104 protein-coding genes (2 of these 104 only partly in view) are annotated in these 115,343 nt (G+C 59.5%); 48 read left to right on the plus strand and 56 right to left on the minus strand.

From position 1 onward, the window contains the following. The 6 genes from QOL84_RS13930 to xerD all read right to left on the minus strand — a co-directional run. Window positions 1-41, minus strand: the 5' portion of a protein-coding gene (locus tag QOL84_RS13930) for a response regulator (RefSeq protein WP_283437568.1). It extends 367 nt beyond the left edge of the window; only the first 41 of its 408 coding nucleotides appear in the window; it begins with the start codon at window positions 39-41; its stop codon lies beyond the left edge, outside the window. 128 nt (window positions 42-169) lie between these two features. Then, the gene (locus QOL84_RS13935) at window positions 170-1,528 is read right to left on the minus strand and encodes a transporter substrate-binding domain-containing protein (protein WP_283437569.1); all 1,359 of its coding nucleotides are present in this window, start codon (window positions 1,526-1,528) and stop codon (window positions 170-172) included. 122 nt (window positions 1,529-1,650) lie between these two features. After that, window positions 1,651-3,060, minus strand: coding sequence for a threonine synthase (gene thrC, locus QOL84_RS13940; RefSeq protein ID WP_283437570.1), 1,410 nt, complete (start codon window positions 3,058-3,060; stop codon window positions 1,651-1,653). 105 nt (window positions 3,061-3,165) lie between these two features. After that, window positions 3,166-4,470, minus strand: coding sequence for a homoserine dehydrogenase (locus QOL84_RS13945; protein WP_129389614.1), 1,305 nt, complete (start codon window positions 4,468-4,470; stop codon window positions 3,166-3,168). A 131-nt stretch (window positions 4,471-4,601) separates the two neighbouring features. After that, window positions 4,602-5,333, minus strand: coding sequence for a bifunctional protein-disulfide isomerase/oxidoreductase DsbC (gene dsbC / locus QOL84_RS13950; RefSeq protein WP_129389611.1), 732 nt, complete (start codon window positions 5,331-5,333; stop codon window positions 4,602-4,604). A 248-nt stretch (window positions 5,334-5,581) separates the two neighbouring features. Next, on the minus strand, window positions 5,582-6,478 hold the full coding sequence (xerD, locus tag QOL84_RS13955) for a site-specific tyrosine recombinase XerD (protein WP_129389608.1): 897 nt from the start codon (window positions 6,476-6,478) through the stop codon (window positions 5,582-5,584). A 108-nt stretch (window positions 6,479-6,586) separates the two neighbouring features. Between xerD and QOL84_RS13960 the strand changes: the two genes are divergently transcribed. Further along, window positions 6,587-8,398, plus strand: a complete 1,812-nt coding sequence (locus tag QOL84_RS13960; RefSeq protein WP_283437571.1) for a cation:proton antiporter — start codon at window positions 6,587-6,589, stop codon at window positions 8,396-8,398. A gap of 90 nt (window positions 8,399-8,488) precedes the next feature. Here QOL84_RS13960 and QOL84_RS13965 read toward each other — a convergent pair whose 3' ends face one another. From QOL84_RS13965 to ffh, 6 genes are all read right to left on the minus strand, one after another. Further along, complete coding sequence (locus QOL84_RS13965; protein ID WP_042557826.1) at window positions 8,489-8,902, minus strand: acyl-CoA thioesterase; 414 nt, start codon at window positions 8,900-8,902, stop codon at window positions 8,489-8,491. A 148-nt stretch (window positions 8,903-9,050) separates the two neighbouring features. Further along, the gene (rplS, locus tag QOL84_RS13970; protein ID WP_003175895.1) at window positions 9,051-9,401 is read right to left on the minus strand and encodes a 50S ribosomal protein L19; all 351 of its coding nucleotides are present in this window, start codon (window positions 9,399-9,401) and stop codon (window positions 9,051-9,053) included. A 45-nt stretch (window positions 9,402-9,446) separates the two neighbouring features. Then, complete coding sequence (trmD, locus tag QOL84_RS13975; protein ID WP_038860625.1) at window positions 9,447-10,199, minus strand: tRNA (guanosine(37)-N1)-methyltransferase TrmD; 753 nt, start codon at window positions 10,197-10,199, stop codon at window positions 9,447-9,449. A 2-nt stretch (window positions 10,200-10,201) separates the two neighbouring features. Continuing rightward, entirely contained in the window at window positions 10,202-10,738 is a 537-nt protein-coding gene (rimM, locus tag QOL84_RS13980; RefSeq protein ID WP_129389600.1) for a ribosome maturation factor RimM, read from the minus strand. 5 nt (window positions 10,739-10,743) lie between these two features. Continuing rightward, window positions 10,744-10,995, minus strand: coding sequence for a 30S ribosomal protein S16 (gene rpsP / locus QOL84_RS13985; RefSeq protein ID WP_003198088.1), 252 nt, complete (start codon window positions 10,993-10,995; stop codon window positions 10,744-10,746). 251 nt (window positions 10,996-11,246) lie between these two features. Continuing rightward, window positions 11,247-12,623, minus strand: a complete 1,377-nt coding sequence (gene ffh, locus QOL84_RS13990; RefSeq protein WP_053117442.1) for a signal recognition particle protein — start codon at window positions 12,621-12,623, stop codon at window positions 11,247-11,249. Window positions 12,624-12,833: 210 nt separating this feature from the next. Here ffh and QOL84_RS13995 point away from each other — a divergent pair, with 210 nt between their 5' ends. The 3 genes from QOL84_RS13995 (at window position 12,834) to QOL84_RS14005 (ending at window position 16,536) form a co-directional block, all read left to right on the plus strand. Further along, window positions 12,834-13,646 (plus strand): cytochrome C assembly family protein, encoded by an 813-nt coding sequence (locus QOL84_RS13995; protein ID WP_034154823.1) that lies wholly within the window; start codon window positions 12,834-12,836, stop codon window positions 13,644-13,646. 12 nt (window positions 13,647-13,658) lie between these two features. Beyond that, window positions 13,659-14,900, plus strand: coding sequence for a transporter associated domain-containing protein (locus QOL84_RS14000; protein WP_283437572.1), 1,242 nt, complete (start codon window positions 13,659-13,661; stop codon window positions 14,898-14,900). A 319-nt stretch (window positions 14,901-15,219) separates the two neighbouring features. Continuing rightward, a complete protein-coding gene (locus tag QOL84_RS14005) occupies window positions 15,220-16,536 on the plus strand; it encodes an MFS transporter (RefSeq protein ID WP_283437573.1) in 1,317 nt (438 codons plus the stop codon). An 87-nt stretch (window positions 16,537-16,623) separates the two neighbouring features. Here QOL84_RS14005 and purT read toward each other — a convergent pair whose 3' ends face one another. The 5 genes from purT to QOL84_RS14030 all read right to left on the minus strand — a co-directional run bounded on the left by purT (window position 16,624) and on the right by QOL84_RS14030 (window position 19,980). Then, window positions 16,624-17,805: a formate-dependent phosphoribosylglycinamide formyltransferase gene (gene purT / locus QOL84_RS14010; protein ID WP_016986367.1), complete on the minus strand. Its 1,182-nt coding sequence runs from the start codon at window positions 17,803-17,805 to the stop codon at window positions 16,624-16,626. A gap of 100 nt (window positions 17,806-17,905) precedes the next feature. Beyond that, window positions 17,906-18,373, minus strand: a complete 468-nt coding sequence (locus QOL84_RS14015; protein ID WP_105705643.1) for a VUT family protein — start codon at window positions 18,371-18,373, stop codon at window positions 17,906-17,908. 229 nt (window positions 18,374-18,602) lie between these two features. Next, window positions 18,603-18,812 carry a DUF1289 domain-containing protein gene (locus QOL84_RS14020; RefSeq protein ID WP_283437574.1) on the minus strand — a complete coding sequence of 70 codons (210 nt, stop codon included), beginning with the start codon at window positions 18,810-18,812 and terminating at the stop codon, window positions 18,603-18,605. Then, window positions 18,809-19,333 (minus strand): gamma carbonic anhydrase family protein, encoded by a 525-nt coding sequence (locus QOL84_RS14025; RefSeq protein ID WP_007954617.1) that lies wholly within the window; start codon window positions 19,331-19,333, stop codon window positions 18,809-18,811. The genes QOL84_RS14020 and QOL84_RS14025 overlap by 4 nt, the downstream gene beginning before the upstream one ends. Before the next feature lie 47 nt (window positions 19,334-19,380). Continuing rightward, a complete protein-coding gene (locus tag QOL84_RS14030) occupies window positions 19,381-19,980 on the minus strand; it encodes a CoA pyrophosphatase (RefSeq protein ID WP_129389588.1) in 600 nt (199 codons plus the stop codon). A 147-nt stretch (window positions 19,981-20,127) separates the two neighbouring features. On the opposite strand from QOL84_RS14030, the gene QOL84_RS14035 reads away from it, so the two are divergent. From QOL84_RS14035 to nagE, 7 genes are all read left to right on the plus strand, one after another. Then, a complete protein-coding gene (locus QOL84_RS14035) occupies window positions 20,128-20,682 on the plus strand; it encodes an NUDIX hydrolase (RefSeq protein ID WP_283437575.1) in 555 nt (184 codons plus the stop codon). A 73-nt stretch (window positions 20,683-20,755) separates the two neighbouring features. Beyond that, entirely contained in the window at window positions 20,756-21,271 is a 516-nt protein-coding gene (locus QOL84_RS14040; protein WP_129389582.1) for a L,D-transpeptidase family protein, read from the plus strand. 303 nt (window positions 21,272-21,574) lie between these two features. Continuing rightward, entirely contained in the window at window positions 21,575-22,306 is a 732-nt protein-coding gene (locus QOL84_RS14045; protein WP_008081651.1) for a GntR family transcriptional regulator, read from the plus strand. 31 nt (window positions 22,307-22,337) lie between these two features. After that, a complete protein-coding gene (nagA, locus tag QOL84_RS14050; protein ID WP_283437576.1) occupies window positions 22,338-23,444 on the plus strand; it encodes an N-acetylglucosamine-6-phosphate deacetylase in 1,107 nt (368 codons plus the stop codon). Further along, a complete protein-coding gene (locus QOL84_RS14055; protein WP_430458730.1) occupies window positions 23,437-24,447 on the plus strand; it encodes an SIS domain-containing protein in 1,011 nt (336 codons plus the stop codon). The genes nagA and QOL84_RS14055 overlap by 8 nt, the downstream gene beginning before the upstream one ends. 258 nt (window positions 24,448-24,705) lie before the next feature. Continuing rightward, window positions 24,706-27,219: a phosphoenolpyruvate--protein phosphotransferase gene (ptsP, locus tag QOL84_RS14060; RefSeq protein WP_283437578.1), complete on the plus strand. Its 2,514-nt coding sequence runs from the start codon at window positions 24,706-24,708 to the stop codon at window positions 27,217-27,219. A 23-nt stretch (window positions 27,220-27,242) separates the two neighbouring features. Further along, a complete protein-coding gene (gene nagE / locus QOL84_RS14065) occupies window positions 27,243-28,958 on the plus strand; it encodes an N-acetylglucosamine-specific PTS transporter subunit IIBC (RefSeq protein WP_283437579.1) in 1,716 nt (571 codons plus the stop codon). A gap of 50 nt (window positions 28,959-29,008) precedes the next feature. Here the strand turns inward: nagE and QOL84_RS14070 are convergent, their stop codons facing one another. The 4 genes from QOL84_RS14070 to purL all read right to left on the minus strand — a co-directional run bounded on the left by QOL84_RS14070 (window position 29,009) and on the right by purL (window position 35,577). Further along, complete coding sequence (locus tag QOL84_RS14070) at window positions 29,009-29,455, minus strand: hypothetical protein (protein ID WP_283437580.1); 447 nt, start codon at window positions 29,453-29,455, stop codon at window positions 29,009-29,011. Window positions 29,456-29,667: 212 nt separating this feature from the next. Next, complete coding sequence (locus tag QOL84_RS14075; protein WP_283437581.1) at window positions 29,668-30,030, minus strand: DUF6124 family protein; 363 nt, start codon at window positions 30,028-30,030, stop codon at window positions 29,668-29,670. Window positions 30,031-31,363: 1,333 nt separating this feature from the next. After that, the gene (locus tag QOL84_RS14080; protein WP_283437582.1) at window positions 31,364-31,675 is read right to left on the minus strand and encodes a YqfO family protein; all 312 of its coding nucleotides are present in this window, start codon (window positions 31,673-31,675) and stop codon (window positions 31,364-31,366) included. Between the two features lie 5 nt (window positions 31,676-31,680). Next, a complete protein-coding gene (gene purL, locus QOL84_RS14085; protein ID WP_129389557.1) occupies window positions 31,681-35,577 on the minus strand; it encodes a phosphoribosylformylglycinamidine synthase in 3,897 nt (1,298 codons plus the stop codon). A 285-nt stretch (window positions 35,578-35,862) separates the two neighbouring features. Here purL and mltF point away from each other — a divergent pair, with 285 nt between their 5' ends. Continuing rightward, window positions 35,863-37,323: a membrane-bound lytic murein transglycosylase MltF gene (gene mltF / locus QOL84_RS14090; protein WP_283437583.1), complete on the plus strand. Its 1,461-nt coding sequence runs from the start codon at window positions 35,863-35,865 to the stop codon at window positions 37,321-37,323. An 84-nt stretch (window positions 37,324-37,407) separates the two neighbouring features. Here mltF and pdxJ read toward each other — a convergent pair whose 3' ends face one another. The 8 genes from pdxJ to lptF all read right to left on the minus strand — a co-directional run bounded on the left by pdxJ (window position 37,408) and on the right by lptF (window position 45,777). Continuing rightward, entirely contained in the window at window positions 37,408-38,154 is a 747-nt protein-coding gene (gene pdxJ / locus QOL84_RS14095; RefSeq protein ID WP_047292711.1) for a pyridoxine 5'-phosphate synthase, read from the minus strand. Between the two features lie 47 nt (window positions 38,155-38,201). After that, window positions 38,202-38,891: a DNA repair protein RecO gene (gene recO / locus QOL84_RS14100; RefSeq protein WP_129389549.1), complete on the minus strand. Its 690-nt coding sequence runs from the start codon at window positions 38,889-38,891 to the stop codon at window positions 38,202-38,204. Window positions 38,892-39,005: 114 nt separating this feature from the next. Continuing rightward, the gene (era, locus tag QOL84_RS14105; RefSeq protein ID WP_016771562.1) at window positions 39,006-39,908 is read right to left on the minus strand and encodes a GTPase Era; all 903 of its coding nucleotides are present in this window, start codon (window positions 39,906-39,908) and stop codon (window positions 39,006-39,008) included. Beyond that, complete coding sequence (gene rnc / locus QOL84_RS14110) at window positions 39,901-40,590, minus strand: ribonuclease III (protein ID WP_129389545.1); 690 nt, start codon at window positions 40,588-40,590, stop codon at window positions 39,901-39,903. The genes era and rnc overlap by 8 nt, the downstream gene beginning before the upstream one ends. A gap of 182 nt (window positions 40,591-40,772) precedes the next feature. Further along, window positions 40,773-41,627: a signal peptidase I gene (gene lepB / locus QOL84_RS14115; RefSeq protein WP_129389542.1), complete on the minus strand. Its 855-nt coding sequence runs from the start codon at window positions 41,625-41,627 to the stop codon at window positions 40,773-40,775. Between the two features lie 5 nt (window positions 41,628-41,632). Then, window positions 41,633-43,432: a translation elongation factor 4 gene (gene lepA / locus QOL84_RS14120; RefSeq protein WP_129389540.1), complete on the minus strand. Its 1,800-nt coding sequence runs from the start codon at window positions 43,430-43,432 to the stop codon at window positions 41,633-41,635. Window positions 43,433-43,604: 172 nt separating this feature from the next. Beyond that, a complete protein-coding gene (gene lptG / locus QOL84_RS14125; RefSeq protein ID WP_129389537.1) occupies window positions 43,605-44,666 on the minus strand; it encodes an LPS export ABC transporter permease LptG in 1,062 nt (353 codons plus the stop codon). After that, the gene (lptF, locus tag QOL84_RS14130) at window positions 44,659-45,777 is read right to left on the minus strand and encodes an LPS export ABC transporter permease LptF (RefSeq protein WP_129389535.1); all 1,119 of its coding nucleotides are present in this window, start codon (window positions 45,775-45,777) and stop codon (window positions 44,659-44,661) included. The genes lptG and lptF overlap by 8 nt, the downstream gene beginning before the upstream one ends. A 308-nt stretch (window positions 45,778-46,085) precedes the next feature. Here lptF and QOL84_RS14135 point away from each other — a divergent pair, with 308 nt between their 5' ends. From QOL84_RS14135 to rlmF, 5 genes are all read left to right on the plus strand, one after another. Continuing rightward, the gene (locus QOL84_RS14135; RefSeq protein ID WP_283437584.1) at window positions 46,086-47,576 is read left to right on the plus strand and encodes a leucyl aminopeptidase; all 1,491 of its coding nucleotides are present in this window, start codon (window positions 46,086-46,088) and stop codon (window positions 47,574-47,576) included. 60 nt (window positions 47,577-47,636) lie between these two features. Beyond that, window positions 47,637-48,065 (plus strand): DNA polymerase III subunit chi, encoded by a 429-nt coding sequence (locus tag QOL84_RS14140; RefSeq protein WP_064393280.1) that lies wholly within the window; start codon window positions 47,637-47,639, stop codon window positions 48,063-48,065. An 8-nt stretch (window positions 48,066-48,073) separates the two neighbouring features. Continuing rightward, complete coding sequence (locus QOL84_RS14145) at window positions 48,074-48,469, plus strand: DNA polymerase III subunit chi (protein ID WP_283437585.1); 396 nt, start codon at window positions 48,074-48,076, stop codon at window positions 48,467-48,469. A gap of 192 nt (window positions 48,470-48,661) precedes the next feature. Further along, window positions 48,662-51,508, plus strand: coding sequence for a valine--tRNA ligase (locus QOL84_RS14150; protein WP_283437586.1), 2,847 nt, complete (start codon window positions 48,662-48,664; stop codon window positions 51,506-51,508). Window positions 51,509-51,747: 239 nt separating this feature from the next. After that, window positions 51,748-52,767 (plus strand): 23S rRNA (adenine(1618)-N(6))-methyltransferase RlmF, encoded by a 1,020-nt coding sequence (gene rlmF / locus QOL84_RS14155; RefSeq protein WP_283437587.1) that lies wholly within the window; start codon window positions 51,748-51,750, stop codon window positions 52,765-52,767. A 189-nt stretch (window positions 52,768-52,956) separates the two neighbouring features. Here the strand turns inward: rlmF and QOL84_RS14160 are convergent, their stop codons facing one another. After that, entirely contained in the window at window positions 52,957-53,238 is a 282-nt protein-coding gene (locus QOL84_RS14160; RefSeq protein ID WP_003221909.1) for an HU family DNA-binding protein, read from the minus strand. Between the two features lie 532 nt (window positions 53,239-53,770). On the opposite strand from QOL84_RS14160, the gene yejK reads away from it, so the two are divergent. Both yejK and QOL84_RS14170 read left to right on the plus strand, forming a co-directional pair. Continuing rightward, on the plus strand, window positions 53,771-54,775 hold the full coding sequence (gene yejK, locus QOL84_RS14165; protein WP_283437588.1) for a nucleoid-associated protein YejK: 1,005 nt from the start codon (window positions 53,771-53,773) through the stop codon (window positions 54,773-54,775). Then, window positions 54,775-55,125 (plus strand): glutaredoxin family protein, encoded by a 351-nt coding sequence (locus QOL84_RS14170; protein WP_129389513.1) that lies wholly within the window; start codon window positions 54,775-54,777, stop codon window positions 55,123-55,125. The genes yejK and QOL84_RS14170 overlap by 1 nt, the downstream gene beginning before the upstream one ends. A gap of 83 nt (window positions 55,126-55,208) precedes the next feature. Here the strand turns inward: QOL84_RS14170 and QOL84_RS14175 are convergent, their stop codons facing one another. The 5 genes from QOL84_RS14175 to QOL84_RS14195 form a co-directional block, all read right to left on the minus strand. Beyond that, complete coding sequence (locus QOL84_RS14175) at window positions 55,209-56,144, minus strand: glutathione S-transferase family protein (protein WP_283437589.1); 936 nt, start codon at window positions 56,142-56,144, stop codon at window positions 55,209-55,211. Window positions 56,145-56,228: 84 nt separating this feature from the next. Next, window positions 56,229-56,531: a GIY-YIG nuclease family protein gene (locus QOL84_RS14180; protein WP_283437590.1), complete on the minus strand. Its 303-nt coding sequence runs from the start codon at window positions 56,529-56,531 to the stop codon at window positions 56,229-56,231. 39 nt (window positions 56,532-56,570) lie between these two features. Next, window positions 56,571-57,041: a nuclear transport factor 2 family protein gene (locus QOL84_RS14185; RefSeq protein ID WP_283437591.1), complete on the minus strand. Its 471-nt coding sequence runs from the start codon at window positions 57,039-57,041 to the stop codon at window positions 56,571-56,573. 190 nt (window positions 57,042-57,231) lie between these two features. Beyond that, complete coding sequence (locus tag QOL84_RS14190) at window positions 57,232-58,536, minus strand: CynX/NimT family MFS transporter (protein ID WP_283437592.1); 1,305 nt, start codon at window positions 58,534-58,536, stop codon at window positions 57,232-57,234. Beyond that, on the minus strand, window positions 58,526-59,185 hold the full coding sequence (locus QOL84_RS14195) for a FadR/GntR family transcriptional regulator (protein ID WP_283437593.1): 660 nt from the start codon (window positions 59,183-59,185) through the stop codon (window positions 58,526-58,528). Before QOL84_RS14195 ends, QOL84_RS14190 begins: the two co-directional genes overlap by 11 nt. A 166-nt stretch (window positions 59,186-59,351) precedes the next feature. Here QOL84_RS14195 and QOL84_RS14200 point away from each other — a divergent pair, with 166 nt between their 5' ends. Next, window positions 59,352-59,663, plus strand: a complete 312-nt coding sequence (locus QOL84_RS14200) for a type II toxin-antitoxin system MqsR family toxin (RefSeq protein ID WP_283437594.1) — start codon at window positions 59,352-59,354, stop codon at window positions 59,661-59,663. Further along, on the plus strand, window positions 59,660-60,151 hold the full coding sequence (locus QOL84_RS14205) for a type II TA system antitoxin MqsA family protein (RefSeq protein WP_283437595.1): 492 nt from the start codon (window positions 59,660-59,662) through the stop codon (window positions 60,149-60,151). The genes QOL84_RS14200 and QOL84_RS14205 overlap by 4 nt, the downstream gene beginning before the upstream one ends. A 53-nt stretch (window positions 60,152-60,204) precedes the next feature. Here QOL84_RS14205 and QOL84_RS14210 read toward each other — a convergent pair whose 3' ends face one another. From QOL84_RS14210 to QOL84_RS14225, 4 genes are all read right to left on the minus strand, one after another. Continuing rightward, window positions 60,205-60,969, minus strand: coding sequence for an amino acid ABC transporter ATP-binding protein (locus QOL84_RS14210; protein ID WP_008080191.1), 765 nt, complete (start codon window positions 60,967-60,969; stop codon window positions 60,205-60,207). Between the two features lie 11 nt (window positions 60,970-60,980). Next, a complete protein-coding gene (locus QOL84_RS14215) occupies window positions 60,981-62,075 on the minus strand; it encodes an amino acid ABC transporter permease (RefSeq protein WP_129389487.1) in 1,095 nt (364 codons plus the stop codon). A 10-nt stretch (window positions 62,076-62,085) separates the two neighbouring features. Next, entirely contained in the window at window positions 62,086-63,267 is a 1,182-nt protein-coding gene (locus QOL84_RS14220) for an amino acid ABC transporter permease (protein ID WP_129389484.1), read from the minus strand. Window positions 63,268-63,332: 65 nt separating this feature from the next. Beyond that, window positions 63,333-64,364, minus strand: a complete 1,032-nt coding sequence (locus QOL84_RS14225; RefSeq protein WP_129389481.1) for an amino acid ABC transporter substrate-binding protein — start codon at window positions 64,362-64,364, stop codon at window positions 63,333-63,335. A gap of 467 nt (window positions 64,365-64,831) precedes the next feature. Between QOL84_RS14225 and QOL84_RS14230 the strand changes: the two genes are divergently transcribed. The 5 genes from QOL84_RS14230 to QOL84_RS14250 all read left to right on the plus strand — a co-directional run bounded on the left by QOL84_RS14230 (window position 64,832) and on the right by QOL84_RS14250 (window position 70,171). Next, the gene (locus tag QOL84_RS14230; protein WP_122595050.1) at window positions 64,832-65,488 is read left to right on the plus strand and encodes an alpha/beta hydrolase; all 657 of its coding nucleotides are present in this window, start codon (window positions 64,832-64,834) and stop codon (window positions 65,486-65,488) included. Between the two features lie 96 nt (window positions 65,489-65,584). Further along, window positions 65,585-67,072, plus strand: a complete 1,488-nt coding sequence (rhlB, locus tag QOL84_RS14235; RefSeq protein ID WP_283437596.1) for an ATP-dependent RNA helicase RhlB — start codon at window positions 65,585-65,587, stop codon at window positions 67,070-67,072. A gap of 136 nt (window positions 67,073-67,208) precedes the next feature. Beyond that, entirely contained in the window at window positions 67,209-68,153 is a 945-nt protein-coding gene (locus QOL84_RS14240; protein WP_283437597.1) for an ornithine cyclodeaminase family protein, read from the plus strand. Between the two features lie 170 nt (window positions 68,154-68,323). After that, window positions 68,324-69,451 (plus strand): NAD(P)/FAD-dependent oxidoreductase, encoded by a 1,128-nt coding sequence (locus QOL84_RS14245; RefSeq protein ID WP_283437598.1) that lies wholly within the window; start codon window positions 68,324-68,326, stop codon window positions 69,449-69,451. A gap of 93 nt (window positions 69,452-69,544) precedes the next feature. Next, window positions 69,545-70,171, plus strand: coding sequence for a helix-turn-helix transcriptional regulator (locus tag QOL84_RS14250; protein ID WP_283437599.1), 627 nt, complete (start codon window positions 69,545-69,547; stop codon window positions 70,169-70,171). An 84-nt stretch (window positions 70,172-70,255) separates the two neighbouring features. Here QOL84_RS14250 and QOL84_RS14255 read toward each other — a convergent pair whose 3' ends face one another. From QOL84_RS14255 to QOL84_RS14280, 6 genes are all read right to left on the minus strand, one after another. Next, a complete protein-coding gene (locus QOL84_RS14255; RefSeq protein ID WP_283437600.1) occupies window positions 70,256-71,032 on the minus strand; it encodes an ABC transporter substrate-binding protein in 777 nt (258 codons plus the stop codon). 208 nt (window positions 71,033-71,240) lie between these two features. Next, window positions 71,241-71,693: a molybdopterin synthase catalytic subunit MoaE gene (gene moaE, locus QOL84_RS14260; RefSeq protein ID WP_038357637.1), complete on the minus strand. Its 453-nt coding sequence runs from the start codon at window positions 71,691-71,693 to the stop codon at window positions 71,241-71,243. 3 nt (window positions 71,694-71,696) lie between these two features. Continuing rightward, entirely contained in the window at window positions 71,697-71,939 is a 243-nt protein-coding gene (locus tag QOL84_RS14265) for a MoaD/ThiS family protein (RefSeq protein WP_016985014.1), read from the minus strand. Next, the gene (gene moaC / locus QOL84_RS14270; RefSeq protein WP_093437022.1) at window positions 71,936-72,409 is read right to left on the minus strand and encodes a cyclic pyranopterin monophosphate synthase MoaC; all 474 of its coding nucleotides are present in this window, start codon (window positions 72,407-72,409) and stop codon (window positions 71,936-71,938) included. Before moaC ends, QOL84_RS14265 begins: the two co-directional genes overlap by 4 nt. A gap of 229 nt (window positions 72,410-72,638) precedes the next feature. Further along, window positions 72,639-74,033, minus strand: a complete 1,395-nt coding sequence (locus QOL84_RS14275) for a PhoH family protein (RefSeq protein ID WP_283437601.1) — start codon at window positions 74,031-74,033, stop codon at window positions 72,639-72,641. A gap of 337 nt (window positions 74,034-74,370) precedes the next feature. Continuing rightward, window positions 74,371-75,495: a polysaccharide deacetylase family protein gene (locus tag QOL84_RS14280; RefSeq protein ID WP_283437602.1), complete on the minus strand. Its 1,125-nt coding sequence runs from the start codon at window positions 75,493-75,495 to the stop codon at window positions 74,371-74,373. Window positions 75,496-75,892: 397 nt separating this feature from the next. Between QOL84_RS14280 and yaaA the strand changes: the two genes are divergently transcribed. The 15 genes from yaaA to QOL84_RS14355 all read left to right on the plus strand — a co-directional run bounded on the left by yaaA (window position 75,893) and on the right by QOL84_RS14355 (window position 96,000). Next, a complete protein-coding gene (gene yaaA, locus QOL84_RS14285; protein WP_283437603.1) occupies window positions 75,893-76,672 on the plus strand; it encodes a peroxide stress protein YaaA in 780 nt (259 codons plus the stop codon). Between the two features lie 809 nt (window positions 76,673-77,481). Continuing rightward, window positions 77,482-78,798 (plus strand): nucleotide sugar dehydrogenase, encoded by a 1,317-nt coding sequence (locus QOL84_RS14290; RefSeq protein WP_283437604.1) that lies wholly within the window; start codon window positions 77,482-77,484, stop codon window positions 78,796-78,798. Window positions 78,799-79,039: 241 nt separating this feature from the next. Then, the gene (gene alg8 / locus QOL84_RS14295) at window positions 79,040-80,521 is read left to right on the plus strand and encodes a mannuronan synthase (RefSeq protein ID WP_372238463.1); all 1,482 of its coding nucleotides are present in this window, start codon (window positions 79,040-79,042) and stop codon (window positions 80,519-80,521) included. A gap of 35 nt (window positions 80,522-80,556) precedes the next feature. Further along, entirely contained in the window at window positions 80,557-81,726 is a 1,170-nt protein-coding gene (locus QOL84_RS14300; protein ID WP_129389431.1) for an alginate biosynthesis protein Alg44, read from the plus strand. Between the two features lie 9 nt (window positions 81,727-81,735). After that, complete coding sequence (gene algK / locus QOL84_RS14305; protein WP_430458717.1) at window positions 81,736-83,244, plus strand: alginate biosynthesis TPR repeat lipoprotein AlgK; 1,509 nt, start codon at window positions 81,736-81,738, stop codon at window positions 83,242-83,244. Beyond that, complete coding sequence (locus QOL84_RS14310; RefSeq protein WP_283437606.1) at window positions 83,241-84,722, plus strand: alginate export family protein; 1,482 nt, start codon at window positions 83,241-83,243, stop codon at window positions 84,720-84,722. The genes algK and QOL84_RS14310 overlap by 4 nt, the downstream gene beginning before the upstream one ends. A gap of 26 nt (window positions 84,723-84,748) precedes the next feature. Continuing rightward, entirely contained in the window at window positions 84,749-86,335 is a 1,587-nt protein-coding gene (algG, locus tag QOL84_RS14315; RefSeq protein ID WP_283437607.1) for a mannuronan 5-epimerase AlgG, read from the plus strand. A gap of 10 nt (window positions 86,336-86,345) precedes the next feature. Next, window positions 86,346-87,806, plus strand: a complete 1,461-nt coding sequence (locus tag QOL84_RS14320; protein WP_008077266.1) for an alginate O-acetyltransferase — start codon at window positions 86,346-86,348, stop codon at window positions 87,804-87,806. An 8-nt stretch (window positions 87,807-87,814) separates the two neighbouring features. Beyond that, window positions 87,815-88,939, plus strand: a complete 1,125-nt coding sequence (locus QOL84_RS14325; protein ID WP_283437608.1) for a mannuronate-specific alginate lyase — start codon at window positions 87,815-87,817, stop codon at window positions 88,937-88,939. 391 nt (window positions 88,940-89,330) lie between these two features. Then, window positions 89,331-90,896, plus strand: a complete 1,566-nt coding sequence (locus QOL84_RS14330) for an MBOAT family O-acyltransferase (RefSeq protein WP_283437609.1) — start codon at window positions 89,331-89,333, stop codon at window positions 90,894-90,896. Between the two features lie 10 nt (window positions 90,897-90,906). Continuing rightward, a complete protein-coding gene (locus QOL84_RS14335; protein WP_283437610.1) occupies window positions 90,907-92,082 on the plus strand; it encodes an alginate O-acetyltransferase in 1,176 nt (391 codons plus the stop codon). A gap of 14 nt (window positions 92,083-92,096) precedes the next feature. Continuing rightward, window positions 92,097-92,753 carry an alginate O-acetyltransferase AlgF gene (locus QOL84_RS14340; RefSeq protein WP_007914291.1) on the plus strand — a complete coding sequence of 219 codons (657 nt, stop codon included), beginning with the start codon at window positions 92,097-92,099 and terminating at the stop codon, window positions 92,751-92,753. A gap of 205 nt (window positions 92,754-92,958) precedes the next feature. Next, entirely contained in the window at window positions 92,959-94,410 is a 1,452-nt protein-coding gene (locus QOL84_RS14345; protein ID WP_283437611.1) for a mannose-1-phosphate guanylyltransferase/mannose-6-phosphate isomerase, read from the plus strand. Window positions 94,411-94,675: 265 nt separating this feature from the next. Beyond that, window positions 94,676-95,140, plus strand: a complete 465-nt coding sequence (locus tag QOL84_RS14350; RefSeq protein ID WP_283437612.1) for a multidrug transporter — start codon at window positions 94,676-94,678, stop codon at window positions 95,138-95,140. 35 nt (window positions 95,141-95,175) lie between these two features. After that, window positions 95,176-96,000: an SDR family oxidoreductase gene (locus tag QOL84_RS14355; protein WP_283437613.1), complete on the plus strand. Its 825-nt coding sequence runs from the start codon at window positions 95,176-95,178 to the stop codon at window positions 95,998-96,000. Between the two features lie 96 nt (window positions 96,001-96,096). Here QOL84_RS14355 and QOL84_RS14360 read toward each other — a convergent pair whose 3' ends face one another. After that, window positions 96,097-96,978, minus strand: a complete 882-nt coding sequence (locus QOL84_RS14360; protein ID WP_283437614.1) for a LysR family transcriptional regulator — start codon at window positions 96,976-96,978, stop codon at window positions 96,097-96,099. Window positions 96,979-97,087: 109 nt separating this feature from the next. Here QOL84_RS14360 and QOL84_RS14365 point away from each other — a divergent pair, with 109 nt between their 5' ends. Then, window positions 97,088-98,458 (plus strand): MFS transporter, encoded by a 1,371-nt coding sequence (locus QOL84_RS14365; protein WP_283437615.1) that lies wholly within the window; start codon window positions 97,088-97,090, stop codon window positions 98,456-98,458. After that, window positions 98,455-98,853, plus strand: coding sequence for a DUF4440 domain-containing protein (locus QOL84_RS14370; protein WP_283437616.1), 399 nt, complete (start codon window positions 98,455-98,457; stop codon window positions 98,851-98,853). Before QOL84_RS14365 ends, QOL84_RS14370 begins: the two co-directional genes overlap by 4 nt. Window positions 98,854-98,971: 118 nt before the next feature. Here the strand turns inward: QOL84_RS14370 and QOL84_RS14375 are convergent, their stop codons facing one another. The 4 genes from QOL84_RS14375 to QOL84_RS14390 all read right to left on the minus strand — a co-directional run bounded on the left by QOL84_RS14375 (window position 98,972) and on the right by QOL84_RS14390 (window position 103,969). After that, window positions 98,972-99,838, minus strand: coding sequence for an efflux RND transporter periplasmic adaptor subunit (locus tag QOL84_RS14375; protein WP_283437617.1), 867 nt, complete (start codon window positions 99,836-99,838; stop codon window positions 98,972-98,974). 10 nt (window positions 99,839-99,848) lie between these two features. Beyond that, a complete protein-coding gene (locus QOL84_RS14380; RefSeq protein ID WP_007914106.1) occupies window positions 99,849-100,049 on the minus strand; it encodes a DUF1656 domain-containing protein in 201 nt (66 codons plus the stop codon). After that, window positions 100,039-102,231: an FUSC family protein gene (locus tag QOL84_RS14385; protein ID WP_283437618.1), complete on the minus strand. Its 2,193-nt coding sequence runs from the start codon at window positions 102,229-102,231 to the stop codon at window positions 100,039-100,041. Before QOL84_RS14385 ends, QOL84_RS14380 begins: the two co-directional genes overlap by 11 nt. A gap of 238 nt (window positions 102,232-102,469) precedes the next feature. Continuing rightward, window positions 102,470-103,969, minus strand: coding sequence for an efflux transporter outer membrane subunit (locus tag QOL84_RS14390; RefSeq protein ID WP_283437619.1), 1,500 nt, complete (start codon window positions 103,967-103,969; stop codon window positions 102,470-102,472). Between the two features lie 274 nt (window positions 103,970-104,243). On the opposite strand from QOL84_RS14390, the gene QOL84_RS14395 reads away from it, so the two are divergent. Together QOL84_RS14395 and QOL84_RS14400 are read left to right on the plus strand one after the other, a co-directional pair. Beyond that, entirely contained in the window at window positions 104,244-105,212 is a 969-nt protein-coding gene (locus QOL84_RS14395; RefSeq protein WP_283437620.1) for a LysR family transcriptional regulator, read from the plus strand. A 407-nt stretch (window positions 105,213-105,619) separates the two neighbouring features. Then, entirely contained in the window at window positions 105,620-105,994 is a 375-nt protein-coding gene (locus QOL84_RS14400; protein WP_283437621.1) for a DUF6124 family protein, read from the plus strand. A gap of 456 nt (window positions 105,995-106,450) precedes the next feature. Here the strand turns inward: QOL84_RS14400 and QOL84_RS14405 are convergent, their stop codons facing one another. Next, window positions 106,451-106,912: a hypothetical protein gene (locus QOL84_RS14405; protein WP_283437622.1), complete on the minus strand. Its 462-nt coding sequence runs from the start codon at window positions 106,910-106,912 to the stop codon at window positions 106,451-106,453. Between the two features lie 344 nt (window positions 106,913-107,256). Between QOL84_RS14405 and QOL84_RS14410 the strand changes: the two genes are divergently transcribed. Together QOL84_RS14410 and QOL84_RS14415 are read left to right on the plus strand one after the other, a co-directional pair. Next, a complete protein-coding gene (locus QOL84_RS14410; RefSeq protein WP_283437623.1) occupies window positions 107,257-108,231 on the plus strand; it encodes a 2-hydroxyacid dehydrogenase in 975 nt (324 codons plus the stop codon). 158 nt (window positions 108,232-108,389) lie between these two features. Further along, entirely contained in the window at window positions 108,390-108,899 is a 510-nt protein-coding gene (locus tag QOL84_RS14415; protein ID WP_283437624.1) for a DUF2165 family protein, read from the plus strand. Window positions 108,900-108,926: 27 nt separating this feature from the next. Here QOL84_RS14415 and QOL84_RS14420 read toward each other — a convergent pair whose 3' ends face one another. After that, window positions 108,927-109,829 carry a DMT family transporter gene (locus tag QOL84_RS14420; protein WP_283437625.1) on the minus strand — a complete coding sequence of 301 codons (903 nt, stop codon included), beginning with the start codon at window positions 109,827-109,829 and terminating at the stop codon, window positions 108,927-108,929. Between the two features lie 282 nt (window positions 109,830-110,111). Between QOL84_RS14420 and QOL84_RS14425 the strand changes: the two genes are divergently transcribed. After that, complete coding sequence (locus QOL84_RS14425; protein ID WP_283437626.1) at window positions 110,112-110,987, plus strand: AraC family transcriptional regulator; 876 nt, start codon at window positions 110,112-110,114, stop codon at window positions 110,985-110,987. A gap of 84 nt (window positions 110,988-111,071) precedes the next feature. Here the strand turns inward: QOL84_RS14425 and QOL84_RS14430 are convergent, their stop codons facing one another. The 4 genes from QOL84_RS14430 to QOL84_RS14445 all read right to left on the minus strand — a co-directional run. Beyond that, window positions 111,072-113,501: a TonB-dependent siderophore receptor gene (locus QOL84_RS14430; RefSeq protein WP_283437627.1), complete on the minus strand. Its 2,430-nt coding sequence runs from the start codon at window positions 113,499-113,501 to the stop codon at window positions 111,072-111,074. A 198-nt stretch (window positions 113,502-113,699) separates the two neighbouring features. Further along, the gene (locus tag QOL84_RS14435) at window positions 113,700-114,689 is read right to left on the minus strand and encodes a FecR family protein (RefSeq protein ID WP_283437628.1); all 990 of its coding nucleotides are present in this window, start codon (window positions 114,687-114,689) and stop codon (window positions 113,700-113,702) included. Then, window positions 114,686-115,252: an RNA polymerase sigma factor gene (locus tag QOL84_RS14440; RefSeq protein ID WP_129389356.1), complete on the minus strand. Its 567-nt coding sequence runs from the start codon at window positions 115,250-115,252 to the stop codon at window positions 114,686-114,688. The genes QOL84_RS14435 and QOL84_RS14440 overlap by 4 nt, the downstream gene beginning before the upstream one ends. Before the next feature lies 1 nt (window position 115,253). Next, on the minus strand, window positions 115,254-115,343 hold the 3' end of the coding sequence (locus QOL84_RS14445; protein WP_283437629.1) for a DUF3325 domain-containing protein. Its footprint extends 237 nt past the window's final position; the window shows 90 of its 327 coding nt (coding positions 238-327); the start codon falls outside the window, past its right edge — the gene reads right to left on this strand; the stop codon is at window positions 115,254-115,256.

A 115,343-nucleotide genomic window follows, 5' to 3' on the forward strand; every position in this document is an offset into this window, starting at 1 on the left:
TAAGGGTCGGGTTCGAGAATCAGGACTTTGAGCGAGCGCATGGCGACCTCTGTGACGGCAATCGCGGACTCTCCCGCAGTAGTTGTTCTACTCTAGGGCAGCCTCTTGCGGCCTCCCATCGGAAAAGGCGGCGCGTGACATAGGAATTTTCCCAATTTCACTCAGGACATCAGCCTCTCGATGCATCGTCGCCCGGCGTGATATCGGTCCAGCCGCCCAACAAACCGCGCAATTGGCCATCGGCACTGTAAAAAGGCACCGTCCATTGGTAAATCTCCCGGTGACCGCTGCGAAGTTGCAGGTGGCGTTTGCTGAAGCGCGTTCTGCGCGTTTGCAGTTGCTCCATGAATTCTTCATGGAGCACACCGGCAGTGTTTTCCGGCACCGCATCCACATCAATCAAACGTTGCCCCTGAACCTGATCGAAGCGGATCGACAACGCCTCTTCATAGCTTTTGTTGCACAGGGTCAGGCGCCCTTCCAGATCACGGACGAACACCGGATCGGGCATCGCATCGAGCAGTGCCCGCTGGAACACCAATTGATCGTCCAGACGCTTTTCGACGTCGCGGCGCCGCTTGATTTCAACCGTCAACCGGCGATTCCAAAGCAGCGATAACGTACCAAAAACGCAGCCGGCAAACAGTCCCCAGAAAATCAGTTGAGTCCGACTCTGCTGTCGCTTCGACGTCCGCTCCGCGCCAATGCCACCCAGCCATTTCTGGCGAATACTGCGTAACTCGGCGGCCGGAAAAGCTTCCAGTGCCTTGTTGAGGATACCGAGCAATTCGGGCTGGCCTTTGCGCACGGCCAAGTGGTCGGCCTCCCACTTGCCCTCCAGCAACTCACCGACATGCAGCAGTCCCGAGGGAAACAGTTGCGCGCCGATTTCGTTTTCGATGGTGACGTAGGCTTCGCCACTTTCAACCAGTGCCCGGGCTTCGGCGTAGGTTTTTACCGAGCGTATTTCGATTGAGGGGTAATCGCGGCGAATAGTGCTTTCCAACGCGTGTCGTGCTGGCAACACCAAGACTCGCTTGGCCAGTTGCTCAAGCGATTGCACCGCCGGCTCGCCCGCGCGCCCGACAAATACCCAACCGGCGCCGCCAAACGCATGGCTGAAATCCAGCGTCAGCCTGCGCTCATCGTTGACGGCCAAGGTTGTGCTAATGTCCGCGCTACCGTTTTCAAGGTGTTCAAGCATCCGGTCGGTGGAAAACGACTCTCGAAAAACAAAGCGCAGACCGGTCATGGCGCTGATGCGCTTGAGCACATCGCTATTCAAGCCGTTCCAGTGGCCGTGCTCATCCTGGAACAGGTACAACGGGTATTGCACCGATGCGACGATGACGGCGGGGTTGTCACGAATCCATTGACGCTCGTGTTCATCAAGCTGCACCGGCCGGACGCTGGGCGCCGGATCTTCGTTCAGCACCAGGTGTGCCGCTACGCCAATGCGCCAGCAACTCAACAGACTCACCAGAAGAACCCCGTTCAGGGTGTGTATCCATCCTCTCTCAAACAGCATTTGCCACTTCCTTCGTGATCGACTCACCCGTCCTTACATGGGCGAAAACCCGAGCAGTGTGGCAGCAGAAACAAAAAAGCCCGTCAGGAGACGGGCTTCAAAATGTGACAGCTTTTACAGGCTTAAAGCGGCTTGCCGCGGTTGCCATGCTGGCTGACAAAGGCTTGCACGGCCGTCAGCTCGTTTGGCAGAACGGTGCAACGCTCGTTTCGCTCAAACAAATCAGAAAGATGTGCAGGTAGTTCGAGCTCTTTTCCTACACCGGCTTTTTCCACTGCATCGGGGAATTTAACCGGATGAGCAGTGCCGAGGATCACCATCGGGATATCCAGGCTGCGGCGGCACTCGCGCGCAGCCTTGACGCCAATGGCGGTGTGCGGGTCCAGCACCTCGCCAGTCTGCTCGTAGACTTCAGCGATGGTTTCGCAGGTCTGCGCATCATCCACAGCCAGCGAGTCGAACAATTTGCGAGCTTCGGTCCAGCGCTCTTGCTCGACGCTGAAACCGCCACCCTGTTTGAACGAGTCCATCAGCCCGGCGATTGCCGCACCGTTACGACCGTGCAGGTCGAACAGCAGGCGTTCGAAGTTCGACGAGACCATGATGTCCATCGACGGCGACAGTGTTGCGTGCAGGGTGTCCTTGACGTACTGATTGCCGCTCATGAAGCGGTGCAGGATGTCGTTGCGGTTGGTGGCGACGATCAACTGGTTGATCGGCAGGCCCATGTTGCGCGCCAGGTAACCGGCGAAGATGTCGCCGAAGTTGCCGGTCGGCACCGAGAACGACACCGAACGCGCCGGGCCGCCCAACTGCAGGGACGCATGGAAGTAGTAAACGATCTGGGCCATGATCCGCGCCCAGTTGATCGAGTTCACCGCCACCAGACGCGTACCTTTGAGGAAGCTCTGGTCGGCGAAGCTGTTCTTGACCATTTCCTGGCAGTCATCGAAGTTGCCTTCGATGGCGATGTTGTGGATGTTCTCGCCGAAAATCGTGGTCATCTGCCGGCGCTGCACTTCAGACACACGGTTGTGCGGGTGCAGGATGAAGATGTCGACGTTTTCGCAGTGCTTGCAGCCTTCGATGGCGGCCGAACCGGTATCACCGGAAGTAGCGCCAACGATTACGACGCGCTCGCCGCGCTTTTCCAGCACGTAGTCGAGCAGACGACCGAGCAGTTGCAGGGCGAAGTCCTTGAACGCCAGGGTCGGGCCGTGGAACAGCTCCAGCACCCATTCGTTGCCGTTCAACTGACGCAGCGGCGCTACGGCGCTATGCGAGAACACGCCGTAGGTTTCTTCGAGAATCTTTTTGAAATCGGCATCCGGAATGCTGCCGGTGACGAACGGGCGCATCACGCGGAAGGCCAGCTCGTGATACGGCAGGCCGGCCCAGGAAGCGATTTCTTCCTGGGTGAAACGTGGCAGGTTTTCCGGAACGTACAGACCGCCGTCGGTCGCCAGACCAGCCAGCAGGACGTCTTCGAAATTCAGGGCCGGTGCCTGGCCGCGGGTACTGATATAACGCATAAGGGCAAACCTTCGGTTTGAGCTACAAGCTGTGAGCTGCAAGCTACAAGTGAAAAGCGGCTCTGCTTTTACTTGCAGCTTGAAGCTGAAAACTTGCCGCTGCTGTTAATTCAAGTGTTCGACGCGGATCCGTACGACCGGACCGTTGACGCCGGCCAGCGCTTCGAGGGCGGCGATGGCATCGTTGATGCGCTGCTCGACCACGCGGTGGGTCAGCAGGATCATCGGCACCAGACCGTCGTGTTCCTCGACTTCCTTCTGCATGATCGACTCGATGTTGATGCCGCGCTCCGAGAGGATGCTTGCCACCTGAGCGAGTACGCCCGGATGGTCCTTGGCCTGAATGCGCAGGTAGTAAGCGCTTTCGCAGGCTTCGATCGGCAGGATCGGGTGAGCCGACAGCGAGTCAGGCTGGAAGGCCAGATGCGGCACACGGTTTTCCGGATCGGAGGTCATCGCACGAACCACGTCGACCAGATCAGCAATCACCGACGAAGCGGTTGGCTCCATGCCGGCGCCCGCACCGTAGAACAGCGTCGAACCGGCGGCGTCACCGTTGACCATCACCGCGTTCATCACGCCGTTGACGTTGGCGATCAGGCGATCGGCCGGGATCAGCGTCGGGTGTACGCGCAACTCGATGCCGGCGGCAGTGCTGCGCGCCACGCCGAGGTGCTTGATGCGGTAGCCCAGCGCTTCGGCGTAGTTGACGTCGGCGGTGGTCAGCTTGGTGATGCCTTCGGTGTAAGCCTTGTCGAATTGCAGCGGAATGCCGAACGCGATGGAAGCCAGAATCGTCAGCTTGTGCGCTGCGTCGATGCCTTCGACGTCGAAGGTCGGATCGGCTTCGGCGTAACCCAGGGCTTGCGCTTCGACCAGCACGTCTTCGAACGTACGGCCCTTCTCGCGCATTTCGGTGAGGATGAAGTTACCGGTGCCGTTGATGATCCCGGCCACCCAGTTGATGCGGTTGGCGGACAGACCTTCACGGATCGCCTTGATCACCGGAATGCCACCGGCCACCGCCGCTTCGAACGCCACGATCACGCCTTTCTCGCGTGCCTTGGCGAAAATCTCATTACCGTGAACGGCGATCAACGCCTTGTTCGCGGTGACCACATGCTTGCCATTCTCGATGGCCTTGAGTACCAGCTCGCGGGCAACGGTGTAGCCGCCCATCAGCTCTATGACGATGTCGATCTCAGGGTTCGTGGCCACTTCGAAGACATCGTTGGTAATCGCAATACCGGTCGTCTGGAACTGAGGCTTTGGCGTGCGCATGGCAATTTGTGCCACTTCAATCCCACGCCCGGCACGACGAGCAATTTCCTCGGCGTTGCGCTGAAGTACGTTGAAGGTACCGCCACCGACGGTCCCTAACCCACAGATGCCTACTTTGACCGGATTCACTGTGAACTCCCCATAAAACGGCCGACTCAGGGTCGGCCGGAAAACAACCGCGTGCTCGCGGCTCTCTATTGATGGCCCGGCGATGTCGCTGCCGGACCATGATCGTCAAAGGCTGACCGTGACGATGCGAATTACTTGGCGCCCAGCGCCAGTTTGGCGACTTGTGGCGCAGGCTGGTAGCCCGGAATGACCTGTCCGTCGGCCAAAACGATGGCCGGTGTACCGTTCACGCCGATCGACTGACCGAGGGCGAACTGTTTGGAAACCGGGTTATCGCACTTGGCGGCCTTGATTTCCTTGCCGTCGACCATTTTGTCCATGGCAGCTTTCTTGTCTTTCGAGCACCACACGGCCTGCAGTTGCTCGTCACCCGGCGAGCCGAGGCCCTGACGCGGGAACGCGACATAGCGTACTTCGATGCCGCGCTTGTTCAGCTCGGGCACTTCGGCGTGCAGTTTGTGGCAGTAAGGGCAGGTGGTGTCGGTGAACACGGTGATGTGCGACTTGGTCTCGCCCACAGCCGGGTAAACCACGGTCTCGGCAACCGGAATGTCGTTGATCAGTTTGGAGATGCCCAGGCGCTCGGTCTTCTCGGTCAGGTTGACCGGTTTACCGTCCTTGAGCTGGAACAGGTAGCCCTGAACCACGTACTGGCCATCGGCACTGGCGTACAGCACACGGCTGCCCTTGAGCTTGACTTCGTACATGCCCGGCAACGGGCTGGCGGAAATGCTCTCTACCGGTACATCGAGCTGGAGGTTTTCCAGGCTTTTACGAATGGCTTTGTCGGCCGCGTCATCGGCGACGGCAAAGGTGCTGACCAACGCAATGGCTGCGGCGGCGAAAATCTGGGTCAGACGCATGAGAACTCCTGAAGGCGGACAAATGAAACGATCAGAACGCCCGTGCCGGAACACCGGGTCATAACCGTCCATCGTGCAAACCGGCAAAGCCTAACACATAAGGCCACGGTGACCGAATGCGCCTGTTGCCACTCATTACTCCCACCTTATGTAGGAGCTGCCGCAGGCTGCGATCTTTTGATCTTGATCTTAAAAACAGAATCAAAAGATCGCAGCCTTCGGCAGCTCCTACAGGGGGAGATGTGTGGTTAGCCTCTTGGGTGGTGTTTGGCGTGCAGGTCTTGCAGGCGGGCGCGGGCGACGTGGGTGTAGATTTGCGTCGTCGAGAGGTCGCTGTGGCCGAGCAGCATCTGCACCACGCGCAGGTCGGCGCCATGGTTGAGCAGGTGCGTGGCAAACGCATGACGCAAGGTGTGTGGCGACAGCGACTTGCCGATCCCGGCAACCTTGGCCTGATGCTTGATGCGGTGCCAGAACGTCTGCCGGGTCATCTGCTCACCGCGCTGGCTGGGGAACAGCACATCACTGGGACGACCACCGAGCAACTCGCCGCGACCATCGCGCATGTAGCGTTCGATCCAGACAATCGCTTCCTCGCCCATCGGCACCAGCCGCTCCTTGCTGCCTTTACCCATGACCCGTAATACGCCTTGGCGCAGATTGACCTGCTCCAGTGTCAGGCTGATCAGTTCGGTCACGCGCAGGCCGCAGGCATACAGCACTTCAAGCATGGCGCGATCGCGCTGGCCGATCGCTTCGCTCAGATCCGGCGCCTGCAGCAGCGCCTCGACGTCGGCTTCCGACAGGGATTTGGGCAGCGGTCGGCCCAGTTGCGGCATGTCGATGCGTAACGTCGGATCGACACTGATGAGCTTTTCCCGCAGCAGATAACGAAAAAAGCCACGCACACCGGAGAGAAATCTCGCCGTGGAGCGCGGTTTGTAGTTCTGCTCCAGACGCCAGGCCAGATGATCGAGGATCAATTCGCGACCGGCGTTGATCAGCTCCAGGTTTTTTTCCTGCAGCCAGCCGTTGAACAGCGCGAGATCGCTGCGATAGGCGTCGCGGGTGTTATCGGACAGGCCCTTTTCCAGCCACAAGGCGTCGAGGAATTGATCAATCAGTGGATGGTCGATGGCAGGCATGGGCGCTCAAGACACACAGCCTCAAGGACTGTGCGCAAATGTAGAGTGAACTGTAGGAATGGGCGCTAGTCTTTCATAGCCCGCTATTTCAAGGAACAGGGAGCATCAATGAACGAGCAGCAAATTCTATTGGCATTTGGCGGGATTGGCGCCGCGGCGCTGGGTTGCCAATGGCTGGCATGGCGCCTGAAGCTGCCAGCGATTCTGTTTCTGTTGTTGACCGGCATTCTGGTCGGCCCGGTGCTGGGCTGGCTCGACCCGCAGGAAATGTTTGGCCCGCTGCTGATGCCGCTGGTGTCGCTGGCGGTGGCGCTGATTCTGTTCGAAGGCAGCCTGACCCTGCATCTGTCTGAATGGCGGGAGATCGGTAGCGTCGTCCATCGACTGGTGACCATCGGTGCGATTTCGACCTGGGTGGTCATCGCGGTGGCGACTCACTTTCTACTGGGTTTCGACTGGATGCTGGCGATTCTCTTCGGCAGCCTGACGCTGGTCACCGGGCCAACAGTGATCGTGCCGATGCTGCGCGTGGTACGACCGAAAGCCTCGATTGCCAACATTCTGCGCTGGGAAGGCATCGTCATCGATCCGATCGGCGCCCTCCTCGCCGTGGTGGTCTACAGCTTCATCATTGCCAGCGCTGAAGGTCATGGCCTCAAGCAAAGTCTGTTGACGTTTGGCGGGGTGATTGCCTGTGGCGCGGTGTTCGGCGTTGTCGGTGGCTGGCTGCTGGGTACGGTGATCCGCCGACAATGGCTGCCGGAATATCTGCATAACCTGGCGTCGCTGGCGGCGGTGCTGGGGATTTTCATTGCCTCCAACGAGGTCATGCACGAGTCCGGTCTGCTGGCCGTGACGCTGATGGGCATGTGGCTGGCGAACATGAAGGGCGTGGATGTGCGGCATATCCTGCACTTCAAGGAAAACCTCAGCGTGCTGCTGATTTCCGGGTTGTTCATATTGTTGGCGGCGCGTCTGGATTTGTATGCGCTGATCGGGCTAGGGCCGTTGGTGCTGATTCTGCTGCTGGTGATCCAGTTGATCGCCCGGCCGCTGAACGTGTTGCTCAGCACGGCCGGTTCCAGCCTGAGCTGGCGCGAGCGTGCGCTGCTGTGCTGGATCGCCCCACGCGGGATTGTTGCGGCCGCGGTGTCGGCGATTTTTGCGATTCGTTTGCATGAGGCCGGGCATGAAGGTGCACTGCTGCTGGTGCCGCTGACGTTTGCGGTGATCATCGGCACCGTGGTCCTGCAAAGCGCGACTGCACGACCGCTGGCGCGATTGCTGAAAGTCGCCGAGCCAGCGCCGAGTGGCTTCCTGATGGTCGGTGCCAACGCCCCGGCGCGCGAGTTGGCCAAGTCGCTGCAACAACTGGGCAGTCGGGTGCTGCTGACCGATTCGAGTTGGGAAAACATTCGTGCGGCGCGCATGGAGGGTTTGCCGACCTACTTCGGCAATCCGGCTTCGCAGCATGCCGATGCGCATCTGGATCTGGTCGGACTCGGGCATTTGCTGGCGCTGTCGCCTTCAGGCGAACTGAATACCTTGGCGGCAATGCGTTTTCGCCATGACTTCGGCCATCAACGCTTGTTTGGCCTGGCCAGTGGTCATGAGAGCCGCCGCAGCGACAAACATCGCGCGAGCCTGGAGCATCGGGGCAATCAGCTGGGCAGCGAGGCGTTTACCTACGCGAAACTGGCCAGCCAGATGGGTCAGGGCGCCGAGTTGTACAGCACGACATTGACCGATGGATTCGGCTGGGAGGATTACCGCGCACTGCATGGGAATCGTGCGACGTTGCTGTTCATGCGCGATGACAGCGGCTGGGTGCATGTGGTGACGCCGGAGACGGCGGTTAAACCTGGGTCGGGGTGGACGTTGCTGGCGTTGATTCAGCCTGAGGTCAGCGGCGCCTCTTAAATCGAATCGCGAGCAGGCTCACTCCTACAAGGGAACGCATTCCAAATGTAGGAGTGAGCCTGCTCGCGATGGCCGCAACGCGGTATCAGGTCACGCAGCAAACCCCGGCAGCACCGGCACCGGCCGTTTGTCATCATCAATGGCGACAAAGCTGAACTGCCCATGGATCGCCTTCTCGCGACCATCACAGCTCATGCTTTCGACAAACACCTCCACCTCGACCTTGAGGCTGGTGTTGCCGACCTTGATCACCTTCCCCACCAACTCAACGATCGATCCCGCCGGGATCGCGTGGTTGAAGTCGATGCGGTCGGTGGACACGGTCACCAGCGGCAAGCGGCAGAAGCGTGTGGCGGTGATGAAGGAGACTTCGTCCATCCATGCCAGCGCAGTGCCGCCGAACAGGGTGTTGTGGTGGTTGGTGGTCGGCGGGAAGACGGCTTTGGTGACGCGGGTTACCGAGAGTTCGGTGCGGCGTTCGATTTCCTGGTCGCGGGGGGTCATGGCAATTGCTGCTCGTGTATACGGGTGCCAAGCAAAGCAAGATCAAAAGATCGCAGCCTTCGGCAGCTCCTACAGGGGGGAATGGGAGGAATTTTGGGCAACAAAAAAGCAGCCCGTAGGCTGCTTTTTTCTGCATCGGAAGCTGGACTTAAGCCAGTTTTTCCTTGATGCGAGCTGCTTTACCCGACAGGTCGCGCAGGTAGTACAGCTTGGCTTTACGTACGTCACCGCGACGTTTAACAGCCATGCTGTCGATCTGCGGGGAGTAGGTCTGGAAAGTACGTTCTACGCCAACACCGTTGGAGATTTTACGAACGGTGAACGCACTGTTCACGCCGCGGTTACGCTTGGCGATTACAACGCCTTCGAACGCTTGCAGACGGGAACGATCGCCTTCCTTCACTTTCACCTGAACGACAATAGTGTCGCCTGGGGCGAAGGTAGGGATTTCTTTGGTCATCTGCTCTGCTTCGAGTGCAAGGATGATTTTGTTGGTCATGCTGTGCTCCTAAGGTAAATCGTTCGATCTACCATCGATACGTTGTTAACTATCGTCCCGCTCGCGGATGTATTCCTCGAGCAGCTTCTTCTCTTCTCCAGAAAGCGAGCGGCTTTCCAGAAGATCGGCGCGTCGTTCATAGGTCCTACCAAGGGACTGCTGTAAACGCCAACGCCGGATATGCGCGTGGTTGCCACTCAGCAACACGTCGGGTACACGCTGATCCGCATACACCTCAGGTCGGGTGTAGTGCGGGCAATCCAGCAGACCATCCGTAAAGGAATCTTCCTCGGCGGAGTCCGCATGCCCTAAAGCTCCAGGCAGCAGTCGTGTAACCGCATCGATCAGGACCATGGCCGGCAGCTCGCCGCCAGACAGTACATAGTCGCCAATCGACCACTCTTCATCGACATGAGCTTCAATAAAACGCTCGTCAATGCCTTCATAGCGGCCGGCAATCAGGATTAATGCATCCGATTGTGCCAACTCGCGTACCGCCGACTGAGTCAGTTGACGGCCTTGGGGGGACAGGTAAATCACCTTCGCCGCCTCCCCGGCTGCTGCCTTGGCCTGAGCCAGTGCATCTTCCAGGGGCTTGATCTTCATCACCATGCCCGGACCACCGCCAAACGGGCGATCATCCACAGTGTGATGCCGATCCGTCGTGTAATCCCGCGGGTTCCAACAGGTCAGCTGCAAGAGCCCCTGTTTGACCGCTCGACTGGTGATGCCGTAGTCGCCGATGGCGGAAAACATCTCGGGAAACAAACTGATCACTTCTACGCGCAAGTTAGCCACGCTTAGAAGTCCGCGTCCCAATCCACCTTCATCTCGCCCGCGGCCAGATCGACTGCCAACACACATTGGCCCGTATAGGGCAACAAGCGTTCGCGATCATCCAGGCTGCCAGCGCAAGGCTTGACTACCATTACATCATTGGCGCCGGTTTCCAGAAGATGATCGACTTTCCCGAGCAATTGCCCCAGTTGATCGATGACCTTCAGACCTTCCAGCTGGTACCAGTAGTACTCGCCGTCGGTCAATTCAGGGAACAGGTTGCGCGGCACGCAGATCTCATAACCGGCCAGAAGACGAGCTTCTTCACGATCATCGAGACCCTTGAGCTTTGCGACCAGGAACTTGTCGCTCCCGCGTCCACTGACCAGCTCGACCTGTTTGACATTGCCTTCGCGCTTGAGCGTCCAGGTTTTGTACTGCAACAGGTTTTCAGTCGGATCAGTAAAGGAATAAACCTTCACTTCGCCGCGAACGCCATGAACAGAATAAATTTTGCCAATAACGATCAAATCATCGGCAACAGCAGGCGTCGCGTTCATATTGCTCAGGCCGCAGCCTTTGCAGATTCCTTCAGCAACTGAGCAACACGCTCAGAAGGCTGTGCACCAACGCTCAGCCAGTAGGCTACGCGCTCTTGGTTCACGGACAGACGAACTTCCTGACCACGTGCAACAGGGTTGAAGAAACCAACCTGTTCTTTGTGGGAGCCGTCACGCGGGTTACGCGAGTCGGTTACGGTCAGGTGGTAAAACGGGCGCTTTTTGGAGCCGCCAAGGGCAAGACGGATTGTTAGCATGTGAACATCGTTCCTGTAGTCGGTGCTGCAAATCTAAATGCACAGCGGGCATAGGTGCCCGAAAGGCCGCATATTCTAAGGAATATCCGGACTTTTGCAAATGACTTTTTCCGGCGCCTATGGCATGCCGTGCAGATCTGCATATAGAGCCGTCGATGAAAACGGCCGGTCAGCTCCCGCCAAGTGCGGGTTTGCTGTTGATCCTGCGTCCTTGCAGGGTCTGCGCCGGTGCGACGACCGGCGCGGATTCTTTACATTTTCGGCATGCCGCCGCCGGGCAGCATTCCGCCCATGCCGCGCATCATTTTCGCCATTCCGCCTTTGGCGGTGAATTTCTTCATCATCTTCTGCATCTGCTTGTGCTGCTTGATCAAGCGACCGATGTCCTGCACCTGAGTGCCGGAACCCATGGCGATCCGGCGTTTGCGCGAACCGCTGATCAGCTCAGGGTCGCGGCGCTCGGCCGGGGTCATGGAATTGATGATGGCTTCCATCTGCTTGAATTGTTTCTCTGCGGCGTTCTGGGCATTGCCCATTTGCGACAGGTTGACACCGCCGATGCTCGGCAGTTTGTCCATGAGGCCGCCGAGGCCGCCCATGTTCTTCATCTGTTGCAGCTGATCGCGGAAGTCTTCAAGGTCGAAGCCCTTGCCCTTCTTCAGCTTCTTGGCCAGTTTGTCGGCCTTGTCTTTATCGAGGGTCGCTTCGGCCTGTTCGATCAGGCTGAGCACGTCGCCCATGCCGAGAATCCGCGAGGCGATACGCTCAGGGTGGAACGGATCGAGCGCTTCGCTCTTCTCGCCCATACCGATGAACTTGATCGGCTTGCCAGTGATTGCGCGTACCGACAGTGCGGCACCGCCACGGGCGTCGCCGTCGACCTTGGTCAGGATCACACCGGTCAGCGGCAGGGCATCACCGAAGGCCTTGGCCGTGTTGGCGGCGTCCTGACCGGTCATGGCGTCGACCACGAACAAGGTTTCGACCGGGTTGATCGCGGCGTGCAGCGCCTTGATCTCGCCCATCATCTCTTCGTCGATGTGCAGACGACCGGCGGTATCGACGATGACCACGTCGATGAATTTCAGTTTTGCTTCTTTAATAGCGGCTTGCGCGATGTCGACCGGCTTCTGGCTCAGGTCGGATGGGAAGAAGGTCACGCCCACTTCACCGGCGAGCATTTCCAGCTGCTTGATCGCCGCAGGACGGTAAACGTCCGCCGATACGACCATGACCGACTTCTTCTTGCGCTCTTTAAGGAAGCGCGCCAGTTTGCCGGCGGTGGTGGTTTTACCCGCGCCCTGCAGACCGGCCATCAGAATGACGGCTGGCGGGACGGCGCTCAGGTTCAGATCTTCGTTGGCCGCGCCCATCAGGCTTTCGAGTTCGGCCTGGACGATCTTCACGAATGCCTGGCCCGGCGTCAGACTGCGCGACACCTCGGTGCCGACAGCGCGCTCCTTGACCGAATTGACGAAGTCCTTGACCACCGGCAGGGCGACGTCGGCTTCGAGCAACGCCATGCGCACTTCACGCAGGGTGTCTTTGATGTTGTCCTCGGTCAGCTTCGCCTTGCCGGTGACATGGCGCAGCGTCTGCGAGAGACGGTCGGTTAAGTTTTCAAACATTGCGCGATCCTTTCAGGCCCTGTGTAGACCGGGATAATGGCGGCCCAGACCGGAATCAACATGTGCTCGGCGAGCCTGCGGCGTGGGCAGGTCGCGGATTATAGCGAAGACTGCGGCTGGCGGACACCTCGCTGTCAGCTTCCTGAGTCTTTCGTGTCATGGCGGTTCTATGCCAAACTCAGCCCCTTTCGGGCTTGCCTAACAGGATTTATGCTCCCCTTGTCACCCAGTTTGCTGACCACCCTCGCCGCCGCCCTTCTATATGCCGCTGCGACCCTTTATCAGAGCACCCGCCTGGCCACCGGCGCCAAGGCGAACAAGCGCCTGCTGGTTAGCCTCGGCGCGCTCGCCGTCGTGGCCCACGCCGCCAGCCTGCTCACTCACCTGCTGACGCCAATCGGTCTGGGCCTGGACTTCTTCAGCGCCTCGAGCCTGATCGCCGCAGCGGTGATCGCGCTGACGTTGATCGCCTGTTCGCGCATTCCGGTGGAAAACCTGCTGGTGCTGCTGTTCCCGCTGGGCGCGATCACCGTGCTGCTGGCGCAGTTCGCGCCAACCGGTACGGTGCAGATCATCGATGAAGAGCCGGGCATCCTTGCGCACATTCTATTGTCGATCCTCGCCTACGGCATGTTCACCATTGCGGTGTTTCAGGCCTTGTTGCTGCTTGTGCAAGACCACCAGCTCAAGCACAAGCATCCGTCCGGGCTGATCAAGAATTTCCCGCCGCTGCAAACCATGGAAAGCCTGTTGTTCGGTTTCCTCTGGGCCGGCTGGACCCTGCTGTCGCTGTCGCTGATCTCCGGCTGGCTGTTCGTCGAGAACCTGTTCGCACAGCACCTGGTGCACAAGACTTTGCTGGCCTGCCTGGCGTGGATCGTGTTCAGCGTGCTGCTGTGGGGCCGCAACCGTCTCGGCTGGCGCGGCCACAAGGCGATTCGCTGGACCCTCGCCGGTTTCTGCCTGCTGATGTTGGCGTATTTCGGCAGCAAACTGGTTCGTGAATACATCCTGCACATCTGACGGGCGGCATAAATGGACGGTTTGCCCCTAGGGCCGATGCTCGCGGTATTTGTCCTGCTGATTTTATGGTCAGGGCTGTTTACCGCCGTCGAAATCGCGCAGCAGCACCTGCTCGCACAACGCACCGCCTCGCGCGCCAGCGACAAACCGCTGGCGAAGCTGAGCTTCCCGCTTGACAGCCTGATCCTCTGCAACACCTTGTGCCGCGCCCTCGCCGTGGTCATTGCGACCCTGCTGGCGATCTTCCTCTGCGAAGAAAACGGCCCTTGGGCGGCATGTCTGGGTGTCGGCGCGATCCTGCTGGTGTTCGCCGATTACTTCCCGCGCACCGTCGCCCGGCGTTATCCCGATGCCGTGCTGGCCTTCGGCAATTCCCTGCTGGCCGTGCCACTGAAGATCATTTACCCGCTGGCCTGGCTGTTCAGCCGTATCAGCGGCCTGCTGATGCGTCCGTTCGTACGCAAGGCGCAAGTGGTGCAGCAAAGCGAAGACGACGCGCCCTCCGATCGCCACGATGATCCCGAACACCCGGTTCACGCCCACCCGGTTTCCGGCATCCACGCGCTGGACAACATCACGGTCAACGACATTCTGGTACCACGCAGCGATGTCGATGGCATCAACCTCGACGACTCGATCGAAGAGATCATCGAACAACTGCGCCACAACAAACGCACGCGCCTGCCGGTGTTCCACAGCGACATCAACCAGGTCGAAGCCGTGCTCAACACCCGGCAGATCCGTCATCTGCTCAACCACGGTGATTTGACTCGCGAAGCGCTGCTGGCAGCCAGTTACGAACCGTACTTCGTGCCGGAGAGCACGCCACTGCAACTGCAGTTGCTGAACTTCCACAAGCAACAGCGGCGGCTGGGCATGGTTGTCGACGAGTACGGCGAAGTGCTTGGCATCGTCACGCTGGAAGATATTCTTGAAGAAATCGTCGGTGAGTTCGAAAGCGAGCACAGCCTCGACAACCCGCATATTCATCCGCAGGCGGATGGGCGGATGGTGATTGATGGCACTGCTTCGATTCGTGAATTGAACAAGTGCCTGGGTTGGCATCTGCCAAGCGATGGGCCGAAAACCCTGAACGGGTTGGTGACCGAGGCGCTGGAGACGATTCCCGCGAGCGCGGTTTGTTTGAAGATCGGGCGTTATCGGCTGGAGATTCTCGAGACTGAGGAGAACCGGGTGAGCAAGGTGTTGATCTGGCATACCTCCTCTGTGCCTGCTTTGGTGCCTGCCAGGTAAAAGATCAAAGATCAAAAAATCAAAAGATCGCAGCCTTCGGCAGCTCCTACATTTGAAATGCGTTCCCATGTAGGAGCTGCCGAAGGCTGCGATCTTTTTGCTCTTGTTTGATCGTTAGCCCCCTTCCTATAATCGGATCAGCTTACCCAAGCGCCGCCGCGCCTCGTGCTTACCCCGCACACAACAGGTTTCGGCCATTTCCGCTGCACTCCGGCGACTGTTCCTACCTGAAACAGCGACCGCGCCTCATCCCACATCCCTGGGTGTTCGACCATAATAATTCGCTCCAACGGAGCTCATGACTGTCAGGGATCACCGCATGACGACCAGTACCGCTTACAGCGACACCGCGCCTGCCCAACCGACCAACTCCGCCACACGGGTGGCGACGGCGAGTTTTATCGGCACCGCCATCGAGTTCTACGACTTCTATGTCTACGCCACTGCTGCGGCACTGGTGATCGGGCCAGTGTTCTTTCCGCAGACGTCTGGCACTGCGCAGATGCTCTCGGCGTTTCTTACTTTTGGTATCGCTTTTCTGGCCCGGCCCTTGGGCTCGGCACTGTTCGGCCACTTTGGTGACCGCATCGGGCGCAAGTCGACGCTGGTCGCCTCGCTACTGTTGATGGGCGTGTGCACAACGCTGATTGGCGTGCTGCCGGGTTACGCCAGCATTGGCGCCTGGGCGCCGATTCTGTTGTGCGTGCTGCGCTTCGGTCAGGGTTTGGGACTGGGCGGCGAATGGGGCGGTGCTGCCCTGCTGGCCACGGAAAACGCACCGAAAGGCAAACGCGCGTGGTTCGGCATGTTTCCGCAGCTCGGCCCTTCGATTGGTTTTCTCGCGGCCAACGGTTTGTTTCTGACCCTGGCCATGACCCTCGATGACGAGCAATTCCGCAGCTGGGGCTGGCGCATTCCGTTCCTGCTGAGCGCCGTGCTGGTGATGGTTGGCCTGTATGTGCGACTGAAACTGCATGAAACCCCGGTCTTCGCTAACGCCATCGCCCGTCAGGAGCGGGTAAAAATGCCGTTGATCGAGCTGTTCAGCCAGTACTGGGCGCCGACCTTGCTGGGCGCGGCGGCGATGGTGGTGTGTTACGCGCTGTTCTATATCTCGACGGTGTTCTCCCTCAGCTACGGGGTTTCCACGCTCGGTTATAGCCGCGAAACGTTCCTCGGCCTGCTGTGCTTTGCCGTGTTGTTCATGGCGGCCGCCACGCCGTTGTCCGCATGGGCAAGCGACCGTTACGGGCGCAAACCGGTGCTGATCATCGGTGGCGTGCTGGCGATTCTTTCCGGATTTCTGATGGAGCCGTTGCTGACGCAAGGTTCGACGTGGGGCGTGGCGCTGTTTCTGTGCATCGAGCTGTTTTTGATGGGAGTGACGTTCGCGCCGATGGGGGCGCTGTTGCCAGAGCTGTTTCCGACCCACGTGCGTTATACCGGCGCTTCGGCGGCGTATAACCTGGGCGGGATTGTCGGGGCCTCGGCGGCGCCGTTCTTTGCGCAGAAACTGGTGGCGATGGGTGGTTTGAGTTATGTCGGCGGGTATGTGTCGGGGGCGGCGGTGCTGAGTTTGATTGCGGTGTTGTGCTTGAAGGAAACGCGCGATAACGATCTGAATCGGGTGGCCTGACAGACCCCATCGCGGGCAGGCTCACTCCTACAGGGGAACGCATTCCAACTGTAGGAGTGAGCCTGCTCGCGATGGACGCGACTCGGTTTAGAGTTCTACGACAACAGCCTGAGCAGCACGGGTCGCCTTGGCACGCGCAGCCTCGATCGACTCATCCCGCGCCAGCGCCACGCCCATGCGGCGCTGGCCATTCACTTCTGGCTTGCCGAACAAACGCAACGCCGTGTCCGGCTCGCTCAACGCAGCACCCAGATTGGCAAATGCGGTCTGGGTCGACTGCCCTTCCACCAGAATCACTGCCGAAGCCGATGGCCCGAATTGACGGATCAGCGGCACTGGCAGACCCAGAATCGCGCGAGCGTGCAAGGCGAACTGCGACAGATCCTGCGAAATCAGCGTCACCAGGCCGGTGTCATGCGGACGCGGCGAGACTTCGCTGAACCACACCTGATCACCTTTGATGAACAATTCGACGCCAAACAGACCACGACCACCCAGCGCCTCGGTCACGGCTTTGGCAACGCGCTCGGATTCAGCCAGGGCAATCGGGCTCATGGCTTGTGGCTGCCACGATTCCTGATAGTCGCCCTTCTCCTGACGGTGACCAACCGGCGCGCAGAACGTGGTGCCACCGATGTGGCGTACGGTCAGCAGAGTGATTTCGTAGTCGAAATCGATGAAGCCTTCGATGATCACCCGACCTTTGCCGGCGCGACCGCCCTCTTGCGCATAATCCCAGGCTTTCTGCACGTCATCGACGCTGCGCAGCAAGCTCTGGCCTTTGCCCGACGAGCTCATCACCGGTTTGACCACGCATGGGAAACCCAGGTCTTCAACGGCTTTGCTGTAGTCCTCGAAGGTGTCGGCAAAGTGGTACGGCGAGGTCGGCAGGTCCAGCTCTTCAGCGGCCAGACGACGGATGCCTTCGCGGTTCATGGTCAGTTGCGCAGCGCGCGCGGTCGGGATCACGGTGAAGCCTTCGGCTTCCAGTTCGACCAGGGTAGCGGTGGCGATGGCTTCGATTTCCGGCACGATGAAGTGCGGCTTCTCGGCTTCGATCACCGCACGCAGGGCGGCGCCGTCGAGCATGTTGATCACGTGGCTGCGATGTGCGACTTGCATGGCCGGCGCGTTGGCGTAGCGGTCAACGGCGATCACTTCAACGCCCAGGCGTTGCAACTCGATCACCACTTCCTTGCCCAACTCACCACAGCCACACAGCAATACGCGGGTCGCGGTTGGCGACAACGGAGTTCCGATACGGGTCATCTCAGGTCCTCAAAGCAGCGGATCATCGAGGAAAGCAACGCCAGACGCGCTTTCCATGGGGAGAAAGCGCGGCATTTTACATGAACCCGAGGCTTTGGCTTCAGCCGGCGACGGCCTGTTTGCGATCACGCCAGGCCATGATCAGCCAGACAGCGGTGACGCCGGCGAATTTCGACAGCAGCGCGGTGATGATCACCGGTGGTGTCAACAGGTCGATCATGCCGAAGAAGATGAAGGTATCGAGGGGAATGCTCAGTGCCGAACTGATCCACAAGCGGTCCCGCAATGGGCGTTTGGTGATACTGAACACCAGCCAATCGATGATTTCCGACACCGCGAACGCCGTGGCACTGGCCAAAGCAATGGAGGGATCGGAGGTGACGTAAGACAGCACCAGCGCCGCCAGCATCGCCACCAGCGCACCGTGACCGAAACGGGTCTGCACCATGTCGCGCAGTATGAAGACCAGACCGCCCCAGGCCGACCAGATGATGTCCAGGTGCGGCGCGGTGGAGAAGGCGAAGTTGATCAGCACGACGCTGCTGATATAGGCGATGAGGAAAATCATGGGGGCGACCTGGCTGATTGGCGCACAGATTACTGGACCCGCAGATCAAGAGCCACCCCCTCACCCCAGCCCTCTCCCCCATGGGGGCGAGGGGGAAGGGAGCAGATCTCCATGATGTTCATGACCTGAGTTCGACGCGGTATTTTCAGGTCGGCGTGACTCGTCCAAACAACCCGGTCAGTCCCTCTCCCCCTGGGAGAGGGTTAGGGTGAGGGCAATCACATGCCGATCACGACTTCGAAGGGATCATCCACACCAACCCACTCGCCTTCGCCCGCTCATGACACAACCCCAGCACTACCCGGCGCTCGTCATTGTTCATGCGGCTCCAGCGCGTGATCTCTTCCACCGTACGCTGGCAGCCGGTGCAGATATCATCCTCATCCAGCGCACAAATATTCACGCACGGCGAGGCGACCGGTCTTTCGGTGGTAGTCATTCTTCCTGCTCAACCAGATCGCGCGCATAACGCTGGGAGTTATGCACATAGTGGGCGGCGCTGGCTTCGAGCATCTTCTTTTGCGGCTCGGTCAACTCACGCACAACCTTGCCCGGCGAACCCATCACCAGCGAACCATCGGGAATTTCCTTACCTTCACCGATCAGCGAATTGGCGCCGATGATGCAGTTCTTGCCGATCTTCGCACCGTTGAGAATTACCGCGTTGATACCGATCAGGCTGTAATCACCGACCGTGCAGCCATGCAGCATGGCGTTGTGACCGATGGTCACGCCGGTGCCGATGGTTAGCGGGTAGCCCATGTCGGTGTGCATCACGGTGCCGTCCTGCACGTTGCTGTTTTTGCCGATCAGGATCAGTTCGTTATCGCCGCGCAGCACGGCGTTGAACCAGACGTTGGCGCCCTCTTCCAGTTTGACCTTGCCCACCAGCACGGCATTGGGGGCGACCCAGCTCTGTGGATGGGTCTCGACACGGGCGTCGCCCAAGCGGTATTTCATCTTGTTTTCCTCGGGGCTCACGGGGATGGGCCGTTCGAACGACGGCTTCAGGTGTTGATAAAGCTTTTCGGCGGCTGGTGCAGACTGATTTTCGCGTCATAGAGCAGGTTGATCAACTCGACGATCATGATCGCCGTCAGCCCCCAGATCTTGAAATCGCCGTAACGATAGCTCGGCACGTACCAGCTGCGACCTTGATAGTCGATGCGATGGGTGTGTTCGCGGGGGTCCTCGCGGAAGAACTCCAGCGGCACAGTGAAGACCGCAGCAATTTCGGCATCGTTGGCGCGGTATTCGACAAAGTCAGGAATAACGCCGACATAAGGCGTGACCTTGATGCCGTGCAGGGAGATCAGCGGGCTGAGCGGGCCGATGATTTCGACGAGGCCGGGCGGCAGGCCGATTTCCTCTTCCGCCTCACGCAGAGCGGTGAAGATCAGGTCCGGGTCTTCGGGGTCGCGACGGCCACCGGGGAAAGCCACTTCGCCACCGTGGGTCGAGAGTCCGCTGGCGCGCAGGGTCAGCACCAGCTCAGGCTCGTCACTGCGGGTGATCGGCACCAGAACGGCGGCCTCGGGGAAACGTTTGTCGGTCTCCAGCGTGCGCGGTGTGTGGTTGCTTACCCTATGCAGTAGCTCGTCCAGCATGAGTGTTCTCGATCTGTGCCTTACCCTGCATCATGCACCAATCATTGCAGCCGCCCAAGCCCCCGAATCTCGCCATGTCGCGAAACGACAACTTGCCGACCGACACCGCTGCACGCCAAGATAGGCGCAGCATTCAGGAAGCCCAGCATGAAATTTTGCAGCCACTGCGGTAACCCGGTCACCCAGCGCATTCCCGAAGGCGATTCGCGGCAGCGATTTGTCTGTGACAGCTGCCAGACCATTCACTATCAGAACCCCAATATCGTCGCCGGTTGTGTGCCGACCTGGGGCACGAAAGTCTTGCTCTGCCGTCGCGCCATCGAGCCGCGCCTCGGTTACTGGACGTTGCCCGCCGGGTTCATGGAGAACGGTGAGACCATCGAGCAGGCCGCCGTCCGTGAAACCGCCGAAGAGGCCTGCGCCCGCGTGCGTAACCTGAGCATCTATACGCTGATTGATGTGCCGCACATCAGTCAGGTGCATGTGTTTTTCCGCGCGGAGCTGGTTGATCTGGACTTTGCCGCCGGCCCCGAGAGCCTCGAAGTGCAACTATTCGACGAAGCCGACATTCCCTGGGACGAACTGGCTTTCCGCACGGTGGGGCGTACCTTAGAATGCTTCTTCGCTGATCGGCGGATTGAGGTGTATCCGGTGCGTTCGGAATCGATTCCGCCGTTGGTGCAGCCGGTCATTGTTGGTTAGAAGATCAAAAGATCGCAGCCTGCGGCAGCTCCTACACAAAACTTGTCTGCTTCATTCCTGGGGAATCGTTTCAATGCGCTGGTTGCTTGCCCTGTTCTGCCTGTCGTTCGTTTCCGTCTCGCAAGCGTCATTCGTGACCACCGTGACGCCAGCGAATACCCCGCTTATCGAAAAAGTCCTGGTGCTCAAATCGGCTCATCAACTGCAGTTGATCGCCGATGGCAAGCCGCTGAAGAGCTATCGCATTTCCTTGGGCAAGGGCGCGAAAAAAGGTCCGAAGCTGATTGAAGGCGACAAGCGTACGCCGGAAGGTTTCTATTGGATCGACTGGCGCAAGACCAGCGACAAATTCAACCTGTCGATGCACATTTCCTATCCGAACATCGCGGATTCAGCGCGCGCCCGGCGTGAAGGCGTCGAGCCCGGCGGAATGATCATGATCCACGGCACGCCGGATTCCGAAGAAACCCCGGAAGACCTGTTCCACACCCTGGACTGGACGGACGGCTGCGTCGCCATGCGCAACGTCGATATGCGCGAAGTGTGGAGCCTGGTGCCGGACGGCACGATGGTTGAAATCCGCCCTTAACCTGTGGCGACGGCTCATTCAGCCGTTACCGTCGGTCGGCGATAAAAAATAAATCAAAAGATCGCAGCCTGCGGCAGCTCCTACAGAGGTGATACCACTTCCCACTGTAGGAGCTGCCGCAGGCTGCGATCTTTTGCTTTCTACAGCCCGCCTTTAATACCACTTCAAACCATACCCGCTACAACCCGCCATTTCATTGGGCTAACGGCCGATTACCCGCGTTGACATGGTATTCAAGTGGTATTAATTTCCGTCTCACAAGCGAGCCACAACAATCCCATACTCGCGCCGGAAATGACCTACATGAACGACCTCCACGCCCTACGTCCAGACGACTCCCAGCCGACGCCGCTGTACCTGCAACTGGCGCGCAATCTGGAAGCGGCGATCCATGCCGGGCAGTGGAAGTCCGAACAGGCGATGCCGTCCGAACGCAATCTCAGTGAAATGCTCGGTATCTCCCGGGTCACCGCACGCAAGGCGCTGGAGGTCCTCCTCGATCAAGGCCTGATCCGTCGCCTGCAAGGTTCCGGCACCTTCATCACGCCGCGTCTGGAACAACCGCTGTCGCGTCTCTCCGGTTTCAGCGAAATGCTGCGTTTGAAGGGTTTCGTGCCCAGTTCAAAGTGGCTGGAGCGCGAAATCACCCTGCCGACCCACGAAGAACTGATCCGTCTCAGCCTGTCGCCGAACGACAAGGTCGCGCGCATGAAGCGTCTGCGCAAAGCCGATGACACCGTCATGGCGATCGAGATGAGCACCCTGCCCGCATCGATCATGCCCAAGCCGCAACTGGTCGGCGATTCGCTCTATGAATACCTCGACGGCATCGGCAAACCGATCGTGCGCGCCTTGCAGCACATTCAGGCGATCAACGCCTCGGACGAGTTCGCCGCGCTGGTCGGCATCGCCCCCGGCACCGCCATGTTGCTGATGACCCGGGTTGGCTACCTGGAAGACAACACACCGATCGAAGTCACCGACACCTATTGCCGCAACGACTACTACGACTTTGTTGCAGAGCTTCGCCGCTGATCAGCAGCCAAGCCCAAACGAGAGAAGCGAAATGTCCGAAGACAACATCCTCACCGCCAGCGGCTGGGTTCGCGGCCGGCTGATCCACGAACACGGCAAAGTCGTGTCGATCGAAGGCGTGCCTTGCGATCCGGCGAGCAATGAGCTGCCGTATCTGCTGCCGGGCTTCATCGATCTGCACGTCCACGGCGGTGGCGGCAAAGACATCATGGAAGGCGCCAGCGCTTTCGAAACCATTACCAGAACCCACGTGCGTTTTGGTACCACCTCGTTGCTCGCCACCACGATGACCGCGCCGAGTGCCGAGATCTCCAGCGTCCTGAAGGAAGTCGGCGAGTTCTGCGAACAGCGTCCGCAAGGTGCCGCGCGCGTCCTCGGCGTCCACCTCGAAGGCCCGTACATCAATCCCGGCAAACTCGGTGCGCAACCGAACTTCGCGCACACCGCGTTGATGGCCGAAGTCGAAGAGTATCTGGCGCTGGCACCGATCCGCGTGATCACCATCGCCCCGGAAATCGCCGGTCACGACGCGTTGATTCGTGAATTGAGCAGCCGTGGCGTGCGCATGCAGATCGGCCACACCCTCGGCAGTTACGAGGAAGGCGTTGCCGCAATGGCGGCCGGCGCGACCAGTTTCACTCACCTCTACAACGCCATGAGCCCGCTGCATCACCGCGAGCCGGGCATCGTTGGCGCGGCATTGGCCCACGCCAAATTCGCCGAGCTGATCCCCGATTTGCTGCATGTGCATCCCGGCGCGATTCGCGTCGCCCTGCGCTCGATCCCGTGCCTGTATTGCGTGACCGATTCGACCGCTGCCGCCGGCATGCCTGACGGTGAATACAAATTGGGCAGCCACACCGTGACCAAATGCCTGGGCGGCGTACGCCTGCCCGACGGCACCTTGGCCGGCAGCACCCTGACCATGGATCAGGCCCTGCGCAATCTGGTGAAGATCGGTTTGCCGATCGCCGAGGCTTCACAGCGTCTGTCGCAATTTCCCGCCGATTACCTCGGCATCAACGAACGCGGGCGCCTTGCACCAGGCGCCTGGGCCGACTGCGTGCGGTTGGATCGCTCACTCACACTGACCGCTGTCATGGTCGAAGGAGAAGACATTGACTTCAAAAATGCTTGAGGAGGCGCTGTCCTCGTTCGAGGCCGTGCAAGCCCAACTGCAACAGCTCGACCCGCAAATGATCGAGATCGCCGGACGCCTGCGCCGCCAGCCACCGCAAGTGGCAATGACCGTTGCGCGCGGCAGCTCCGACCACGCGGCGAGCTATTTCGCCTATCTGACCATGCAGCAATTGGGTGTGCCGGTGGCGTCGTTGCCGATGTCGGTGGTGACCATGCAGCAGGCGCCGTTGAAGGTCAGCGGTCAGGTCGCATTCGCCTTTTCGCAATCGGGGCAGAGCCCGGATCTGGTCAACAGCCTGCGTCTGTTGCGCAAACGTGGCGCCCTCAGTGTGTCGATGGTCAACGCTGCCGATTCGCCATTGGAAGCCGCCTGCGAATTCAGCGTGCCATTGCTCGCCGGGACGGAAAGCAGCGTCGCCGCGACCAAGAGCTTTATTGCCACCCTTAGCGCCAGCGCCCGTTTGATCGCGCACTGGAAAGAGGACAGCGAATTGCTCGAGGCCGGCAACGCCCTGCCTGCAGGTTTGCGCGAAGCGGCGAAACAGGACTGGAGCGTGGCCATCGAAGTGTTGCGTGATTGCGAGCGTTTGATGGTCATCGGCCGTGGCGCCGGTTTCGCCATCGCCCAAGAGGCCGCGCTGAAATTCAAGGAAACCTCGGCGATTCAGGCCGAGGCGTTCAGCAGCGCCGAAGTGCGTCACGGCCCGATGGCGCTGATCGATGAACACTATCCGTTGCTGGTCTTCGCCCCTCGCGGCGCCGAACAGGCTGGCCTGCTGAGCCTGGCGGCGGAAATGCGTCAACGCGGCGCCCGCGTGTTGCTGGCCGCGCCGGATGACATCGCCGAGCGCGACCTGACGCTGACCCGCGCCGAACATCCGGCCCTCGATCCGATTCTGGCGATCCAGAGTTTCTACGTGATGGCCGCAGGGCTGGCCGTGGCCCGTGGCATGGACCCGGATCAGCCGCGCCATCTGAGCAAAGTGACCCGAACGCACTAACACCAGTTGATCGATGCCCGACCCGATCGGCGAACACAAAACCGCTGATTGATGCACAACCCTATCGGCGGACGCAAAAACCGCCGATGGATGCACAACCCCTGTCGGCGCACGCAAAACCGTCGATTGATGCACGACTCTGTAGGAGCTGCCGCAGGCTGCGATCTTTTGATTTTGATTCACAAAAAACAGGATCAAAAGATCGCAGCCTGCGGCAGCTCCTACAGGGATCAGCGAAATTACTGATGAGACCGAGCCATGCACAACAACAATAAAGAGCTGACCCTCAGCGCCCCGCTCAGCGGCCCGGTGCTCACGCTCGCCAAAGTCCCGGACGCGGTGTTCGCCAGCGGCGCCATGGGCGACGGCATTGCCATCGACCCGATCAACGACACCCTGTACTCGCCGTGCGCCGGGGTGATCATTCACGTCGCGCGCACCGGCCACGCACTCACTGTGCGCGCCGATAACGGTGCGGAGATTCTTCTGCACTTGGGCCTGGATACCGTTGAACTGAACGGCGAAGGCTTCTCGATGCTGGTCAAGGAAGGTGGCCGCGTGACCAAGGGCCAGCCGTTGTTGCGCTACGACCTGGACAAGGTTGGCCAGCAGTGCAAAAGCCTCGTCAGCCTGTTGATCCTGACCAACAGCGAGGATTTTCAGGTACGCCCGATCACGCTGAAAGCGGTGAAGGTTGGCGAGCCGTTGTTGCACATTGTTGCGCGCAACAGCGTGGCGGCGAATGTCGCGGAAGTCGGCGGACCAGAGGTTCATGGTCATGTGTTGGTGGCGCATCGCGGCGGTTTGCACGCACGCCCGGCAGCGCTGATTCGGCAGACCGCGCAAGGTTTCAAGAGCCAGTCGCAACTGCACTTCGCCGGTAAATCGGCGCCGTGCAACAGCCTGATCGGTTTGATGGGCTTGGCGGTTGGCGAGCAGGATGAAGTGCAGGTCAGCTGTCAGGGCCCGGACGCTGAAGCGGCGCTGCAAGCGTTGCTCACGGCACTGGCCACGGCGTTGCCGGAGGATCATCACGCGGCGGCGCCGACCCACATTGCCCCTCTTAAGCGCCCGGCCGAAGCCGGTGTGCTGCACGGGGTATGCGCTGCGCCAGGTTTCGTCGGTGGGCCGCTGTTTCGCTTGAACGCGATCAGTTTGCCGGTGGATGCGGGCAATCACGATCCGCGGCAACAACAGCAGGTGCTTGAGGTTGCACTGCAACAGGTCAGCAGCGAAATCGACGGTACCCTCGCTCAAGCGAAAAAGCACAAAAATGCCGATGAAGAAGCAATCTTTGCCGCGCATCTGGCGTTGCTTGAGGACCCGGCGCTGCTCGACGCCGCGCAGCAATCCATCGAGCAAGGCAGTGCGGCGACTCACGCCTGGAGCCAGTCGATTGATGTGCAGTGCGAAGTGCTGCAGCACACCGGCAGCGCGCTGCTGGCTGAGCGCGCCAATGATCTGCGCGACCTCAAACAACGCGTGCTGCGTGCGTTGCTCGGCGAAGCATGGAATTACGACGTGCCGGCTGGCGCCATTGTTGCCGCACATGAACTGACGCCTTCGGATCTGCTGCAACTCAGCGCGCAAGGTGTCGCCGGGTTGTGCATGGCCGAGGGTGGCGCGACTTCGCATGTGGCGATTCTCGCGCGCGGTAAAGGTCTGCCGTGCATGGTGGCGTTGGGTTCGGCATTGCTTGACCAGCCGCAAGGCCAATCGGTGGTGCTCGATGCCGATGGCGGTCGTCTGGAACTGACGCCAAACGCTGGGCGCTTGGCTGAAGTCAAGCAGGCGCAAATTGAACGCCAGCAACGTCGCGACGCGCAGCAGGCCAAAGCTCACTTACCGGCCGAAACGCGAAATGGCGTGCACATCGAAGTCGTCGCCAACGTCGCCTCCAGCAAAGAAGCGGCAGATGCCTTTACCAATGGTGCCGATGGCGTCGGCCTGCTGCGAACCGAGTTTTTGTTCGTAGATCGCCAGACCGCTCCGGACATCGAAGAACAGCGCAGCGCTTACCAGGCAGTGATCGATGCGATGGGCGACAAGTCGGTGATCATCCGCACCATCGACGTCGGCGGCGACAAGCAACTCGACTATCTGCCGCTGCCGGCGGAAGCCAACCCGGTGCTCGGCCTGCGCGGTATTCGTCTGGCTCAGGCCCGCCCGGAAATCCTCGATCAGCAACTGCGTGCGCTGCTGCAAGTCAGCCCGCTGCGCCGCTGCCGGATCCTGCTGCCGATGGTCACCGAAGTCGACGAACTGCTGCATATCCGCCAGCGCGTCGACGCCCTGTGTCTGGAACTCGGCATCAGCCAGCGCCCGGAAATCGGCGTGATGATCGAAGTCCCCGCCGCTGCGCTGCAAGCCGAACAACTGGCCGAACACGCCGACTTTCTCTCGATCGGCACCAACGATTTGTCGCAATACACCTTGGCCATGGATCGCGATCACGCAGGTCTGGCCGCCCGCGTCGACGCCCTGCACCCGGCGCTGCTGCGCCTGATCGCCATGACCTGCGAGGGTGCGGCGGTGCACAAGCGTTGGGTCGGCGTCTGCGGCGCCCTCGCCTCTGATCCGCTGGCAACACCCGTATTGATCGGTCTGGGCGTTACCGAACTGTCGGTCAGCCCGGTGCAGATCGGTGAAATCAAAGATCGCGTGCGCCAGGTGCACGAAGCCGAATGCCAGCGCCTCAGCCGCGACCTGCTCAAGCTGAGCAGCGCCGCTGCCGTGCGTCACGCCTGTCATCAACATTGGCCTCTGCGCTAACAAAAACAACAAGGACAAACGCCATGTACCAACTCTTCATCGAAGGCCTGCAACGCCTCGGCCGCGCGCTGATGCTGCCGATCGCGATCCTGCCGATTGCCGGCCTGCTGCTGCGTCTGGGTGACACCGACCTGCTGAACATCGCGATCATTCACGATGCCGGCCAGGTGATCTTCGCCAACCTGGCGATGATCTTCGCCATCGGCATCGCCGTCGGTTTCGCCAAAGACAACAACGGCACCGCCGGCCTCGCCGGGGTAATCGGTTATCTGGTGATGATCTCCACACTGAAGGTGCTCGACGCGAGCATCAACATGGGCATGCTCGCCGGGATCGTCAGCGGCCTGATGGCCGGCGCGCTGTACAACCGCTTCAAGGACATCAAGCTGCCGGAGTATCTGGCGTTCTTTGGTGGCCGGCGCTTTGTGCCGATTGTCACCGGGTTCGCAGCGGTCGGTCTGGGCGTGGTGTTCGGCTACATCTGGCCGCCAATCCAGCACGGCATCAACAGCTTCGGCGCGCTGATGATGGAAAGCGGCAGCATCGGCGCGTTCGTGTTTGGCGTGTTCAACCGCCTGCTGATCGTCACCGGCCTGCACCACATCCTCAACAACATGGCTTGGTTTGTGTTCGGCAACTTCACCGATCCAACCACAGGCGCTCTGGTGACCGGCGACCTGTCGCGCTACTTCGCCGGCGATCCGAAGGGCGGCCAGTTCATGACCGGCATGTTCCCCATGATGATCTTCGGCCTGCCGGCAGCATGCCTGGCGATGTACCGCAACGCCCTGCCGGAACGCCGCAAGGTCATGGGCGGGATTTTCCTGTCGATGGCGCTGACTTCGTTCTTGACCGGGGTGACTGAGCCGATTGAATTCGCCTTCATGTTTTTGGCACCGTTGTTGTACCTGCTGCATGCGCTACTGACTGGATTGTCGATGGCGATTACCAATGCCTTGAACATCCATTTGGGCTTCACCTTCTCGGGCGGTTTTATCGACATGATTCTCGGCTGGGGCAAGTCCACCAATGGTTGGCTGGTGTTCCCGGTCGGTCTGGCTTATGCGGTGATCTACTACTTCGTTTTTGATTTCTGCATTCGTCGCTTCAATCTGAAGACGCCGGGGCGTGAGGATGTGGCTGTCAGTGAAAAAGCCGTACTGACTGACAACGAACGGGCCAGTGCTTACATCAAGGCATTGGGCGGTGCGGATAATTTGGTCACCGTTGGCGCCTGCACTACGCGGTTGCGACTGGAGATGGTTGATCGCAACAAAGCGTCTGATGCTGATTTGAAAGCGCTGGGTGCGATGGCGGTGGTGCGTCCGGGAAAAGGTGGCAGTTTGCAGGTGGTTGTCGGGCCGATGGCGGACAGCATTGCCGATGAGATTCGTCTGGCGATGCCTGCATTGGGGCGTGCTGTTTTGGTTGAAACCGCTGCTGTCGCTGATGAGCCGAAAGTCGTGGCCGTTGCCGGTTCCGAGGCGCAGCAATGGCTGAATGCGCTGGGCGGTGGCGACAATGTGCTGCAACTGGATTGCATTGCGATGACGCGGATTCGCCTGCAATTGGCGGATGGCAAGGCGTTGTCCGAGGCGCAGTTGAAGGATCTGGGGTGTCACGGTGTCAGCCAGTTGGATGGCGGGGTCTGGCATTTGCTGGTGGGTGATAAAGCAGCGAGTTTGAGCGGGGCACTGGAAAGCCTGGTGAATCGTAGCGAAGTTAGCGTGAAGGTTTAATCGAAACAAAAAACCGGCTTAGGCCGGTTTTTGTTGCCGATGGATTCGGCTCAGGATGAATGCTGTTCCGCTTGGTAATGGCGGGTCTGAAATGGCATCAGCGTTTGAACCTTCAATCCAAGACTTTCTGCTAACCCCCAAGAGACCGCCAATTCATCTTTGCGATTGCGTAATGAAGCCTTTGTTTGAGGCGCGACATCCTGCTTCGGTGTCGAGTGTGCGAAAAGCTCCAGCGCATGAAGAGTTTCCAATACGCGGGTATCCGAGACACACGAGAAACGCGTAAATCGCTCCAACAGGTAGGCGGCGCGGCGACGTTCAATGTCATCGCTATGATGTTTCAGAAAGGCCTTCACCTCGCTTTCAACATTTGAATCCGAGTACCAGACTTCTTTCGCAGCATTCACCAGTGCAACGTCATCGGCCTGATTCAGAGGGCTTCTAACGAGGGTGTCCAACGCGGATGAGAGGACGTGAGCGTCATTCACCTTCGGCATCTGCTTTCTCCAGATAGTCTTGCAGCTTAGTCAGAAGAGCTTCGCGAGCAAGCTCGCTCCCACAGTTTTAGTTGTGTTGAGGCTTCGAGAACCGGTTGACTTTCAGGCCGTCATCGCTGGCAAGTCAGGCTCCCACAGGTTCTTCACTGTTCTCAAAATCGTGCACGACCTTGTGGGAGCCGGCCTGCTGGCGATGAACGATGACGCGGTCGTCAGGTTTGTGGATCGACTCGATCCAGTGCCCGGTTTACTGCGAGTTCGGCGAGCATGATGATTTGCTGGATGGCCAGTGCGGTGCTGCGTTGCAAGCCGCCTAGTTCGGTTGCGAAGTTGCTGGCCATGGCGTTTGCTGAGGCCAACGATTCACAGGCGTGGGCGAGCAGGCTTTCGGTGTCGACGCTGGGGTGGACGAGGAACATCGTGCTCGGTTGTCGGGGTTTGGCGGGTTCGGGGCTGAGGTAGAAATCGAGAGCGCGTTTGATGGCTTCGCGGTTTTTTGCCAAGTCTTCGGCGCGGATGGCGGCTTCGAGTGGGGTGGTGGTTTCGGGGGGTGGATCGGGGATCAGTTTTTCCATCGAACAAGTCCTTTGAGTGTTGCAGCCACTTGCTCTCGATCTCACTCGAAGAAGGGTGGCAGCCATGTACGGAGTGAGATTACCGGTAAGGACCCCAAATCCGGCCGGACCGAAGTCCGCCCGCACATAGCCGCCATAAGGACCTGCTGACAGCGTGAGCTGGCCGCAATTATGGGGGCACTTGTCTGGGGATCCAAATCGGGTATCTCACCTCCCGGTCGCTGAATTGGCAGCGACAGGCAAAGACTAGAGAGCGCACGTCCGACGGACAACCTGAAAACCTTGTGGGAAGGTTCTGCTATTTCTACACATATCCAAACAGACCAAAGCAAACCCTCACCCTAGCCCTCTCCCAGAGGGAGAGGGGACTGACCGAGGTGTTTGGTGGATGTACGCCGACGTGAAATACCGAGTCGAATTCAGGTCCTGAAACAGATCAAAAGCCCCTCACTCGCCCCTCCCCCAGAGGGAGAGGGAACTGACCGAGGTGTTTGGTGGATGTACGCCGACGTGAAATACCGAGTCGAATTCAGGTCCTGAAACAGATCAAAAGCCTTTCACTCGCCCCTCCCCCAGAGGGAGAGGGGACTGACCGAGGTGTTTGGTGGGTGTACGCCGACGTGAAATACCGAGTCGAATTCAGGTCCTGAAACAGATCAAAAGCCCCTCACTCTCCCCTCCCCCAGAGGGAGAGGACTGACCGAGGTGTTTGGTGGATGTACGCCGACGTGAAATACCGAGTCGAATTCAGATCCTGAAAAGCCCACAAATCGGCTCCCTCTCCCCTGGGAGAGGGCTGGGCGGGCGGCGTTCCGATGAGGGGCAGCTCCAACACAAATCAAAAGTCGAACCCCGGGCTCCTCACCACTCTAGGCCGAGTGTCAGCTCGCCTGCTCTTGATCTTGATCCACCGGCCCCGTCGGCAGGCTGAGTGGAGGGATTTATCCGGGGGTGGGAGCGCAGCGACCGTTTGGCGCAGCCAAATGCATCGAGAGGAGGTGCAGCGAAGCAAACCGTAGGCGATGCGCCCGGATGAATTCCGGAGCGAAGGAACCCCGAGCTTTAGCGAGTGGGCCGAACGTTGGGGCAAGCCTTTTTGGTTACTTTTGAGGCGTTTGTCAAAAGTGACCCGCCGTAAGGGCGGAACCCTGAGAAGCCGTTACCGCAGCAATGGATATGTACTCGATCAGTCAGAACATTATTGCCTGAGCCGGCACCTTCGCGAGCAGGCTCGCTCCCACATTAAAAACACCATCGCGCAAAAAATCGGGGGCAACAAAAAACCCGCAGACAGTCACTCATCTGCGGGTTTCCTGTTTCAGCAGCAAAAAGATCAGAAATCTTCCAGCCGCCACACCTCATAAGCCGGTGTCTCGTAGGGATGACTAAGCTTCAAAGCCGCCACAACAACAACGATCAACTCATCCGCCACCACAAGCTCAACCTTCCATTCCTCAACCCGCTCAACCTGCCCCGCCTCACCAATAAACGGCTGACTGCCGTCCAAAGGTCGAAACTGACCCAGACCAAGCACCTGCCAAGCACAGTGGTCATAGTCACCGATCCGCCCACCACCCGCAGCGAATACAGCCCCTTTGACCACCTCGACATGACTGTCAGGAACAAAAAACGCCAGCTTGTACACAGGCCTTAGTTCACCCAGACGCGTGCATTACGGAACATACGCATCCAAGGTGCATCTTCGTTCCAGTCTTCCGAACGCCACGAGTTCTGCACGGCACGGAACACACGCTCCGGGTGCGGCATCATGATCGTCACGCGGCCGTCACGGCTGGTGAGACCGGTAATCCCGCGCGGCGAACCGTTCGGGTTGGCCGGATAACGCTCGGTGACCTTGCCGCTGTTGTCGACGAAACGCATCGCCACGCAACCGGACAGATCGGCTTCCAGCAGTGCCTCTTCGCTGGAGAACTCGGCGTGACCTTCACCGTGAGCAATGGCGATCGGCATACGCGAACCGGCCATGCCCTGCAGGAAGATCGAGTTCGATTCCTGGATCTGCACCATCGCCACACGCGCTTCGAACTGTTCGGAGCGGTTGCGCACAAAGTGCGGCCAGAACTCGCTGCCCGGGATCAGCTCGTGCAGGTTGGACATCATCTGGCAACCGTTGCACACGCCGAGGGTGAAGCTGTCGTTACGCTCGAAGAAACCCTGGAACGCATCGCGGGCACGGCTGTTGAACAGTGCCGACTTGGCCCAGCCTTCACCGGCGCCGAGCACGTCGCCGTAGGAGAACCCACCGCACGCCACCAGACCTTTGAACTCGTTCAGGTCGACACGGCCGGCGAGAATGTCGCTCATGTGCACGTCGATCGCGTTGAAACCGGCGCGGTCGAACGCCGCCGCCATTTCCACCTGACCGTTGACGCCCTGCTCACGCAGCACGGCAACCTGTGGACGAATGCCCTTCTTGATGTAAGGCGCGGCGATGTCCTGGTTGACGTCGTAGCTGAGCTTGACGCTCAGGCCCGGGTTGTCTTCTTCCAGCAGCACGTCGAACTCTTGCTCGGCGCAGTCGGCGTTGTCGCGCAGACGCTGGATCTGGTAGCTGGTTTCAGCCCAGGTACGTTGCAGCAGACGACGCTGGCCTTCGAACACGGTGTCACCGTTGAAGGTGATGTTGATCTGGCCATTGTTGATCGGCTGACCGATCACAGAAACGCAGTCGCCCAGACCGGCCGCGCTGAATTGCGCGAGGATGTCTGGCGTGGCGTCCTGGCGAACCTGGATCACTGCACCCAGTTCTTCGTTGAACAGGATGGCGGCGATGTCGGCGGTGGTTTCAGCCAGACCATCAAGGTTCAGGCTCAGACCGCAATGACCGGCGAAGGCCATTTCCACCACGGAGGTCAGCAGACCACCGTCGGAACGGTCGTGGTAAGCCAGCAGGTGACCGTCGGCGTTCAAGCCCTGGATCACCGCGAAGAAGGCTTTCAGGTCTTCGGCGTCGTCGACGTCCGGCGCGTGTTTGCCGAGCTTGCCGTGTGTCTGAGCAAGGATCGAAGCACCCATACGGTTCTGACCACGACCGAGGTCGATCAGGATCAGGTCGGTGGTGCCCTTGTCCATGCGCAGTTCCGGGGTCAGGGTCTGACGGATGTCAGCCACTGGCGCGAAACCGGTCACGATCAGCGACATCGGCGAGGTCACGGTTTTTTCTTCGCCGTTATCGTTCCAGCGAGTGGCCATGGACATCGAGTCCTTGCCCACCGGAATGGTGATGCCCAGCTCAGGGCACAATTCCATACCGACCGCTTTCACGGTGTCGTACAGACGCGCGTCTTCGCCCGGGTGGCCGGCAGCGGACATCCAGTTCGCCGACAGTTTGATGTCGGAGATCTTGTTGATGCGCGACGCGGCGATGTTGGTCAGGGTTTCGCCGATGGCCATGCGGCCCGACGCCGGAGCGTCCAGCAGAGCCAGCGGAGTACGCTCGCCCATCGCCATCGCTTCACCGGTGTAAACGTCGAAGCTGGTGGCGGTGACGGCAACGTCGGCCACCGGAACCTGCCACGGGCCGACCATTTGGTCACGGGCCACGAGGCCGGTGATCGTGCGGTCGCCGATGGTGATCAGAAAGCTTTTGCTCGCCACGGCCGGGTGATGCAGCACGCGTTCGATGGACTCGCTGATGTCGAGGTTCGACGGATCGAAGTCATCGCCCATTTCAGCTTCGCGAACCACCGAGCGGTGCATGCGCGGGGCTTTGCCCAGCAACACTTCCAGTGGCATGTCCACCGGGTTGTTGCCGAAGTGGCTGTCGGTCACGGTAAGTTGCGGTTCAGCGGTGGCTTCACCGACAACGGCAAACGGGCAGCGCTCGCGTTCACAGATCGCCTGGAAGCGCGCGAAGTCTTCAGGGCCAACGGCCAGAACGTAACGTTCCTGGGATTCGTTGGACCAGATTTCGTGCGGGGCCATGCCCGGCTCGTCGTTAGGAATGTTGCGCAGTTCGAAACGGCCACCGCGGTCGCCGTCGTTGACCAGTTCCGGGAAGGCGTTGGACAGACCGCCCGCGCCAACGTCGTGGATGAAGCTGATCGGGTTCTTGTCACCCAGTTGCCAGCAACGGTCGATGACTTCCTGGCAACGACGCTCCATTTCAGGGTTTTCACGCTGTACGGAAGCGAAGTCGAGATCCGCCGAGCTGGTGCCGGTGGCCATCGAGGAAGCGGCACCGCCGCCCAGACCGATGAGCATCGCCGGGCCGCCGAGGACGATCAGCTTGGAGCCGACCAGGATCTCGCCTTTCTTGACGTGTTCTTCGCGGATGTTGCCCATGCCGCCAGCGAGCATGATCGGCTTGTGGTAACCACGAACTTCGTCACCGTGCGGGGTGGTGATCGATTGTTCGAAGGTACGGAAGTAGCCAGTCAGGGCCGGACGACCGAATTCGTTGTTGAACGCGGCGCCGCCGAGCGGGCCTTCGATCATGATGTCCAGCGCGGTGACGATGCGCTCAGGCTTGCCGTACGGCACTTCCCACGGCTGTTCGAAGCCGGGGATCTGCAGGTTCGACACGGTGAAACCGGTGAGGCCAGCCTTTGGCTTGGCACCACGACCGGTTGCACCTTCGTCACGGATCTCGCCGCCGGAACCGGTCGATGCGCCCGGGAACGGGGCGATCGCGGTCGGGTGGTTGTGGGTTTCAACCTTCATCAGGATGTGCACCGGCTCCTGCACCGCACCGTACTGGCGGGTTTCAGGGTTCGGGAAGAAACGGCCGGCAACGTTGCCGACGATCACCGAGGCGTTGTCCTTATAAGCCGACAGAACGCCTTCGCTGTGCATCACGTAGGTGTTCTTGATCATGCCGAACAGGCTTTTTTCCTGGTTCTCACCATCAATATCCCAACTGGCGTTGAAGATCTTGTGGCGGCAGTGTTCGGAGTTGGCCTGGGCAAACATCATCAGTTCGATGTCGTGCGGGTTGCGCTTCAAACCGTTGAAGGCGTCGACCAGATAATCGATTTCGTCTTCGGCCAGGGCCAGGCCCAGCTCGGTGTTGGCTTTTTCCAGCGCAGCGCGACCGCCACCGAGGATGTCGATGGCCGTCAGCGGCTTCGGCTCGGCGTGGCTGAACAGACCGGCGGCCTGTTCGAGGTTGGCCAGCACGATCTGCGTCATGCGGTCATGCAGCACGTCGGCGATCTGCTGGGCTTCGGCTTCACTGAACTGACCGGCCACGTAGAAGGCGATACCGCGCTCCAGACGCTGGATCTTGCTCAGGCCGCAGTTGCGGGCGATGTCGCTGGCCTTGCTCGACCATGGCGAGATGGTGCCGAAACGCGGCAACACCAGAAACAGACGACCGGTCGGCTCTTGTACCGGAACGCTTGGGCCGTACTTCAGAAGGCGCGCTAGCACCTGCTGTTCGTCGCCGGTCAGGACGCCGGTGACTTCGGCGAAGTGAGCGAATTCAGCATACAGGCCACTGACAGCTGGAACCTTCTGGCTCAGTTGCTCAAGGAGTTTGCTGTGGCGAAAGGCAGAAAGGGCAGGAGCGCCGCGCAGGATCAACATCTTCGGGACAGCCTCGGGAAGGGGTGTGCTTTGAGGCCGTGCATTCTAGCCTAAACCGCCCCCAACATCACCCGAAACGCTACGCACGGTTGCACTCGGGTATCAATCTGTGTTTCCGACTCCAAAGTCAGGTAAATCGGCGGTTTGAGACCTGCTTATTTTTACTGTAACAAAAACCCGCGAAGCCCCGTTCCTGCTGGGTTTCGTGCGGTTTTGTGACGACCAGCAGAGTCATCCTGCACTGTCGAGATATGGCGCCAGTGGCCGTTTGCGTATACTGCGCACATGTTTTTCCCAACGGCTTTGCGTCCGCGGTACGCCAAATGGCTGATCGCAACCGGACTCTTCCTGATGCTCAGTGGCTGTGTTGATAAACCCAACACGCTGGAGCGCATAAAGGAGGATGGTGTGCTGCGCGTGATTACACGCAACAGCCCCGCCACCTACTTTCAGGATCGCAGCGGTGAAACCGGCTTCGAATACGAGCTGGTGAAGCGCTTCGCCGACGATTTGGGGGTCGAGCTGAAGATCGAGACCGCCGACAACCTCGACGACCTTTTCAATCAGATCGGCAAACCCAACGGCCCGGTACTCGCCGCCGCCGGTCTGGTCAGCAGCGAGCATCGCAAGCAACAGGTGCGCTTCTCCCACTCCTATCTAGAAGTCACCCCGCAGATCATCTATCGCAACGGCCAGTCGCGCCCCACCGACGCGGGCGATCTGGTCGGCAAGAAGATCATGGTGCTCAAGGGCAGTACCCACGCCGAGCAATTGGCGGAGCTGAAAAAGAAATATCCAGGAATTGAATACGAAGAATCCGACGCGGTTGAAGTGGTCGACCTGCTGCGCATGGTCGATGAAGGCCAGATCGATCTGACCCTCGTCGACTCCAACGAAGTGGCGATGAACCAGGTGTACTTCACCAACATCCGCGTCGCCTTCGACCTTGGCGATGCCAGCAACCAGAGTTGGGCCGTGGCGCCGGGCGAAGACAACAGCCTGCTTAACGAGATCAACGCTTATCTGGACAAGGTGCAAAAGAATGGCACCCTGCAACGTCTGAAAGATCGCTATTACGGCCACGTTGACGTACTCGGTTACATGGGCGCGACCACCTTCGCCCAGCACTTGCAGCAGCGCCTGCCGAAGTACGAACAACACTTCAAGAATTACGCGAAGAAAGAGAAAGTCGACTGGCGCCTGCTGGCGGCGATCGGTTATCAGGAATCGCTGTGGCAGCCGACCGTCACCTCGAAAACCGGTGTGCGCGGGCTGATGATGCTCACGCAGAACACCGCACAGGCGATGGGCGTGTCCAACCGCCTCGACCCGAAGCAGAGCATCATGGGCGGCGCCAAGTACCTGGCGTACATGAAGGATCAGCTCGACGATTCAATCAAGGAACCAGACCGTACATGGTTTGCCCTGGCGGCCTACAACGTTGGCAGCGGTCATCTGGATGACGCGCGCAAACTGACAGCCAAGGAAGGCTTGAACCCGGACAAGTGGCTGGATGTGAAGAAGATCCTGCCGCGTCTGTCGCAGAAGCAGTGGTACAGCAAAACGCGCTATGGCTATGCCCGGGGCGGCGAGCCGGTGCATTTTGTGGCGAACATTCGACGTTATTACGACATTTTGACTTGGGTGACCCAGCCGCAGCTTGAGGGTGATCAGGTAGCTGAGGGCAATCTGCATGTGCCGGGCATCGACAAGTCAAAACCGGCGCAAGAACCTGCCCCCCTTTAAAAGTAAAAGATCGCAGCCTTCGGCAGCTCCTACAGGGTTATGCGTACACCTGTAGGAGCTGCCGAAGGCTGCGATCTTTTGATCTTAGCCCTTGAGAGCAGCAGCCAGAATCAGCGCTTTCATCTCGGACACGGCAGACTTGAAGCCGACGAACAAGGCATGCGCCACCAGCGCATGGCCGATGTTCAGTTCATTGATGCCTTTGATCGCCGCCACCGCTTCAACGTTGTGGTAATGCAAACCGTGACCCGCGTTAACGATCAAGCCTTGGGCCAGACCAAACGCCACGCCATCCGCCACACGCTTCAATTCTTCAGCCACTTCAGTCGGGGTTTCGGCATCGGCGTAACGACCGGTGTGCAACTCGATGGCCGGCGCACCGACGCGCTTCGACGCGGCGATCTGGCGCTCGTCGGCATCGATGAACAGCGACACTTCGCTGCCGATCTTCGACAGACGTTCAACCGCAGCCTTGATCCGTTCTTCCTGCCCCGCTACATCAAGGCCGCCTTCAGTGGTCAGCTCCTGACGGGTTTCCGGGACCAGACAGATATGCGCCGGGCGAATCCGCTCGGCGAACGCCATCATTTCTTCGGTGACGCCCATTTCGAAATTCATGCGGGTTTGCAGCACATCCTTGAGCAGCAGTACATCGCGCTCCTGAATGTGTCGGCGGTCTTCGCGCAGGTGCACGGTGATGCCATCGGCGCCCGCCTCTTCCGCGTCCAGTGCAGCCTTGACCGGATCCGGGTAGCGCGTGCCACGGGCCTGACGCAGGGTGGCGACGTGGTCGATGTTCACGCCAAGAAGAATGCGATTGCTGGTGGTCACGGATGCGCTCCTGAATTGAGAGATTCGGCGCACAGCATACGGGGTGATCAGGGCTTGCGAAACAATTCGCGACTGACGAGAGGACGACCGCCCAGATGAACGGCCAATGCCTGACGCATCAAGCGCTTGGCGGCGGACAGCGCGCCGGGGGCGGTCCAGTCGGCTTCGGCCATGGCCAGCAACTCAACACCGTTGAACAGGCCGGGCTGCAGCAGGAAAACCCGTTCCAGGCCCGCATCCACTTGCAAACGGTAGAGTCCATCCGGAGCGATGGGCTCGCCGTGAACATCGGTATTCAGTGAAAAGCCGTAACCGAGATCGTCCAATAGTCGCCACTCGAAAGAGCGCAGCAATGGCTCCAGCGGACGGCCTTCAGCCAATGCCAGCAAGGTCGCGGCGTAGTGATCGAATACGCCCGGGTGCGGATCTTCTGCAGGCAGCAAGCGGATCAGCAGTTCATTGAGATAGAGACCGCTGAACAGCGCCTCACCGTTGAGCCACGCCGAAGTGCCGGCACTTTCCATGCGCCCGACATTCTTCAATTCGCCCTTGCCGCGAAACTCGACTTCCAGCGACACGAATGGCCGCGCCAACGTCCCGGCCTTGCCTCGCGCACTGCGCAACACCGCCCGCAGCCGACCTTGCGGCGTGAGGAAATCCACCAGCGCACTGGTTTCACGGTAGGCGCGACTGTGCAGGACGTAGGCGGGTTGGGCGGGAGGCGGGTTTTGCGACATGAACGTTGTTTCCCGATCAGGGATTGCAAAAAAGATCGCAGCCTTCGGCAGCTCCTACAGGCTTACGTCATGTAGGAGCTGCCGAAGGCTGCGATCTTTTGATCTTCGAATCGCTTACAGGTCGCCGTAACCCAGCGAACGCAGTGCGCGCTCGTCGTCGGACCAGCCGCCCTTCACCTTTACCCACAGGTTGAGCATGATCTTGGAGTCGAACAGCAGCTCCATGTCCTTGCGCGCTTCGGTGCCGATGCGCTTGATACGCTCGCCCTTGTCGCCAATGATGATCTTCTTCTGGCCGTCACGCTCAACGAGGATCAAGGCGTGGATATGCAGGGTCTTGCCCTGCTGCTTGAACTCTTCGATTTCGACGGTGATCTGGTACGGCAGCTCGGCGCCCATCTGGCGCATGATTTTCTCGCGTACCAGTTCGGCGGCGAGGAAGCGGCTGCTGCGGTCGGTGATCTGGTCTTCCGGGAAGAAGTGATCGTTCTCCGGCAGGTGATCGGCAATGACCTTTTCCAGCGCTTCGAGGTTATGCCCGTGCTGTGCGGAAATCGGAATGATCTGCGCGTTCGGCAGTTGTTCCTGCAGCCAGCTCAGGTGCGGCATCAGCTCGGCTTTGTCTTCGATGCGATCGGTCTTGTTCAGCGCGACGATCAGCGGGCCGGTCACGTACTGCACGCGTTCCAGCACCATCTGGTCTTCATCGGTCCACTTGGTGCGGTCAACGACGAAGATCACCACGTCGACGTCTTTCAACGCGGCCGAAGCGGTTTTGTTCATGTAACGGTTCAGGGCCTTTTCGCCACCCTTGTGCATGCCCGGGGTGTCGACGTAGATCGCTTGCACGTCACCCTCGGTTTTGATCCCGAGCATATTGTGGCGAGTGGTCTGCGGCTTGCGCGAAGTGATCGCGAGCTTCTGGCCGAGGATGTGGTTCAACAACGTCGACTTGCCGACGTTGGGACGGCCGACGATGGCAACATAGCCACAGCGAGTTGCGTTTGTATCAGTCATTGCCATTCTCCACGCCCAGGGCAATCAGTGCTGCGGCGGCCGCTACCTGTTCGGCAATACGACGGCTCACACCCTGACCTCGGCTTTTTTCATTCAGTAAGACAACTTCGCACTCGACGAAGAAAATTCGGCAGTGCGGCTCGCCCTGGATATCCACCACTTCGTAGCGTGGCAGATCGCAACCGCGCGATTGCAGGTGTTCCTGCAGACGGGTTTTCGGATCCTTGTTGGTATCGACCAGCGTCAGGCCTTCGAACTCGCCAGCCAGCCAGGCCAGGACGCGTTCGCGTGCCATGTCCATACCAGCATCGAGATAGATGGCGCCGATCAACGCTTCGAGGGCATCGGCCAGAATCGATTCGCGACGGAAACCGCCGCTCTTCAGTTCACCGGAGCCCAATCGCAGGTAATCGCCCAGGTCGAAACCGCGTGCCAGGACGGCCAGCGTCTCACCTTTCACCAGACGTGCGCGCAAACGCGACAACTGGCCTTCGCGGGCCAGCGGGAAGCGGTCGAAGAGCGCCTCGCCAGCGACGAAGTTGAGGATGGCATCACCGAGGAATTCCAGGCGTTCGTTGTTGCGCCCGGCAAAACTGCGGTGCGTAAGGGCCAGCAGCATCAGCTCCTGATCCTTGAAGGTGTATCCGAGCTGACGCTCGAGACGGCTTAGAGAAACGCTCACGGTTTACCCACGCTGAGTTCGTGGCTGGATTCCACCGCCATCGCCGGGATACGGCGCAGGCCTGGGACAATTAACGCTGTGTTCAAAAATTACATCCTGAATATCGTGGCTTCATGCCCCGGAGCCGATTGTGCTGGCTCCAGAAATGCATTCGGCGCTGTGGTCAACAGCGCCGTGTGTGATTACTTGATCAGGCCAACCCGCGAGAAATTCGGCAGGTGACTGAGTTTCGGTTCCGGCCAGCTCATCCAGACCGCGAAGGCCTTGCCGACGATATTCTGGTCGGGAACCATGCCCAGCAGATCCTTGGGAATGTTCGGATCATCCCAGTAGCGACTGTCGTTCGAATTGTCGCGGTTGTCGCCCATCATGAAGTAGTGCCCGGCAGGCACTGTCCACGAACGGTCCGGTGTGGCGCGGTAGCGGCTCATTTCCTTGCGGATCAGGTGCTCTGCGGCGCCGAGTTTTTCTTTGTACAGTTCAGCGCTGCCCAGCGTGCCCGGCTCGGAGCCGACCAGCTGCTCGGCGATCGACTCGCCATTCACAAACAGGTGCTTGTCGGCGGTGTAGCGAATCGTGTCGCCCGGCAGGCCGACTACACGCTTGATGTAGTTGACGTTCGGGTCGCTCGGGTAGCGGAACACCATGACATCGCCGCGCTGCGGATCACCGACTTCGATGATTTTCTTGTCGATAACCGGCAAGCGGATACCGTAGGAAAACTTGTTCACCAGAATGAAGTCGCCAACATCCAGCGTAGGCTTCATCGAGCCGGACGGGATCTGGAACGGTTCCACCAGGAACGAACGCAGCACCAGCACGATGAACAACACCGGAAAGAACGACTTGCCGTATTCAACCAGCAGCGGCTCTTTGTTGAGTTTCTCGACAACCACGACATCAGGCTGACCGACACTGCCCTGATAAGAGGCAATGGCGGCACGCCGACGCGGTGCCAGGATCAACAGATCAAGCAACGCCAACAGGCCGCAGACGAACACGGCGATGACCAGCAACAGCGGGAAATTTAGTGACATAGGACCTAACTATCCAACCTGAGCACTGCAAGGAAGGCTTCTTGTGGAATTTCCACGTTACCGACTTGCTTCATGCGTTTTTTACCGGCCTTTTGCTTCTCGAGCAGTTTCTTCTTACGGCTGACGTCACCACCGTAGCATTTGGCCAATACGTTCTTTCTGAGTGCCTTGACGGTTGTCCGTGCAACGATCTGACCACCAATGGCAGCCTGGATAGCCACGTCGAACATCTGACGAGGAATCAGTTCTTTCATCTTCTCGGTCAACTGGCGACCTTTGTAGTGCGAGTTGTCACGGTGCACGATCAATGCGAGCGCATCGACCTTGTCGCCGTTGATCAGCACGTCCAGTTTCACCAGATTAGCCGATTGGTAGCGATCGAAGTGGTAGTCCAGCGAAGCATAGCCACGGCTGGTGGATTTGAGACGGTCGAAGAAGTCGAGGACCACTTCGTTCATCGGCAAGTCGTAAGTGACCTGTACCTGATTGCCGAGGAACAGCATGTCGACCTGGACGCCACGCTTCTCGATGCACAGGGTGATGACGTTGCCCAGATGCTCTTGCGGCACGAGGATGTTGGCCCGCACGATCGGCTCGCGCATGTCTTCGACAGACGAGATATCCGGAAGCTTCGACGGGTTATCGACGTAAATCGTCTCACCGGTTTTCAGCACCAGCTCGAAGATTACCGTCGGCGCCGTGGTGATCAGGTCCAGGTCGTACTCGCGTTCGAGGCGCTCCTGGATGATTTCCATGTGCAGCATGCCGAGGAACCCGCAACGGAAGCCGAAGCCCAGTGCGTCGGAGCTTTCCGGGGTGTATTGCAGCGACGAGTCGTTGAGGGTCAGCTTCTGCAGCGCTTCGCGGAAATCCTCGAAGTCGTCGGAGCTGACCGGGAACAGACCGGCGTATACCTGTGGCTGGATGCGTTTGAAGCCGGGCAGCACTTCAACGTCCGGGGTCGAGCTCAGGGTCAGGGTGTCACCGACCGGTGCACCGTGAATGTCCTTGATGCTGGCGATGATGAAGCCCACTTCGCCGGCCTTGAGGTCAACGGTGGCGGTGTGTTTCGGGTTGAATACGCCAACGCTGTCGACCAGGTGGATCTTGCCGGTCGATTTGACGAGGATCTTGTCGCCCTTCTTCACGCGGCCATGACGCACGCGCACCAGGGAGACAACGCCCAGGTAGTTGTCGAACCAGGAGTCGATGATCAACGCTTGCAGCGGATCTTCGATGTTGCCGGTCGGCGCAGGAATGGTCTGCACCAGACGCTCGAGCACTTCGTCGACACCGAGGCCGGTCTTGGCGCTGCAGGTGACGGCGTCGGTGGCGTCGATGCCGATGATCTTCTCGATCTCGTCCTTGACGCGATCGGGATCGGCCTGCGGCAGGTCGATCTTGTTCAGCACCGGCATGACCTCGAGGCCCTGCTCGATGGCGGTGTAGCAGTTGGCCACGGACTGGGCTTCAACACCCTGACCGGCATCGACCACCAGCAACGCACCTTCACACGCTGCCAGGGAACGGCTGACTTCATAGGTGAAGTCGACGTGGCCCGGGGTGTCAATGAAGTTCAGTTGGTACTTGATGCCATCTTTGGCCGTGTAATAAAGGGTGACGCTATGGGCCTTGATGGTGATCCCGCGTTCACGCTCCAGATCCATGGAATCCAGTACCTGGGCTTCCATTTCACGTTCGGCCAGGCCGCCGCACATCTGGATGAAGCGATCGGCCAGCGTCGACTTGCCATGGTCAATGTGGGCGATGATGGAGAAATTGCGGATATGACTCAAATCACTCACGGATCAACACTCAAAAAGGCTGCAGGCATAGCCCGCCGAAAAATAGCCGGGAATTGTACCTGATACACGGCGCAAGCGTCACGTTCACCTGTCACCCGGATTGCATGCAAAAACGCCCCGATCTGTCGACCGAGGCGTTTTCGAGATTACAGCGCAGGTAAAAATGCGCGCATCAACCGGCTCTTCGCAGCAGCCAGACACCTGCCAGCGCACAGACACCGGCCGGGACCAGCACCGCAAACAGCGGCGAGAAACCGAACACCAGGCTGGAAGGGCCGAGCAAGTCCTGGACAATACGGAAGGTGAAGCCCACCAGTACGCCAGTGAATACGCGCTGCCCCAGCGTTACCGAGCGCAGCGGGCCGAAGATGAAAGAGATCGCCATCAACACCAGCGCGGCCGTCACCAGCGGTTGCAACACCTTGACCCAAAATGCCAGCCAGTAGCGGCCGTTGCTCAGGCCTTGCTCAGCCAGATAGTGGATATATCCCCAAAGGCCGCTGATCGACAACGATTCCGGCGCCATGACCACAGTGCTGAGCAATTGCGGACTGAGCGACACGTCCCAACGCTCGGTCGGCGTGTTCACCACTTCGGTGCTGCGCTCGTGGAACATCGTGGTGGTCACGTCGGTCAGCTGCCAGTGATCGCCGTCGAACTCGGCTTTCTTCGAGAAGCTCGAACTCAGCAGATGCCGTTCCTTGTCGAAGTGGTAGCGGGTCACGCCATACAGCAGGCCGTTCGGTTGCACGGCGTTGATGTGGATGAACTCCTCACCCTGACGGTGCCACATACCGTGCTTGGCACTTTGCGCATCACCGCTGCCTTGCGCCAGCGAACGATTGGCCTGAGCCATGCTTTCGGTGGCCGGGGCGACGTATTCGCCGATCAGCACGCCGGCCAGCATCAGTACCAGCATCGGCTTCATGACGGCCCAGACGATGCGGCCAATCGATACGCCAGCGGCACGCATGACCGTCAGCTCACTGCTGCTGGCCAGACTGCCGAGGCCGATCAGGCAGCCGATCAATGCCGCCATCGGCAGCATTTCATAGAGTCGACGTGGCGCGGTCAGCAGAACGAAGCTGAGCACATCGAGCAGCGTGTAGGTATCGCTGACATCGCCCATTTCATCGATAAAGGCAAACAACGTCGCCAGGCCCAGAATGATCGCCAGCACGGCGATGATCGCCATGAACACGCTGCTGCCGATGTAGCGGTCGAGTTTAACCACGAGCCACCTCCAGCGCTGCGCGACGACTGGCCATCTTCAGGCGCAGAGGTTCCCAATAAAGCAGGCCGATGCCGATGATCAGGAAGATCGCATGCACCCACCACAAGCCGAGGGCCGGCGGGATCTTGCCTTTTTCAAGGGCGCCGCGGGCGGCAATCAGGATGGTCAGGTAAGCCATATAAAGAAGAATCGCCGGCAGCAGCTTGAGGAAACGCCCTTGACGCGGGTTCACGCGCGACAGCGGCACCGCCATCAGGGTCACGATAAACACCAGCAGCGGCAGGGACAGACGCCATTGCAGTTCGGTTCTGGAGCGGATGTCGTCGCTGCTCAGCAGCGCCGACGTCGGCATGGCGTCACGGTCGGTGACTTCTTCGCTGACATCCGGCTTGGGCAGCAGCACGCCATAGGTTTCGTAGTGAATGGCGCGGTAATCGGCCTGACCCGGGCTGCCGTCATAGCGATAGCCGTTATCGAGGATAAGGTAGCGATTGCCGTCGGGACGCACTTCCTGACGCCCCTTCTCGGCCACCAGTACGGAAATCCCGCGATCCTTCTGATTGGCGCCGAGGTTTTTCTGCGAGATGAATACACTGCCCAGATTGACGCGATCGTCACTCAGGGTTTCGGTGTACGTCACCCGGGTGCCGTCGCGCAGTGCCTGGAAGCGGCCCGGCTCGAGGGTGTCGAATTCGGTCAGGGCATCCTGCTTGTTCAGCAGCAACTGAAACTGATTGGCGCCTTGCGGGGCCAGGCCGAGGCTCAGCCACGCCACCACCAGCGCCACCAGCGTTGCCGGAAACAGCGTCATGCGAAACAGCTTCTGCTGGCTCATGCCGGTCGCCGAAAGCACGGTCATTTCGCTTTCCAGGTACAGGCGACCGTAAGCCAGCAGGATCCCGAGGAACAGGCCCAGCGGCAGAATCAGTTGCAGGAAACCCGGCAGGCGATAGCCCATGATCAGGAACAGCGAGCCCGGATCGAGCTGGCCGGCAGCGGCCTGAGCAAGGTATTTGATGAAGCGACCGCTCATGATGATGACCAGCAGCACAGCACTCACTGCGCTGAGGGTCAGCAGGACTTCGCGGGACAGATAACGGAAGACGATCAAACCAGACACTCCAGGGTTGTCAGGCTAAGGCGGCCAAACAAGCAAACACATCGACCGGCCCGCAACGCAGAGCCGTCGGAAAAAGATGCGGCATTATCCTGTGATTGAGGTCGCCTGTCACTGCGCACACTCATCCGTGCATGCAATACGTTGAAGATCGTACAACCGAGGGTTGTCAGGCGCGGGGAGCGAGGTTCAAACTGCGGCCCTTGTCGCAGGCTTTGGCCTGCGCCTCTTCTATCTATAAGCAGGCGACTGCGGACACCGTCGAACGCCTGCGTGTTGACCATTCATTCAGGGATCCGGACATGGAACTGGTTGTAAAAAGCGTTAGCCCAGAAACGTTGAAAACCGCCACCCTGGTGGTTGCCGTCGGCGAAGGCCGCAAGCTCGGGGTCGCGGCCAAACTGGTCGATGAGCTGAGCGGTGGCGCCATCAGCGCCGTACTCAAGCGTGGCGATCTGGCGGGCAAGGTCGGTCAAAGCCTGCTGCTGCACAGCCTGCCCAACCTCAAAGCCGAGCGCGTGCTGCTGGTCGGCGTGGGCAAGGATGAAGAACTGGGCGACCGTCCGTTCCGCAAAATCGTTGCCGGCATCCTCAATACCCTGAAAGGCCTGAACGGCAGCGACGCCGTGCTGGCGCTGGATGAAATTATTGTTAAAAACCGCGACAGCTACGGCAAAACCCGTCTGCTGGCGGAAACTCTGGTGGACGGCGAATACACCTTCGACCAGTTCAAGAGCCAGAAAGCCGAACCGCGCGCGCTGAAGAAAATCACCCTGCTGACCATCAAGGCGGCGCAAGCCGAAGTGCAACGCGCGGTGAATCACGCCACCGCGATCGCCAACGGTATGGCGTTCACCCGTAACCTGGGCAACCTGCCGCCGAACATCTGCCACCCGACCTTCCTCGGCGAACAAGCCAAGGATCTGGGCAAAGAGTTCAAGGATCTGAAAGTCGAAGTCCTCGACGAGAAGAAGATCAAATCCCTCGGCATGGGCTCGTTCTACGCCGTCGGCCAGGGCAGCGCCCAACCACCGCGCCTGATCGTCATGCAATACCACGGCGGCAAGAAATCCGAGAAGCCATACGCACTGGTCGGTAAAGGCATCACCTTCGACACTGGCGGCATCAGCTTGAAACCGGGCGCCGGCATGGACGAAATGAAGTACGACATGGGCGGCGCCGCCTCCGTCTTCGGTACCCTGCGTGCCGTGCTTGAACTGAAGCTGCCGATCAACCTGGTGTGCATCCTCGCTTGCGCGGAAAACATGCCGAGCGGCAACGCTGCGCGTCCGGGCGACATCGTCACCACCATGAGCGGCCAGACCGTGGAAATCCTCAACACCGACGCCGAAGGCCGTCTGGTGCTGTGCGACGCGTTGACCTACTCCGAGCGTTTCAAGCCACAAGCGGTGATCGACATCGCCACCCTGACCGGCGCTTGCGTGGTTGCTCTGGGTGCGCACACGTCGGGCCTGCTGGGCAACAACGACGAACTGATCGGCCAACTGCTCAGCGCCGGCAAGGCAGCGGACGACCGCGCCTGGCAACTGCCGCTGTTCGATGAGTATCAAGAACAGCTGGACAGCCCGTTCGCCGACATCGCCAACATTGGCGGGCCGAAAGCCGGCACCATCACCGCGGCCTGCTTCCTGTCGCGCTTCACCAAGAACCTCAACTGGGCGCACCTGGACATCGCGGGCACCGCATGGACCAGCGGCGGCAAGGACAAAGGCGCCACCGGCCGTCCGGTGCCTCTGCTGACCCAATACCTGCTCGATCGCGCCAAAGCCTGAAACCGATGACTTGCGGCGGCGCCACTCTCCGGTGGCGCCGCTGGCAACTCAGGAACCGCAATGACCAAAGTCGACTTCTATATCCTGCCCAGCGCCGATCCATCGGCTCGCCTGGATTTTGCCTGCAAGCTCACCGAGAAAGCCTGGCGCATGGGGCACCGTATCTACCTGCATTGCAGCGACGCGGCCCAGCGTGACGATCTCGATGCGCGCCTGTGGGCGTTCAAGGGTGAAACCTTCGTACCGCATGGTCCGGCTGACAGCGAACCTGATGGTTTGATCGTACTGGGCGTGGGCGATGACTGCGGCCAACACCAGGATTTGCTGGTCAACCTCGATTTGAAAGTACCGGCCTTCGCCAACAAATTCGCCCGCGTGGCGGAAGTGGTGGTCGAAGACCCGACGATTCGAGCCGCTGCGCGGGACAGTTTTCGCTTCTACCGCGAACAGGGCTATCCTCTGCAAGATCACCGTTTACAGCGACTCTGAGCATTCCAATGGACACTCCGAAACCGCAGCAAAAGCCGACACACCTGCTGGACGATCTCGAATCGATCCGCCAGTTGCTCGGCGACGATAACCTGCAACCACCGCTGTTGACCGACACGGTCGATGACGGCGAACAGGAACAGATTCCGATGTTGTTCGATCCTGTCGGCAGCGAGCCGCCGGCCGTTGAACCATCACCTGCACCAGCGCCAAAAGCTGCCGCGCAACCTGCCGCACCCGTGGCTAAAGGCCCGGACGCCTTGCTTCACCTCGACAGCGAGCTGCGCGCCGCCGCGCAATTGATCATGCAAGACGTGATCGACGACTTCGCCCCGCACATCGAAACCGAGATCAAACGCCGCCTCGATGCGCGCATGGAACGCCTCCTCAGCCAATACGAATAAAGCCCCCTGTAGGAGCTGCCGAAGGCTGCGATCTTTTGACTTTTGTTTTTTAAAGACAAGATCAAAAGATCGCAGCCTTCGGCAGCTCCTACAATTAGATCTTCATCCGGCCTGCCCCGCTCGCCCTCGGCCCCATGCCCCGCTATACTCGTCGGCTTTTCCTGAATTAATGCCAATAGGGTCCCGCCGCGCATGGATAAGACCTACCAGCCGCACGCCATTGAAACTTCCTGGTACAACACCTGGGAGTCCGAGAATTACTTCGCCCCGCAAGGCGCGGGCGACTCCTACACCATCATGATCCCGCCGCCGAACGTCACCGGCAGCCTGCACATGGGTCACGGTTTCAACAACGCGATCATGGACGCCCTGATCCGCTTCCGCCGCATGCAGGGTCGCAACACCCTGTGGCAGCCGGGCACCGACCACGCCGGTATCGCCACGCAGATGCTGGTGGAGCGTCAACTCGAAGCCCAGGGCCAGAATCGCCACGATCTGGGCCGTGAAAAATTCCTTGAGAAAGTCTGGGAATGGAAGGATCAGTCCGGCGGCAACATCAGCCGTCAGATCCGCCGCCTCGGTTCGTCCGTCGACTGGAGCCGCGAGCGCTTCACCATGGACGATGGCCTCTCGGAAGCGGTTAAAGAAGCGTTTGTGCGCCTGCACGAAGACGGTCTGATCTATCGCGGCAAGCGTCTGGTCAACTGGGACACAAAACTGCACACGGCAATTTCCGACCTCGAAGTGGAAAACCACGACGACAAGGGTTTCCTGTGGAACCTGAAGTACCCGCTGGCCGACGGCGCGAAAACCGCTGAAGGCAACGACTTCCTGATCGTCGCGACCACCCGTCCGGAAACCATGCTCGGCGATTCCGCCGTTGCGGTGAACCCGAACGATGAGCGCTACAAATCCTTGATCGGCAAATTTGTCGAGCTGCCGCTGGTTGGCCGCCGCATTCCGATCATCGCCGACGATTATTGCGATCCTGAATTCGGCACCGGCTGCGTGAAAATCACCCCGGCCCACGATTTCAACGACTACGAAGTCGGCAAGCGCCACAACCTGCCGCTGCTGAACATCTTCGACAAGAACGCCAACGTGCTGCCGGCAGCGCAGGTGTTCAACCTCGACGGTACGCTGAACGACAGCATCGACGGCAAGATCCCGGCTGAATACGCCGGTCTTGAGCGTTTTGAAGCGCGCAAGCAGATCGTTGCCGCGTTCGACGCCGCCGGCCTGCTGGTCAGCGTCAACGACCACGCCCTGAAAGTGCCGAAGGGCGATCGCTCCGGCACCATCATCGAGCCGTGGCTGACCGACCAGTGGTACGTGTCGACCAAACCATTGGCCGAGCCTGCGATTGCTGCCGTTGAAGACGGTCGCATCCAGTTCGTGCCAAAGCAGTACGAAAACATGTACTTCTCGTGGATGCGCGACATCCAGGACTGGTGCATCAGCCGTCAGCTGTGGTGGGGCCACCGGATTCCGGCCTGGTACGACGAGTCGGGCAAAGTCTACGTCGGTCGCGACGAAGCCGAGGTGCGTGCCAAGCACAACCTCGGTCCGGACGTGGCGCTGCAACAGGACAACGACGTTCTCGACACCTGGTTCAGTTCGGGTCTGTGGACGTTCTCCACCCTGGGCTGGCCTGAGCAGACCGAGTTCCTGAAGAAATTCCACTCCACCGACGTGCTGGTGACGGGTTTCGACATCATTTTCTTCTGGGTTGCCCGGATGATCATGATGACCATGCACTTGATGAAGAACGAGGACGGCACGCCGCAGGTTCCGTTCAAGACCGTTTATGTCCACGGTCTGGTACGCGATGGCCAGGGCCAGAAGATGTCCAAGTCCAAGGGCAACGTCCTCGACCCGCTGGACATCATCGACGGTATCGAGCTGGAAGACCTGGTGCAGAAACGCACTTCCGGCCTGATGCAGCCGAAACTGGCGAAGAAGATCGAGAAGCAGACCCGCGACGAGTTCGCCGACGGCATCGCCAGCTACGGCACCGACGCCCTGCGCTTCACCTTCTGCTCGCTGGCCTCGACCGGTCGCGACATCAAGTTCGACATGGGTCGCGTTGAAGGCTATCGCAACTTCTGCAACAAGATCTGGAACGCCGCACGCTACGTTCTGGACAAGGGCGAAGACTGCGGTCAGAACGGCGAAGCCTACGAGCTGTCGCTGGCGGATCGCTGGATCATCTCGCAGTTGCAGCGCACCGAAGCCGAAGTGACCCGTCAACTCGACCAGTTCCGCTTCGACCTCGCCGCGCAAGCGCTGTACGAGTTCATCTGGAACCAGTATTGCGACTGGTACCTGGAACTGTCCAAGCCAGTGCTGTGGGACGAGAACGCGCCGGTTGAACGTCAGCGCGGCACCCGTCGCACACTGGTTCGCGTACTGGAAGTGGCATTGCGTCTGGCCCATCCGTTCATGCCGTTCATCACTGAAGAAATCTGGCAGCGCATCGCGCCGCTGGCCGGCATTCAGGGCAAGACGATCATGCTGCAACCTTGGCCGGTGGCCAATGAAGAGCGCATCGATCCGGCCGCCGAGAACGACATCGAATGGCTCAAGGAACTGATGCTCGGCACGCGTAACATCCGTGGCGAAATGAACATCGGCCCGGGCAAGCCACTGCCGATCTACCTGAAGAACGTCAGCGCTGAAGACCAGCGCCGTCTGACCGAGAACGAAGCGCTGCTGAAGAAGCTCGCGCGTCTGGAATCGATCACTGTTCTGGCGGCTGGCGAAGAAGCACCGTTGTCCGCCACCGCTCTGGTTGGCGAGATGGAAGTGCTGGTGCCGATGGCCGGTCTGATCGACAAGGACGCCGAGCTGGCGCGCCTGGACAAGGAAATCCTGCGTCTGCAGGGCGAAGTCCAGCGTGTTGGTGGCAAGCTGTCCAACGCCGGTTTCGTTGACAAGGCTCCGGCCGAAGTCATCGAGAAGGAACGCGCCAAGCTGGCCGAGGCTGAACAGGCCTTGGGCAAACTGGCCGAGCAGCACGCGCGGATTGCCAGCCTGTAACGGCAAATCGCAGTGAAAAAGGGAGGCCCAAGTGGCCTCCCTTTTTCATTCCCGCCACACACTCCCCCCTGTAGGAGCTGCCGAAGGCTGCGATCTTTTGATGTTTTTTTAAATGCCAGATCAAAAGATCGTCCGATCGCGGCCCGAGCCTCCCGCAGCTCCTACATGGGATCGGCGCATAGCTCGTCAATGTGGGACAATACCCGCCACTTTCAGCCATACCCGAATCGACCACGCCCATGAACGCCCCCCGCACACCCAAACCTGCGCGCAAGAAGCCCGACTCCGCGACCCCGGCCAAGACCGTCGAACCGCGCGAAAAGGCCAGCCTGCACCCGCGCAATCGCCATCAGGGTCGTTACGACTTCCCGGCGCTGATCAAGACCACGCCGGAACTGGCGAAGTTCGTGATCATCAACCCGTACGGCAAGGAAAGCATCGACTTCGCCAGCCCCGATGCGGTGCGTGTGTTCAACCGGGCGCTGCTCAAGTCGTTTTATGGCATCCAGCATTGGGACATCCCGGCAGACTACCTCTGCCCGCCTGTTCCGGGCCGTGCCGATTACGTGCATTTCCTCGCTGACCTGCTGGCGAGCATGAACGACGGCAAAGTGCCGCGCGGCGCGATCGTCAACGTGCTCGATATCGGCATGGGCGCCAACTGCGTGTACCCGCTGATCGGCAACAGCGAATACCGCTGGCACTTCCTCGGTTCGGAGATCGACCCGACGGCCGTCGCTGCCGCCCGCGCCATCGTTCAGTCCAACGACCTGAACAAGGTTATCCAGCTGCGCCAGCAGGAAAACCGCAAGCACATCCTGATCGGCTTGCTGGAGCCGGGCGAGCGCTTTGACCTGACCATGTGCAACCCGCCGTTCCACGCCTCGATGGACGAAGCGACCAAGGGCAGCGAGCGCAAATGGCGCGCGCTAGGCCGTGCCGACCCGAAACGCAAACTGCCAGTGCTGAACTTCGGCGGCCAGTCCGCGGAGCTGTGGTGTGAAGGCGGCGAAGCGCGCTTCGTGACGCAATTGATCGCCGAGAGCGCAAACTTCCAGCACAAGGTGCTGTGGTTCAGCACGCTGGTGTCGAAAGCCTCGAACCTGCCAGCCATCGAAACCGCACTGAAAAAGGCCGGCGTGCTGGAAAGCCAGGTGGTGGAGATGTCCCAGGGGCAGAAGCAGAGCCGTTTCGTCGCCTGGACCTTCCAGACCAAGTCCGAACAGCAGATCTGGCGCCGCGAGCGCTGGACCCGCTAACCCTGCTCGGCCCCGTGTAGGAGCTGCGGCACGCTGCGATCTTTTGATCTTGATTGATTTTTAAACACAAAATCAAAAGATCGCAGCGTGCCGCAGCTCCTACACGGGGTAAGGGGGGAAGCTGCGAATCGCAGGCACAAAAAAACCGTGCCCGGATCACTCCGGTGCACGGTTTTTTATTGCTGCGTCTTACTTGTTCACAGCGTCGGTCAGGCCTTTGGCCACAACCAGCTTGATCACTTTCTTCGCAGGGATTTCGATGGCAGCGCCAGTCGAAGGGTTACGGCCAGTGCGGGCAGGACGCTCGGTCACTTTCAGCTTGCCGATACCTGGCAAGGTGATTTCGCCGCCGTTTTCCAGCTGATCGGCAACGATTTGGCCCAGTTGGTCCAGAGCGTTACGCGCGGTGGTTTTCGGCGCGTCGATAGCTTCAGCGATGTCGGCGATCAGTTGGTCTTTAGTAAGAGCCATGTAGTGTTCCTTCCCTATCAAATTCATATGGATTGCAGAGTGCAGTGTCAGCCATCGAGCCCGATCTTCTGGATCTGGCACCCTCGGCGATAACCACGACGAGTCGGGTTATAGATACCGAAATCAGGGTTTGGTTCGACCTGACAAATGCTGATTGCACGCTTAACGCAGTGACTTCGCGTAAGACCGGGCAAAACTAGCACAGAGACAAGGAAATATCCGCCTCTAGCTACCCATTTGGTCAGCTTTATTGCTCTAAATCGGTAAAAAACTGCATAAGCCCGCTCACACGCCCCGGTTTTGCCCTGCAACCCCCCGTTTACGCTGCCGCCAACGCAGTTTCCCGTTTATGCAGGAGCTGCCGCAGGCTCGGGCCGCGATCGGACGATCTTTTGATCTTGTTTTTTAAAATTCCAGATCAAAAGATCGCAGCCTTCGGCAGCTCCTACAGGAGGCCCATACTGAGAATCGGGTACACTTAGCGCTTTTTCGGGGGAGCCTGCCCTCCTCCCTTCCACCAGCCGAGAAGCCCATGCCGATCCGTCATTGCATCGTCCACCTGATCGACAAAAAACCCGACGGCACGCCCGCTGTTCTGCACGCCCGTGACACGGAACTGGCTGAGTCCGCAGCCATCGAGAACATGCTCGCCGATCTCAACGAGAGCTATAACGCCAAACAGGGCAAGGCCTGGGGTCTGTTTCATCCGGAATCCGGTGCGTTCCCGTTCAGCGGCTGGCTGAAGGAATACATGGAGGGCGGCAAGGACTTCACCGCGTTCAGCAAAGTCGCGGTCGAGCACCTGCAAAAGCTGATGGAGGAGTCGAACCTGTCGGTCGGCGGCCACGTGCTGTTCGCCCACTATCAGCAAGGCATGACCGATTACCTCGCTATCGCCCTGCTGCACCACAGCGAAGGCGTGGCGGTGACCGACGAGCTCGACGTGACCCCGTCGCGTCACCTCGACCTTGGCCAATTGCACCTGGCGGCGCGGATCAACGCCTCCGAGTGGCAGAACAACAAGCAGTCCAAGCAGTACATCTCGTTCATCAAGGGCAAGAACGGCAAAAAGGTTTCGGAGTACTTCCGCGACTTCATCGGCTGCCAGGAAGGCGTCGACGGCCCGGGCGAGACGCGCACACTGCTCAAGGCGTTCAGTGATTTCGTCGAGAGCGAAGACCTGCCGGAAGAGTCCGCGCGCGAGAAGACCAAGACCCTGGTCGATTACGCCAGCAGCCAGGCCAAACTCGGCGAACCGATGGGCCTGGAAGAACTCTCCGAGCTGATCGACGAAGAGCGCCCGAAAGCCTTCTACGACCACATCCGCAACAAGGACTACGGCCTGTCGCCAGAGATTCCGGCGGACAAACGCACCCTGAACCAATTCCGCCGTTTCACCGGCCGCGCCGAAGGCCTGTCGATCAGCTTTGAAGCGCACCTGCTGGGCTCGAAGATCGAGTACGACGAAGAGGCTGGCACGTTGGTGATCAAAGGCCTGCCGACATCGCTGACCGATCAGCTGAAGCGGCGCAACTGATGCTCGGCAATGTGCTGAAAAAGGTTGCTCTGGTTCTGCTGGTGGTCGTGGTCTATCAGAACTGGGGCAAGATCGAGCGGGTGTTCAATCCGTCGCAGATGGTTGCCGAGCAGACGCGCGCGCAGGCCAACGTCGTGCTCTACGCCACCGACTGGTGCGGCTACTGCAAGCAGACCAAGCGCTTTCTCGACAGCAAGGGGATTCCATTCAAGGAATTCGATATCGAGAAGGATGCCCAAGCGCGCAAGGCGTATGAGGCATTGGGGGGACGCGGGATTCCGTTGATCGACGTCAACGGCACGTTGATTCGCGGATTTGACCCGGACGAGATTCTCGCCGCCCTGAAATAACAGCAAGATCAAAAGATCGCAGCCTGCGGCAGCTCCTACATGAGACATGTGTAGGAGCTGCCGCAGGCTGCGATCTTTTGCTTTTAGCGAGCCTCGATGCGGAAACCGAAGCGTGGGAAGTGCACATGCACCACGCCGCCACGCTCGTCCTCGCGACGAACGATCAACTCTTCACTACCGGCAAACAGCAACTCACCGACCACCGGATCAACCCCGTAATCCGTCGCGGCGATTGCCACTTGCTGACCTGCCTTGAAGCCGTTCGGGTCTATGAACTGCTCATCCGGCAATGCCGAAGGTGTCGCGTTACGCGCCACTTCCAGCGCCTCTTCCGAAGTCATCGCACTCGCCGCGCCATGACCGAAACCCAGTACTCGACTCAACCACGCCGAAACCGCCGGATACTCGTCCACCAGCGGCGCAGTCACGTGCGTGGCCTTGAGGAACCACATTGGATGCGCCAGCGCGAAGTCGGCAATCGACGGCTCACCGAACAGGAAGTCACCCTGCTCGCGCTGCAATTGCTGCTCCAGACGCGCCATGATCGTCGGCCATTGGTGCTTGGCCTGTTCGGCGGACAAACGCGTGGCGCTGCCACCCGAGAACAGCCCGGCACGGTCGGCGATAAATGCCTTGATCGCTTCCGGCGGCAGCTTGGCGAAACGCACGGCGACCGACTCCGGCTGGAACACCAGGCTCACCGCATGCTGGAACACCACCGAGTCAGCCCAAGTGGCAAAACTGGCGGTGGTGAATTCCTGGCCTTCGGGGAAGAACGCCGGCAGCGCTTTTTCTTGTTCCAGACGACGCGCGATCAAAGAAGTGTCGCAATAGATATCAGCGCCGATCTGCAGCACCGGCGTTTTGCGGTAGCCACCGGTCAGCGCAGTCAGATCCGGTTTGGGCATCACTGGCGAAATGTGCACCGAGCGCCAGGACAAGCCTTTGAAACCCAGCAGCAGGCGGGCCTTCTCGGCAAATGGGGAGGTCGGGTAATGATGCAGAATCAACTCGGACATGCTCGGCTCCGCCGCTCAGTTAGTGTGCCGGCAGCTTAGCGTGCATTTGCTTAGCAGCCTACAGATCTGCCTGATGGGAACCCATCAGTCAGATTGATAAGACGCAACCAGGCATTCCTTGGCGCTCTTGCGCAGTTTTTTGATCAGCCGTTCCTGTCGCAAGGCATCGCTCTTGTCGCGGCACAGCTCGGTATAGACCAGCGCCATGGCCGGGCTGGAGAGGAAGAACCGCGCGCCTTTACCGCTCTGGTGCTTGGCAAAACGGCGCACCGGATCGTCACTGATCCCGCAATACAAAGAGCCATTGGCCGCACGAACGAGGTAGACGAACCAGGATTTGCTCGCCGGCTCGGCAACATCGACGGATTTTTCGCTCAGGCTGGTCACTTCGGAATCAGGACGTGTAGGAAACAGGCCGCGATCTTATCAGCGACTGGCCTGAAATGCCTTCAGTCCCTTCAATGCCTGCGCCCGCACGGCATTGCGCACCAGCGGCGTCCAACCGAGCAACAGGCCTTTGAAACCCAGGGCCTGACGCGACCAGCGCCATAGATCGAAGTGGTCGTGGTGCTCGCAGATCTTGCCGTCGCGGAAGACGAAACGGGCCTGGATATCGTTGACCACGACATTGCCAGTCTGGCTGAACAGATAGGTCGCAACCCAATGCGCACCGCCGCTGCGCTCATCGGCGCGAACGTTGTCGAAGGTCAGCGAGAAGTCTTTGGCCCGGGTGGTGAGCATGCGCCACATGTCGCCGGCATCGCGCCCGCGCAGTTCGCCGAAGGCCGGATCGCTGAACACCACGTCCTCGGTGTAGCAGGCAGCCATCGCCTCGGCATCCAGACGCTTGAAGGCTTCGTAGAAGCGGGTGATCAACGCGGTGTGGGCTTCACTCATGGGCTATCTCCAAAAGAGGTACAGATTGCCAGCACGATAATCTGCAAACCGCAGAAACACTATCGGCATTCGCCCACCGAATACCAACAACACAAAAAACCCTGGAGCTGCGGAACGCTGCGATCTTTTGATGTTGATTTACCAAGGATCAAGATCAAAAGGTCGCAGCGTGCCGCAGCTCCTGCAAGGATCAGATTTTTTCGCTTTGCACTTGCACGTACAGTGCACGACCGGCGCCGAGGCCGGCGATGATCGCACCTGTGCCGATGACGCCAAAGATCCAGCCCACCGCATTCCAGCCGCCGGTCCAGTCATGCACCACGCCGACTGCGAACGGCCCCATCGACGCCAGCGTGTAGCCGAATCCCTGAGACATGCTCGACAGGTTCGCCGCAACGTGCGAATCCCGCGAACGCAACACGATCAGGGTCAACGCCAGGCTGAACGTACCGCCCTGCCCCAGACCCAGCAGAATCGCCCAGCCCCACAGCCCGTCGATTGGCGCATACAGGCAACCGAACAGTCCGCCGAGGGTCAGCGCCATCACCACGACGATGGCCAGACGCTGATCTTTGCCGCGAGTCGCCAGCCACGGTGCCGCGAGCGAACTGGCGAGCTGGATGATCACCGAACCGGACAGCACCAGACCCGCTTGAGTTGGCGTCAGGCCGCGACCGATGAGGATCGACGGCAACCAGCCGAACACGATGTACGCCAGCGACGATTGCAGGCCCATGTACAAGGTCACCTGCCAGGCCAGCGGATCACGCAGCAGACCGCGCACGCGATAGGCAACGTTATGTGCGCCATGTTTCTGCCCGACCTGCGGCAACCAGAACAGCGCCGCAATCAGCGCCGGGAGGACCCAGAAGCCCAGGCCGACTGCCCAGCTTCCGCCAAAATGCTCGCTCAATGGCACGCTTGATCCCGCGGCCATTGCCGCGCCCAGGCACAGTGCCATGGTGTAGACACCTGTCATGGTGCCGGCGTGTTTGGCGAAGTCGCGCTTGACGATGCCCGGCAGCAATACACCGACGATGCCGATACTGGCGCCGCCCAGCACGCTGCCGGCAAACAGGCCGATTTCACCGAAGTTACTGCGCAGAATGATCCCGCCAGCCAGTGTCAGCAGAATGCCCAGTACCACGCGCTCGGCACCGAAACGCCGCGCGAGGATTGGCGCCAGCGGGGCGAACAGCCCCAGGCAAAGCACTGGCAGCGTGGTCAGCAAACCGGCCTGAGCCGCCGACAAACCGAGGCTTTTCGAGACGTCGCTGAGCAACGGCGCCATGCTCGACAGCGCCGGACGCAGGTTCAGTGCCACCAGAATCAACCCCAGCAACAACAGCCATGGCCGGCGCACCAGCGGGTGGCTTTGCTGGACTTGCTCGTCATCGGCCTCGGCGTCGATCAGCAGTTCTTCTAGTTCTGCCGTGCGTTTCGGCGCTGTGGATATCTCGTTGCGGGACATGGATTTCTCGGTTTCAAGGTTCATTGATCAATTGCCTCGACAAAGCTTTGGCCCGTTCCGGGTCGCGTTGTTCGACCGCTTCGAGCAACTCGATGTGCAGGTCGAACACTTCCTGTCGGCGCGGGACGATGTTCAGGGTCTGGCGCAATTGCGCACCGACGACGCTGGAAAAATAGCCATACAGCTCGCTGAGCGTCGGGTTGTGTGCGGCATCGACCAAGCGGCGATGGAACACCAGATCGCAGGCGATGAAGGTATCGAGATCGCCGTGATAGTGGCTGCCGCTGGTACCGAGCGCTTCACGCAATGCCGCGAGGTCTGCGTCGGTACGGCGTAATGCCGCTAGGCCGATCGCCTCGACTTCGAGGATATGCCGGGTTTCCCGCGCTTGATCGAGCGAGCAACGCGACAGCGCTTTCAGCGCGTCGAGCGGATCGACCACCGCGCGCAAGTAACTGCCATCGCCCTGGCGAATTTCGATCAATCCGGAAAACGCCAGCACGCGCATGGCTTCACGCACGGTGTTGCGGCTGATGCCCAGCTCGGCGCACAGCTCGGGTTCGGTCGGCAACCGCTCGCCAACCTGCCAGGCGCCGCTGTTGATGCGCTGGCGAAGCTGATCCAGGGCCTGATCGACCAAGGATCGCTTAATGAGTGGAGAAATGTCTGACATAGGATTCGCCCTTTCATCCAATCATAGGATGAATTTTCCGACATGTTAGTCAGACCCATGTAGGACGGCAACCACCTAGGGTCAAAAGGCGACACATGGAGCGGCATTTTCGATTGGTCAAAATTACCCTTTAAGGGTAATTTCAGGGACAGGGTTTTGGTTTCTTATGGAAAAGAACACGCCCCATTACGACTTGGCGGTTATCAAGGCGGAAGTCAGACGACTTGGCAGACAAGCTTTCACCAAGAGCGCGGAAAAAACCGGTCTCGATCTCGGTTTTAGCTTCGCAGAAATGCAGGAGATCGTTTTCGAGTTGCAGAACAGGATGTTGTACAAATCGATGACCACCTATGACGATCATCGAGTCTGGCAGGACGTGTATCACATCAACTCAAAAGGCCTGGAGATTTACATCAAGGTGACATACCGCCCTGCCGGCGGCGCACCGGTAATCTCCTTCAAGGAGAAAAACCCATGAAAACCCGGCAATGTTTCAGCTGTGGTGCCCGTGAGGGAATGAGGCATTTCGAGGGTCGCGGTGAGACCCTGAGTGTCAAAGGCATGGAGCGCCGCGTAGATGATCTTGCTGGCTGGGAATGCCGGCAGTGCGGGGAAGTCGAGTGGGATGACGGCACCGATAGCGCTGATCGTTACACGCAAGCAGGCGATGAGCTGGTTATCGCTGCCCGGCAAATGATCGGTTCCGAAATGAAGCGCATCCGGCGCAAATTGCACCTGACGCAAAAAGAGACGGTGCAACTGCTGTCAGGTGGAGGCCACAACGCATTTTCCAGGTACGAACGAGGCGAATTGCTGCCCCCAAAGGCGTTGATGCTTTTGATGCGGCTGCTGGATCGTTACCCGCACTTGCTTGCCGATGCGAAAGTGTTGGCCGAAGGGGCTGACTTGAGAGGTGCGTTCAATTACACCGTGCACAAGGAACACGAAACCCTCACCGTTTCCTGACCCATAAAAAACAAACCCGGCACAAGGCCGGGTTTGATTTACGCAAAAAATCATCAATGCAAAATCTGACTCAAGAACAACTTCGTCCGCTCATTCTGCGGATTATCGAAGAAGTCATTCGGCGCTGCCTGCTCAACGATTTCGCCCTTGTCCATGAAGATCACGCGGTTCGCCACGGTACGGGCGAAGCCCATTTCGTGAGTCACGCAGAGCATGGTCATGCCGTCTTCAGCCAAGCCGATCATGGTGTCCAGAACCTCTTTCACCATCTCCGGATCGAGCGCTGAAGTCGGTTCATCGAACAGCATGATTTTCGGTTTCATGCACAGGGCGCGGGCAATCGCCACACGCTGCTGCTGACCACCGGACAGTTGCCCCGGGAATTTATGCGCCTGCTCCGGAATGCGTACGCGCTCCAGATAATGCATGGCGATTTCCTCGGCCTTGCGCTTGGGCATCTTGCGTACCCACATCGGCGCCAGGGTGCAGTTCTGCAAAATGGTCAGGTGCGGGAACAGGTTGAAGTGCTGGAAGACCATGCCGACTTCACGGCGGATCGCTTCGATCTGCTTGAGGTCGTTGGTCAGTTCCACGCCATCGACAACGATGCGGCCCTGCTGGTGTTCTTCCAGGCGATTGAGGCAACGAATCGTTGTCGATTTGCCGGAACCCGACGGCCCGCACAGGACGATACGCTCGCCTTGTTTGACGTTGAGGTTGATGTCTTTCAGCACGTGGAACTGGCCGTACCACTTGTTGACGCCCTGCATCTGAATAATGCCTTCAGGACCCACAGGCTTTTTGATTGCTTCACTCATTTACAGAACTCCTAACGCTTGTGGCCAGTGTCGAGCTTGCGTTCCAGATGCATGGAATAGCGCGACATACCAAAACAGAAAATCCAGAACACTAGGGCGGCGAACACGTAGCCTTCGGTGGCCATGCCCAGCCATTTCGGATCGGCAGCGGCTTGCTTGACGCTGTTGAGCAGGTCAAAGAGGCCGATGATGATCACAAGGCTGGTGTCCTTGAACAGCGCAATGAAGGTGTTGACGATGCCGGGGATCACCAGCTTCAGGGCTTGCGGCAGAATCACCAGGCCCATCGAACGCCAGTAACCGAGGCCCATCGCTGCAGCCGCTTCGTATTGACCTTTGGGGATCGCTTGCAGACCGCCGCGCACCACTTCGGCGACATAGGCCGACTGGAACAGGATCACCCCGATCAACGCCCGCAGCAGCTTGTCGAAGTTCATGCCTTCAGGCAGGAACAGCGGCAGCATCACCGAAGACATGAACAGCACAGTGATCAACGGCACGCCGCGCCAGAACTCGATGAAGGTCACGCAGACCACACGAATCGCCGGCATGTTTGAACGACGCCCCAGCGCCAGGACAATCCCCAACGGCAACGCACCGGCGATGCCGACAGTGGCGATTACCAGGGTCAGCATCAGGCCGCCCCACTGGCTGGTCGCCACTTGGGTCAGGCCGAAACCACCGTGCAACAGGGTGAAGGCGATGATCGGGTACAGCACCAGAAAGCTCAGCCCGTAGATCGCTTTATGCGGTACGCGCGAGATGAACAATGGCGCCGCACCGAGGACCGCCAGCCACACGGTCAGGTCGACGCGCCAGCGCAGTTCCGGCGGGTAGTAGCCGTACATGAACTGGCCGAAACGCTGCTGAATGAACACCCAGCAGGCGCCGTCCTTGGTGCAGTCGGCGCGGGTGGTGCCGACCCAGTTGGCGTCGAGAATGGCCCAACTGAGGATCGGTGGCACAACGAGATAAATCAGATAGAACGCAAACAGTGTCAGCAAGGTGTTGAGCCAGCTGGAGAACATGTTCGCGCGCATCCACGCCACCACGCCGATACTGCTGTTCGGTGGGGGCATGTCGGGTTTGAAAGTATGAGTACTCATGCGCTTTTCCTTACCGCTCGATCAGCGCAATGCGCTTGTTGTACCAGTTCATCAGCAGGGAAATGCTGATACTGATCGCCAGGTACACGCTCATGGTGATGGCTATGACTTCGATGGCCTGACCGGTCTGGTTGAGCACGGTGCCGGCGAACAGCGAAACCATTTCCGGATAACCGATACCGGCCGCCAGCGAGGAGTTCTTCGCCAGGTTGAGGTATTGGCTGGTCAGCGGTGGAATGATCACGCGCAGGGCTTGCGGAATGATCACCTTGCGCAGGGTCGGGCCGTTGCGCAGGCCGAGCGAACGCGCCGCTTCGGTCTGGCCATGGCTGACCGACTTGATCCCCGAACGTACGATCTCGGCGATAAACGCTGCGGTGTACACGGTCAGGGCCAGGGTCAAGGCAAGCAGTTCCGGGATCAGCACCCAGCCGCCGACGAAGTTGAAGCCCTGCAACTTGGGCATTTCCCAGTGCAGCGGAGCGCCGAAGATCAGTGCGCACAAGCTTGGAATCACCAGCAGAATTGCCAGCCCCACCCAGAACTTGTGGAACGGCACACCGGTTTCTTCAAAGCGCTTGGTTGCCCAGCGGTTCATCAGCACGATGCCGATGATCGCCACCACAACACTGATCGCGAACGCCCAGAAACCATCGGCCATCAGCGCGGCCGGCATGTTCAGGCCACGGCTGCTGACGAAGAAGGTGTCGCCGAAGTTGTGACTGTTGCGCGGCCCCGGCATGGTCAGGAACACCGCGAAGTACCAGAACAGGATTTGCAGCAGCGGCGGAATGTTGCGGAAGACTTCCACATACACCGTCGCCAGCTTGCTGATGATCCAGTTCTGCGACAGCCGGGCAACACCGATGATGAAGCCGAGGATTGTCGCCAGGATCACGCCGATGACCGTCACCAGCAAGGTGTTGAGCAGACCGATGACAAAGACGCGGGCATAACTGTCCGCTTCGGTGTAGTCGATCAGGTGTTGAGCGATGCCGAAGCCGGCACTGCGCTCGAGAAAACTGAAGCCGGAAGTGATGCCCCGGTGCTGCAGGTTGGTTTGGGTGTTGTCGAACAGGTACCAGCCCATCGAGACCACCGCGACAACGGTGATGATCTGGAATAGCCACGCACGCACTCGTGGATCGCTGAGGCTGAGCCTCTGCTTTGGTGCGCCGATTGAATTTTGCATGAAGTGCCCCGCAAGAAATGGAACAGAACATCACCCGGCGGTTGGCCCGCCGGGCGATAGAACCATTAGCGCACTGGTGGTGCGTACTGAATGCCGCCGTTGTTCCACAGGGCGTTCAGGCCACGGTCGATTTCCAGCGGAGTGCTCTTGCCGAGGTTTTTCTCGAAGATTTCACCGTAGTTGCCGACTTGCTTGACGATCTGTACGACCCAGTCCTTCGGCAGTTTCAGGTCCTTGCCATATTCACCGTCGCCGCCCAGCAGACGCGCAACGTCCGGGTTCTTGGTGGACTTGGCTTCGGCTTCAACGTTTTTCGAGGTGATGCCGGCTTCTTCAGCGTTGAGCATGGCGTAGCCAACCCAGCGAATGATGGCCAGCCACTCGTCATCGCCGTTACGTACGACCGGGCCCAGTGGTTCCTTGGAAATGGTTTCCGGCAGAACCACGTAGTCCTTCGGCGAGGCCAGCTTGCTGCGCTGGGCGAACAGTTGGGACTTGTCGGAGGTCAGCACGTCGCAACGACCAGATTCCAGCGACTTGGCGCTTTCATCGGAGGTGTCGAAAGTGATCGGGGTGTATTTCAGACCGTTGCCACGGAAGTAGTCGGAAACGTTCAGCTCGGTGGTGGTACCGGCCTGGATGCAGATGGTTGCACCGTCCAGCTCTTTGGCACTCTTCACGCCCAGCTTGTTGTTAACCAGGAAGCCGATGCCGTCGTAGTAGGTAATGAAGCCCGGGAACTTCAGGCCCATGCCCGCATCGCGGGAACTGGTCATGGTGGTGTTGCGCGACAGGATGTCGATCTCGCCGGATTGCAGCGCGGTGAAGCGCTCCTTGGCGTTCAACTGACTGAACTTGACCTTGGTCGCGTCGCCGAAAACAGCGGCGGCCACAGCGCGGCAGACGTCAGCGTCGATCCCGAGGATCTTGCCGGTAGCGTCCGGTACCGAGAAGCCCGGCAGACCGTCGCTCACGCCACACTGCACGAAACCTTTCTTCTGCACTGCATCCAGGGTTGCACCCGCCTGAGCGAACCCGCTGACACCGAGTACTGTTGCTGCAGTCACGATTGCCAGAGTGGATTTCAACATCTTCATTCAAACCTCCAGTTTTGCTCTTGTTGTGTCGGAGCTTGAGTCCAGTCGCACCCTTTTGAGGCGGTGTTGACCCTAGTTGGCTTTTTATTGGGTCAACCGACGTAAGACCTTCGCTATGAGTCTAGTAGGAGAAAATCCACATCATGGACCACTCACTTCTCACCAATCGGCCGAACGGGCTGTAGCCCTTTCACGTTCGCTGCGCCCGTAACGGCCATTGGCGAACATCCATCACCGGATTCTTTGCAATCCCGTCGCCAGCCGTACACTGATAGTGTTACCGCCGGACGTAGGATCTTTCGTACATTTCCCTCATAGCAAAGCCCGTACCACACCGCTTGCGGAAACGATTCGGCGACAGGTCAATAGCAAAACTTGTAACCTTGCGACATCTTCTTAACGGATCAACCGGACGCGCACGCAAACCACGCACTCAATGAGAGCGTCCGCACACAATTGGAGCAGCCATGACCGAGCCCTTGATTCTTCAGCCTGTTAAGCCCGCAGACGCCTGCGTGATCTGGCTGCACGGCCTCGGCGCCGACCGCTATGACTTCCTGCCGGTAGCCGAGGCCTTGCAGGAAAGCCTGCTGAGCACGCGCTTCGTGCTGCCGCAGGCGCCGACCCGGCCGGTGACGATAAATGGCGGATATGCCATGCCGAGCTGGTACGACATCAAAGCCATGAGCCCGGCGCGAGCGATCGACCGTGATGAGCTGGAAGCGTCCGCCGATCGCATCATTGAACTGATTGAAAACGAGCGCGCCAGCGGAATAGACGCCTCGCGGATTTTCCTCGCCGGATTTTCCCAGGGAGGCGCCGTGGTGTTGCACACCGCTTTTGTGAAATGGCAGGGACCGTTGGGTGGCGTATTGGCGCTGTCGACGTACGCGCCAACGTTCAGTGATGAGCTGGAGCTTTCAGCCAGCCAGCAGCGCATTCCTGCGATATGCCTGCACGGCCAGTTCGATGGCGTCGTGCAGAACTCGATGGGCCGCAGTGCCTACGAGCATCTGGTGAAGCATGGTGTCACCGTGACATGGCAGGAATACCCAATGGAGCACGAAGTGTTACCCGAAGAAATTCGCGATATCGGCGTGTGGCTGAGCGAACGCCTGCGCTGATTTGCCGGTCAATTCCCGCCCTTTGATCATCCCACTACGCCGCGCCCGTTTCTTGCATTACACTGGCCGGCGTACATTCCTTAACCAATTGATGAGATGACCGTGCTCGAAGCACTCAAGAAGATGTTCGGTAAAAGCGAGGCTGAGCAGCTCGCGCCAGTTCCCAGTGCGCCGTCGCACGCCCCCGGTCATCGCCACGATGCACCCCAGGCCGACCGCCCCGCTGCCGTAGCAGCACCGAAGCAAGACCCGCAACCCGCTCCGGCCGCTCCGGCCGCGCCAATCGCCGCCGAGCCTGCGCGCAGCGAAGAGCCGAAACCGGCCAGACCGCGTCGCGAACCGAAGCCCAAGGCACCGGTCATTGCGTGGAAACTCGAAGATTTCGTCGTCGAGCCACAGGAAGGCAAAACCCGCTTCCACGATTTCAAGCTTTCACCAGAACTGATGCACGCCATCCAGGACCTGGGCTTCCCGTATTGCACGCCGATCCAGGCGCAGGTGCTGGGTTTCACCCTCGCCGGCAAAGACGCCATTGGCCGCGCGCAGACCGGTACCGGTAAAACCGCCGCGTTCCTGATCTCTATCATCACCCAGCTGCTGCAAACGCCGCCGCCGAAAGAGCGCTACATGGGCGAACCCCGTGCGCTGATCATCGCGCCGACTCGTGAGCTGGTGGTGCAGATCGCCAAGGACGCTGCCGACCTGACCAAGTACACCGGCCTCAACGTCATGACGTTTGTCGGCGGCATGGACTTCGACAAACAGCTCAAGCACCTCGAAGCGCGCCACTGCGACATTCTCGTCGCCACCCCGGGCCGCCTGCTCGACTTCAACCAGCGCGGCGACGTGCACCTGGACATGGTCGAAGTGATGGTGCTGGACGAAGCCGACCGCATGCTCGACATGGGTTTCATCCCGCAAGTACGCCAGATCATTCGCCAGACCCCGCCGAAGTCCGAGCGGCAGACCCTGCTGTTCTCCGCGACCTTCACCGAAGACGTGATGAACCTGGCCAAGCAGTGGACGACCGATCCGTCCATCGTCGAAATCGAAATCACCAACGTCGCCAACGAAAACGTCGAGCAGCACATCTACGCCGTGGCCGCTGCCGACAAGTACAAATTGCTCTATAACCTGGTCAACGATAATGGCTGGGAGCGGGTGATGGTCTTCGCCAACCGCAAGGACGAAGTCCGTCGCATCGAAGAGCGTCTGGTGCGCGATGGCGTGAATGCTGCGCAGTTGTCCGGCGACGTGCCGCAACACAAACGCATCAAGACCCTCGAGGGTTTCCGCGAAGGCAAGATTCGCGTACTGGTCGCTACCGATGTTGCCGGTCGCGGCATTCACATCGACGGCATCAGCCACGTGATCAACTTCACCTTGCCGGAAGTGCCGGACGACTACGTGCACCGCATCGGCCGTACCGGTCGCGCGGGCGCTGATGGCGTGTCGATCAGCTTCGCCGGGGAAGACGACTCCTACCAGTTGCCGTCCATCGAAGAAAAGCTCGGTCGCAAGATCAGCTGTGAAACGCCGCCAACGCATCTGTTGCGCGCAGTCGAGCGCAAGCGTCCGCAATAAGCGACGCTTAAAAGAAAAGCGCAGCCGGCAACGGACTGCGCTTTTTTTTCGTCCGGCCTTTCATCAGGCGCTTGCGAGAGATAACTAAAAGTCCATAATGGACAAATTAGTTTAGATCTAGACTCCGGAGCCTGACATGTCCAGTACACCCTACGTGATCGACCCACTTCAGGCCCGAGAGCTTCTGGCGCGCATCGACGTGCCGCAGATCCTGCGCAAGCTGTTTCGCGACCTCGCCAACGGGAAAGCCGTGCAACCCGCGCAACAACTGGTGGAATTTCCACAGGGTGACGGCGACTTCATCAATTATCTGGGTGTGCTGGCTGAAGACGGCGTTTACGGTGTGAAGACCTCGCCGTATATCGTTCGCGAGCAAGGCCCGTTGGTGACGGCGTGGACATTGTTGATGTCGATGAAAACCGGCCAGCCATTGCTGCTTTGTGATGCCGGAGAACTGACCATCGCGCGCACGGCGGCGACCACCGCCGTGGCGGTCGACGCCTTGGCTCCGTCGAACGCTAGCCGACTGGCGATCATCGGCAGCGGCAAGGTTGCTCAGGCGCATCTTCATTACGTGAAATCGCTGCGTGACTGGCAGAGCATCAGCGTGTATTCGCCGTCCCTGTTCGAAGACGCTGATACACAGGCACGGTTGAAAACCATCGCTGCCGATCTGAACATCGCCGACAGCCGCGAAGCCGCCCTCGCCGAGGCCGACGTGATCATGCTCTGCACCTCGTCCGCCGGGCCGGTGATCGATCCCGCCGCATTGAACAAACCGGCCCTGATCACCTCGATCAGCACCAACGCCCCCCGTGCCCACGAAGTACCGCCGCAGAGCCTTAACGACATGCAGGTGTTCTGCGACTATCGTCTGACCACGCCGGGTTCGGCGGGTGAAATGTTGATCGCGACAGAACAGCATGGCTGGAGCAAGGATTCGATTGTCGGCGACCTCGCCGATCTGCTCAGCGAAAAAGTCCAGCGCCCGGGTTACGACCGTCACGTGTTCTTCCGTTCAATCGGCCTGGGCCTGGAAGACATCGCCCTCGCCAATGCCGTTTATCACTTGACCCACTAACACCACAAATCCCCTGTAGGAGCTGCCGAAGGCTGTGATCTTTTGATCTTGATCTTAAAAACAAAGATCAAAAGATCACAGCCTTCGGCAGCTCCTACAGGGATCGCATTCCGATTGGGGAGTTGCCAATGGCAGATCCCCAGAGAGCCACGATAGCTTTGGAGTTTTTCATGAGCCAGGCAGATTTCATCATCATCGGCGGCGGAATTGCCGGCGCTTCCACCGGGTTCTGGCTGTCGCCGCACGGCAAAGTCATCGTGCTCGAACGCGAATCGCACCCCGCCTATCACTCCACCGGACGCTCCGCCGCGTTGTTCACCGCAGCGTACGGCACACCGCAAGTACGCGCCCTGACCCAAGCCAGTCGGGAGTTTTTCGATCATCCACCGGCCGGTTTCTGCGAACACCCATTGCTGACCCCGCGCGGTGAAATGACCGTGGATTTCACCGGTGACCCCGCCGAACTCAACAACCAATACCTCAGCGCCAAAGCCACCGTGCCGGAAATGCAACTGCTCAGCGCCGACGAAGCCTGCGCGCGGTTACCGATCCTGCGTCGGGAAAAAGTCCACGGTGCGATCTACGACCCGAGCGCCAGCGACATCGACACCGACGCGTTGCATCAAGGCTACCTGCGCGGGATCCGCCGCAACAGCGGCGAAGTGCATACCGACTGCGAAGTGCTTGGCCTCAGCCGTGATGCCGATGGCCTCTGGCACATACAAACCCACGGCCAGACCTTCAGCGCCCCCGTGATCATCAACGCTGCCGGCGCCTGGGCCGACAAGATCGGCGCACTGGCCGGCGCCAGATCGCTGGGCCTGCAACCGAAACGTCGCGCCGCGTTCATCTTCGCCGGCCCCGAGGGCGTCGACATTCATCACTGGCCGATGCTGGTCAGCCTCGACGAGTCCTTCTATATGAAGCCCGACGCCGGCATGTTCCTCGGCTCGCCAGCCAACGCCGATCCGGTCGAACCCCACGATGTGCAGCCGGAAGAACTCGACATCGCCATGGGCATCTATCAGATCGAAGAAGCGACTACGCTGACCATCCGCCGGCCGACCCGCACCTGGGCCGGTCTGCGCAGCTTCGTTGCCGACGGTGATTTACTCAGCGGTTTCGATCCGCAAGTGCCGGGGCTGTTCTGGGTCGCCGCGCAAGGTGGCTACGGCATTCAGACCTCGCCGGCGATGGGCCAGGCCAGCGCGGCGCTGGTGCGCGGTCAACCACTGCCCGAGCACTTGCAGCAGTTCGGACTGGACAGCGCCATGCTCTCCCCTGCACGCCTCGCCTGATCGTCCATCCGGATGACGCGCCCAACGGATTGCGGCACACTCGCAACGCCTCCTGATCACGGAGGCGTTGACGCTGCCTGGAGTTCCACTGTCATGACCGCCCCTGAACTCGACCCGGCGCTGGATAACTTCCGCGCCATCGCCGATGCCATCGCCACGCTGTTCTTTCCGCACGCCGAAGTGGTGCTGCACGACCTGCGCACACAGAAGGTCGACTACATCGCCAACAACCTGTCCAAGCGCGAGATCGGTGACGATTCATCGCTGGAAGACATGCTCAGCGAGGATGTCAGCGACCGTAATATCGGCCCGTACGAAAAGCTCAATTGGGACGGTCAGAAGATTCGCAGCCTGAGCACCGTGCTGCGCAACGGCGAAGGTCTGCCGCTGGCGGTGCTGTGCATCAATCTGAATATTTCGCTGTTCGAGAATGCCAAGGCCGCGCTGGACCTGTTCCTCTCGCCGAGCAAACTGATCCCGCAACCGGATTCACTGTTTCGCGATGACTGGCAGGAACGTATCAACACCTTCCTGCACGCCTGGCTGCGCGAGCGGCAACTGAGCCTGAGTGTGCTGACCCGCGATCACAAACGTGAACTGGTGCTGGCGCTGCACGCCGAGGGCGCGTTCAAGGGCAAGAGCGCCTCGAACTATGTGGCCAATGTGCTGAACATGGGGCGGGCGACGGTGTACAAACACCTGAAGGAATTGAAAGGCTGAAGATCAACAGATCGCAGCCTGCGGCAGCTCCTACAGGAAAACGCATTCCCCTGTAGGAGCTGCCGCAGGCTGCGATCTGTTCAATCAGTCGCCGTAGATATCGGACTTGAAATACTTCTCGGAAATCTTCTGGTACTCGCCACTCGCGCGAATGCCATCAATGGCGCCGTTCAACTGACTGACCAATTCGCTATTGCCCTTGCGCACCGCAATCCCCGCGCCCTCGCCCACGTACTTCGGATCCTTCAACTCAGGCCCGACAAACGCATAGCCCTTGCCGCGTGGCATCGACAGAAAGTCATTCAGCGGAATGGTATCGGCGAAAATCGCATCGAGCCGCCCCGCAGCCAGATCCATGTAGATCTCTTCGTTGTTGCTGTAGCGCTTGACGTTGATGCCCTTCGGTTCAAACACCTCGGTGGCGTAACGATCGGTGGTGGTCGCGCGCTGCACGCCGACGTTCTTGCCCTTGAGGCTGGCGTATTGATCATCAACGGTGGCGCCATCCTTCATCACCAGGCGCGACGAAGTGAAGTAGTACTTGTGGGTGAAATCCACCGACTTCTTGCGGTCTTCGTTGATGGTCATCGATGAAAGCGCCATGTCGATCTTCTTCACTTTCAGCGAAGGAATCAGCCCGTCGAACTCACCTTCGACCCACACGCACTTGACCTTCATCTGCGCGCACAGGGCATTGCCGATGTCGTAGTCGAAACCGACGATTTCACCTTGGTCGGTTTTAGAGGCGAACGGTGGATAAGCGGCTTCGATACCGATGCGCAGGGTTTGCTCGGCGGCGAACACGCTGGCGCAGGTCAACAGGCTGAGGGCCAGACCGGTGATGAGGGGGAGTTTCTTCATGTTCGTTCTCTCGCGGAAGTTGTTGTTGGTTTGGCAAGAAAGAGCTGAAACGGAGGGGAGATACTTTTTTGTACTTATAAATCCATATTGGACTTATATGTACAAATCGTCAATTCGGGGCAGAAGCAAAAAGATCGCAGCCTTCGGCAGCTCCTACAGGGGTATGCCGACCCAATGTAGGAGCTGCCGAAGGCTGCGATCTTTTGATTTACTTCTTCCAGCGATCGGCAGCTGCATGATCACTGTCCCGCCCCTCAACCCAACGCGGTCCGTCGCTGGTGTTTTCCTTCTTCCAGAACGGCGCACGGGTTTTCAGGTAATCCATGACGAATGCGCAGGCATCGAAAGCGGCCTGACGATGGGCGCTGGCGGCACCGACGAACACGATCGGCTCGCCCGGCTCGAGCGCGCCGATGCGGTGCAGCACTTCCAGCTTCAACAGCGGCCAGCGCTGCTCGGCTTCGATGGCGATCTTGCCGAGGGCTTTTTCGGTCATGCCCGGATAGTGTTCGAGGAACATCCCCGCCACATCCAGGCCATCGTTGAAGTCGCGCACATAACCGACAAAACTCACCACCGCACCGACGCCGACATTGGCCGCGTGCATCGCGTTGACTTCAGCGCCCGGATCGAACGGCGTAGCCTGCACACGAATCGCCATGGCTCAGCCTCCGGTCACGGTAGGAAAGAACGCCACTTCGTCGCCATCGACCACTGGCTCGTCGAGCTGGCAGAGGTCTTCGTTGCGCGCACACATCAGGTTCTGCTCGCTCAGCACCTCGGCGCCGTCACGTTGCGCGAGCAATGCACGCACATCGTCGACGGTGGCGAAATCGCCTTCAACCTTCACCGAATCGACGCCCAGCGCTTCCCGGTAACGGGCAAAAAACTTCACGGTCAGGTTCATGGCTGCTCCGCTTGAAAATGCCCGCTCTTGCCGCCGACCTTCTCCAGCAGGCGCACGCTTTCGATGGTCATGCCACGATCGACGGCTTTGCACATGTCGTAGATGGTCAGGGCGGCGACGCTGGCAGCCGTCAGCGCTTCCATTTCGACGCCGGTCTGCCCGGACAGTTTGCAGCGGGCAACGATGCGCACGGTGTCGTCGCCATCAGCGCTGAGCTCGACTTTGACGCCAGTGAGCATCAGCGGGTGGCACAGGGGAATCAGATCGCTGGTTTTCTTCGCCGCCTGAATGCCGGCAATGCGCGCCACGGCGAACACGTCACCCTTGGGGTGGCCGCCGCTGACGATCATCTGCAGGGTTTCGGGGAGCATGCGCACCAGCGCCTGGGCCGTCGCTTCACGGAACGTCACGGCTTTTTCGGTGACGTCGACCATGTTGGCGCGACCTTGGGAATCGAGATGAGTCAGCACGGGATTACTCCTGATCAGGAGCGGGGATTGTAAACCTGCGGGTCAAATTTCTGCGAGTCGGATTATCACGCAACCCGTGTAGGAGCTGCCGAAGGCTGCGATCTTTTGATCTGGCTTTATACAGCACAGTCAAAAGATCGCAGCCTTCGGCAGCTCCTACATTTGGTTTTGTGTTCAGGCAGAAAAAAACGGGCGGCTTTTGGGCCGCCCGGTTTTGTTGACGATGCGGTTACAGATGGGTTTCGGCGTATTCGGCCAGGATCGAGCGAGGCACCCCTTGCAGGGTGATGTGCACACCGTTGGGGAAATCCTTGAAGCGTTCAGTCAGGTAGGTCAGCCCGGAGCTGGTCGCGGACAGGTAAGGGGTGTCGATCTGTGCGAGGTTGCCCAGGCACACCACTTTCGAACCGGCGCCGGCACGGGTGATGATGGTTTTCATCTGGTGCGGCGTGAGGTTCTGGCATTCGTCGATGAGGATCAGGCTCTGCTGGAAGCTGCGACCGCGAATGTAGTTGAGCGATTTGAACTGCAACGGCACTTTGCTGAGGATGTAGTCGACGCTGCCATGGGTGTTTTCATCATCCATGTGCAGGGCTTCGAGGTTGTCGGTGATGGCGCCCAGCCAAGGCTCCATTTTTTCCGCTTCGGTGCCGGGCAGGAAACCGATCTCCTGATCCAGGCCCTGCACGCTACGCGTGGCAATGATGCGCCGATAACGTTTGCTGACCATTGTCTGCTCGATGGCAGCAGCCAGCGCCAGGATGGTTTTACCGGAACCTGCAGCACCCGACAGATTGACCAGGTGGATGTCCGGATCCAGCAGCGCATACAGCGCCAGACTCTGATAGATATCGCGCGGTTTGAGCCCCCACGCTTCCTGGTGCAGCAACGGTTCCTGATGCAGATCGAGAATCAGCAGACGGTCTTCTTCGATCTCCTTGATCCAGCCGACGAAGCCCTGCTCATCAATGATGAACTCGTTGATGTGCACCGCCGGCAGGTTGTCGATCAGTTGCACCTGGTGCCAGGTGCGGCCATGGTCCTGACGGGTTTCGACCTTGCTCACGCGGTCCCAGAAGGAGCCGGTCATGTTGTGGTAGCCGTTGGGCAGCAGCGAAACGTCGTCGACCAGTTGGTCGGTGCTGTAGTCCTCGGCGTCGATCCCGCAGGCGCGGGCCTTGAGGCGCATGTTGATGTCTTTGGTCACCAGCACTACCGGTTTTTTCGGGTCGCGGGCGTGCAGATCAATCAACTGGTTGATGATTTTGTTGTCGTTCAGGTGCTCGGGCAGAATCAGGTTCGATTCGGCCTGCTTGCTCATCAGAATTGACAGCAAGCCCTTTGGACCGCCCTTGCCGCGCTGGATCGGCACACCCAGTTCGACATCTTCCGGGGAAGCGTCGCCCAAGGTCTTGTCGATCAGCCGGATGGCCTGACGGCATTCGGCGGCCACGCTGTGATGCCCGCTCTTGAGCTTGTCCAGCTCTTCAAGCACGGTCATCGGGATCGCGACGTGGTGTTCTTCGAAATTCAGCAGGGCGTTTGGATCGTGAATCAATACGTTGGTATCGAGTACATAAAGGATTGGCTGGTTGGAGGAAGGGCTACGTCCGTGATCATCCATACTCGGTCACCTTTGTCAGAGCCAGTAGACGCAATACCTGGGCGGTGCTGCGCCTCGAAGTGACTGCCGAAATCTCACCTGCGGAGATTCAAGTGACTGCAAACAAACGGGTCTTGGAAGACGCCACCTGTGTTGCAGGTTTCGGCGGTCTGTCTTCGTAATACTCCAAAACCGATGACATAAAAAAGTACTTTGACGGTTTTTTTAAGTTTATTTTGCAGAGTGACGAAAAGCCCTTGGCGGACTGCCCAGACCCCGTTAAAGTCGGAAGTCCGCCTGCATCGAATTATTCAAAAAATTCGCCCCAAGCCCAATGTTTCCGGGCTTCTGCCGTTTCTCAGCGAAACGCGTCCTGACAGTCCTCCCAACCGATACCGCTTTGCGCCGTTTGCGTGAGCAGCCACGGCATCGAGGTCTTAACCGCGTCTTGCTTGACGTTGAAATTGATCACCCCGTGGCGCCACAACAACATCAAGGTCAGCACCCGTTGCGCGCTCGCTGCGCCCTTGAGCTTGCCGGCGCCGTCCTGGGCATCGATGTCCCACAGCGCCACTTGCAGGCCCTGACTGTTGAAGAAGTCTTGCGCGTCACTGCGGCGCTGGCCATCCGGCGGACGGAACAGCGGCACGTAGTTTTCCGGCAACTTGTTCCTGACCAGATCAGCGCTGCGCCGCACCGAATCCTGCCAGTCCTGCCAATGGCTGTGGGACCGGAACTCCCAACCCTGCACGCCGACGCACATTTGCGAGAACGCTGCTTGCAGGCTGCTCACCGAACGCTCGGCCAACCGCGCCTGAATATCCTTGCCCAGCACAAAGAACGTGCCGCTCAAATTCGACTTGCGCAGATACTCGCTTAACCAGCCGGTGTTGTCCGGTTGCAGGTTGGCGGCGCTGTCGAACGTCAGCAGAAACAGCCGGTCGTGCATCTCGTCGCCGTTACGCTCGTAGTCGCCGAAACGATCGAATTCGTTACTGGTCTGCGGCGACAGCGCAGCCTTGCGCATCAATTCGTCGAGATACTGCAAATGGAAGATCCGGCTAGGCTCGGCCCACTTGGTGTAATAGCTGTCATCGCTGACCACGAACTTGGCAGCCTGCTCACGCAGGGTCGGCAAGTCTTCAACGAGGAAGCAGAAGGAGGCGTCCTGGTCGCAGCTTTGCTGGGCGTAGTTGTAGTTGGCCAACAGGCGCTGCCAGAGGCGTTGGCGCAGGTTGTCGATCGCATCGATATTGACCGTGCGCAGGCCCAGACGCTGGGCCAATGCCGCTTCGTCCATCGACTCGGTGCCAAGCAGGCCCCGGGCGAACATGAGGATTTCCGCCCGCGACGCGACGTCGAACAGGGTCGGGCTGGTCAGCTTTTCCGGCCAGGTGCTGCGATCCAGCGTCGCAATATCGCCCGGCGCCGCGACGGCACCGCAGCTCAACAGCCACGCGGTGAATAAAAGAACAATGCGCAAAGGGGTGTCTCCATAACAAAACCCGCGCGGCACTATAGCTGATCCCACACGATTCCCCTTAGCCACGGATGATCGTTCCCACGCTCTGCGTGGTAACGCCTCCCCGGACGCTCCGCGTCCAATTCTACGGTGACGCAGAGCGTCACGGGCGGCATTCCCACGCAGAGCGTGGGAACGATCAAAGAAAGATCAAAAGATCGCAGCCTTCGGCAGCTCCTACCTGTGCCTCCATTGAATTCATTGCGATTTCATGTCAACCGCAACCTGTAGGAGCTGTCGAGCTCCAGCGAGGCTGCGATCTTGTTCCATGACACCACCGATCACCTATCACGCTCATAGCTGGAGTCAACACCGACAACCCCCTAGAATCGCCCCCACGATTAAAGGAGACGACTTCATGCTGATGGTGATTTCCCCCGCCAAGACCCTCGATTACGAAACACCGCCGGCAACCCAGCGCTTCACCCAGCCGCAATACCTCGATCACTCGCAGGAACTGATCCAGCAATTGCGCGACCTGACGCCGGCGCAGATCAGCGAGCTGATGCACGTGTCCGACAAGATCGGCGGGCTCAACGCCGCGCGTTTCGGCAGCTGGACGCCAGCGTTCACCGTAGAAAACGCCAAGCAGGCGCTACTAGCGTTCAAGGGCGACGTCTACACCGGTCTCGACGCGCAATCGTTCAGCGAAGCCAACTTCGACTACGCGCAAAAACACCTGCGCATGCTCTCCGGCCTCTACGGCCTGCTGCGCCCGCTTGACCTGATGCAGCCGTATCGCCTGGAGATGGGCACCAAGCTGGCCAACGCCCGTGGCAAAGACCTTTATGCCTTCTGGGGCACGCGTATCAGCGAATGGCTGAACGAAGCGCTGGCCGATCAGGGCGACGATGTGCTGCTCAACCTGGCGTCCAACGAATACTTCTCGGCGGTCAAGCGCACCGCGTTGAACGCGCGGATCATCAACACCGAGTTCAAGGATCAGAAGAACGGCCAGTACAAGATCATCAGCTTCTACGCGAAAAAGGCTCGCGGCTTGATGAGCCGTTTCGTGATCCAGGAAAAAATCAACGATCCAGCCCTGCTCAAGCAGTTCGACGTGCAGGGTTATCGCTACAGCGCCGAGCAGTCGAAACCCGACAATCTGGTGTTTTTGCGCGACCACGCCCCCGAATAAAGCATGCTCAATGCACGACTCTTTCTATATAGAGTCGTGCAGCTCGCACGATGTCAAAAAACCCTCGCCTTATTTCGCCATTTTTATGGCGCCAGAAAATATTCCCTGTCCTTTCTAATTTTAGTTTCACTCGACACTGATCATTTTTTTCAGTAGTGGCACCTAAATTTTTTCACGGTAGTGGCACAAAACTATCTACTGCGATTATCTCCCTATCTATAAAGGGCGAAATGGAAAGTGCTATCAAATTGAGACCAGTGCCATCTTCAACAATATTTCAAGAAATTTCAGATTGCACGATGAGTGGACAGGAACTATGTCCAAATGCGTAGCTCATACCACCGGTAACGATTCTCGTCGAGTTTGTACGAGATAACTTACGCAGAGCAGATAGCCATGTAACCAAGTTGTCACAGCAACTTGCCTAGATGACTAACTAGTCTCAAAACACAACGAAGGACAGGAGATAGGCACCATTAATATCCCCTACAAGGCCATGGCCGCGCCCCTATAACCGTGCTCGCCTGAGCACCAGACCGCTTGATCCACGGGCCTCTCGCCTGACATCGAGCGCGCAAGACCAATGCACGAGAGTCTTCCCGACAGAAGATCTGCTGCATAACAGGGCAAGTCATAACTATAAGGCCTGGTTGCGCACATCTTGAGTGCACTTATTTAGACACTCGGAACTTTGTATGCCTGCACACGGCATTGTGGCGCCTGTAAGCCGCACTTTCGAGTGCACTAGTGAACGCTGAACACCATTAACTCCGGCCTTCTAAGGCCTGATATATACAGAGGTAATTGCGATGCGCATCAGCATATTTGGTTTGGGTTACGTTGGCGCAGTATGTGCCGGTTGCCTGTCTGCACGGGGCCATGACGTGGTTGGCGTCGATGTTGCCAAAGACAAGATCGACATGATCAACGCTGGCAAATCCCCCATTGTTGAACCGGGCCTGGGCGAACTTCTGCAACAGGGTATCCAGACCGGTCGTCTGCGTGGCACGACCAACTTCGCCGAAGCGATTCGTGACACTGACCTGTCGATGATCTGCGTCGGCACGCCAAGCAAAAAGAACGGCGACCTCGAACTGAACTACATCGAAGCCGTGTGCCGCGAGATCGGTTTTGTTCTGCGTGAAAAAACCACCCGCCACACCATCGTTGTGCGCAGCACCGTGTTGCCGGGCACCGTCGCCAACGTGGTGATCCCGATTCTCGAAGATTGCTCGGGCAAGAAGGCCGGTGTCGACTTCGGCGTCGCGGTCAACCCCGAGTTCCTGCGTGAATCCACCGCCATCGCCGACTACGACCTGCCACCGATGACCGTCATCGGCGAATTCGACAAGGCTTCGGGCGACGTTCTGCAATCGCTGTACGAAGAACTCGACGCACCGATCATCCGCAAGGACATCGCCGTTGCCGAGATGATCAAGTACACCTGCAACGTCTGGCACGCGACCAAAGTGACCTTCGCCAACGAGATCGGCAATATCGCCAAAGCGGTCGGCGTCGATGGCCGTGAAGTGATGGACGTGGTCTGCCAGGACAAGACCCTCAACCTGTCCCAGTACTACATGCGCCCGGGCTTCGCCTTCGGCGGTTCGTGCCTGCCGAAAGACGTGCGCGCCCTGACCTACCGCGCAGGTTCGCTGGACGTCGAAGCGCCGCTGCTCAACTCGCTGATGCGCAGTAACGAATCGCAAGTGCAAAACGCCTTCGACATCGTTGAAAGCCACGACAAACGCAAAGTCGCTCTGCTCGGCCTGAGCTTCAAGGCCGGCACCGATGACCTGCGCGAAAGCCCGCTGGTGGAACTGGCCGAGATGCTGATCGGCAAGGGTTACGACCTGAGCATCTACGACAGCAACGTCGAGTACGCCCGTGTTCACGGCGCGAACAAGGACTACATCGAGTCGAAAATCCCGCACGTGTCGTCCCTGCTCAACGCGGACTTCGATTCGGTGATCGACAACTCCGACGTGATCATTCTCGGTAACCGCGACGAGAAATTCCGCGCGCTGGCCCAACAAGCGCCGCACGGCAAACAGGTCATCGACCTGGTCGGCTTCATGGCCAAAGCCACCGACACCGGTACGCGTACCGAAGGTATCTGCTGGTAAGGCAGACGTTGCACGGCGCCGCCCTCGCGACGCCGTGCGACAGAACCCAAATGTAGGAGCTGCCGAAGGCTGCGATCTTTACCGGAAACACTTGAGCTCCGAGTGAACCGGCAAAGATCAAAAGATCGCAGCCTTCGGCAGCTCCTACAGGGATCACCCGAATTGCGCGGGACAACGCAGTTTTTTGTAAGCCTGCCTTAACCCCATCGGGCCCGCCCCGAGATAGAGACGGATGCAGATTATGCACAGGCTAAAACACGGCCTACTTCAGGCCGCCGGTTGGCTGTTTTACCTAAGTTTGTTGATGGGCCTGGCCTTGATGCTGCCCACGTCCACATTCGACTCCGAGTCGAAGGACTTCATTTTCCTGATTGGCGCCGTGGGTATCTGGCGCTACTCGATGGGTGCAACGCACTTTGTGCGCGGCATGATTTTTCTCTACATCGTTTACCCGCACCTGCGCCGCAAAGTGCGCAAGCTGGGTAAGGCTGCAGACCCGTCGCATGTGTTTCTGATGGTCACCAGTTTCCGTATCGACGCGCTCACCACCGCTCAGGTCTACAGCTCGGTGATCCGCGAAGCCATTGACTGCGAACTGCCGACCACCGTGGTCTGCTCCATCGTGGAAATGTCCGATGAGCTGTTGGTCAAGGCGCTGTGGGCGCGGATGAATCCGCCAGAGCGTGTGAAGCTCGACTTCGTGCGGATTCCCGGCACCGGCAAACGTGATGGCCTGGCCTACGGTTTCCGCGCGATCTCTCGTCACCTGCCGGACGACCGCGCCGTCGTCGCCGTGATCGATGGCGACACCGTGCTCGGCGAAGGCACCGTGCGTAAAACCGTGCCGTGGTTCCAGCTGTTCGGCAACGTCGGCGGCCTGACCACCAACGAGTTCTGCGAAGTGCGTGGCGGCTACATCATGAGCGAATGGCACAAGCTGCGTTTCGCCCAGCGCCACATCAACATGTGCTCGATGGCCCTGTCCAAACGCGTACTGACCATGACCGGTCGTATGTCGGTGTTCAAAGCGTCAGTGGTGACCAACCCGGAATTCATCGCCGACGTTGAAAGCGACTCGCTGCAGCACTGGCGTCTGGGCCGTTTCAAGTTCTTGACCGGCGACGACAAGTCGAGCTGGTTCAGCCTCATGCGCCTCGGCTACGACACCTTCTACGTGCCTGACGCGGCGATCAACACCGTTGAACACCCGCCGGAAAAGAGCTTCATCAAGGCCAGCCGCAAATTGATGTTCCGCTGGTACGGCAACAACCTGCGCCAGAACTCGCGCGCGCTGGGCCTGGGTGTGAAACGCCTCGGCGCCTTCACCTCGGTGGTGCTGTTCGACCAGCGCGTATCGATGTGGACCTCGTTGCTCGGCCTGACCGTGGCGATCATCGCCAGCTTCAAATACGGCACCGCGTTCATCCTGGTTTATCTGCTGTGGATCGGCATCACCCGCCTGATCCTGACCCTGCTGTTGTCGTGCTCCGGTCACCGCATCGGCCCGGCTTATCCAGCGATTCTTTATTACAACCAGATCGTCGGCGCGATGGTGAAGATCTACGTGTTCTTCCGCCTCGACCAACAATCCTGGACGCGCCAACCCACTTCCCTGACCCGTGATCTCGCCAGCTTTCAACGTTGGTTCAACACCTGGTCGTCTCGGACCATGACCTTCTCCGCCGGCAGCATTTTTGTCGCCGTGCTGCTGATGATGGTCTGACCCGCCCCTATTGAATTAACAAGGAAATCGCCCCTATGAATACCGCCGTGAACGTCAACGTAGTGCATGAATCCGAAGCCCAGCGCCAACACGCCCGCGTGAAAATCCCGGCCAAACTGCGCTTCTTCGGCCCTGACCGGACACCGGTCGAAGCGCGGGTCATCGACCTGTCTGCCGGTGGTCTGGCGTTCAACGCCGGGCAAATGCCGCTGACCCTTGGCGAGGTGTACAAGGCGCGTCTGCAATTCGTCATCGACAACCTCGGCCTGGCCATGGACGTTGAACTGCAAGTGCGTTCCTACGACCGCCAGACCGGCCGTGTTGGTTGCCAGTTCCAGAACCTCGAGCAGCAGGACATTTCCACCCTGCGCCACCTGATCACCTCGCACCTGGCCGGCGACATCGTCAGCATCGGCGAAGTGCTGGCGACCCTGCAGCGCGACAATTTCACCAAGGCGCGCAAGGTCAAGGACGGTGGCTCCGGCATGACCCCGTTCGGTCGTTTGAAGGCAGTGACCTTCAGCGCCGGCGTGTTTGTCGTCGGTCTGGTTGCGGCGGGCTTCATTTTCAAATCGGTGTACGGCATGTACTTCGTCAGCCACGCGCAGGCTGGCCTCGTCAGCGTGCCGGGGATGAACATCACCATGCCGCGCGACGGCACCGTGCAGAGCCTGATCAAGTCCGACGGCGTCGCAGCGAAAGGCGCGCCACTGGCGACCTTCAGCACCAGCATGCTCGACGTGCTCAAGGGGCATCTGGACGAAGACCAACTGGCCCCGGCCAAGGTTGAAGAACTCTTTGGCAAGCAAATGACCGGCACCCTGACTTCGCCGTGCGATTGCACCGTGGCGCAGCAACTGGTGGCTGACGGTCAGTACGCGAGCAAGGGCGATGTAATCTTCCAGTTGGTGCCGCGCAACACCCAGGCCACCGTTGATGCGCGCTTCTCTTATCGCCAGTTCGGCGACGTGCGTCCGGGTACCCCGGTGAGCTTCCAGATCGCCGGCGAAGACAAGACCCGCACCGGCAAGATCGTCAGCAGCACCAGCCTGAAAAGCGCCGACCTGTCCTCCGACATCCGCGTGCAGATCCAGCCAGACGAGCCGCTCGACAGCAGCTTCGCCGGCCGCCCGGTGGAAGTGAACAGCGACCGTGGCCCGAACCTGAACTGGCTGATCGACAAAGCCATGGCTGCCGGTCTTTAAGTCGAGGACATGCCTGTGACTACTCCACCCATCCTGAAAACACCGCGATCCCTGTGGGAGCTGGCCTGCCAGCGATTGGATCAGCGCGGTGTGTCTGATGTACCGCGCCGCCTGAATCGCGAGCAGGCTCACTCCTACATGGGGACGGTGTGTGCCTTGGCGCTGGCGGTGAGTCTCGCCGGTTGCGCCGGCCTGCCCGATCAGCGTCTGGCCAACGAAGCGCTGAAGCGTGGCGACACCGCCACTGCAGCGCAGAACTATCAACAACTGGCCGATCTGGGTTACAGCGAAGCGCAAGTCGGCCTCGCCGATATCCAGGTCGACAGCCGCGACCCTGAGCAAATGAAACAGGCCGAAGCGACTTATCGTGCAGCGGCCAGTGTTTCGCCGCGTGCTCAGGCGCGTCTCGGCCGCTTGCTGGTGGCCAAACCGGGCTCCACCGAAGCCGAGCATCAGGAAGCCGAAAGCCTGCTGAAAAAAGCCGCCGCCAATGGCGAAGGCAACACGTTGATCCCGCTGGCGATGCTGTACCTGCAATACCCGCACAGCTTCCCGAACATCAACGCTCAGCAGCAGATCGATCAGTGGCGCAAATCCGGTTACCCGGAAGCGGGTCTGGCCCAAGTGCTGCTGTATCGCACCCAAGGCACCTACGACCAGCACCTGGATGACGTGGAAAAGATCTGCAAAGCCGCGCTCAACACCACCGACATCTGCTACGTCGAACTGGCCACCGTTTACCAGAAACGCGCGCAGCCAGAGCAACAAGCCGAGCTGATCAAGCAGATGCAGGCCGGTTACAGCCGTGGCACCGTCACCGCGCAGCGCGTCGATTCGGTGGCCCGTGTATTGGCCGATTCGACCCTCGGCAAGCCCGACGAAAAAACCGCGCAGTCGTTGCTTGAGCCGATCGCTCCGGGCTACCCGGCATCGTGGGTGACCCTCGCGCAATTGCTCTACGACTACCCGGAACTGGGCGACGTCGATCAGATGATGAAGTACCTCGACAACGGCCGCGCCGCCGATCAACCGCGCGCCGAGCTGTTGCTGGGCAAGCTCTACTACGAAGGCAAAATGGTTCCGGCCGACGCCAAAGTCGCCGAAGAACATTTCCAGAAAGCCGTTGGCCGCGAAGTCGCCGCCGACTACTACCTCGGCCAGATCTATCGCCGTGGCTACCTCGGCAAGGTCTATCCGCAGAAGGCTCTCGACCACCTGCTGACCGCTGCACGCAACGGCCAGAACAGCGCCGACTTCGCCATCGCCCAACTGTTCTCCCAAGGCAAGGGCACCAAGCCCGATCCGCTCAACGCCTACGTGTTCAGCCAATTGGCCAAAGCACAAAACACCCCGCAAGCCGATGAGCTGGCGACCACCCTCGCTGCGCAATTGCCGCCCGAGCGTCTGGCCGAAGCCCAACGCCTGCTGCAACAGGAGCAAGCCAGCCGTGGCGCTCTGAACCAGAACACGCTGCAACTGCACGCCCTGCAAGAAGAAGACGGCGAGGAAAAATTATGAAGTTGAATCCATTCGTGAAGGCCGGTATTGGCCTCACCTTCGCGCTGATCTGGTCTTGCCCGACACTGGCCGCGATGACTGAAACCAAGAACTTCGGCCTCGAAGTGAAAGTCACCGGCCAGTCCGAAGACGACCGTGACCTCGGCACCGCCAGCGGCGGCGACGTCAACGGCGTCGGCCTCGACCTGCGTCCGTGGATCTACGGCGAAAGCGGCGCGTGGAGCGCCTACGCCATGGGCCAGGCCGTGACCTCGACCGACATCATTGAAACCGACACCCTGCAACAATCCGACGGTGCACAAACCACCGACAGCGGTGATCGTGAAACCAAGAAAAACTACCTGGCGATGCGCGAGTTCTGGGTCGGCTACAGCGGCTTCACGCCCTACCCCGGCGAGATCCTCAAGCTCGGTCGCCAGCGTCTGCGCAATGACGACGGCCAATGGCGCGACACCAACATCGAAGCGCTGAACTGGACCTTCGACACCACCCTGTTGCGCGCCAACGCCGGTGTCGCCGAACGCTTCAGCGAATACCGCACCGACTTGAAAGAGCTGGCGCCAAAAGACAAGGATCGCCTGCACGCCTACGCCGACGCCGCTTATCAGTGGACACCGGGCCAGTGGGTCGGCATTCGCGGTCATCACACCCACGATGACGGCAAACTCGATTACGCCGAGCCGGGCGTTCCGCGCGACTCGCTGGATAAAACCCAGAACGGCGACATCAGCTGGCTCGGCCTGACCGCCGACAGCGACGCCTACAACTGGCGCAACACCAACACCGTCAACTACTGGGGCAGCATCACCGGCATGAGCGGCGACCGCGACTCGGTCAACGCGCTGAACGCCGATGGCACGCGCCCGGCACAAGCCAAGCGCAGCGACGACGTCAACGGCTGGGCCACCGACATCGGTGTGCGCCTGCGCCTCGATCCGCAATGGCAAGTCGGCGGTGCGTATGCCCGCGCCAGTGCCGATTACGAGCAGAACGGTCTGGAGAGCAACCGCTCCAACTACACCGGTACCCGTTCGCGCGTTCATCGTTTCGGCGAAGCCTTCCGTGGCGAAATGAACAACATGCAGACCGCCACCCTGTTCGGTTCGTGGATGGTCAACGACGAGTACGACGCCAGCCTGATCTACCACAAATTCTGGCGTGTCGACGGCAACAAGCCGGTCGGCAGCAACGGCATCAATGCCGTGGAAAACAACACCGACGACGCCACCGGCGCGATCCTGTCCAGCACCTCGCTGCCGCTTGAAGACGGCAACAAGGACCTCGGTCAGGAAATGGATCTGGTCGTCACCAAGTACTTCAAGCAAGGCCTGTTGCCGGCGGCGCTGAGCCAGTCGATCGACGAGCCTTCGGCCCTCGTGCGCTTCCGTGGCGGTGTGTTCAAACCGGGCGATGCCTACGGCAAGCAGGTTGATTCGTACATGCACCGCGCGTTCATCGACGTGATCTGGCGCTTCTGATGCAAACCGCCAAGGGAGTGCCCGACATGATCAGCACCAGGACAGGCTCACTCAGCCTGCTGGCCGGCGCGATGCTGCTGGCCAGCGCCGGCGCCTTTGCCAATGTGGAGCCAACGGCGCCACAACCGGCCAAGCAAGCCACCGTGGCCAAAGAGCTGCAGCAAGCCAAGACCTACACCGTCAGCAGCGCGCCGACCGAGGCGCTGCAACTGGCCAAGCCGAAACTGCCTGACCTTTCCGGCTTCACTGCCGAAGCCGCTGCGGCGAAAATCGTCCGTAGCAAACCAGGCAAGATCAGCGTGCGCCGGATGATGCAGGAAGACGCCCTGAAGGACTTCATCGGCGGCGACAACAAGATGGCCGAATGGGTGGTGCGTCAGCACGGTATCCCGCAGGCGATCTTCGTCGACGACGGCTACATGAACCTCAAGGATCTGGCGAAGAAACTGCCCAAGCAGTACTTCAGCGAGACCTCGCCGGGCGTGTATCTGTCGAAGCTGCCGATCGTTGTCGGCCGCAAAGGCATCCTCGAAATCGACGGCCAGACTCAGGAACTGCGCCTGTCGCAAGAGGCCGGTTCGTTCCTGGTCAACGACGGTCAGTTGTTCGTGCGTGATACCAAAATCACGGGCTGGCGCGAGAAGGACAACGGCCCGGCGACCTTCCGTTCGCCGAAGGAATTCCGTCCGTTCCTGCTCGCCTGGGGTGGCACCGAGACCTACATCGTCAACAGCAAGATGGCCAGCTTCGGCTACGCCAACAGTAAGTCGTACGGCGTGAGTATTTCCCAATACACGCCGAACATGGCCAAGGTCCTCAAGCGTCCTGAACCGACTGGCTGGATCGTCGGCTCCGAGTTCTCCGACATGTGGTACGGCTTCTACTGCTACGAGACCCGCGACTTCGTGGTCAAGGGCAACACCTACAAAGACAACATCGTTTACGGCATCGACCCGCACGACCGTTCCCACGGCCTGATCATTGCCGAAAACACTGTGCACGGCACGAAGAAGAAGCACGGGATCATCATTTCCCGTGAGGTCAACGACAGCTTCATCTTCAACAACAAGAGCTTCGACAACCACCTCTCGGGCCTGGTGATCGACCGTAACAGCGTCAACAACATCATTGCCTACAACGAGATCTACAAGAACCACACTGACGGCATCACCCTCTACGAGTCCGCCGACAACCTGCTGTGGGGCAACAAGGTCATCAGCAACAAGCGCCACGGCATCCGCATTCGTAACAGCGTGAACATCCGCCTCTACGAAAACGTCGCCATGGCCAACGGCTTGACCGGCGTCTACGGCCACATCAAGGACCTGAGCGACACCGACCGTGACATCAAGCTCGATCCGTTCGATGCGCAGGTGTCGCTGATCGTCGTTGGCGGTGAGCTGGCGGCCAATGGCAGCGGCCCGCTGTCGATCGATTCGCCTTTGAGTGTCGAGCTGTATCGCGTGTCGATGCTGGCGCCGACCAAATCCAGCGGCATCAGCTTCAACGGCATCCTCGGCGAGCGCCAGGATGAAATTCTCGACCTGCTGGTGCGCCAGCAGAAAGCCGTGCTGATCGACCCTGTCGAACGCCAGACCGAAATGCAGGACTGAGGATAATTTTATGCACCCACACTTGATCAAATTACTCAGCCTGTCGGCCCTGACCGTGGGCATTCTCGCGGCCAGCAACGGCGCCCGCGCCGATGAAGGCGCCGCTGCGACACCGCCGAAGTTCAGCGCCGAACCGTGCTGCAACCTGTGCCCGGCTGCGCATGACGCGAAGAACTACACCACGCGCTATCAGCAGAACTTCACCACGCTGGTGCAGGCGCAAGGCGACTGGTTGTTCCGCACTCAGGAAGATCTGCGCACCGAGTTCAACACCACCCCGGCCGGCTACAAACGCCTGCAACAGTTGCACGATGCGTTCAAGGCCAAAGGCGTTGAGCTGGTGATCGTTTACCAGCCGACCCGTGGCCTGGTGAATCGCAACAAGCTCAACCCGCAGGAAAAAGCCGCGTTCGATTACGAGAAAGCGCTGGGCAACTACAAGACCATGCTCGGCCGTTTCGCCAAGATGGGTTACGTCGTGCCAGACCTGTCGCCGCTGACCAACGAATCGCTGCCGGACACCCTGCCCGCCCACGATTTCTACTTCCGTGGCGACCAACACTGGACGCCATACGGCGCACAGCGCACGGCGAAAATCGTCGCCGAGAAGGTCAAGCAGATCCCGGCCTTCGCCGACGTGCCCAAGCGTGAATTCGAGACCAAGCGCTCCGGGCGCATGGGCAAGACCGGCACCCTGCACAACATGGCCGGGCAACTGTGCGGCACCAGTTACGCGATCCAGTACATGGATCAGTTCACCACCGAGCCGAAAGGCGAGGCAGGCGACGGCGATCTGTTCGGCGATTCCGGCAACCCGCAAATCACCCTCGTCGGTACTTCGCACAGCGGCAAGAACTACAACTTCGCCGGTTTCCTCGAAGAAGCCATCGGCGCCGACATTCTCAACGTCGCGTTCCCCGGCGGTGGTCTGGAAGGTTCGATGTTGCAGTACCTCGGCAGCGACGAATTCCAGAAGACGCCGCCGAAAATCCTCATCTGGGAATTCTCGCCGCTGTATCGCCTCGACCAGGAAACCATCTATCGCCAGATGATGTCTCTTCTCGACAACGGCTGCGAAGGCAAAGACGCACAGATGACCGCGAGCACCACGCTCAAGCCTGGCGGCAAACAAGAACTGCTGGTCAACAGCAAGAACCTGAACCTGCAGAACAGCAGCCATCAGGTCGACATCCGCTTCGCCGACCCTTCGGTGAAAACCCTGCAAGCCACCCTCTGGTACATGAACGGTCGCCACGAGGACATCAAGATCGAGAAACCGGAAACCTCCGACACCGACGGTCGTTTCGCCTTTGAGCTGCGCACGGACGAAGACTGGGCCTCGCAAAACCTGCTGGCGGTCGAAGTCCAGGGCCCGGAAGCGGGTACCGCGCCACAGAAAGTCGAAGCGAAAATCTGCAAACGCAACGTATTCCCGGGCGCTGGGCAACAAACCGCTCAGGTCGGGCAATGAGGTCTGCTATGCGAAATCCGAAATTGAAATCTTTTCTGGCACCAACGCTGCTGAGCCTGGCGATGTTCGCCGGGGCGACTCAGGCCGCCGCGCCACTGCGTCCACCACAGGGTTACTTTGCGCCTGTGGATAAATTCAAGACCGGTGACAACAGCGAAGGCTGCGATGCAATGCCGGCGCCGTACACCGGGCCGCTGCAATTTCGCAGCAAATACGAAGGTTCGGACAAGGCGCGTTCGACGCTGAACGTGCAGTCGGAAAAAGCCTTCCGCGACACCACCAAAGACATCACCACGCTGGAACGCGGCACCGCCAAACGGGTGATGCAGTTCATGCGCGACGGTCGTCCGGAGCAGCTTGATTGCACGCTGAACTGGCTGACCGCTTGGGCCAAGGCCGATGCGTTGATGTCGAAAGACTTCAACCACACCGGCAAGTCGATGCGCAAATGGGCGTTGGGCAGCATGGCCTCTTCGTACATTCGCCTGAAGTTCTCCGACTCGCATCCGCTGGCGCAGCATCAGCAGGAAGCGCAGGTGATCGAGGCGTGGTTCAGCAAAATGGCCGACCAGGTGGTCAGCGATTGGGACAACCTGCCGCTGGAAAAAACCAACAACCACTCGTACTGGGCCGCCTGGTCGGTGATGGCGACCTCGGTCGCGACCAACCGCCGCGACCTGTTTGACTGGGCAGTGAAGGAATACAAGGTCGGCGCCAATCAAGTCGATGCCGACGGTTTCCTGCCGAACGAACTCAAGCGCCAGCAACGCGCCCTCGCCTATCACAACTACGCCTTGCCGCCGCTGGCGATGATCGCCAGTTTCGCCCAGGTCAACGGGGTTGATTTGCGTCAGGAGAACAATGGTGCGCTGAAACGCCTGGGTGATCGGGTGTTGTCGGGGGTGAAAGACCCGGATGAATTCGAGAAGAAGAACGGCAAAGAGCAGGACATGACCGACTTGAAAGAGGACATGAAATTCGCCTGGCTCGAACCGTTCTGCACGCTCTACACATGCCCGCCGGATGTCATCGAGAAGAAGCATGGCATGCAGCCGTTCAAGACCTTCCGCCTCGGCGGCGACCTGACCAAGGTCTACGACCCGTCCCATGAAAAGGGCAACAAGGGTTCATGAAAGGCGAAAAGCAAAAGCCCCTCACCCTAACCCTCTCCCAAAGGGAGAGGGGACTGACCGAGGTGGCTGTGCGAGTTACGCCGAAATGAAATATCGAGTCGATCTCAGGTGTTGAAAAACAATCGAGATCAGGCTGCACAGAAATACCGAGTTGATCTCAGGCGTTGAAAAACAACCGAGATCAGGCTGCACAGAAATACCGAGTTGATCTCCTTTTCTGAAAACCATGGAGATCAGGCTCCCTCTCCCTCCGGGAGAGGGCGGGGGGTGAGGGAAAGATTTCAAGGCCCGGCACAACCCTGACAGAAACACCGTTTCACCCCTCCACTACCACGGGGGGTTTGGGGGGGCTTTGGCCCTTGACTGTTGGTTCAAACATGGAGAGATCGGGATGGTATTTTCATCCAACGTGTTCCTGTTTCTGTTCTTGCCGATCTTTCTCGGCTTGTATTACTTAAGCGGGCAACGCTATCGCAACTTGCTGCTGCTGATCGCCAGCTACGTCTTCTACGCCTGGTGGCGGGTGGACTTCCTCGCGCTGTTCGCCGCGGTCACGCTGTGGAACTACTGGATCGGCCTCAAAGTCGGTGCCGCTGGCGTCAGAACCAAACCGGCGCAGCGCTGGCTGTTGCTCGGTGTCGCAGTCGATTTGTGCATCCTCGGCTACTTCAAGTACGCCAATTTCGGTGTCGACAGCATCAACGCGATGATGACGTCGGTCGGTCTTGAGCCGTTCATCCTCACCCACGTGCTGCTGCCGATCGGTATCTCGTTCTACATTTTCGAATCGATCAGCTACATCATCGACGTGTATCGCGGCGACACCCCGGCCACGCGCAATCTGATCGACTTCGCCGCCTTCGTAGCGATCTTCCCGCACTTGATTGCCGGCCCGGTGTTGCGTTTCCGCGACCTCGCCGACCAGTTCAACAACCGCACGCACACCCTCGACAAGTTCTCCGAGGGCTGCACGCGGTTCATGCAGGGTTTCATCAAGAAAGTCTTCATCGCCGACACCCTCGCGGTGGTTGCTGACCATTGCTTCGCCCTGCAAAACCCGACCACGGGTGACGCCTGGCTCGGCGCGCTGGCCTACACCGCGCAGCTGTATTTCGACTTCTCCGGTTACAGCGACATGGCCATTGGTCTGGGCTTGATGATGGGTTTCCGTTTCATGGAAAACTTCAAACAGCCGTACATCAGCCAGTCGATCACCGAGTTCTGGCGCCGCTGGCACATCAGCCTGTCCACCTGGCTGCGTGACTATCTGTACATCACCCTCGGCGGTAACCGTAAAGGCACGCTGATGACCTATCGCAACCTGTTCCTGACCATGCTCCTTGGTGGTCTGTGGCACGGCGCGAACATCACCTACATCGTCTGGGGCGCTTGGCACGGCATGTGGCTGGCGATTGAAAAAGCGCTGGGCCTGAACACTTCGCCACGCAGTCTCAACCCGATCCGCTGGGCGCTGACCTTCCTGCTGGTGGTCATGGGCTGGGTGATCTTCCGTGCCGAGAACCTGCACGTTGCCGGCCGCATGTACGGCGCAATGTTCAGCTTCGGCGACTGGTCGCTGTCGGAACTCAATCAGGCCAGCCTCACCGGTCTGCAAGTGGCGACCCTGGTGGTGGCGTACGTGACGTTGGCGTTCTTCGGTCTGCGTGATCTGTACACCCATCAGCCGCCGGCCAAGACCAAACCTGAAGTCAACGTCGAGGCCAACGGCCCTGCCACAGCGACGCCGGGAATGATCAAAGCCGCGCCAGGCGAAAACCCGGCGAGCATCCATGAGCCTGGCTACACCGTCGGCATCGAAGCCCAGGTGCAACCGGCCTACTGGAGCGCGGACTGGTCCCGCTACGTGATGCGCGGCTTGATTCTGCTGCTGTTCATCGCCTCGATTCTCAAACTCTCGGCGCAAAGCTTCTCGCCGTTCCTTTACTTCCAGTTCTGAGGGATCTGACATGACCCGCTCATTACGCATCTTCTACATCGCCCTGTTCCTGGTGACCCTGTTGGTCCTCGGTTTATGGTCGGTTCGCAGCTTCTTCGGCTTCAGCACCAATGCCGAGGCGACGGTGCTCAACGGCCGCTGGACCAAGGCTGTGGAAACCCATTACGACGATGAATTCCCGATCAAGCGCCTGGGCACCAACCTCTGGGCCGCGCTGGATTTCAAACTGTTCAACGAAGGTCGTCCGGGCGTGGTGCTCGGTCGCGATCAGTGGTTGTACAGCGATGAAGAATTCAACCCGATCGTCAACGAAGAGCTGAACCTGCAAGGCAATTACGCGCTGGTCGAAGGCGTGCGCCAGACCCTCAAAGCGAAAGGCGTGAAACTGGTGATGGCGATCGTCCCGGCCAAGGTTCGTCTGTACCCGGAGCATCTGGGTGAAGTGAAACCGGCGAGCATCCACGAAAATCTCTATCAGGATTTCCATGCTCGTGTAGCCGCCGACAAGATCCTCGCCCCTGACCTGCTCAAGCCGTTCCAACAGGCCAAGCAAAGCGGTCAGCAAGTGTTCCTGCGCACCGACACGCACTGGACGCCGGAAGGCGCCGAGATCGCCGCGAACACCCTGGCGAACACCATCGCCGACAAGTTCCCGCTCAGCGGCGAGCCGCAACGCTTCGTCACCACGCCAGCGGAGAAGGTCACGCACAAGGGCGATCTGCGCTTGTTCCTGCCGCTCGATCCGCTGTTCGAAAACCTGATGCCGGCGCAAGAGCCGCTGCAAAAGCGCAACACCGTCGCGGCCGGTGATCAGCCTGCCGGCGGCGACGCGCTGTTCGCCAGCAATGAAGTGCCGGTGGCACTGGTCGGCACCAGCTACAGCGCCAACCCCAACTGGAACTTCGTCGGAGCACTGAAACAAGCGCTGCACAGCGACGTGGTGAGCTACGCCGAAGACGGCCACGGGCCGATCCTACCCATGCTCAGCTACCTGAAAAGCGATGACTTCAAGAACAGCCCGCCACAGGTGCTGATCTGGGAGTTTCCTGAACGATATCTGCCTGTGAACAACGAAATCGGCGACGCCGACCCGCAGTGGGTCGCAGAGCTTAAACAAGCCGGCGCGCGCCAACAAAACGTAGCAATCAACACTAAATCCGAGACGCCCGATCGGGCGCAAAACTGAAAGAGAGGTACACCATGACTTTCACTACTACTCCTCGTCGTCTCGCTAAAAGCTTCGCATTGGTTGCTGGCCTCAGCGTGCTTTCCGTCCCTGCCTTCGCCGGTGGCGACGCCGCCCTGTACGGCCCGACCGCACCGAAAGGCTCGACCTTCGTGCGTGTCTACAACGCCAGCAACGCTGAAGTCAGCGCCACCGTTGGCAGCACCAACCTGAGCGACGTTGCGCCATTGGCCAGCAGCGACTTCAGCTTCATGCCGGGCGGTGATTACAGCGCCAAGGTCGGCAGCCAGACCCTGCCGGTGAAGCTCGCCGGTGACCACTACTACACCCTGGTCAACAACGCTTCCGGCGCGCCGCAACTGATCGAAGAACCGCCGTTCAAGAACAAGCAGAAATCCCTGGTGCGCGTGCAGAACCTCAGCGACAAGCCGCTGACTCTGAAGACCGCCGACGGCAAGACCGACGTGGTGCCGAACGTGGCCGCCAAGGGCCGTGGCGAACGTGAAATCAACCCGGTGAAAGTCAGCCTGGCGCTGTACGAAGGTGACAAGAAAGTCGGCGACGTAAAACCGGTCGCCCTGGAGCGCGGTGAAGCCGCAGTGCTGTACGTCACCGGCAGCGGCAGCAGCCTGTCGCCAGTCTGGGTAAAACGCCCGGTATCGACTCGATAACAAATTTCCCGATGAGACGCTGACCCCTGTAGGAGCTGTCGAGTGAAACGAGGCTGCGATCTTTTGATTTTTCTCAGGATCAAGATCAACAGATCGCAGCCTTCGGTAGCTCCTACAGAGACCGCCTCTCGGTACGAGACAAAAACAAGAGTGAAACGACACAGCGTTCGTGCCTCTAACCAATCGATTTTATGGAGTAAACAATATGATTCCGGTGATCTTGTCAGGTGGTAGCGGTTCACGTCTTTGGCCGCTTTCGCGTAAGCAGTTCCCCAAGCAATTCCTCGCTCTGACCGGCGAACACACATTGTTCCAGCAGACCCTCGAACGTCTGGTGTTCGAAGGCATGGACACTCCGATCGTGGTCTGCAACAAGGATCACCGCTTCATCGTCAACGAGCAGTTGGCCAATCGTAATCTCGAATGCCAGCGCATCCTGATGGAACCGTTCGGCCGCAACACCGCGCCGGCCGTGGCGCTGACCGCGATGATGCTGGTCAATGAAGGTCGTGACGAACTGATGCTGGTGCTACCGGCGGACCACGTGCTGGAAGACCAGAAAGCCCTGCAACGTGCCCTCGCCCTCGCGACCGTCGCGGCTGAAAACGGCGAAATGGTCCTGTTCGGGGTACCGGCGACCAAACCGGAAACCGGTTACGGCTACATCAAGTCCACCGGTGATTCGCTGTTGCCCGAGGGCGTCAGCCGCGTCTCGCACTTCGTCGAAAAACCTGACGTCAAACGTGCCACCGAGTACGTCGCATCCGGCGGTTACTACTGGAACAGCGGCATGTTCCTGTTCCGCGCCAGCCGCTTCCTCGAAGAGCTGAAAAAGCACGATCCGGACATCTACGACACCTGCCTGCTGACCCTTGAGCGCAGCGAGCAGGACAACGACACCGTGACCTTCGACGAAGCCACCTTCGCCTGCTGCCCGGACAACTCCATCGACTATTCCGTCATGGAAAAAACCCAGCGTGCCTGCGTCGTGCCGCTGACCGCAGGCTGGAGCGATGTCGGCTGCTGGTCATCGCTGTGGGAAGTCAACGAGAAAGACGCCAACGGCAACGTCACCAAAGGCGACGTGGTGATCCAGGACAGCAAGAACTGCATGATCCACGGCAACGGCAAACTGGTGTCGGTGATCGGTCTGGAAAACATTGTCGTGGTCGAAACCAAAGACGCCATGATGATTGCCCACAAAGACAAGGTTCAGGGCGTCAAGCAGATGGTCAACACGCTCAACGAGCAGGGCCGCAGCGAAACCCAGAACCACTGCGAAGTCTATCGTCCGTGGGGCTCGTATGACTCGGTGGACATGGGCGGGCGTTTCCAGGTCAAGCACATCTCGGTGAAACCGGGCGCGTGCCTGTCGCTGCAGATGCACCATCACCGCGCCGAACACTGGATCGTGGTCAGCGGCACTGCCGAAGTGACCTGCGATGAAAACGTATTCCTGCTCTGCGAAAACCAGTCGACCTACATCCCGATCGCTTCGGTGCATCGCCTGCGCAACCCGGGCAAGATCCCGCTGGAAATCATCGAAGTGCAATCGGGTTCGTACTTGGGTGAAGACGACATCGAACGCTTCGAAGATATCTACGGCCGCTCCACCCCGATCGAACGCGGCGTGTCGGTGAAGACCATCGCGCAATAACGTTCAGCAAGACAAGAAGCCCCCGTCCAGCCCGCTGCGTCCCCTATCCGCAGTGGGTTGGGCGGGGGCTTTTTTTGTCCCGATTCAGCGTTCCCCGAACTGGCCCCTTCGCGAGCAAGCTCGCCCCCACACTTGAAATGCATTCCCCTGTGGGAGCGAGCCTGCTCGCGAAGAGGCCGGTCAGACACCGCAAGTCCCGATGCCCATCGCCAACCTCACCTACGCTTAGGTAGGATGCCCCTCTATCCCCGCGAGGTTGTGCGACATGTTCATCGGCGTTTTGCTGGTCATCACCTGGCTGGTCCTGTTGCTGCGCTACCCGGCCAAGGCCTTGCCGGTTTCAGTGGCTGCCGCGATTGGCCTCGGTCTGGTGGCGATGTGGGTCGTCTGGCTGGATAACCGCGAGATCAAGCAACTGGCGCGACTTGAGCTGCGCATCAGTTACGCGCCCGAGCAATGCCCGGCTGATCGTCCGTTGCAACTGAACATGAACAATGGCAACAGCGTGCCGTTGACCGAACTGCGCTGGCGCATCGCCGCCTACGCGTCGGGGGACACGGTCAATCTCGCCGACAATCAGTACACTGCCCCACGTTATCGCGGCCCCGGTGAATTGCAGGCCGGTGGCAACTGGCAAGACTGTTTGCCGCTGCCGCCGCTGCGTCCCGGTTATCGCCCGCAAACCCTGGAGTTCCGCGCCGAGCGTTTGCAGGGCAGTTTCTCCGACTGATTCCCCTTCCCCACTTTTTGCACAAGGAATGCGCCATGCCCGTTGCGTTGATTACCGGATGTTCCAGCGGTATTGGCCGCGCCCTCGCCGATGCGTTCAAAGCCGCCGGTTACGAGGTCTGGGCCAGTGCGCGCAAGGCTGAGGATGTTGCTGCATTGAGCAGTGCCGGATTCACTGCGGTGCAACTGGACGTCAATGACAGTGCGGCGCTGGAACAACTCGGCGAGCGGATCAACCAGCAACACGGCGGCCTCGATGTATTGATCAACAACGCCGGTTATGGCGCCATGGGGCCGCTGCTCGATGGCGGTGTCACGGCGATGCAGCGCCAGTTCGAAACCAACGTGTTTTCAGTTGTCGGCGTGACGCGAGCGCTGTTCCCGGTATTGCGCCGGGCCAAAGGCCTGGTGGTGAATATCGGCAGTGTCTCGGGGGTGCTGGTTACGCCGTTTGCCGGCGCTTACTGCGCGTCGAAAGCGGCGGTGCATGCGCTGACCGACGCGTTACGCATGGAACTGGCGCCCTTCGGCATTCGCGTGATGGAAGTGCAACCGGGGGCGATTCAGTCGAGCTTCGCCAGGAATGCCGGGCATGAAGCCGAATTGTTGATCAATGAACAATCGCCATGGTTTCCATTGCGCGAGGGCATTCGCGCCCGGGCCAGGGCTTCGCAGGACAAACCGACGCCGGCCAATGAGTTTGCTGTCGAGTTGCTCAAAGCGGTGCAGCAGCGCAAGCCGCCGCGCTTGATCCGTATCGGCAATGGCTGCCGGGCGTTGCCGTTGCTGGCGCTGTTGGTGCCCAAGGGATTGCTGGAGTCGACATTGATGAAGCGGTTCGGTTTGGGTGGGCAACTGTAGGAGCTTCGGCACGCTGCGATCTTTTGATTTTGACGTTGATTTGAAGATCAACAGATCGCAGCCTCGTTTCACTCGACAGCTCCTACAGGGGAGTCGTTAGTTCCAGGTTTTCATGAAGTCGATGAACGCTCGCACTTTCAGCGGTAGATGTCGGGTGTCCGGGTATAGCGCGTAGACCCCTTGCCGGGCAAAGCGGTAGTCGGGGAGCAAACGCTGCAACCGCCCGGCCTCCAGATCATCCTGAATCAGCCATTGCGGCAGAATAGCCACGCCCTGCCCGGTCAATGCAAACGCCCGCAGCGTTGCCGAGTTGTCGGCAACGATCGCGGTGGTCCCCGGTTTTGGCTGGTAGACATGCTCGGCGCCGGCCGGGTCGGCGACCGTCATTTCCGGCACTCGTCCGTGGCCCAAGGTTGGCATCGACTCCAGCGTCGCCAGTGTGGCAACTGGCGCAAAACGCTCGATCAACGCAGGCGCCGCCACCGCAAACACTTCGAACGTCGACAGCTGCACCGCGCGCAGATTGGAGTCGTGCATGCGCCCCAGGCGAATCGCCATGTCGAAGCGTTCGGAGATCAGATCGGCGTGGGTCGAAGACGTCGACAGGTGAATATTCAACTGCGGCTGCTGTTGGCGAAACACCTCCAGCGCCGGCACCACCTGAGCCAAGGCAAATTCCACCGTGGTGGTGATGCGCAACGTGCCCTTGAGCTGTGAATGCTCTGAACGCGCTTCCTCGATCGCCAGCCGTGCCTCGTCGAGGGTGCGCAAACAGCGGCGATAAAAACGCTCGCCGGCATCGGTCAGGGCCAGTTGCCGCGTGTTGCGGGTGAGCAAGGTCACACCCAGCTCTTCTTCGAGTCGCTTGAGATTGAAGCTCACCACGGCACGGGTCTGGCCCAAAGTATCGGCGGCCGCCGTCAATGAGCCGGCCTCGACCACGGCTTTGAACGTGTCAAAACGATCCAGGCTGACCATATACAGCGTACTCCCTGTCAAAATCATTTTGACAAACTAACAGTCAAACCAGCGTTTTCCTACGACTGTAAGCGCCTTACCCTGCACGTCTCATTACAGGGAAGCTGCCATGGCTTATCGCTCGAAAGTCGCGTTGGTGTATCTGCTAGGGTTTGCCCTCGACCTGCTGAACATGTTTGTCGCCAGCATTGCCTACCCCGACATTGCTCAGCAATTGCACGCGTCTGTCACGCAACTGGCGTGGATCAGCAACGCCTACATGCTTGGCCTGACGCTGATCATTCCGCTGAGCGTGTGGCTGGCGGCGCGGATGGGTGAGCGACGGCTGATTCTCGCTTCACTGCTGTTGTTCGGGATTGGCTCGGCGCTGGTGGCGCAAGCTGGATCAATTGAAAGCTTGATTGGCTGGCGGTTGTTGCAGGGGCTGGGTGGCGGATTGCTGCTGCCAGTCGGTCAGGCGTTGGCGTATCGACAGTTTCCGCCGTCGCAGCGTGCGCATTTCACCGGCGTGGTGTTGTTGGTGGCGCTGATGGTGCCAGCATTGTCGCCGGCGGCGGGTGGATTGATTGTTCAGGCGTTGTCGTGGCGATGGATTTTCTATTTGAACTTGCCGGTGGCGCTGCTCGCGTTTGGCCTTGGCCTGTTTTGGTTGAAACCCGATCAGCCTTCGAGTGAACGCCCGACGCTGGATGCGCGCGGCTTGCTACTGGCCGCAACGGCCCTGAGTTTGTTGCTGATCGCCGTCAGTCTGGTGAGCGAGACCGACAGCCGAACGCTCGGCCTCTTCGTATTGATGCTCAGCGTTGTGACTCTGTGCATTTATCTGCGCGACGGCTGGCGTAAACCCGAGGCGATTCTCGATCTGCAACTGATCAAGAACCCGTCATTACGTCTGGCGATGTTGATTTACCTGTGTGTGCCCGGTGTGTTCACCGGTACTCACATGATCGCCGTGTTGTACCTGCACAACCTCGGCGTCGGCGCTGCGCAAACCGGTGCGCTGATGCTGCCATGGGCGGCGGGTTCGGGCATCGCGATCATGCTCGGCAAACGCAGCTTCAACCGGGTAGGCCCCAAGCCGTTGCTCGGCGCCGGCATGCTTTTGCAATGCCTCGGCATTGCTCTGCTGATGCGCATCGAACAACCGGCGAGCGCCCCGCTGATCATCGCCTACGCCCTGATGGGGCTGGGCGGCAGTTTGTGCAGCGTCACTGCGCAGACCTTGGCCTTTGTCGGCATCGCGACAGAAAAAATGGGCCACTCCAGTGCGCTGTGGAATATCAATCGCCAGCTTGGTTTTTGCCTCGGCGCGGCGTTGCTCAGCTCATTGCTGGGGGCATTGGGCGGCGATGGTTTTCGCTACTGCTTCCTCGCTGCCGCGTTGCTGACGATGCTGCCGATGGTCAGCGTGCTGCGCTTCGATTCGACGGCAGTGCTCGCGCTGCTGACTCAAACTCCCCTCAAGGAAAAATCTACATGACTGACTACAGCGAATACTTTGAAGAAGTGATTCAGGCACACGAAGCCATCGAACGATGGTTTGCCGTGGAGGGAGACGACGCTGAACTGGAGCGACTGCTAGCGCGGTTTTCGCCTGAATTCTCTATGGTTTCGCCGTTGGGCCGGGTGTTGGATTTCGAGGCGTTGAGCGGATTGTTTCAAATGGCTGGAGGGAAGAAGCGCGGGTTCAAAATCGAGCTCAGCGAACTGTGCGGGATTGCATTACACGAGCGCGGTGCGACGGTGACCTACCGCGAACAGCAGGCGGACGCGAACGGATTGCATACGGATCGGCGTTCGACGGTGGTGTTTGAAAAACTTGAGTCCGGGCGAGTGATTTGGCGGCATTTGCAGGAGACGTTTTGCAGTTCGTGATCACTCGGTATCGGTCTGAGACACCGAGTTGCCCTTATCGCGAGCAGGCTCGCTCCCACATTTGAAATGCTTACCCATGTGGGAGCGAGCCTGCTCGCGAATGGAGCGACTCGATCTATCAGTTATCCACAGCGTCCTGATTCACCACCACCGTGCAGGTAATCCCCGCCGCCAACAGAACACCTTCCGGCACTTGATCAATATGAATGCGCACCGGCACTCGCTGGGCCAACCGTACCCAGTTGAAGGTCGGGTTGACATCGGCGATCAGCTCGCGGCTTTGCGGGTTGTCGCGGTCGTAGATGCCACGGGAAATGCTTTCCACATGGCCCTTGAGCACTTCGCCGCTCATCAATTGCATGTCGGCCTTATCGCCGACTTTCACGTGGGGCAGTTTGGTCTCTTCGAAGAAGCCGTAAACCCAGAACGAGTTCATGTCGACCACGGCCATTTTCGCCTCGCCGATGCGCGCGTAATCACCGCGATGCACGTTGAGGTTGGTCACGTAACCATCGACCGCCGCACGTACTTCGGTGCGTTTGAGGTTGAGTTCGGCGGCCTCCAGTTGTGCCTGAGCGTGTTGGTAATCGGCGAGCGCGGCATCGGCGATGTTGCTGGCGTCGTCGCGGTTTTCCTTGGAGATCACCAGGTTGTCGAGGTCGGCGCGGCGGTGGGCGTTGACCTTGCGCATCTCCCAGGTCGACTTGCGCGAGGCGACCAGCGACTGCGCCTGCTTGACCGCAATGCGGTAATGCTCGGGGTCGATCTGCATGAGCAGATCGCCCTTCTTCACCAGTTGGTTGTCGCGCACCGGCACATCGATCACTTCACCGGTGACGTCGGCGGCGACGTTGATGATGTCGGCGCGAACGCGGCCATCGCGAGTCCACGGCGTGTTCATGTAGTGCTCCCACAACGTGCGGCCGATCCACAGCGCCAAGGCGAGCACCAGCAGGGTCGCGAGCAGGCTGAAAAACTTTTTCATCGTGACGTTCTCAACGGTAGACAGTCAGCGCCATGGCGCCGAACAGACAGGTAAACAGACTCAGACGCAGCAGCGCCGGGTGCCAGAAGAAGCGGTACAGATCGAACCCGGACAGGAACCGATCCACCGCCCAGGCCAGCGCTGCAGCGATGAAAAACATCAGGGTCATGGTCGGCATGTACACGCCGTGGAAGGCGATTTCACGAGGCATGGGCAAGTCCTTCGGGCTTGGCGATGGCGTAGGCAGCGAGCGGTGATTGCGGGTCAAGCAGTGAGGTGCGGATGAAATGCAGATAGCTCTTCACCCGGCGCAACGCCGAGGTATCGAAGTGCGGCGCGAACGGTTCGTCGGTGGCCGCGACTCGGCTGATGGCGTGATCGACGGCGACCAGTGCGCGTTCGAGATTGCTGGCGTTCGGTTGCAGAAACAGCCGCACCAGCGCGCGACCCATCACGCGGATCGCCTGCCGCCACGGCTGCGATTCGGCGTAGGCCGGGTGCACCGGCAGGATCGCCTGTTCTTTGCGTAACTCGATGATCGCGTGGCCGACTTCGAGTACCACGAACATCCAGCGCAGCAGATTCTTTTGCACCTTCGGCTCCCCGGCCGCAAGACCGTAGGCCTGATGCAGCAAATCGCGGGTACGGCTCTCGAAACTCGACGCGAGGCCTTTGAGTTTGCCGCTGATCGCGTAGACCACCTGGCCGCGCAGGTCCTGCTCCAGACGCTTCCATAACCAGCGACTGTTCGGCGGCAGAATGATTGCGCCGGCAGCGGCACAGACCAACATACCCATGACCATGGCGATGTAGTCGTTGATGAAGGTGTAGGGGTTGTAGATCGTGAGGTTGTCCGGCACAGAACCGGTGCTGAAGAAGATCAACAAACCCAGGCCGACACCGGCGTATTGCGGCCGCGATGTGAGGAACGAGCCGAGCACGATCACTGGCGCGAGCATCACGCACAGCAGTGGAAAACCGTCGATCCACGGGAAGATGAAAAACATCTCGACGAAGCCGACCAGGGCACCGAGAAATGTGCCGCAGGCCATCTGAAAAGCCATGCGTTTCGGATTCGGCGTGGCGGCGGAGAGACCTACTGTGGCGGCAGCAATCAGCGTCATCGTCGCGCCGCTTGGCCACGCGGTGGCGACCCAGTAACTGCCGAGCACCACCAGAATGAACGAGGCGCGAATGCCCGAGGCAGCGGCCGCCCACCAGTTGGTCTGCGGGGTGAACGGCTCGTCCCAGCGCTCGCGTTCGTGACGGTGATCGGCCAGAGAGGCGTGGGTCTGTGCATAACTGTGCAGGTCGTCGACGAAGCGATAAAGCAATTCGTACGCGGTGTGGAAATCCAGTTGCTCGGCGTCGCTCGGATCACTCTCCTGAAAGATCGCGCGCAAGCTGCGCACACGTGCCGGCAAACCTTCTTTGTAGGTCGCCAGAGCAGTTGCCAAACGAGCGGCATCGGGGCTGGTCAGGGCGCGGCCGCTGAAGCCGTCGAGCACTTCGGCAAGATCCTGCAGGCCTGGTCTGATCGCTGCGACCACATGTTCTTCGCCGTTGCCGCGCAGGCGTTCGAGCAACTGGTGCAAAGCGTTGAAGCGTGTGGTGATGCCCATGAATTCGCTGTTCAAACGGCTCAGTCGACCGTTGCGCCGACGCATGTGCGGGTCTTCGAAAACCGTCACGCTGCGCAAGCCTTCAAGGCCCACCGCTTCGGCGATGAAGCGCACGTTGCTGGCTTCGAAAGACTCGGGTTTGCTGCGTCCGCGCAGGCCATCGGTGACAAACAATGCGAACACGCCGAAGCGCTGATACAAGGCGTTGCGCATGGCGGCGCTGGCGGTTTGCGGCAGGATCGCGGCGCTGATCACGGTCGCGCAAAGGATGCCCAGCGAGATTTCCAGCACTCGCCATACGGCGGCCATGAACGCGCCGTCCGGGTGGGCCAGCGCGGGTAAACCGACCATCGCGGCGGTGTAACCGGCGAGGACAAAACCGTAGGCGCGGAAGTTGCGGCAACGCGCGGCGCCGGCCGAGCAGATGCCAACCCAGATCGCCAGCGAGCCGAGAAACAGTTCGGTGTTTTGCGCAAACAATGCGATCAGCGTGACCATCATCGCCGACCCCGCGAGGGTGCCGAGAAAGCGATAGAAACTCTTGGCAAACACCTGGCCGCTCTGCGGCTGCATGACGATGAACACGGTGATCATTGCGGTGCGCGGTTGCGGCAGTTCCAGGCGCATGGCCAGCCATAGCGTGAGGAATGCGGCGATCAACACCTTGAAGATGTAGACCCAGGTCACGCCATCGCTGCGCGCCCAGTCGAAAAATCCACGGCGCCATTCCAGGGAGTAAAGCCAGCGCAGAGGTGCGGGCAAGGGAGTCATTACATTCTGCTCAATGATCGAGAATTGAAGAATTTGCTACGGCGTACACAGCCCCTGTGGCGAGGGGATTTATCCCCGTTGGGCTGCGAAGCGGCCCCAAAACCTACGACCCGATTCCCACAGTCACACCGCGTGCACTGGCTTTGCGACGGCTGCGCCGCCGAACGGGGATAAATCCCCTCGCCACAGCGTTTGGGGTCAACTCCAAAGGAGGAAATTCCCACCAGATATTTTGGGTTCACCGCAGCAGTGCCGGGGTTTGCGGGGCCTGGGTTTTTTCAGCAGTCGGTACGTCGTTGCCGGCACCGAGGCCGCCACCCAGCGCAGTCACCAGTTCGGCATGCGCACTGAGGCGCGCCGCCTGCACCTGCTGCTGCACTTGCTGTTGCTTGAACAGCAACGTCTGCGCATTGAGCACGTTGAGGTAATCGGTAAGCCCACGCTGATAAGCGATCATCGCGATGTCGTACGTTTTCTGCGCGGTCGCCACCGACTCGGCAGCGAAGCCTTGCTGCTTGTCCATCGATTCACGGCGGATCAACTGGTCGGAAATGTTCTTCAGCGCATTCACCAGCGTCTGGTTGTAATGCGCCACGGCGATGTCATAACCAGCGGAGGCTTCACCGAGTTCCGAGCGCAACCGCCCGCCGTCGAAGATCGGCAGCGAGATTGCCGGGCCGACGTTGTAGTTGAGTTTCTTGCCGGTCAAAAACTCCAGCGCTCCGCCACCGGTGGCCATGTAACCGAGACTGCCGACCAGATCGACGTTGGGATAAAACCCGGCGTGCACCACATCAATTCCGCGCGCCTGCGCCGCAACCTGCCAGCGACTGGCAACCACGTCCGGACGCTGGCCGAGCAATTCGGCCGGCAACGCCGACGGCATTTTCAGCGCAGCACCGAGGGACAAAGTCGGGCGTTGCAACTGCGCGCCCTCGCCCGGTCCCTTGCCAGCCAACGCCGCCAGTTGGTTGCGACTGAGGGCAATCTCCTCATCCAGCGCATCGATTTGCCGATGGGTTTCCGGCAACGGCGCCTCGGCCTGACTGACTTCGAAATGGGTGCCGATCCCGCCGTTCAAACGCTTCTGCGCCAGATCGAGAATCTGCTGTTGCTGCTTGAGCGTCGCCGCGACGATGTCGCGCTGGGCGTAATGCAGCGACAGTTCGATGTAGGCGCGGACGATGTTGTTCTGCAATTCCAGCTGCGCCAGTCGCGCTTCGGCCGCGCTCATGTGCGCCAGATCCACGGCGCGCTCGCTGCTATTGCTTTCGCGGCCCCAGAGGTCGAGGGCGTAGCTGAAACCGAGCGCGGCGTTGTTGTCCCAGGTGGTGGTGTTGGCCAGATCGCCCGGGCCGTAGAACTGATCGGTCGGCCAGTTGTGGCGCTTGAGGGTCGACTCGCCATTGATCTGCAACGACTCGGCCGCTTCGGCGACACCGGCCATGGCTTTGGCCTGACGCACTCGCGCAGCGGCCATGGCCATGCTAGGGCTGCCGTGCACGGCGAGGTGGATCCAGCGATTGAGTTGCGGGTCGCCGTAGGCTTGCCACCATTGTGCGGTGGGCCAATTGGCGTCACGGGCAGCGTGGGCGATGGCGTCGTCGGTGGCCAGTGAATTGGCGTCCAACGCGTTGCCTTGCGGAGCAATGCCTTCGGTTGAGATGCAGCCGCCGAGACCCAGGGTAAAAGCCAGAACACTGAGCGGCAAAAGCGCTCTGTTGATGCGACGCGGCACAGCTGCGAATTCCTGAGAGAGGGGATCGATGCTTCCTCTGTAGGAGCTGCCGAAGGCTGCGATCTTTTGACCTTGATTCCCTTAAAACAAAATCAAAAGATCGCAGCCTTCGGCAGCTCCTACAGGGATCGGCGCAATTCTATGGAAGGCCCTGTGCGGCGATAAGCTGGGATTTCTGTGAATCTTTGTTACGGTTAACGAGATAATCCCTTGGTCGGGGGTCTCGCCCCGGAAACTTCGTGTCACAATTTGCCATCTCCCTTGAGAGCACCCCATGGACACTTTGCAAAACATGCGCGCCTTCAGTTGCGTCGCCGAAGCCGGCAGCTTCACCGCCGCCGCCGTGCAACTCGACACCACCACGGCCAACGTCTCGCGCGCGGTCTCCAACCTGGAAGCCCATCTGCAAACCCGCCTGCTCAACCGCACCACCCGGCGCATCGCCCTGACCGAGGCGGGCAAACGCTACCTGCTGCGCTGCGAACAGATCCTCGCCTACGTCGAAGAGGCCGAAGCCGAAGCCAGCGACGCCCACGCGCGCCCGGCCGGGCAATTGAAAGTGCACACCATGACCGGCATCGGCCAGCACTTCGTCATCGATGCCATTGCCCGCTACCGCAAGACCCACCCCGACGTGACCTTCGACCTGACCATGGCCAACCGCGTGCCGGACCTGCTCGACGAAGGCTATGACGTGTCCATCGTGCTCGCCAGCGAACTGCCGGACTCAGGCTTCGTTTCGCAACGCCTGGGCATCACCTACAGCATCGTCTGCGCCTCACCGGCCTACGTGAAAGCCAATGGCGCCGCGCAAAAGCCCAGCGACCTGCTGAACCACGCCTGCCTGCGTCTGGTCAGTCCGGTGATCCCGCTGGAGAAATGGGCCTTCGACGGCCCGGAAGGCCAGGAAATGGTCACCATCAACAGCTCACCGTTTTTGGTGAACTCCGCTGACGCGATGAAAACCGCGATCATTAGCGGCATGGGGCTGGGCGTGCTGCCGGTGTATGCGGCGATAGAAGGATTGCGTAACGGCACACTGGTGCGGGTCATGCCGAACTACCGCTCGCAAGAGCTGAACCTGTACGCGATCTACCCGTCGCGGCAATATCTGGATGCGAAGATCAAGACGTGGGTCGAATACCTGCGCGGCTCGCTGCCGGAAATCCTCGCCGCCCATCAGGCCGAACTGGCCGCCTACGAACTGAGCGGCAGCCTCGCCGGCGCCCGAGTCGCCAACTGATTAAACACACCACGCCCGTGTAGGAGCCGCCGCAGGCTGCGATCTTTTGATCTCGCTGTTTAAAAATCAAAAGATCGCAGCCTGCGGCAGCTCCTACAGATTGAGGATTTCGCGGATTTTTCCGACAGGGTTTGACGGTTGTCCGTCGGAAGTGAGGTGGCTCGGATTTGGGTGTCGCTGACGAATCAGCGACCGGGTCTGGAAAACCCGATTTCAACTACCAAAGCTCATGGCATACTGCGGCGCTTTTTAGCTCGCAATGTTATGGCGGCTGTGCGCGGGAGGCCCTTGGGCCTGCCGGTTTTGGTGAGTTGACCGGTTTTTCCAGTCCGCGCGCAGCTGCCACCCTTTCGCCTGGAAAACGAAAAGTGGCCGCTTCAACTCAACTTGCCACGAGTATGTTTCCTATGTTCAAACCAACGCCTAACCCACCCGAAACCGACGACACCACCCCCTACGAATTCCCCGGTTCAAAGAAATTCCACGAAGCCGCCGAACGCGCCCTCGACCACTACCTCAAACCCAACGCACTCACCCTGCGCTTCCACAAACCCAGCACCATGTTCCAGATCGCCCCGGATCAGGACAACGAAAGCCTGCTGGTGCACGCCTGCGAATCACTGGCACAAGCCAGCCTCATGACCAGCGACATCGCCACCTACATCGATCTTCCGCAGCGGAGGACGATTCTGGCGATCCAGCAGATCATCATGCTCGCTGAACTGGCGGTGAATCGAGTGCTGGATAACCACGAAATCCCGCAGTCCCCGCCACACAACTAAAAGCCCCTCACCCTAACCCTCTCCCAAAGGGAAAGGGGACTGATCGAGGTGTTTGGGAGAGTCACGCCGACGTGAAATACCCGGTCGAATTCCGATATTGAAAAGCCCGTAAATCGGCTCCCTCTCCCAGGGGAGAGGGCTGGGCGGGCGGCGTTCCGATGAGGGGTAAATTCACCGCGAAACAAAAGCCGAGCGCGTGTCTTCCCATCCAGCGGGCAGGATGTAAGTTCGGCTGCGGCCATCGGGGCAGACTTTAAACAGAACGTTATATTCGCGCAGATCAGCCACAGCCTGTGACCGAGGGACTTTCTGTGGAAGTGACACTGCCCGCCACGCATCGCTAATCCGTAGGAGCAGCCTGAGCACAGCGCGGGACGTCCACATCTATCGATAAACGTGGACGTCCCGATGGACGGCGATCACTCAAAAAATTGATTGAATAAAAATAGAGCCGCGTTATTTCTTAACATGCTCAAGACCTGAAACATCTCTGAATGCACCAATCGCTTTTAACTTTGGCTCTGTTGGATTATTTTGAACTTCCAAATCAAACTCAACTGCCAATGTACCTTTAGCATAGTCGAAACTCACAGTTACAGTTCCACTGCCATAAACAGCCGGATACGGCGTGAGTTTTTCCCAATCATCGGTCTTTTCGATCAAATTATAAAAAATAGACAGCCCTGAACCAGTCTCATAATCATGCTTACCATTAGTGATATCAGTCTTAAAACTGAACATCAGAGACCCTGATCGCGTGGCATCAAATTTCTGATGTGCAATAACGTAAACTTCCTCACCATTCGTTACGAAGGTTTCAACCACGCCGTTGAATGGTGCAAGACTATCAATGAGAACATTGGCCGTACCGCTCACATCTTTTTGTTGTTTTGAAGACAGAAAAAATTCATTTTTCATGAGAAGTCCTTTTATCAAAGTTGATTGTCGCGGAAAATGCGAAACAAAAGACTGCCATTATTATTATTTACCCGCACCTGTCAGAACTGACAGTCTTAGAAACATATTCGCAACAAAATCCTTTATCGACGATCTTTTTTGTTATAACTGAAGTCATCAAAAGTTCAGCGCACGTTTAGAACAGCAGCACTAGGAGAGACTCGGGATGAACACGGAGCCGCCCCCCGAAAAACTGTTGATTGGCCCAAAAGCCCGAGAGGCTGTTCGGCGTACAAGCCGCCAAGACAACCCCAAGCCAGAAATGTTAGCGTGCTTGGTATCAAGCCGAACAAGAGCCAAAACCAATGAAAAAAACTGTCCTGGCCTTCAGCCGCATCACCCCCCCAATGATCGAACGCCTGCAACAAGAATTCGACGTCATCGTCCCCAACCCAAAAGCCGGCGACATCAACGCCCAATTCAACGAAGCCCTGCCCCATGCCCACGGCCTCATCGGCGTCGGCCGAAAACTCGGCCAGGCCCAACTCGAAACCGCGACCAAACTCGAAGTAGTCTCCAGCGTCTCCGTCGGCTACGACAACTACGACCTCGACTACTTCAACCAACGCGGGATCATGCTCACCAACACCCCCGACGTTCTCACCGAAAGCACTGCCGACCTCGCCTTCGCGCTGATCATGAGCAGCGCCCGCCGCGTCGCCGAACTCGACGCCTGGACCAAAGCCGGCCAATGGCAAGCCAGCGTCGGCGCCCCGCTGTTCGGCTGTGACGTGCACGGCAAAACCCTCGGCATCGTCGGCATGGGCAACATCGGCGCCGCCATCGCCCGCCGTGGCCACCTCGGCTTCAACATGCCGATCCTCTACAGCGGCAACAGCCGCAAAAGCGAACTCGAACAGCAACTTGGCGCGCAATTTCGCAGCCTTGACCAGTTGCTGGCCGAAGCCGACTTCGTCTGCCTGGTGGTGCCACTCAGCGACAAGACCCGCCACCTGATCAGCCACCGCGAACTGGCCCTGATGAAACCAAGCGCCATCCTCGTCAACATCTCCCGTGGCCCGGTTGTCGACGAACCCGCACTGATCGAAGCCCTGCAAAACAAGCGCATTCGCGGCGCTGGTCTGGACGTTTACGAAAAGGAACCGCTGGCCGAATCGCCGCTGTTCCAGCTGAAAAACGCTGTGACCCTGCCGCACATTGGCTCAGCGACCAACGAAACCCGCGAAGCCATGGCCAATCGCGCCCTTGCCAATCTGCGTAGCGCCCTGCTCGGTGAACGCCCGAAGGATCTGGTCAATCCGCAAGTCTGGCGCGGATAACAATACGGGCAAGTACTCCAGGGTACTTGCCCGTTTCATTATAAAAACATAACGCTACACATACCTTGTAATTGAACCCCAGCCAAAACCGGAAATAACCATTATAAACTCTCCCGACCTATCGAATTCACGGTATGAAGTTATGGAGAGCATTAATCTTGAACAACCTTAGCACCGACGAAATAGTACGATATAGCAAAGTCATCCTGATGGCGTTCATCAGCTTATTTGGCATTCTGGTAATGTTCAGCAACTTCACCGACTACGCTTCAAATTATGAGTATGTCGGCCATGTCCTGAGCATGGACACCAGCCTGAAAAACCCCAACATACGCTATCGGGCAATCACTTCGCCCATGCTGCACCACCGGATCTACTGGCTGATCATCACGCTGGAAGCGCTCTATACCAGCTTCTGCCTGGTGGGCACTTATCAACTTTACCGAAAGATCAAACAATCGGCAGCGGACTTTCATGAAGCCAAGAAGTACGCAATTATCGGATTACTGATCGCAATATTCATCTACTACTTTTGCCTGCAAGTCATTGGTGTCGAATGGTTCGACATGGACAACTCGGAAGCATGGAACGCCAAGGACTGGGCAAGGCATATTGTCGACTTTATCTTCCCGCTGATGATTTACATCGCTCTGAAGATCGAGCAGTGACAAATCAGCGCTCGATCTTCACGGCGATCAGACTAACTTCCCCTGCCCTGAAAGTTGCACTGGCCGAGGTTTGCGAAAGACCAATACGTTACCCAGCATCACCAGTACCAGACCGGCCAGTGCCGGCGCTGTCCACTGATAACCTTCGGCAAACGCAGAAACGTTCAGTGCCACCACCGGGAACAACACCGTGCAATACGCCGCGCGTTCCGGACCCATGCGCCCGACCAGCGTCAGGTAAGCGGTGAAGCCGATGACTGAACCCGGTACCACCAGATACAACAACGCCCCGACATAACGCGGTGACCAGTCCATGTCGAACGGAATACCTTTGACCAGGCACCACACCGACAACATCGCCGCGCCGTAAGCCATGCCCCAGGCATTGGTGGTCAGCGGCTTGAGGCCGGCCTTCTGTTGCAAGCTCGAAAGCATGTTGCCCGCCGAGAAACACAGCGTGCCGCATAGCGCCAGACCGAGGCCGAGCAAGGTTTGCGGGGTAGCCTGATGCCCGGCCAGTTCTGGCCAGAACAACATGCCCAGGCCAAACAGGCCAAGCGCGCCGCCCATCAGCACATTGCGCGCAATACGTTGACCGAAGAACACCCGCGCGTTCAGCGCATTCCACAGCGTCGCGGTAGAAAACACCACCGCCACCAGGCCACTGGGAATCCACTGACTGGCCGTCAGGAAGCACATGAAATTCACGCAGAACAGGCACACCCCCTGCGCGACGCAAATCAGATGACCGCGCCGGTTCATCGGTTGCAGGCGCCGACTGAGCAGCAGCAACACAAACAGCACCAGCGCAGCGAGGCCGAAGCGATAGACGATCGACACCGGAATCGCCACCACGCCCAATTGCCATTTCAGGGCAATCCAGGTGGTGCCCCAGATCAGCACGGTCAGCAGATACAACGAAAGATTCATGACGCCCACTCCTGGAGATAATGCCGAGCACTTGCTGTGGCGAGCGAGCTTGCTCGCGCCGGGTTGCGCAGCGGCCCACTTTTGCCGGGCTGCCACGCCGTTTAGTGAGTGCTGCGCACTCAAGCGCAAGCAAGCTCCCTCGCCACAGGTTTGCGCTGGATAGGGATTGAGCGTGATACACCCGGCGTCGGGGCGCTTGCAGATTCTTGCGCTTTTGTCCGGCGGTGGGCTGGCAGGGCGAAATCTACGGAGTAGGATGCAAGGCGTTGGAGAGAGCCGATCATGTCCGCCATCGATACCCTGCAAGTCTTTCAAGCGCTTAACCGCTCGCCCAATGCACGCCTTGTGCACAGCGCCGAGCTCGGTGACGGCTTGTCTGCGGCCCTGTGGACCAATCACCACGACGCTCAGGAGTACGAAGCGCCGAGCCACCACACGCTCTCCTGCTACATCGCCGGTGGCACTGGCACCTTCCGCCGTGGGCAACCGGGGCACAAGGGCGGGCCGGACAAGTTGTGCATTCTGCCGGCCGATCACCAGTCCGGCTGGGTGATCAACGGCGATATTCGCCTCGCGCACCTGTATTTCAGCGCCGAACAATTTGCCCTTGGTTGCGTCACGCTGCTCGATCGCGAGCCACGGGAAATGCAGCTGCGTGAACAGACCTTTATTGAAGACCCGCAGCAGGCGCAGCGCTTTCGTCAACTGCTGACGCTGAACTGGGATGAGCCCGCCGAACGTTTGCTGACCAGCAGCCTCGCCCATGAATTGATCAGCCACACCCTGCTCAGCCAGGTCGGTGCACGTCAGGGTTTACGCCTGAAGGGCGGACTGGCCGCGCATCAGCGGAGGCAACTGGTGGAGTTCATCGACAGCCAGATGGCTGAACCGATCAGCCTCGGTCAGCTTGCTGGTCTGTGTGCATTGTCGGAATACCACTTTGCGCGGATGTTTCGTGTGAGCTTTGGCTTGCCGCCGCATCAATACGTGCTGGCGCGACGCTTGGATCGGGCGCGTGAGTTGTTGCGGGGCACGGTGCTGCCGTTGGGGGAGATTGCCTTGGCTTGCGGGTTTGCCAGTGCGAGCCACTTTACCAATCGGTTCAAGCAGGTGCTGGGCGGGACTCCTGGCGAATATCGGCAGGCGTTTTTGCGTTAGAAGATCAAAAGATCGCAGCCTTCGGCAGCTCCTGCACGGGAATAATGTAGGAGCTGCCGCAGGCTGCGATCTTTTGCTGTTGCCTCAGAATTCCAGGGTGCTGGACAGCGAGATCTGCCGCGAATCGCCCATCGACACAAAGAACCGGCTCGCCGCCGAGGTGTAGTAGGTGCGATCAAACAGGTTCTTCACGTTGAGCTGGAACTTGACCTTCTGCCCTTCGACTTTGGTGTCGTAAGTGGCAAACGCATCGGCGACGGTGTAGCTCGGCAAGTCAAAATCATTCACCGCGTTACCGGCGCGCTCGCCGACGTAACGAGCGCCAGCGCCGACACGCAACTGATCGCCACCGATTACGCTGCCGAAGTCATACACCGCCGACAATGAGCCGGAATTCTTCGCCACGTTCTGCAAACGCTTGCCTTTGTAGTCCGGGTCCTCGGTGACTTCGGCATCGGTGTAGGCGTAGCTGCCGATCATGCTCCAGTGCTCGCTCAGTTGACCGGTCAGGTCCATTTCCAGACCGCGCGAACGCACTTCGCCGGCGGCACTGTAAATCGTCGTCGGGCCTTCGGCGTTGGCCACCAGCACGTTGCGTTTCTTGATGTCGAACAGCGCGATGTTACCGGTGAGTTGCCCCGGCATATCGAGGCGCGCGCCCAGCTCCCATGACTTGGCTTCTTCCGGCGCAATGCTGCCGTCGAGCACGCTGCTGCTGCCGCTCAACGGCGCGATGGTCGAGTTGGGTTTGAACGATTCGGTGTAGCTGCCGTAGAACGACAGAGCGTCGGTGTAGCGATACACCAGACCGGCGCGCGGCACCCACTTCTGGCCGTTGCTGTCGGTGTTGGCCTTGAACGGCACGCCTTTGCCGGCGTACTGGTCGTATTCCTGAAAGCGTCCGCCGGCGACTAGAATCCACTGGTCGGTGAGGTGAATCGAGTCCTGCATGAACAGCGAATCGCTGCGCAGTTCATCGGTTTGCGCGCTGTCGGCGGCACTGACCGTGGTGCCTTCGACTTCACGGCCATACACCGGGTTGACGTAGCTGAAGGTGCTCAGGCTTTTCTGGCGGATCAGGTCGGCGCGGTAGATCTTGCGGTACTCGTCGTCGACGCCGAACACCAGGTCATGTTGCATGCCCAGTATGTTGACTTTGCCCTCAAGGCTGGCGGTGGTGAAACGGTCGGTGCTGATCGCGCCTTGGGTGCCGTCCATGCTGCGAGTCAGCGTGCCCTTTTTGGTGTCGATGGCGGTGACGCGCACCTGGCTGGCGTCGTAAGTCTCGCGGTTCCAGCTGTAGCCGAAGCGGGCTTTCCAGTCGTCGTTGAGTTCATGATCGGCTTCGAAATGATAGAGATCGGAACGCCCTTCCATGTTGTTGAACGGCTCGTCGAGACGCTCGTTGCGCGAGATGTCCAGCGGATGGTTGGTGCGCGGATCGATCAGCGTGCCACGGTCGAACGGCGTCAGAAATTCACGGTGTTCGTAGGCGAACAGCAGCTTGGTGCTTTCGCCGTACCAGGCGAGCGACGGCGCGATCAGGGTTTCGCGATGGGAGCCAAAGTTGCGCCAGTAATCTTCATCTTCGTGATCGAGTACCATGCGATAAGCCAGCCCGGAATCGCCCAGTGCGCCGGTGCTGTCGAAGGTGCCGCCGCTGCCATTCTTGCCGTCGCCGTAGGTCGAGCCGCGCAAGGTCAGCGCGTTGTACTGCGCCAGCTCAGGTTTCTTGCTGACCATGTTGACCACGCCGCCCGGATCCTGAATGCCGTACAGCAACGACGCCGGACCTTTGAGCACTTCGACGCGATCCACCGTGGCGTTCATGCCGCGGCCCTGCACGATCGGCATGCCGTCGCGCATGATCGAGCCGTTACGGTTGTCGCCGAAACCGCGGGTCATCACCGAATCCTGGGTACTGCCCAAGGTGTTGCCCTGGGTGATACCGCTGACATTGGCCAGCGCGTCGTCAAGATTACGCGGCGCCTGATCGCGGATGACTTGCGCCGGGATGACGTTGACGGTCTGCGGGACTTCCTGCAACGAGGCCGAGGAGCGCATCACCGAGCTGGTTTCCGGCGGCTGATAACTCATCGACTCGTCGCGCGTCGAGGTGATGGTGGTGGCGCCGAGGTTCAGCGCGCCTTCGGTCGGTTGCGGCTCCAGCGCCAGGGTGTGGCTGTCGGTGCGGCGCAAGCTCAGGCCCGAACCGCTGAGCAAGCGTTGCAGCGCTTGTTCGGCGCTCATCTGACCGTTGACTGCCGGAGCGATGAGGCCGTAAGGCGCCTCATCGGTGTAGACCACGCTTTGCCCGGTGACGCGGCTGAAGTCACTGAGGGCTTGTGGCAGTGGTTTGGCCGCCAGTGCGAAGTTGAACTGTTTTTGCGCCGGGCTGCTGACCGCTTCGGTCGCGAGCGCAACGCTCATCGGCAACAACGCCAATGCCGAAAAACTCAACGCCGATACGCTCAACCACTGTTTGACCGAACCCGATTTTGCCCTGGACTTCATTGCTCAATGACCTGTGTAGAACCGCAACGGATGCGAATGACTCGCAGTTTCAGTCACTACACGGATGGGGTTCGGGTTTACCTCATCACTATTTGAAAATATTTTTTCGAGATCAAAAGATCGCAGCCTTCGGCAGCTCCTACATGGGTATGCGTTCCCTGTAGGAGCTGCCGCAGGCTGCGATCTTTTGACTTTGCCTCAGCGCAAAATAATCAGATGCCCCAGCACCTGATGCTGCTCAAACCCCAACACCCCTTGCAGAGAACTCAACACCGCCTGCGGATCCTTGCTCGGGAAACTGCCACTGACCTTGCGCGCCGCCAGCTCATCGCTGAGCAGCACGATCCGCCCCGGGTAATACCGCCGCAGATCTTCGACCACCTCGGCCAGCGTCGACTTGTAGTAAGTCAGCCAGCCCTGCCGCCAGGCCAGTTGCGCCTCGCTGTCCACGGCATGGAGTTTTTGCGCTGCGCCCTGACCGTAAGCGACTTGCTGCCCCGCCGTGAGAATCTGCTGTTCGCCTTGGCGATCCGCCGTGACGCCGACGCGCCCGGACAACACCGTGACCTGCGCACCATGCGGCTGCAGACGCACTTCAAATTGCGTGCCGAGCACTCGCGCCTCACCTTGTTCCGCCGCCACCACAAACGGATCACCGGTGTGCGTCACGCTGAAAAAACCAGCGCCACGGCGCAACTGCACATGTCGCTCGCCATGGCTGAAGTCCACGGCAATCGCGCTGTCGGCATCCAGGGTTACCTGCGATTGATCGGCGAGGGTCACCGTGCGGATCTCGCCCGGCGCCGAAACATAATCGGCGCCGAGATCGTCGATCCAGCGCTGTGGCTGCCAGCCCGTACCGAGGCTGACCATCAGCAACAGACACGCCGCCATCGCCAGCGCACCTGACCAGCGCAAAACCTGCGGGCGTCGTGGGCGATCCATTGCATCGAGATAATCCTGCAGCGCCACAGCCTCTTCATCGGCCAGGGTACGCGCCGGGCCTTCGCTCAGTTCCCAGAGCACCTGGGCCTGCGCGTAAGCCTCGGCATGCGCCGGATCCGCGCGCAGCCATTGGCTGAATGTCAGTTGATCGCCAGCACTCGGCCGATCGTGCAGCAGGCTCAGCCAGGCCAATGCGGCCTGTTCCTGAACAGGCGTCGGACGGATGCAATCGGTGTGCTTCACGGTGCTTTCCCTGGCGGACGTGGCGCGGGGTCGCGCAGGCTGGCCTTGCAGGCCTCGAGGGCGCGCATCATATGTTTTTCCACAGCGCTTTGGGACAGGCCCATGGCTTTGGCGATTTCTGCGTACTTGCGGCCGTGGATGCGATTGAGCAAAAAGATCTGCCGGGTGCGCTCAGGCAACGCACGCAACGCGGCTTCGACATGGCGCAGATCATTGCCGGCTTCGAGCGCGGCTTGCGGTTCACTGCCGTGGCTGTCCGGCTCGTCCGGCTGCCAACCTTCGTTGACCCGCACACGCGTGCCTTCGCTGCGCAAATGATCGATGGCGATGTTGCCGGCGCAACGCAAAAGGTAGGTGCTGAGTTCTTCGACCTGCACCAGCGGCCGTCGCCAGAAGCGCAGAAACAGGTCCTGCACCAGATCCGCCGCAGTCGCCCGGCAACCGACGCGCCGATTCACCAGCGCTTCCATCTGCGAACGCTGCGACAGAAACACCTGCAGAAAATGCGCACGTGCGCCACGCGGCTCGTCGTCGCGCGATTCCGGCGGCAGACCGATCAGCACCTCAGCACTGCGCCCATGCGGCGACCGGGCAAGCCAGCAGACTGACACCCGCCAACGCCAAGGCCAGACGCGGCCGATAGGGCAGCAACAA

Origin of the sequence: Pseudomonas helmanticensis, assembly GCF_900182985.1 — a bacterium.
Taxonomy (GTDB): domain Bacteria; phylum Pseudomonadota; class Gammaproteobacteria; order Pseudomonadales; family Pseudomonadaceae; genus Aquipseudomonas; species Aquipseudomonas helmanticensis.

Bases quoted from the DNA above. Each gene is read 5' to 3' on its own strand.
- QOL84_RS13935 (WP_283437569.1), bottom strand. From the start codon at position 1,528: ATGCTGTTTGAGAGAGGATGGATACACACCCTGAACGGGGTTCTTCTG.
- thrC (WP_283437570.1), bottom strand. From the start codon at position 3,060: ATGCGTTATATCAGTACCCGCGGCCAGGCACCGGCCCTGAATTTCGAA.
- dsbC (WP_129389611.1), bottom strand. From the start codon at position 5,333: ATGCGTCTGACCCAGATTTTCGCCGCCGCAGCCATTGCGTTGGTCAGC.
- xerD (WP_129389608.1), bottom strand. From the start codon at position 6,478: ATGCCTGCCATCGACCATCCACTGATTGATCAATTCCTCGACGCCTTG.
- QOL84_RS13960 (WP_283437571.1), top strand. From the start codon at position 6,587: ATGAACGAGCAGCAAATTCTATTGGCATTTGGCGGGATTGGCGCCGCG.
- QOL84_RS13965 (WP_042557826.1), bottom strand. From the start codon at position 8,902: ATGACCCCCCGCGACCAGGAAATCGAACGCCGCACCGAACTCTCGGTA.
- rplS (WP_003175895.1), bottom strand. From the start codon at position 9,401: ATGACCAACAAAATCATCCTTGCACTCGAAGCAGAGCAGATGACCAAA.
- rimM (WP_129389600.1), bottom strand. From the start codon at position 10,738: ATGAACGCGACGCCTGCTGTTGCCGATGATTTGATCGTTATTGGCAAA.
- rpsP (WP_003198088.1), bottom strand. From the start codon at position 10,995: ATGCTAACAATCCGTCTTGCCCTTGGCGGCTCCAAAAAGCGCCCGTTT.
- ffh (WP_053117442.1), bottom strand. From the start codon at position 12,623: ATGTTTGAAAACTTAACCGACCGTCTCTCGCAGACGCTGCGCCATGTC.
- QOL84_RS13995 (WP_034154823.1), top strand. From the start codon at position 12,834: ATGCTCCCCTTGTCACCCAGTTTGCTGACCACCCTCGCCGCCGCCCTT.
- QOL84_RS14000 (WP_283437572.1), top strand. From the start codon at position 13,659: ATGGACGGTTTGCCCCTAGGGCCGATGCTCGCGGTATTTGTCCTGCTG.
- QOL84_RS14005 (WP_283437573.1), top strand. From the start codon at position 15,220: ATGACGACCAGTACCGCTTACAGCGACACCGCGCCTGCCCAACCGACC.
- purT (WP_016986367.1), bottom strand. From the start codon at position 17,805: ATGACCCGTATCGGAACTCCGTTGTCGCCAACCGCGACCCGCGTATTG.
- QOL84_RS14015 (WP_105705643.1), bottom strand. From the start codon at position 18,373: ATGATTTTCCTCATCGCCTATATCAGCAGCGTCGTGCTGATCAACTTC.
- QOL84_RS14020 (WP_283437574.1), bottom strand. From the start codon at position 18,812: ATGACTACCACCGAAAGACCGGTCGCCTCGCCGTGCGTGAATATTTGT.
- QOL84_RS14025 (WP_007954617.1), bottom strand. From the start codon at position 19,333: ATGAAATACCGCTTGGGCGACGCCCGTGTCGAGACCCATCCACAGAGC.
- QOL84_RS14030 (WP_129389588.1), bottom strand. From the start codon at position 19,980: ATGCTGGACGAGCTACTGCATAGGGTAAGCAACCACACACCGCGCACG.
- QOL84_RS14035 (WP_283437575.1), top strand. From the start codon at position 20,128: ATGAAATTTTGCAGCCACTGCGGTAACCCGGTCACCCAGCGCATTCCC.
- QOL84_RS14040 (WP_129389582.1), top strand. From the start codon at position 20,756: ATGCGCTGGTTGCTTGCCCTGTTCTGCCTGTCGTTCGTTTCCGTCTCG.
- QOL84_RS14045 (WP_008081651.1), top strand. From the start codon at position 21,575: ATGAACGACCTCCACGCCCTACGTCCAGACGACTCCCAGCCGACGCCG.
- nagA (WP_283437576.1), top strand. From the start codon at position 22,338: ATGTCCGAAGACAACATCCTCACCGCCAGCGGCTGGGTTCGCGGCCGG.
- QOL84_RS14055 (WP_430458730.1), top strand. From the start codon at position 23,437: ATGCTTGAGGAGGCGCTGTCCTCGTTCGAGGCCGTGCAAGCCCAACTG.
- ptsP (WP_283437578.1), top strand. From the start codon at position 24,706: ATGCACAACAACAATAAAGAGCTGACCCTCAGCGCCCCGCTCAGCGGC.
- nagE (WP_283437579.1), top strand. From the start codon at position 27,243: ATGTACCAACTCTTCATCGAAGGCCTGCAACGCCTCGGCCGCGCGCTG.
- QOL84_RS14070 (WP_283437580.1), bottom strand. From the start codon at position 29,455: ATGCCGAAGGTGAATGACGCTCACGTCCTCTCATCCGCGTTGGACACC.
- QOL84_RS14075 (WP_283437581.1), bottom strand. From the start codon at position 30,030: ATGGAAAAACTGATCCCCGATCCACCCCCCGAAACCACCACCCCACTC.
- purL (WP_129389557.1), bottom strand. From the start codon at position 35,577: ATGTTGATCCTGCGCGGCGCTCCTGCCCTTTCTGCCTTTCGCCACAGC.
- mltF (WP_283437583.1), top strand. From the start codon at position 35,863: ATGTTTTTCCCAACGGCTTTGCGTCCGCGGTACGCCAAATGGCTGATC.
- recO (WP_129389549.1), bottom strand. From the start codon at position 38,891: ATGTCGCAAAACCCGCCTCCCGCCCAACCCGCCTACGTCCTGCACAGT.
- era (WP_016771562.1), bottom strand. From the start codon at position 39,908: ATGACTGATACAAACGCAACTCGCTGTGGCTATGTTGCCATCGTCGGC.
- lepB (WP_129389542.1), bottom strand. From the start codon at position 41,627: ATGTCACTAAATTTCCCGCTGTTGCTGGTCATCGCCGTGTTCGTCTGC.
- QOL84_RS14135 (WP_283437584.1), top strand. From the start codon at position 46,086: ATGGAACTGGTTGTAAAAAGCGTTAGCCCAGAAACGTTGAAAACCGCC.
- QOL84_RS14140 (WP_064393280.1), top strand. From the start codon at position 47,637: ATGACCAAAGTCGACTTCTATATCCTGCCCAGCGCCGATCCATCGGCT.
- QOL84_RS14145 (WP_283437585.1), top strand. From the start codon at position 48,074: ATGGACACTCCGAAACCGCAGCAAAAGCCGACACACCTGCTGGACGAT.
- QOL84_RS14150 (WP_283437586.1), top strand. From the start codon at position 48,662: ATGGATAAGACCTACCAGCCGCACGCCATTGAAACTTCCTGGTACAAC.
- rlmF (WP_283437587.1), top strand. From the start codon at position 51,748: ATGAACGCCCCCCGCACACCCAAACCTGCGCGCAAGAAGCCCGACTCC.
- QOL84_RS14160 (WP_003221909.1), bottom strand. From the start codon at position 53,238: ATGGCTCTTACTAAAGACCAACTGATCGCCGACATCGCTGAAGCTATC.
- yejK (WP_283437588.1), top strand. From the start codon at position 53,771: ATGCCGATCCGTCATTGCATCGTCCACCTGATCGACAAAAAACCCGAC.
- QOL84_RS14170 (WP_129389513.1), top strand. From the start codon at position 54,775: ATGCTCGGCAATGTGCTGAAAAAGGTTGCTCTGGTTCTGCTGGTGGTC.
- QOL84_RS14175 (WP_283437589.1), bottom strand. From the start codon at position 56,144: ATGTCCGAGTTGATTCTGCATCATTACCCGACCTCCCCATTTGCCGAG.
- QOL84_RS14185 (WP_283437591.1), bottom strand. From the start codon at position 57,041: ATGAGTGAAGCCCACACCGCGTTGATCACCCGCTTCTACGAAGCCTTC.
- QOL84_RS14190 (WP_283437592.1), bottom strand. From the start codon at position 58,536: ATGAACCTTGAAACCGAGAAATCCATGTCCCGCAACGAGATATCCACA.
- QOL84_RS14195 (WP_283437593.1), bottom strand. From the start codon at position 59,185: ATGTCAGACATTTCTCCACTCATTAAGCGATCCTTGGTCGATCAGGCC.
- QOL84_RS14200 (WP_283437594.1), top strand. From the start codon at position 59,352: ATGGAAAAGAACACGCCCCATTACGACTTGGCGGTTATCAAGGCGGAA.
- QOL84_RS14205 (WP_283437595.1), top strand. From the start codon at position 59,660: ATGAAAACCCGGCAATGTTTCAGCTGTGGTGCCCGTGAGGGAATGAGG.
- QOL84_RS14210 (WP_008080191.1), bottom strand. From the start codon at position 60,969: ATGAGTGAAGCAATCAAAAAGCCTGTGGGTCCTGAAGGCATTATTCAG.
- QOL84_RS14215 (WP_129389487.1), bottom strand. From the start codon at position 62,075: ATGAGTACTCATACTTTCAAACCCGACATGCCCCCACCGAACAGCAGT.
- QOL84_RS14220 (WP_129389484.1), bottom strand. From the start codon at position 63,267: ATGCAAAATTCAATCGGCGCACCAAAGCAGAGGCTCAGCCTCAGCGAT.
- QOL84_RS14225 (WP_129389481.1), bottom strand. From the start codon at position 64,364: ATGAAGATGTTGAAATCCACTCTGGCAATCGTGACTGCAGCAACAGTA.
- QOL84_RS14230 (WP_122595050.1), top strand. From the start codon at position 64,832: ATGACCGAGCCCTTGATTCTTCAGCCTGTTAAGCCCGCAGACGCCTGC.
- rhlB (WP_283437596.1), top strand. From the start codon at position 65,585: ATGACCGTGCTCGAAGCACTCAAGAAGATGTTCGGTAAAAGCGAGGCT.
- QOL84_RS14240 (WP_283437597.1), top strand. From the start codon at position 67,209: ATGTCCAGTACACCCTACGTGATCGACCCACTTCAGGCCCGAGAGCTT.
- QOL84_RS14245 (WP_283437598.1), top strand. From the start codon at position 68,324: ATGAGCCAGGCAGATTTCATCATCATCGGCGGCGGAATTGCCGGCGCT.
- QOL84_RS14250 (WP_283437599.1), top strand. From the start codon at position 69,545: ATGACCGCCCCTGAACTCGACCCGGCGCTGGATAACTTCCGCGCCATC.
- QOL84_RS14255 (WP_283437600.1), bottom strand. From the start codon at position 71,032: ATGAAGAAACTCCCCCTCATCACCGGTCTGGCCCTCAGCCTGTTGACC.
- moaE (WP_038357637.1), bottom strand. From the start codon at position 71,693: ATGGCGATTCGTGTGCAGGCTACGCCGTTCGATCCGGGCGCTGAAGTC.
- QOL84_RS14265 (WP_016985014.1), bottom strand. From the start codon at position 71,939: ATGAACCTGACCGTGAAGTTTTTTGCCCGTTACCGGGAAGCGCTGGGC.
- QOL84_RS14275 (WP_283437601.1), bottom strand. From the start codon at position 74,033: ATGGATGATCACGGACGTAGCCCTTCCTCCAACCAGCCAATCCTTTAT.
- yaaA (WP_283437603.1), top strand. From the start codon at position 75,893: ATGCTGATGGTGATTTCCCCCGCCAAGACCCTCGATTACGAAACACCG.
- QOL84_RS14290 (WP_283437604.1), top strand. From the start codon at position 77,482: ATGCGCATCAGCATATTTGGTTTGGGTTACGTTGGCGCAGTATGTGCC.
- alg8 (WP_372238463.1), top strand. From the start codon at position 79,040: ATGCACAGGCTAAAACACGGCCTACTTCAGGCCGCCGGTTGGCTGTTT.
- QOL84_RS14300 (WP_129389431.1), top strand. From the start codon at position 80,557: ATGAATACCGCCGTGAACGTCAACGTAGTGCATGAATCCGAAGCCCAG.
- algK (WP_430458717.1), top strand. From the start codon at position 81,736: ATGCCTGTGACTACTCCACCCATCCTGAAAACACCGCGATCCCTGTGG.
- QOL84_RS14310 (WP_283437606.1), top strand. From the start codon at position 83,241: ATGAAGTTGAATCCATTCGTGAAGGCCGGTATTGGCCTCACCTTCGCG.
- algG (WP_283437607.1), top strand. From the start codon at position 84,749: ATGATCAGCACCAGGACAGGCTCACTCAGCCTGCTGGCCGGCGCGATG.
- QOL84_RS14320 (WP_008077266.1), top strand. From the start codon at position 86,346: ATGCACCCACACTTGATCAAATTACTCAGCCTGTCGGCCCTGACCGTG.
- QOL84_RS14325 (WP_283437608.1), top strand. From the start codon at position 87,815: ATGCGAAATCCGAAATTGAAATCTTTTCTGGCACCAACGCTGCTGAGC.
- QOL84_RS14330 (WP_283437609.1), top strand. From the start codon at position 89,331: ATGGTATTTTCATCCAACGTGTTCCTGTTTCTGTTCTTGCCGATCTTT.
- QOL84_RS14335 (WP_283437610.1), top strand. From the start codon at position 90,907: ATGACCCGCTCATTACGCATCTTCTACATCGCCCTGTTCCTGGTGACC.
- QOL84_RS14340 (WP_007914291.1), top strand. From the start codon at position 92,097: ATGACTTTCACTACTACTCCTCGTCGTCTCGCTAAAAGCTTCGCATTG.
- QOL84_RS14345 (WP_283437611.1), top strand. From the start codon at position 92,959: ATGATTCCGGTGATCTTGTCAGGTGGTAGCGGTTCACGTCTTTGGCCG.
- QOL84_RS14350 (WP_283437612.1), top strand. From the start codon at position 94,676: ATGTTCATCGGCGTTTTGCTGGTCATCACCTGGCTGGTCCTGTTGCTG.
- QOL84_RS14355 (WP_283437613.1), top strand. From the start codon at position 95,176: ATGCCCGTTGCGTTGATTACCGGATGTTCCAGCGGTATTGGCCGCGCC.
- QOL84_RS14360 (WP_283437614.1), bottom strand. From the start codon at position 96,978: ATGGTCAGCCTGGATCGTTTTGACACGTTCAAAGCCGTGGTCGAGGCC.
- QOL84_RS14365 (WP_283437615.1), top strand. From the start codon at position 97,088: ATGGCTTATCGCTCGAAAGTCGCGTTGGTGTATCTGCTAGGGTTTGCC.
- QOL84_RS14370 (WP_283437616.1), top strand. From the start codon at position 98,455: ATGACTGACTACAGCGAATACTTTGAAGAAGTGATTCAGGCACACGAA.
- QOL84_RS14375 (WP_283437617.1), bottom strand. From the start codon at position 99,838: ATGAAAAAGTTTTTCAGCCTGCTCGCGACCCTGCTGGTGCTCGCCTTG.
- QOL84_RS14380 (WP_007914106.1), bottom strand. From the start codon at position 100,049: ATGCCTCGTGAAATCGCCTTCCACGGCGTGTACATGCCGACCATGACC.
- QOL84_RS14385 (WP_283437618.1), bottom strand. From the start codon at position 102,231: ATGACTCCCTTGCCCGCACCTCTGCGCTGGCTTTACTCCCTGGAATGG.
- QOL84_RS14395 (WP_283437620.1), top strand. From the start codon at position 104,244: ATGGACACTTTGCAAAACATGCGCGCCTTCAGTTGCGTCGCCGAAGCC.
- QOL84_RS14400 (WP_283437621.1), top strand. From the start codon at position 105,620: ATGTTCAAACCAACGCCTAACCCACCCGAAACCGACGACACCACCCCC.
- QOL84_RS14405 (WP_283437622.1), bottom strand. From the start codon at position 106,912: ATGAAAAATGAATTTTTTCTGTCTTCAAAACAACAAAAAGATGTGAGC.
- QOL84_RS14410 (WP_283437623.1), top strand. From the start codon at position 107,257: ATGAAAAAAACTGTCCTGGCCTTCAGCCGCATCACCCCCCCAATGATC.
- QOL84_RS14420 (WP_283437625.1), bottom strand. From the start codon at position 109,829: ATGAATCTTTCGTTGTATCTGCTGACCGTGCTGATCTGGGGCACCACC.
- QOL84_RS14425 (WP_283437626.1), top strand. From the start codon at position 110,112: ATGTCCGCCATCGATACCCTGCAAGTCTTTCAAGCGCTTAACCGCTCG.
- QOL84_RS14430 (WP_283437627.1), bottom strand. From the start codon at position 113,501: ATGAAGTCCAGGGCAAAATCGGGTTCGGTCAAACAGTGGTTGAGCGTA.